This window comes from Curvibacter microcysteis, from assembly GCF_028649455.1.
GTDB lineage: Bacteria > Pseudomonadota > Gammaproteobacteria > Burkholderiales > Burkholderiaceae_C > Curvibacter > Curvibacter microcysteis.
On record NZ_JAQSIO010000005.1, the window covers coordinates 57,672 to 170,292 of the forward strand.

103 protein-coding genes, 1 tRNA gene and 1 pseudogene (2 of these 105 only partly in view) are annotated in these 112,621 nt (G+C 64.8%); 45 read left to right on the top strand and 60 right to left on the bottom strand.

Going from position 1 to position 112,621, the window contains the following annotated elements:
- The 5 genes from PSQ39_RS14435 to PSQ39_RS14455 form a co-directional block, all read right to left on the bottom strand.
- On the bottom strand, positions 1-271 hold the 5' end (the start) of the coding sequence (locus PSQ39_RS14435) for a LysR family transcriptional regulator (RefSeq protein WP_273927527.1). Its footprint begins 659 nt before the window's first position; 271 of the gene's 930 nt are visible here — the first part of the coding sequence; the start codon lies at positions 269-271; its stop codon lies off the left edge, out of view.
- A gap of 209 nt (positions 272-480) precedes the next feature.
- Positions 481-571: transfer RNA gene (locus PSQ39_RS14440), tRNA-Ser, on the bottom strand.
- Positions 572-753: 182 nt separating this feature from the next.
- Positions 754-2,064: a serine--tRNA ligase gene (serS, locus tag PSQ39_RS14445; protein ID WP_273927528.1), complete on the bottom strand. Its 1,311-nt coding sequence runs from the start codon at positions 2,062-2,064 to the stop codon at positions 754-756.
- Between the two features lie 45 nt (positions 2,065-2,109).
- The gene (locus PSQ39_RS14450) at positions 2,110-2,736 is read right to left on the bottom strand and encodes a hypothetical protein (RefSeq protein ID WP_273927529.1); all 627 of its coding nucleotides are present in this window, start codon (positions 2,734-2,736) and stop codon (positions 2,110-2,112) included.
- Between the two features lie 29 nt (positions 2,737-2,765).
- Positions 2,766-3,707: a threonine/serine dehydratase gene (locus PSQ39_RS14455; protein WP_273927530.1), complete on the bottom strand. Its 942-nt coding sequence runs from the start codon at positions 3,705-3,707 to the stop codon at positions 2,766-2,768.
- Between the two features lie 108 nt (positions 3,708-3,815).
- On the opposite strand from PSQ39_RS14455, the gene PSQ39_RS14460 reads away from it, so the two are divergent.
- Positions 3,816-4,502, top strand: a complete 687-nt coding sequence (locus PSQ39_RS14460; protein ID WP_273927531.1) for a CBS domain-containing protein — start codon at positions 3,816-3,818, stop codon at positions 4,500-4,502.
- Between the two features lie 30 nt (positions 4,503-4,532).
- On the opposite strand, the gene ispH is transcribed toward PSQ39_RS14460, so the two are convergent.
- Both ispH and PSQ39_RS14470 read right to left on the bottom strand, forming a co-directional pair.
- Entirely contained in the window at positions 4,533-5,495 is a 963-nt protein-coding gene (gene ispH, locus PSQ39_RS14465; RefSeq protein WP_273927532.1) for a 4-hydroxy-3-methylbut-2-enyl diphosphate reductase, read from the bottom strand.
- Between the two features lies 1 nt (position 5,496).
- On the bottom strand, positions 5,497-5,958 hold the full coding sequence (locus PSQ39_RS14470) for an FKBP-type peptidyl-prolyl cis-trans isomerase (protein WP_273927533.1): 462 nt from the start codon (positions 5,956-5,958) through the stop codon (positions 5,497-5,499).
- Positions 5,959-6,168: 210 nt separating this feature from the next.
- On the opposite strand from PSQ39_RS14470, the gene radC reads away from it, so the two are divergent.
- Complete coding sequence (radC, locus tag PSQ39_RS14475) at positions 6,169-6,846, top strand: RadC family protein (protein ID WP_273927534.1); 678 nt, start codon at positions 6,169-6,171, stop codon at positions 6,844-6,846.
- Entirely contained in the window at positions 6,846-7,541 is a 696-nt protein-coding gene (locus tag PSQ39_RS14480; RefSeq protein WP_273927535.1) for a Smr/MutS family protein, read from the top strand. Before radC ends, PSQ39_RS14480 begins: the two co-directional genes overlap by 1 nt.
- 19 nt (positions 7,542-7,560) lie before the next feature.
- On the opposite strand, the gene PSQ39_RS14485 is transcribed toward PSQ39_RS14480, so the two are convergent.
- The 4 genes from PSQ39_RS14485 to PSQ39_RS14500 form a co-directional block, all read right to left on the bottom strand.
- Positions 7,561-8,067, bottom strand: coding sequence for a GNAT family N-acetyltransferase (locus PSQ39_RS14485; RefSeq protein WP_273927536.1), 507 nt, complete (start codon positions 8,065-8,067; stop codon positions 7,561-7,563).
- Position 8,068: 1 nt separating this feature from the next.
- Entirely contained in the window at positions 8,069-8,488 is a 420-nt protein-coding gene (locus tag PSQ39_RS14490) for a group II truncated hemoglobin (protein ID WP_273927537.1), read from the bottom strand.
- A gap of 39 nt (positions 8,489-8,527) precedes the next feature.
- A complete protein-coding gene (locus PSQ39_RS14495; RefSeq protein ID WP_273927538.1) occupies positions 8,528-11,047 on the bottom strand; it encodes an ABC transporter permease in 2,520 nt (839 codons plus the stop codon).
- A 141-nt stretch (positions 11,048-11,188) separates the two neighbouring features.
- Positions 11,189-12,727: a C13 family peptidase gene (locus PSQ39_RS14500; RefSeq protein ID WP_273927539.1), complete on the bottom strand. Its 1,539-nt coding sequence runs from the start codon at positions 12,725-12,727 to the stop codon at positions 11,189-11,191.
- 153 nt (positions 12,728-12,880) lie between these two features.
- On the opposite strand from PSQ39_RS14500, the gene hpaI reads away from it, so the two are divergent.
- Positions 12,881-13,681, top strand: coding sequence for a 4-hydroxy-2-oxoheptanedioate aldolase (gene hpaI, locus PSQ39_RS14505; RefSeq protein WP_409242042.1), 801 nt, complete (start codon positions 12,881-12,883; stop codon positions 13,679-13,681).
- Between the two features lie 76 nt (positions 13,682-13,757).
- Here hpaI and PSQ39_RS14510 read toward each other — a convergent pair whose 3' ends face one another.
- From PSQ39_RS14510 to apbC, 8 genes are all read right to left on the bottom strand, one after another.
- Entirely contained in the window at positions 13,758-14,012 is a 255-nt protein-coding gene (locus PSQ39_RS14510) for a formate dehydrogenase subunit delta (protein WP_273927541.1), read from the bottom strand.
- A gap of 4 nt (positions 14,013-14,016) precedes the next feature.
- Positions 14,017-14,868, bottom strand: coding sequence for a formate dehydrogenase accessory sulfurtransferase FdhD (gene fdhD, locus PSQ39_RS14515; protein ID WP_273927542.1), 852 nt, complete (start codon positions 14,866-14,868; stop codon positions 14,017-14,019).
- An 11-nt stretch (positions 14,869-14,879) separates the two neighbouring features.
- Positions 14,880-17,816, bottom strand: coding sequence for a formate dehydrogenase subunit alpha (fdhF, locus tag PSQ39_RS14520; protein ID WP_273927543.1), 2,937 nt, complete (start codon positions 17,814-17,816; stop codon positions 14,880-14,882).
- Between the two features lie 10 nt (positions 17,817-17,826).
- Positions 17,827-19,383, bottom strand: coding sequence for a formate dehydrogenase beta subunit (locus PSQ39_RS14525; RefSeq protein ID WP_273927544.1), 1,557 nt, complete (start codon positions 19,381-19,383; stop codon positions 17,827-17,829).
- Positions 19,384-19,386: 3 nt separating this feature from the next.
- The gene (locus PSQ39_RS14530) at positions 19,387-19,908 is read right to left on the bottom strand and encodes a formate dehydrogenase subunit gamma (protein WP_273927545.1); all 522 of its coding nucleotides are present in this window, start codon (positions 19,906-19,908) and stop codon (positions 19,387-19,389) included.
- A gap of 38 nt (positions 19,909-19,946) precedes the next feature.
- Positions 19,947-21,575, bottom strand: a complete 1,629-nt coding sequence (locus tag PSQ39_RS14535; RefSeq protein ID WP_273927546.1) for an OFA family MFS transporter — start codon at positions 21,573-21,575, stop codon at positions 19,947-19,949.
- Between the two features lie 235 nt (positions 21,576-21,810).
- Positions 21,811-22,767, bottom strand: a complete 957-nt coding sequence (locus PSQ39_RS14540; RefSeq protein ID WP_273927547.1) for a LysR family transcriptional regulator — start codon at positions 22,765-22,767, stop codon at positions 21,811-21,813.
- Between the two features lie 19 nt (positions 22,768-22,786).
- On the bottom strand, positions 22,787-23,875 hold the full coding sequence (gene apbC / locus PSQ39_RS14545; protein WP_273927548.1) for an iron-sulfur cluster carrier protein ApbC: 1,089 nt from the start codon (positions 23,873-23,875) through the stop codon (positions 22,787-22,789).
- Positions 23,876-24,081: 206 nt separating this feature from the next.
- On the opposite strand from apbC, the gene metG reads away from it, so the two are divergent.
- Complete coding sequence (gene metG, locus PSQ39_RS14550) at positions 24,082-26,151, top strand: methionine--tRNA ligase (protein ID WP_409242037.1); 2,070 nt, start codon at positions 24,082-24,084, stop codon at positions 26,149-26,151.
- Here the strand turns inward: metG and PSQ39_RS14555 are convergent.
- On the bottom strand, positions 26,100-27,980 hold the full coding sequence (locus PSQ39_RS14555; protein ID WP_273927550.1) for a sensor domain-containing diguanylate cyclase: 1,881 nt from the start codon (positions 27,978-27,980) through the stop codon (positions 26,100-26,102). The genes metG and PSQ39_RS14555 overlap by 52 nt on opposite strands.
- Before the next feature lie 137 nt (positions 27,981-28,117).
- On the opposite strand from PSQ39_RS14555, the gene PSQ39_RS14560 reads away from it, so the two are divergent.
- The 5 genes from PSQ39_RS14560 (at position 28,118) to PSQ39_RS14580 (ending at position 32,069) form a co-directional block, all read left to right on the top strand.
- Positions 28,118-29,770, top strand: coding sequence for a SulP family inorganic anion transporter (locus PSQ39_RS14560; RefSeq protein ID WP_273927551.1), 1,653 nt, complete (start codon positions 28,118-28,120; stop codon positions 29,768-29,770).
- Positions 29,771-29,819: 49 nt separating this feature from the next.
- Entirely contained in the window at positions 29,820-30,026 is a 207-nt protein-coding gene (locus tag PSQ39_RS14565; protein ID WP_273927552.1) for a DUF3460 family protein, read from the top strand.
- 123 nt (positions 30,027-30,149) lie between these two features.
- Positions 30,150-30,947, top strand: a complete 798-nt coding sequence (locus tag PSQ39_RS14570; protein ID WP_273927716.1) for a segregation and condensation protein A — start codon at positions 30,150-30,152, stop codon at positions 30,945-30,947.
- A 74-nt stretch (positions 30,948-31,021) separates the two neighbouring features.
- On the top strand, positions 31,022-31,660 hold the full coding sequence (queE, locus tag PSQ39_RS14575; RefSeq protein ID WP_273927553.1) for a 7-carboxy-7-deazaguanine synthase: 639 nt from the start codon (positions 31,022-31,024) through the stop codon (positions 31,658-31,660).
- A gap of 22 nt (positions 31,661-31,682) precedes the next feature.
- Positions 31,683-32,069, top strand: coding sequence for a 6-carboxytetrahydropterin synthase (locus PSQ39_RS14580; RefSeq protein ID WP_273927554.1), 387 nt, complete (start codon positions 31,683-31,685; stop codon positions 32,067-32,069).
- Between the two features lie 23 nt (positions 32,070-32,092).
- Here PSQ39_RS14580 and PSQ39_RS14585 read toward each other — a convergent pair whose 3' ends face one another.
- Positions 32,093-33,892, bottom strand: coding sequence for a chorismate-binding protein (locus PSQ39_RS14585; RefSeq protein WP_273927555.1), 1,800 nt, complete (start codon positions 33,890-33,892; stop codon positions 32,093-32,095).
- Positions 33,893-34,168: 276 nt separating this feature from the next.
- Between PSQ39_RS14585 and panC the strand changes: the two genes are divergently transcribed.
- Positions 34,169-35,017, top strand: coding sequence for a pantoate--beta-alanine ligase (gene panC, locus PSQ39_RS14590; protein ID WP_273927556.1), 849 nt, complete (start codon positions 34,169-34,171; stop codon positions 35,015-35,017).
- 60 nt (positions 35,018-35,077) lie between these two features.
- Here panC and PSQ39_RS14595 read toward each other — a convergent pair whose 3' ends face one another.
- The 4 genes from PSQ39_RS14595 to PSQ39_RS14610 form a co-directional block, all read right to left on the bottom strand.
- Complete coding sequence (locus tag PSQ39_RS14595; RefSeq protein WP_273927557.1) at positions 35,078-36,097, bottom strand: NAD(P)H-dependent glycerol-3-phosphate dehydrogenase; 1,020 nt, start codon at positions 36,095-36,097, stop codon at positions 35,078-35,080.
- Between the two features lie 69 nt (positions 36,098-36,166).
- Positions 36,167-36,613: a protein-export chaperone SecB gene (secB, locus tag PSQ39_RS14600; protein WP_019574008.1), complete on the bottom strand. Its 447-nt coding sequence runs from the start codon at positions 36,611-36,613 to the stop codon at positions 36,167-36,169.
- A gap of 136 nt (positions 36,614-36,749) precedes the next feature.
- A complete protein-coding gene (gene grxC / locus PSQ39_RS14605) occupies positions 36,750-37,010 on the bottom strand; it encodes a glutaredoxin 3 (protein WP_273927558.1) in 261 nt (86 codons plus the stop codon).
- Between the two features lie 71 nt (positions 37,011-37,081).
- Positions 37,082-37,489 (bottom strand): rhodanese-like domain-containing protein, encoded by a 408-nt coding sequence (locus PSQ39_RS14610; RefSeq protein WP_273927559.1) that lies wholly within the window; start codon positions 37,487-37,489, stop codon positions 37,082-37,084.
- 75 nt (positions 37,490-37,564) lie between these two features.
- Between PSQ39_RS14610 and gpmA the strand changes: the two genes are divergently transcribed.
- The 4 genes from gpmA (at position 37,565) to PSQ39_RS14630 (ending at position 41,289) form a co-directional block, all read left to right on the top strand.
- Complete coding sequence (gene gpmA / locus PSQ39_RS14615; protein WP_273927560.1) at positions 37,565-38,308, top strand: 2,3-diphosphoglycerate-dependent phosphoglycerate mutase; 744 nt, start codon at positions 37,565-37,567, stop codon at positions 38,306-38,308.
- A gap of 109 nt (positions 38,309-38,417) precedes the next feature.
- Positions 38,418-39,854 (top strand): S41 family peptidase, encoded by a 1,437-nt coding sequence (locus PSQ39_RS14620; RefSeq protein WP_273927561.1) that lies wholly within the window; start codon positions 38,418-38,420, stop codon positions 39,852-39,854.
- A 97-nt stretch (positions 39,855-39,951) separates the two neighbouring features.
- A complete protein-coding gene (locus PSQ39_RS14625; protein ID WP_273927562.1) occupies positions 39,952-40,728 on the top strand; it encodes a HesA/MoeB/ThiF family protein in 777 nt (258 codons plus the stop codon).
- 120 nt (positions 40,729-40,848) lie between these two features.
- On the top strand, positions 40,849-41,289 hold the full coding sequence (locus PSQ39_RS14630; RefSeq protein WP_409242038.1) for a response regulator transcription factor: 441 nt from the start codon (positions 40,849-40,851) through the stop codon (positions 41,287-41,289).
- Here the strand turns inward: PSQ39_RS14630 and PSQ39_RS14635 are convergent.
- Positions 41,267-41,899: a response regulator gene (locus PSQ39_RS14635; RefSeq protein ID WP_273927563.1), complete on the bottom strand. Its 633-nt coding sequence runs from the start codon at positions 41,897-41,899 to the stop codon at positions 41,267-41,269. The two genes, PSQ39_RS14630 and PSQ39_RS14635, sit on opposite strands and share 23 nt — an antisense overlap.
- Before the next feature lie 215 nt (positions 41,900-42,114).
- Between PSQ39_RS14635 and PSQ39_RS14640 the strand changes: the two genes are divergently transcribed.
- Positions 42,115-43,488, top strand: a complete 1,374-nt coding sequence (locus PSQ39_RS14640) for a sensor histidine kinase (protein WP_273927718.1) — start codon at positions 42,115-42,117, stop codon at positions 43,486-43,488.
- Between the two features lie 511 nt (positions 43,489-43,999).
- Entirely contained in the window at positions 44,000-44,731 is a 732-nt protein-coding gene (locus PSQ39_RS14645; protein WP_273927564.1) for an alpha/beta fold hydrolase, read from the top strand.
- A gap of 65 nt (positions 44,732-44,796) precedes the next feature.
- Here the strand turns inward: PSQ39_RS14645 and coaD are convergent, their stop codons facing one another.
- From coaD to PSQ39_RS14665, 4 genes are all read right to left on the bottom strand, one after another.
- Positions 44,797-45,297, bottom strand: a complete 501-nt coding sequence (coaD, locus tag PSQ39_RS14650) for a pantetheine-phosphate adenylyltransferase (protein ID WP_273927565.1) — start codon at positions 45,295-45,297, stop codon at positions 44,797-44,799.
- Positions 45,298-45,442: 145 nt separating this feature from the next.
- Complete coding sequence (rsmD, locus tag PSQ39_RS14655; protein ID WP_273927566.1) at positions 45,443-46,078, bottom strand: 16S rRNA (guanine(966)-N(2))-methyltransferase RsmD; 636 nt, start codon at positions 46,076-46,078, stop codon at positions 45,443-45,445.
- Entirely contained in the window at positions 46,075-47,430 is a 1,356-nt protein-coding gene (locus tag PSQ39_RS14660; RefSeq protein WP_273927567.1) for a M16 family metallopeptidase, read from the bottom strand. Before PSQ39_RS14660 ends, rsmD begins: the two co-directional genes overlap by 4 nt.
- Before the next feature lie 135 nt (positions 47,431-47,565).
- Positions 47,566-49,014 (bottom strand): M16 family metallopeptidase, encoded by a 1,449-nt coding sequence (locus tag PSQ39_RS14665; RefSeq protein ID WP_273927568.1) that lies wholly within the window; start codon positions 49,012-49,014, stop codon positions 47,566-47,568.
- 421 nt (positions 49,015-49,435) lie between these two features.
- On the opposite strand from PSQ39_RS14665, the gene ftsY reads away from it, so the two are divergent.
- The 4 genes from ftsY to PSQ39_RS14685 all read left to right on the top strand — a co-directional run bounded on the left by ftsY (position 49,436) and on the right by PSQ39_RS14685 (position 53,597).
- Positions 49,436-50,566, top strand: a complete 1,131-nt coding sequence (ftsY, locus tag PSQ39_RS14670) for a signal recognition particle-docking protein FtsY (RefSeq protein ID WP_409242039.1) — start codon at positions 49,436-49,438, stop codon at positions 50,564-50,566.
- A gap of 168 nt (positions 50,567-50,734) precedes the next feature.
- Positions 50,735-52,009, top strand: coding sequence for a hypothetical protein (locus tag PSQ39_RS14675; RefSeq protein WP_273927569.1), 1,275 nt, complete (start codon positions 50,735-50,737; stop codon positions 52,007-52,009).
- A gap of 133 nt (positions 52,010-52,142) precedes the next feature.
- The gene (locus PSQ39_RS14680; RefSeq protein WP_273927570.1) at positions 52,143-53,057 is read left to right on the top strand and encodes a DUF3034 family protein; all 915 of its coding nucleotides are present in this window, start codon (positions 52,143-52,145) and stop codon (positions 53,055-53,057) included.
- Positions 53,058-53,126: 69 nt separating this feature from the next.
- Positions 53,127-53,597 (top strand): group I truncated hemoglobin, encoded by a 471-nt coding sequence (locus PSQ39_RS14685; RefSeq protein WP_273927571.1) that lies wholly within the window; start codon positions 53,127-53,129, stop codon positions 53,595-53,597.
- Between the two features lie 72 nt (positions 53,598-53,669).
- Here PSQ39_RS14685 and PSQ39_RS14690 read toward each other — a convergent pair whose 3' ends face one another.
- On the bottom strand, positions 53,670-54,116 hold the full coding sequence (locus tag PSQ39_RS14690) for an SRPBCC family protein (protein WP_273927572.1): 447 nt from the start codon (positions 54,114-54,116) through the stop codon (positions 53,670-53,672).
- 408 nt (positions 54,117-54,524) lie between these two features.
- Between PSQ39_RS14690 and PSQ39_RS14695 the strand changes: the two are divergent.
- The 7 genes and pseudogenes from PSQ39_RS14695 to PSQ39_RS14725 all read left to right on the top strand — a co-directional run bounded on the left by PSQ39_RS14695 (position 54,525) and on the right by PSQ39_RS14725 (position 66,146).
- Positions 54,525-55,477, top strand: a pseudogene (locus tag PSQ39_RS14695) (IS481 family transposase).
- Positions 55,478-56,455: 978 nt separating this feature from the next.
- The gene (locus PSQ39_RS14700) at positions 56,456-58,744 is read left to right on the top strand and encodes a DUF6351 family protein (protein WP_273927573.1); all 2,289 of its coding nucleotides are present in this window, start codon (positions 56,456-56,458) and stop codon (positions 58,742-58,744) included.
- A gap of 82 nt (positions 58,745-58,826) precedes the next feature.
- Positions 58,827-59,828, top strand: coding sequence for a tripartite tricarboxylate transporter substrate-binding protein (locus PSQ39_RS14705; RefSeq protein WP_409242043.1), 1,002 nt, complete (start codon positions 58,827-58,829; stop codon positions 59,826-59,828).
- A gap of 7 nt (positions 59,829-59,835) precedes the next feature.
- Positions 59,836-61,722: a sensor histidine kinase gene (locus PSQ39_RS14710; RefSeq protein ID WP_273927575.1), complete on the top strand. Its 1,887-nt coding sequence runs from the start codon at positions 59,836-59,838 to the stop codon at positions 61,720-61,722.
- The gene (locus tag PSQ39_RS14715; RefSeq protein WP_273927576.1) at positions 61,715-63,058 is read left to right on the top strand and encodes a sigma-54-dependent transcriptional regulator; all 1,344 of its coding nucleotides are present in this window, start codon (positions 61,715-61,717) and stop codon (positions 63,056-63,058) included. Before PSQ39_RS14710 ends, PSQ39_RS14715 begins: the two co-directional genes overlap by 8 nt.
- A gap of 965 nt (positions 63,059-64,023) precedes the next feature.
- Complete coding sequence (gene rpoH, locus PSQ39_RS14720) at positions 64,024-64,962, top strand: RNA polymerase sigma factor RpoH (RefSeq protein WP_273927577.1); 939 nt, start codon at positions 64,024-64,026, stop codon at positions 64,960-64,962.
- Between the two features lie 170 nt (positions 64,963-65,132).
- Positions 65,133-66,146 carry a Bug family tripartite tricarboxylate transporter substrate binding protein gene (locus tag PSQ39_RS14725; protein ID WP_273927578.1) on the top strand — a complete coding sequence of 338 codons (1,014 nt, stop codon included), beginning with the start codon at positions 65,133-65,135 and terminating at the stop codon, positions 66,144-66,146.
- 104 nt (positions 66,147-66,250) lie between these two features.
- On the opposite strand, the gene PSQ39_RS14730 is transcribed toward PSQ39_RS14725, so the two are convergent.
- From PSQ39_RS14730 to PSQ39_RS14750, 5 genes are read right to left on the bottom strand one after another with little or no spacing between them, the layout of a single operon-like run.
- Entirely contained in the window at positions 66,251-66,862 is a 612-nt protein-coding gene (locus PSQ39_RS14730) for an SCO family protein (RefSeq protein WP_273927579.1), read from the bottom strand.
- A 4-nt stretch (positions 66,863-66,866) separates the two neighbouring features.
- Positions 66,867-67,763, bottom strand: coding sequence for a heme o synthase (cyoE, locus tag PSQ39_RS14735; RefSeq protein WP_273927580.1), 897 nt, complete (start codon positions 67,761-67,763; stop codon positions 66,867-66,869).
- Complete coding sequence (locus tag PSQ39_RS14740) at positions 67,760-68,926, bottom strand: COX15/CtaA family protein (protein ID WP_273927581.1); 1,167 nt, start codon at positions 68,924-68,926, stop codon at positions 67,760-67,762. The genes cyoE and PSQ39_RS14740 overlap by 4 nt, the downstream gene beginning before the upstream one ends.
- A gap of 4 nt (positions 68,927-68,930) precedes the next feature.
- Positions 68,931-69,659 (bottom strand): hypothetical protein, encoded by a 729-nt coding sequence (locus tag PSQ39_RS14745; RefSeq protein WP_273927582.1) that lies wholly within the window; start codon positions 69,657-69,659, stop codon positions 68,931-68,933.
- Positions 69,598-70,293 (bottom strand): SURF1 family protein, encoded by a 696-nt coding sequence (locus PSQ39_RS14750; RefSeq protein ID WP_273927720.1) that lies wholly within the window; start codon positions 70,291-70,293, stop codon positions 69,598-69,600. Before PSQ39_RS14750 ends, PSQ39_RS14745 begins: the two co-directional genes overlap by 62 nt.
- Positions 70,294-70,377: 84 nt before the next feature.
- Between PSQ39_RS14750 and PSQ39_RS14755 the strand changes: the two genes are divergently transcribed.
- Entirely contained in the window at positions 70,378-70,602 is a 225-nt protein-coding gene (locus tag PSQ39_RS14755) for a twin transmembrane helix small protein (RefSeq protein WP_273927583.1), read from the top strand.
- Between the two features lie 136 nt (positions 70,603-70,738).
- On the opposite strand, the gene PSQ39_RS14760 is transcribed toward PSQ39_RS14755, so the two are convergent.
- The 8 genes from PSQ39_RS14760 to PSQ39_RS14795 all read right to left on the bottom strand — a co-directional run bounded on the left by PSQ39_RS14760 (position 70,739) and on the right by PSQ39_RS14795 (position 77,024).
- Positions 70,739-71,620: a cytochrome c oxidase subunit 3 gene (locus PSQ39_RS14760; protein ID WP_273927584.1), complete on the bottom strand. Its 882-nt coding sequence runs from the start codon at positions 71,618-71,620 to the stop codon at positions 70,739-70,741.
- Between the two features lie 46 nt (positions 71,621-71,666).
- Entirely contained in the window at positions 71,667-71,879 is a 213-nt protein-coding gene (locus PSQ39_RS14765; protein ID WP_273927585.1) for a DUF2970 domain-containing protein, read from the bottom strand.
- Entirely contained in the window at positions 71,876-72,496 is a 621-nt protein-coding gene (locus PSQ39_RS14770; protein WP_273927586.1) for a cytochrome c oxidase assembly protein, read from the bottom strand. Before PSQ39_RS14770 ends, PSQ39_RS14765 begins: the two co-directional genes overlap by 4 nt.
- Before the next feature lie 14 nt (positions 72,497-72,510).
- Positions 72,511-72,624, bottom strand: coding sequence for a cytochrome oxidase small assembly protein (locus PSQ39_RS14775; protein ID WP_273927587.1), 114 nt, complete (start codon positions 72,622-72,624; stop codon positions 72,511-72,513).
- A gap of 17 nt (positions 72,625-72,641) precedes the next feature.
- Complete coding sequence (gene ctaD, locus PSQ39_RS14780; RefSeq protein WP_273927588.1) at positions 72,642-74,264, bottom strand: cytochrome c oxidase subunit I; 1,623 nt, start codon at positions 74,262-74,264, stop codon at positions 72,642-72,644.
- Positions 74,265-74,303: 39 nt separating this feature from the next.
- Entirely contained in the window at positions 74,304-75,473 is a 1,170-nt protein-coding gene (coxB, locus tag PSQ39_RS14785) for a cytochrome c oxidase subunit II (RefSeq protein WP_273927589.1), read from the bottom strand.
- Between the two features lie 67 nt (positions 75,474-75,540).
- Positions 75,541-76,017: a DUF2244 domain-containing protein gene (locus PSQ39_RS14790; RefSeq protein WP_273927590.1), complete on the bottom strand. Its 477-nt coding sequence runs from the start codon at positions 76,015-76,017 to the stop codon at positions 75,541-75,543.
- A gap of 92 nt (positions 76,018-76,109) precedes the next feature.
- The gene (locus tag PSQ39_RS14795; RefSeq protein ID WP_273927591.1) at positions 76,110-77,024 is read right to left on the bottom strand and encodes a biotin synthase; all 915 of its coding nucleotides are present in this window, start codon (positions 77,022-77,024) and stop codon (positions 76,110-76,112) included.
- A 237-nt stretch (positions 77,025-77,261) separates the two neighbouring features.
- On the opposite strand from PSQ39_RS14795, the gene PSQ39_RS14800 reads away from it, so the two are divergent.
- Both PSQ39_RS14800 and trmL read left to right on the top strand, forming a co-directional pair.
- On the top strand, positions 77,262-77,789 hold the full coding sequence (locus PSQ39_RS14800) for a ComF family protein (RefSeq protein ID WP_337961939.1): 528 nt from the start codon (positions 77,262-77,264) through the stop codon (positions 77,787-77,789).
- A 3-nt stretch (positions 77,790-77,792) separates the two neighbouring features.
- Entirely contained in the window at positions 77,793-78,269 is a 477-nt protein-coding gene (trmL, locus tag PSQ39_RS14805; RefSeq protein ID WP_273927593.1) for a tRNA (uridine(34)/cytosine(34)/5-carboxymethylaminomethyluridine(34)-2'-O)-methyltransferase TrmL, read from the top strand.
- Positions 78,270-78,318: 49 nt separating this feature from the next.
- Here the strand turns inward: trmL and PSQ39_RS14810 are convergent, their stop codons facing one another.
- Both PSQ39_RS14810 and PSQ39_RS14815 read right to left on the bottom strand, forming a co-directional pair.
- On the bottom strand, positions 78,319-78,777 hold the full coding sequence (locus PSQ39_RS14810) for a MaoC family dehydratase (RefSeq protein ID WP_273927594.1): 459 nt from the start codon (positions 78,775-78,777) through the stop codon (positions 78,319-78,321).
- A gap of 76 nt (positions 78,778-78,853) precedes the next feature.
- The gene (locus PSQ39_RS14815; RefSeq protein WP_273927595.1) at positions 78,854-79,471 is read right to left on the bottom strand and encodes a nucleotide-binding protein; all 618 of its coding nucleotides are present in this window, start codon (positions 79,469-79,471) and stop codon (positions 78,854-78,856) included.
- Between the two features lie 158 nt (positions 79,472-79,629).
- Between PSQ39_RS14815 and PSQ39_RS14820 the strand changes: the two genes are divergently transcribed.
- Both PSQ39_RS14820 and PSQ39_RS14825 read left to right on the top strand, forming a co-directional pair.
- Complete coding sequence (locus PSQ39_RS14820; RefSeq protein WP_273927596.1) at positions 79,630-80,580, top strand: bifunctional helix-turn-helix transcriptional regulator/GNAT family N-acetyltransferase; 951 nt, start codon at positions 79,630-79,632, stop codon at positions 80,578-80,580.
- A 78-nt stretch (positions 80,581-80,658) separates the two neighbouring features.
- Positions 80,659-81,297 carry a trimeric intracellular cation channel family protein gene (locus PSQ39_RS14825; protein WP_273927597.1) on the top strand — a complete coding sequence of 213 codons (639 nt, stop codon included), beginning with the start codon at positions 80,659-80,661 and terminating at the stop codon, positions 81,295-81,297.
- Positions 81,298-81,333: 36 nt separating this feature from the next.
- On the opposite strand, the gene pcaF is transcribed toward PSQ39_RS14825, so the two are convergent.
- Genes pcaF through PSQ39_RS14840 form a run of 3 tightly spaced genes read right to left on the bottom strand, consistent with a single transcriptional unit; the run spans position 81,334 to position 83,974 of the window.
- Positions 81,334-82,536 (bottom strand): 3-oxoadipyl-CoA thiolase, encoded by a 1,203-nt coding sequence (gene pcaF, locus PSQ39_RS14830; protein WP_273927598.1) that lies wholly within the window; start codon positions 82,534-82,536, stop codon positions 81,334-81,336.
- A gap of 49 nt (positions 82,537-82,585) precedes the next feature.
- The gene (locus PSQ39_RS14835) at positions 82,586-83,230 is read right to left on the bottom strand and encodes a 3-oxoacid CoA-transferase subunit B (protein ID WP_273927599.1); all 645 of its coding nucleotides are present in this window, start codon (positions 83,228-83,230) and stop codon (positions 82,586-82,588) included.
- A 42-nt stretch (positions 83,231-83,272) separates the two neighbouring features.
- Complete coding sequence (locus tag PSQ39_RS14840; protein ID WP_273927600.1) at positions 83,273-83,974, bottom strand: 3-oxoacid CoA-transferase subunit A; 702 nt, start codon at positions 83,972-83,974, stop codon at positions 83,273-83,275.
- A 173-nt stretch (positions 83,975-84,147) separates the two neighbouring features.
- On the opposite strand from PSQ39_RS14840, the gene PSQ39_RS14845 reads away from it, so the two are divergent.
- Positions 84,148-84,972, top strand: a complete 825-nt coding sequence (locus PSQ39_RS14845) for an IclR family transcriptional regulator (RefSeq protein WP_409242040.1) — start codon at positions 84,148-84,150, stop codon at positions 84,970-84,972.
- A gap of 67 nt (positions 84,973-85,039) precedes the next feature.
- On the top strand, positions 85,040-85,474 hold the full coding sequence (locus tag PSQ39_RS14850) for a DUF1841 family protein (protein ID WP_273927601.1): 435 nt from the start codon (positions 85,040-85,042) through the stop codon (positions 85,472-85,474).
- Between the two features lie 108 nt (positions 85,475-85,582).
- On the opposite strand, the gene PSQ39_RS14855 is transcribed toward PSQ39_RS14850, so the two are convergent.
- Positions 85,583-86,248: a c-type cytochrome gene (locus PSQ39_RS14855; protein ID WP_273927602.1), complete on the bottom strand. Its 666-nt coding sequence runs from the start codon at positions 86,246-86,248 to the stop codon at positions 85,583-85,585.
- Positions 86,249-86,359: 111 nt separating this feature from the next.
- Here PSQ39_RS14855 and PSQ39_RS14860 point away from each other — a divergent pair, with 111 nt between their 5' ends.
- Genes PSQ39_RS14860 through PSQ39_RS14880 form a run of 5 tightly spaced genes read left to right on the top strand, consistent with a single transcriptional unit; the run spans position 86,360 to position 95,063 of the window.
- Positions 86,360-87,202: an AAA family ATPase gene (locus tag PSQ39_RS14860; RefSeq protein ID WP_273927603.1), complete on the top strand. Its 843-nt coding sequence runs from the start codon at positions 86,360-86,362 to the stop codon at positions 87,200-87,202.
- 31 nt (positions 87,203-87,233) lie between these two features.
- On the top strand, positions 87,234-87,839 hold the full coding sequence (locus tag PSQ39_RS14865) for a GNAT family N-acetyltransferase (RefSeq protein WP_273927604.1): 606 nt from the start codon (positions 87,234-87,236) through the stop codon (positions 87,837-87,839).
- 24 nt (positions 87,840-87,863) lie between these two features.
- The gene (locus PSQ39_RS14870; RefSeq protein WP_273927605.1) at positions 87,864-89,054 is read left to right on the top strand and encodes a vWA domain-containing protein; all 1,191 of its coding nucleotides are present in this window, start codon (positions 87,864-87,866) and stop codon (positions 89,052-89,054) included.
- Between the two features lie 4 nt (positions 89,055-89,058).
- A complete protein-coding gene (locus tag PSQ39_RS14875) occupies positions 89,059-90,960 on the top strand; it encodes an autotransporter assembly complex protein TamA (RefSeq protein WP_273927606.1) in 1,902 nt (633 codons plus the stop codon).
- A gap of 17 nt (positions 90,961-90,977) precedes the next feature.
- The gene (locus tag PSQ39_RS14880) at positions 90,978-95,063 is read left to right on the top strand and encodes a translocation/assembly module TamB domain-containing protein (RefSeq protein ID WP_273927607.1); all 4,086 of its coding nucleotides are present in this window, start codon (positions 90,978-90,980) and stop codon (positions 95,061-95,063) included.
- Here PSQ39_RS14880 and PSQ39_RS14885 read toward each other — a convergent pair.
- Positions 95,054-96,586, bottom strand: coding sequence for a methyl-accepting chemotaxis protein (locus PSQ39_RS14885; RefSeq protein ID WP_273927608.1), 1,533 nt, complete (start codon positions 96,584-96,586; stop codon positions 95,054-95,056). The genes PSQ39_RS14880 and PSQ39_RS14885 overlap by 10 nt on opposite strands.
- Positions 96,587-96,890: 304 nt before the next feature.
- Between PSQ39_RS14885 and PSQ39_RS14890 the strand changes: the two genes are divergently transcribed.
- From PSQ39_RS14890 to PSQ39_RS14905, 4 genes are all read left to right on the top strand, one after another.
- A complete protein-coding gene (locus PSQ39_RS14890; RefSeq protein ID WP_273927609.1) occupies positions 96,891-97,868 on the top strand; it encodes a LysR family transcriptional regulator in 978 nt (325 codons plus the stop codon).
- 105 nt (positions 97,869-97,973) lie between these two features.
- A complete protein-coding gene (gene tcuA / locus PSQ39_RS14895) occupies positions 97,974-99,428 on the top strand; it encodes an FAD-dependent tricarballylate dehydrogenase TcuA (protein ID WP_273927610.1) in 1,455 nt (484 codons plus the stop codon).
- Positions 99,415-100,608 carry a tricarballylate utilization 4Fe-4S protein TcuB gene (gene tcuB / locus PSQ39_RS14900; protein WP_273927611.1) on the top strand — a complete coding sequence of 398 codons (1,194 nt, stop codon included), beginning with the start codon at positions 99,415-99,417 and terminating at the stop codon, positions 100,606-100,608. The genes tcuA and tcuB overlap by 14 nt, the downstream gene beginning before the upstream one ends.
- A 66-nt stretch (positions 100,609-100,674) precedes the next feature.
- Positions 100,675-101,646: a Bug family tripartite tricarboxylate transporter substrate binding protein gene (locus PSQ39_RS14905; protein WP_273927612.1), complete on the top strand. Its 972-nt coding sequence runs from the start codon at positions 100,675-100,677 to the stop codon at positions 101,644-101,646.
- 491 nt (positions 101,647-102,137) lie between these two features.
- Here PSQ39_RS14905 and PSQ39_RS14910 read toward each other — a convergent pair whose 3' ends face one another.
- The 4 genes from PSQ39_RS14910 to PSQ39_RS14925 form a co-directional block, all read right to left on the bottom strand.
- A complete protein-coding gene (locus PSQ39_RS14910; protein WP_273927613.1) occupies positions 102,138-103,532 on the bottom strand; it encodes a DUF1501 domain-containing protein in 1,395 nt (464 codons plus the stop codon).
- Between the two features lie 8 nt (positions 103,533-103,540).
- Entirely contained in the window at positions 103,541-105,271 is a 1,731-nt protein-coding gene (locus PSQ39_RS14915; RefSeq protein WP_273927614.1) for a DUF1800 domain-containing protein, read from the bottom strand.
- A 320-nt stretch (positions 105,272-105,591) separates the two neighbouring features.
- Positions 105,592-106,221 carry a YitT family protein gene (locus tag PSQ39_RS14920; RefSeq protein ID WP_273927615.1) on the bottom strand — a complete coding sequence of 210 codons (630 nt, stop codon included), beginning with the start codon at positions 106,219-106,221 and terminating at the stop codon, positions 105,592-105,594.
- Positions 106,222-106,353: 132 nt separating this feature from the next.
- Positions 106,354-106,593 carry a hypothetical protein gene (locus PSQ39_RS14925; protein ID WP_273927616.1) on the bottom strand — a complete coding sequence of 80 codons (240 nt, stop codon included), beginning with the start codon at positions 106,591-106,593 and terminating at the stop codon, positions 106,354-106,356.
- A gap of 276 nt (positions 106,594-106,869) precedes the next feature.
- Between PSQ39_RS14925 and PSQ39_RS14930 the strand changes: the two genes are divergently transcribed.
- The gene (locus PSQ39_RS14930; protein WP_273927617.1) at positions 106,870-108,651 is read left to right on the top strand and encodes a sensor histidine kinase; all 1,782 of its coding nucleotides are present in this window, start codon (positions 106,870-106,872) and stop codon (positions 108,649-108,651) included.
- Between the two features lie 27 nt (positions 108,652-108,678).
- Here the strand turns inward: PSQ39_RS14930 and PSQ39_RS14935 are convergent, their stop codons facing one another.
- The 5 genes in view from PSQ39_RS14935 to ruvX are tightly spaced (at most 38 nt apart) and all read right to left on the bottom strand, a layout consistent with a single transcriptional unit that may run on beyond the window.
- Positions 108,679-109,446 (bottom strand): lysophospholipid acyltransferase family protein, encoded by a 768-nt coding sequence (locus PSQ39_RS14935; RefSeq protein WP_273927618.1) that lies wholly within the window; start codon positions 109,444-109,446, stop codon positions 108,679-108,681.
- Between the two features lie 38 nt (positions 109,447-109,484).
- On the bottom strand, positions 109,485-110,792 hold the full coding sequence (locus PSQ39_RS14940) for a dihydroorotase (RefSeq protein WP_273927619.1): 1,308 nt from the start codon (positions 110,790-110,792) through the stop codon (positions 109,485-109,487).
- 19 nt (positions 110,793-110,811) lie between these two features.
- Positions 110,812-111,774, bottom strand: coding sequence for an aspartate carbamoyltransferase catalytic subunit (locus PSQ39_RS14945; RefSeq protein ID WP_273927620.1), 963 nt, complete (start codon positions 111,772-111,774; stop codon positions 110,812-110,814).
- A gap of 31 nt (positions 111,775-111,805) precedes the next feature.
- Positions 111,806-112,318, bottom strand: coding sequence for a bifunctional pyr operon transcriptional regulator/uracil phosphoribosyltransferase PyrR (gene pyrR / locus PSQ39_RS14950; protein WP_273927621.1), 513 nt, complete (start codon positions 112,316-112,318; stop codon positions 111,806-111,808).
- Positions 112,315-112,621, bottom strand: partial view of a Holliday junction resolvase RuvX gene (ruvX, locus tag PSQ39_RS14955; RefSeq protein WP_273927622.1) — the 3' portion only. Its footprint extends 119 nt past the window's final position; the window shows 307 of its 426 coding nt (coding positions 120-426); the start codon falls outside the window, past its right edge; its stop codon occupies positions 112,315-112,317. The genes pyrR and ruvX overlap by 4 nt, the downstream gene beginning before the upstream one ends.

Consider the following 112,621-nt stretch of genomic DNA (forward strand, 5'->3'; position numbering starts at 1 on the left):
GCCCCAGCATCTGCACATCGGTTCTGCCCAGCGCGATGATGTCCTGGCGAATCTCCAACAGCCGCTCGCCGTAGCCCAGCAAGCGGGTGCCCACCGCAGTGAGCTTGAGCTCCCGGGGGTCCCGCGTGAAAAGCTTGGCGCCGATGTCTTCTTCCAGCGAGGAGATCCGATGCGCCACAGCGGCCTGGGTGATGTGCAAGCGCTCGCCTGCGGCACGGAAACTGCCCAGCCGGGCAGACCAAAGAAAGGCTTCAATAAATCGGGTGTTCATGGCAATGCCGGGGGTTTGCGCTGCGTGCTGAAGAGCAGGAGCCTGCCCAGTGAAGGGGATTCACGCTGGGGCGCGTGTTGGGCTTTGTACACGCAAATGACATGCCATCTTGGGCATCTGTCCTCCCCCCGTGACCCGGCACAGCGGATTTCGAGCGGACAAAGAAAAACGGTCTGTGCCAGCTTTTCAGTAGCAACAGACCGTTGTCTTGGAGGAGAGAGAGGGATTCGAACCCTCGATACAGCATAACTGTATATCGGATTTCGAGTCCGACGCATTCGACCACTCTGCCATCTCTCCGTGGTCTTCGAAGACCTGACACAGCGCATTGCTTTGCTGCATCAATTCCTCTGAATTTCGAGCCTTGAATTCTAGCACGGTTTTTTGGGCATTCGTCCAAGTTCGTGCGCCAAGCGCCGCCACCAGCCTGACACGGCCCGGGCGCTGGCTGCCTCAGCAGCCGCACTCCGAGGCAGCCTTGCTCAGGCCTTGAGGACCGACAGCCCACCCAGGTAGGGGCGCAGCGCTTCGGGCACGGTGATGCTGCCGTCGGCCTTCTGGTTGTTTTCCAACACGGCCACCAGGGTGCGGCCCACGGCCAGACCCGAGCCGTTCAAGGTGTGCACCAGCTCGTTCTTGCCCTGCGCGTTCTTGAAGCGGGCCTGCAGGCGGCGCGCCTGGAAGGCTTCGCAGTTGGAGACCGAGCTGATCTCGCGGTAGGTGTTCTGCGCGGGCAGCCACACTTCCAGGTCATAGGTCTTGGCCGCGCCAAAGCCCATGTCGCCGGTGCACAGGCTCATCACGCGGTAGGGCAAGCCCAGCTTCTGCAGCACGGCTTCGGCGTGGCCGGTCATTTCTTCGAGCGCTTCGTAGCTCTTTTCTGGGTGCACGATCTGCACCATCTCGACCTTGTCGAACTGGTGCTGGCGGATCATGCCGCGCGTGTCGCGGCCATAGCTGCCGGCCTCAGAACGGAAGCACGGGGTGTGGGCGGTCAGCTTGATCGGCAGTTCGGCTTCGGCCACCACCACGTCGCGCACAAAGTTGGTCAGCGGCACTTCGCTGGTCGGGATCAGGTAGAGCGCGGCGTGGTCGGGCACCGGCTCGCCGTCCTGGCCGCCCTTCTTGGCGGCGAACAGGTCGCCCTCGAACTTGGGCAGCTGGCCCGTGCCCTTGAGCGAGTCGGCGTTGACGGCGTAGGGCACGTAGCACTCGGTGTAGCCGTGCTGCTCGGTCTGCAGGTCGAGCATGAACTGCGACAGCGCGCGGTGCAGGCGCGCGATCGGGCCCTTCATGACAGTGAAGCGCGAGCCCGACAGCTTGACGCCCATGTCGAAGTCCAGGCCCAGCGGGCCGCCCAGGTCAACGTGGTCCTTGACTTCAAAGTCGTACTGGCCTGGCGTGCCCCAGCGGCGCACTTCGACGTTGCCCGCCTCGTCGCTGCCCACGGGCACCGATTCGTGCGGCAGGTTGGGCACGGCGACGAGCAAGGCGTTGAGTTCTTGTTGCAGCGCTTCCAGGCGCACGGCCGAGGCTTCCAGCTCGGTCTTGCTGGCGGCCACCGCCGCCATGATGTCGTCTGCGCTTTCGCCCTTGGCCTTGCGTTGGCCGATCTGCTTGGACAGCGCGTTGCGCTGGGCCTGCAGTTCTTCGGTGCGGGTTTGCAGGGTCTTGCGCTCGGACTCCAGGGCGCGGAAGGCGTCCACGTTCAGGAAGGCCTGGGGCTTTTTGCGGGTTTCGAGGCGGGCGACGACCGAATCAAGGTCTTTGCGCAGGGAGATGATGTCTAGCATGGGTCGATTTTAGCGAGGGCGGGCCAGCGCTCTGGCCCGGGGGGCTCAGTTCAAGATTTCAAGGCGCACGTCATCCGCCCACAGCGTGCCCTGCTCGTCCAGCAGGATGCCGATGCGGATCTCTTCCGTGGCCTCCGGCAGCGGCAGCTCCACGCTGTAGCGCTTCCAGTCCTGGGTGCCGATCACGCGGCTGTCGTTCATGTGGTTCCACAGCAGCACCCGGTTGTCGATGTCGCGCATCTGCAAGATGAGGCCACCGCCGGCGCCGTCGGCGCCCTGGGTTTTGAGCTCGCTGCTCAAACGCGCGGTCTTGCCGCGCCAGCAAGGCGCCACGCGGATCGTTTGCTCCAGGGTCGCATGCGCTTCGGTGCCGACCCGGCGCAGGCGAAAGCTCGGCGGCGCACTGCGGTACACCGCCGTGTCGGACTCAAACAGGTAATGCCCGGGGTTGACGTGCTCCACCCCGCGCCAGCCCTTGGGAATGCCGTTGTCCCCCGCCACAAAACCGGGGTTGTTGACCGGGGCGATGGCAGGCCTGCCCGGCGCCGGGCAGGCCGGGGCGCTGGCCGCACTGGTGGGGCTCGGGGAAGGCGCACTTTGCGCCTGGCTCAGAGGGCTGAACAAGGCCCCGCTCAGGGCCAGGGCCACCGGGGCCCACTGGATGTATCGCATGGGAAAAGTCCTCTCAGTCAGCGCGCGGCTCAGGCCAGCGCGCTGGGGTCAAAGTTGGCGCCACACACAATCAGGCATACTTTTTCGTCGGCCCGGGGGCGGTAGGCCCCGCTTTGCAGCGCGGCCAGGCCCAAGGCGGCGGCGGGCTCCACCGCCAGCTTGAATTCGCTCCACAGCGTGTGGCGCGCGCGCGCAATGGACTCGTCACTGAGCAGCAAGGCTTGGCGGACCTGGGCCTGGGTGACCGCCCAGGCGATGTCGCCAATGCGCTTGGCGCCCAGCGAGTCGGCCGCAATGCCCGACACCGCCACGTCCACCGGCTCGCCGGCCTCGCGGGCGCGGAACAGGGTGGGCGCGGTTTCGGGCTCCAGTGCCACCACCTGGCTGCGCTGCTCAAACCAGGCGGCCAAGCCGCCAATCAAACCGCCGCCCCCCACGCTGACCAGCACCGAGTCGGGCACGCCAGCCTGGGCTTCAATCTCAGCCCCCAGCGTGCCCGCCCCGGCCACCACCTCGGGCTGGTCATAGGCATGGGTCAACAAGGCGCCCGTGGCCTGCTGGCGGGCCAGGCAGGCCTGGTAGGCCTCGGCATAGACCGCGCCCGTCACCACCACGTCGGCGCCCAGTTCGCGCAGTTTTTTGCGCTTGGCCTCGGGCGAGACCTCGGGCACAAACACCTCGCAGCGCACGCCCAGGGCGCGTGCCGCCGCGGCCGTAGCGATGCCGGCATTGCCGCCCGACGCGACGATCACACCGGCCTGGGTCAGAGGCTGGGCCAGCAGGCGGTTCATCATGCCGCGGGCCTTGAAGCTGCCGCCCACTTGCAGGTGTTCCAGCTTGAGCCAGACTTCAGCCGCCGCCACGCCAAGAGCAGCACCAGGCAGACGCCACAAAGGGGTCTGGCGCAAAAAGCCCACAGGGGCTTGCTTCAGTCGGGTCAATGCGCTTTCAATGTCGGAGCGGTCGATCATGGTCGGAGGCGTCAAAATGCGAAGAGCGCAGTGTAGCCAGCCTGATGCCCCAGGGTGGATCGACCTGCCCTTGGCCCACGATCTGAGTCACCGACTCGGGAGAAGCGCATGTTCTACGTGTACGGACTCGGCGGCCCCATTTACCGGGGACCGCTGGAAAACCTGGCCCAGGTCAGCCCGGTGCGGGCGCTGTCGGCCCTGCGTCGGGTGCAGGGCGTGAACGCCCCCGCCACCGAGCGCTTGCCCGACCCCGCCGAGGCCCCGGCGCCCGCGCACAGTGGCGCGCCCCACACCCTGCGCCAAGAGGCCTTGGCGGCCTACACCGACACCCAGCAAGGCCCAACCCCGGCCCGCGAGCCTTTGGAGCGTGTGCAAGACGTGATGACGCGCGAGGTGCTGAGCATGGCACCCAGCCTGAGCGCCGCCGAGGCCTGGGAGGCGCTGGCCGCACGCGGCGTGGGCCAAGCCCCGGTGGTCAATGCCCAGGGCCTGTTGGTGGGCTTGTTGCTGCGTGCCGACCTGTTGCCGGCCTCGCTGCTGCCCGGGCCGGCCGCCAACACCACCGGCATCGCTGCCTGGCAACTGGCGCAGCGCCCGGTGTCCGAGTTGATGCTGACGCCCGTGCCCGCGGTCACGCCCGACACGCACCTGCGCCAGGCCGCCCGGGTGCTGCTGGACATGGGCCTGCCCGGCCTGCCGGTGACGCAAGACAGCGGCCAGGTCGTGGGTTTTTTGTCGCGCGCCGACATCTTGCGCGCGGTGGTCGCCGACCCGCCGCTGGACCTGTGGACCTGACGTCCACCCGGTCCCCGGGCGGGTGCAGCCTCAGGCCTGAGGCTCGATGCGCAAGCCCTTGGGCAGCGGGAACTTCAGGGTTTCTTCAATGCCGTTCATCTTGCGCACCGACACCGCGCCATAGGCCCGGATGCGCTCAATGACCTGGTTGACCAGCACTTCGGGAGCCGAGGCGCCCGCGGTCAGGCCGACCCGGCTCTTGCCCTCGAACCAGGCGGCCTGCAGCTCGTCTGCGTTGTCCACCATGTGGCTTTCGGTGCCCAGCTTTTGCGCCAGCTCGCGCAGGCGGTTGCTGTTGGAGCTGGTCGGGCTGCCGACCACGATCACGATGTCCACCTGCGGGCTGAGCACCTTGACCGCGTCCTGGCGGTTTTGCGTGGCATAGCAAATGTCTTGCTGCTTGGGCTCGCGCACCTTGGGAAAGCGCTGGCGCACGGCCTCGGCGATCTCGGCAGCGTCGTCCACGCTCAGCGTGGTCTGGGTGACCACGGCCAGCTTGTCGGTCTGGGCCGGCTGCACGCGGGCCACATCGGCCACGTCTTCGACCAGGTGGATGCCGCTGTCGAGCTGGCCCATCGTGCCCTCGACCTCGGGGTGCCCCTTGTGGCCGATCATGATGAACTCAAAGCCCTCCTTGGCCAGCTTGGCCACCTCGACGTGCACCTTGGTGACCAGCGGGCAGGTGGCGTCAAAGATCGAAAAGCCACGGGCGCGCGCCTCGTCCTGCACGGCGCGGCTCACACCGTGGGCGCTGAACACCAGGGTGGCGCCAGGGGGTACGTCGTCCAGCTCTTCGATGAAGATGGCGCCTTTTTGCTTGAGGTCGTTCACCACATAGGTGTTGTGCACGATCTCATGGCGCACGTAGATGGGCGCGCCAAACTTTTGCAGCGCACGCTCCACGATCTCGATAGCACGGTCCACACCGGCGCAAAAACCGCGCGGCTCGGCCAGGGTGATTTCCGACAGGGTCGGCACCACGGGGGTGCTCATCTCACAGCACCCCGATCAGCTGCACTTCAAAGGTGACGGGCTGGCCGGCCAGCGGGTGGTTGAAGTCAAACAACACCGCCTCGTCACTGAGCTGCTGCACCGCACCGGCGTAGCTGCCCGTGCCGTCGGGGGTGGGGAACTGCACCACGTCACCGACGTGGTACTGCTCGTCCGGGTCGCCCAGCTGCACCAGCAGCTTGCGCGCCACCCACTGCAGCATGTCGGGGTTGCGCTCGCCAAAGGCCTCGCCGGCGGCGATCTCGAACTGGCTGCGCGTGCCCTCGGCCAGGCCGATCAGCCGCTGCTCCACCGCAGGCGACAACTCGCCGGTGCCCAGCGACAAAGTGGCAGGCTTGTCCTCGAAAGTATTGATGATGTCCCCAGCCGGACCGGAGAGCCGGTAATGCAGCGTGAGAAAGGAGTCCGACTTGACGACGGAAGCTTGAGTGGGCGTTGTTGACATGGAAGTCCCGATAAACTGGCCGCTATTGTAAAAAACCGGCCAGAGTCCCTTCACATGACGGGTCCACTGTTGCTTTTTCCGTTCCCTCCTGCGGGGTGTTGCAGTGCCTGGGAACCCAGGCGCCGCCGCCCTCGCAGCCGCCCCACGAGCCGCGTTTTGTCATCACCCTTCACCTGGATGGGGCCCACCCGATGGGTCCTGACCGCCCCCATGAGCCTGCAGGATTTGCCGCCTGATGCCCGCCCGCGCGAGAAGCTGATCGCGCGTGGCCCCGGCGCGCTCAGCGACGCCGAGCTGCTGGCCCTGCTGCTGCGCACCGGGCTGGCGGGCAAGAACGTGCTGCAACTGGCGCAAGAGCTGCTCGACCGCTTTGGCGGCCTCAGCGGCCTGCTGCACACCGGCCTGGACGAGCTCAAAAGCATCAAGGGCCTGGGCGGCAGCGCCAAGCGCGCGGAGCTCAGCGCCGTGCTCGAACTGGCGCGCCGGGCCCTGGCCCAGCAGTTGAGCGAGCGCCCGGCGTTCACCAGCCCCCAGGCCGTGCAGGATTACCTGCAACTGCACCTGGCGCACAAGGGCCACGAGGTGTTTGCCGTGTTGTTTTTGGACAGCCAACACAAGCTGCTGGCCTTTGAAGAACTGTTTCGCGGCACCCTGAGCCAGACCAGCGTCTACCCGCGCGAGGTGGTGCTGCGCGCCTTACACCACCGCGCTGGCGCCGTGGTGCTGGCGCACAACCACCCCAGCGGCACGGTGCAGCCCTCGCGTGCCGACGAGGCCCTGACCCAGCACCTCAAAGCCGCCCTGGGCTTGGTCGACATCCGGGTGCTGGACCATTTCATCGTGGCGCCAGGCCAGGCCTTGTCCATGGCCGAGAAAGGTCTGCTGTGATGCGCGCCAAACCCACGCCCCTTGGCGCCCAGGCGCTGCCCGCCGGCTTGGTGGTGCGTTCGCTGCAAGACCTGAAGCTGGTGCAAAAGCGCCTGGCCCAGCAGCGCGCCGAGGCCGAAGCCCTGGCGGTGGCCCGACGCGAGGCCGAAGTCAAACGCCAGCAGGCCAATCGCCTGTTTGAACTGGCCGTGGGCCCGGTGACCCGGCTGCACCCGCCCAACAAGGTCTTGCTCAACAACGACCCGCCGCCCCCCATTCCCGTGCAGCACCAGTTGGACGAGCAGCGCGTGCTGCTGGAGTCCATCAGCGACGATTTCGACGTCAGCTCACTGCTGGACACCGACGACGCGCTGAGCTTCCGCCGCCCCGGCATCAGCGTCGAAGTGACGCGCAAACTGCGGCGTGGCGAGTGGAGCATCCAAAGCCAGCTGGACCTGCATGGCCTGCGCACCGACGAGGCGCGCGAGGCCCTGGGCCAGTACATCCGCGAAGCGCACAAGCTGGGCCTGCGCTGCGTGCGCGTGGTGCACGGCAAAGGCCTGGGCTCACCCGGCAAGAGCCCGGTGCTCAAGGGCCGGGTGCAAAGCTGGCTGGTGCAGAAAAACGATGTGCTGGCCTTTGTGCAGGCCCGCCCCGCCGAAGGCGGCGCCGGCGCCTTGGTGGTGCTGCTGCGCCCCTCGCCGGGCGGGCACTGAGGTGAAGGCCAACCGGCCTTCAGCCCGCTGAGCCCAGGCGCTGCAGCGCCTCGCCGGTGACGCGGCAGATGCGCCAGTCGGGCATGACGGTGGCGCCCATGGCCTGGTAGAAGTCGATCGCGGGCTGGTTCCAGTCCAGCACCGACCACTCAAAACGGCCGCAACCGCGTTGCACGGCCAAAGCGGCCAGGGCCTGGAGCAAGGCCTTGCCAATGCCCAGGCCGCGCCGTTCGGGCAACACAAACAGGTCTTCGAGGTACAGACCCGGCTGGGCCAGGAAGGTCGAGTAGTTCGGGAAGAACAGCGCGAAGCCGGCCGGCTCGCCCTGCCATTCGGCCAGCAAGGCTTCGGCTGCCGGGCGCTCACCGAACAAGGTGGCGCGCAGCTGCTCGGGCGTGGCCGCGACGCGGTCAAGCAAGTGCTCGTACTCGGCCAGGCCGCGGATCAGGCGCAGCAAGGTGTCGCAGTCCTCGGCCGTGGCCGGGCGCAGGCGCAAGGCGCTGTCAGGGGTGTGGAGGGGGTTCATGTCAGCTCACACCTTTGTTGCGCATCCAGTCGGCCGTGCCGTGAAAGCTTTCTTTGAGGCGGGCGCGCAGGTCCTCGGGCACGCCGGTCTCGCCCATGGCCTGGTCCATGCAGGCGACCCACTGATCGCGCTCCTTGATGCCAATCGGAAACGGCAGGTGACGCGCGCGCAGCATGGGGTGGCCAAAGCGGTCGGTGTAGTACGACGGCCCACCCAGCCAGCCGCACAGAAACCAGAACAGGCGCTGGCGTGCGTTGGCCAGGTCAGGACCGTGGGCGGCGCGCAGCGCGTGGTAGCCGGGCTCCAGGTCCATGAGGTCGTAAAAGCGCTCGGTCAGGGCGAGCACACGGGCTTCGCCGCCGATCCATTCAAACGGGGTGGCGGGGGCGGCGCTGCCGCTGGGGGTGTCTTCGGTGTCCATGCGCTATTTTCACCGCAGCCAGCGCCCCCCGGCAGGCGCTCAGGCGCTGGCGCGGCGCAGGGTCTCCACCACTGGGCGGCGCAGCACCTCGCGCAAGCCCCACCAGCCCGCGGCCAGGGCCAGCACGGCCCCCGCCACGGCGCCGCCCAGCAGCACCCAGGGCGAGGCGTTCCACGCAAAGTCAAACACAAAGCGCGCCAGGCCCCAGCCCACCACGGCCGCGACCGCGCTGGCCAGGCTGCCTGCCAGCAGGCCCACGCCCACCAACTCGGCCGCCTGCACCTGGCGCAGCAGGCGCGCACTGGCCCCCACCGCACGCATGATGGCGAACTCGCGCGAGCGCTCCTCACGCGTGGCCGTGACGGCCGCAAACAAGACCACCAGGCCCGCCGCCAAGGTGAAGGCAAACAAGAACTCCACCGCCCGCACCACCTGCTCCAGCACGCGCTGCACCTGGTTCAGGGTGCTGCTCATGTCGACATTGGTGATGTTGGGAAACTGCCGCACCAAGGCGTTGTCAAAACCGGGCTGGGCCGGGGCGCGGAAGGCGGCCAGGTAGGTCACCGGCACATCCTTCAACTGGCTGACCGGGTAAATGACAAAGAAGTTGGCGTGCAACGACCCCCAATCCACCTTGCGCAGCGAGCTGATGCGCGACTCGGTTTGCAGACCGCCGATGTCAAAGCGCAGCACATCGCCCAGCTTCAGGCCCAGGGTTTGGGCCAGCCCCTCCTCCACGCTGATGGCGCCGGCCTCTTCGGGCGTCCAGCGCCCGGCGACCACGCTGTTGTGCGGCGGCTGCTCGGCGGCGTTGGAGAGGTTGAACTCCCGGTCAACCAGGCGCTTGGCGCGGTCGCTGGCGAAGTCGTCCGGGCTGATGGCTTTGCCATTCACCGCCAGCAGGCGGCCCCGGATCATGGGGTACCAGTCGTAGTTCGTGACCCCCGCCTGCTTCAGCGTGGACTGGAAGTCCGCGCCCTGCTCGGGCAGCACATTGATGACAAAGCGGTTGGGCGCGTCCGGCGGCGTGGCCTGGCGCCAGCTGCTGATCAGGTCGGTGCGCAACAGCACCAGCAGCACCAGGGCCAGCAGGCCCACGGCCAGGGCGCTGACCTGCACCACCGCGTAAGCCGGGCGGGCCGAGATCTGCCGCGTGGCCAACACCAGCCAGCGCGGGGCGGTGTTCTCGTTGACACTGCGCCGCAGCAGTTTGACCGCCACCCAACTCAGGCCGGCAAACAAGAGCACGGCGCCGGCAAAGCCGCCCACGGCGATCAAGCCCAGCAGGCGGTCGCTGCTGACCGCCATCAACAAGGCGGCAAAGCCCAGCACGCCCAGGCCCAGCACCAGCAGCGAGGCCGGCTTGAGCCCGCCCAGGTCGCGCCGGATGACACGCAACGGGGGCACCTGGGCCAGTTGCAGCACCGGCGGCAGGCCAAAGGCCAGCAGCAGGGTCAGGCCCATGCCCAAGCCCAGCAGGGCCGGCCAGGCGCTGGCGGCCGGCAGGGCCGCGTCCACCAAACCGGCCAGCAAGAACACAAAAGCGTGGTGCACGCCCCAGCCCAGGGCCACGCCCAGGGCGCTGGCCCACAGGCCCGCCAGCACAAATTCGACGCTGTAGGCCAGGGCGATGGTGCGCTGGCTCAGGCCCAGCACGCGCAGCAGGGCGCAGTCGTCCAGGTGGCTGGCGGCAAAGCCGCGCGCGGCCAGGGCCACGGCCACGGCACTGAGCAAGGCCGCCAGCAGGGCCACCAGGTTGAGGAATTTTTCGGCTCGGTCCAGGGTCTGGCGCATTTCGGGGCGGCCGCTCTCCAGCGATTCCAGGCGCAGGCCGCGGCGCTCGCCGCCTTGCAGCTCGGTCGTGGCCCAGCGGGTGTACGCCTGCACGGCCGGGGCCTCGCCGGCCACGGCCAGTCGGTAGCTGATGCGGCTGGCGGGTTGCACCAGGCGGGTGGCGGCCAGGTCGCGCTCGTTGATCAGCACGCGCGGCGCAAAGGACATGAAACCGGCCCCCCGGTCGGGCTCCAACACCAGCACCCGGGCCACACGCAAGCGGCTGTCCCCCAGCAGCAGCGGGTCGCCCACCTGCAGGCCCAGGGCCTCCAGCAAGGGGGCATCGACCCAAGCCTCGCCCGGCGCAGGCACGGCGCGGGTGCTTTGTTCGGGGGCGCCAGGGCGCTCGGCCACGACCAGTTGGCCGCGCAGCGGGTAGCCCACCCCCACGGCCTTGAGGGCCACCAGGCGGCTGGCGCCGCCTTGCTCGTCGCTGGCGCGACCCATGGTCGGGAAACTCAGCGTGCCGGCCACCTGCAAGCCCAGGCGCCGGGCTTCGGCCTCGAACGCGGGCGGCGCTGGGTTGTCGCTGGCCAGGACCACGTCGCCGCCCAGCAGTTGGCGCGCATCGCGCTGCAGGCCGCCCTTGAGCCGGTCAGAGAAAAATCCCACCGCCGACAGCGCGGCCACCGCCAAGGTGACGGCCACGATCAGCAAGCGCAGTTCACCGGCGCGCAGGTCGCGCCACAGGGTGCGCCAGCCCAGGCGCCAGAAAGAGTGCTTCATAGCCCAGACCTTAGCGCAATCCGATGTCAGTCACGCGAGCGCCGCGCAATGGCCCCTGCGCCCCAGTCCCCCCCAGAGGGTCTTGGCGCCGCGCCACCGGGGAGTCGAGGGGCTTGCGGGCTCGGGTCCGTCGGCCTGGTCTCAGCGCTTGTCCAGGCGCTGCTCCAGCTCGGCCAGCACCGGGCGCAAACGGGCACCCGTGCTGATTTGGGGGTTGGAGGGGCCGTCCGACTTTTGCGCTTGCTTCTCGCGCAACGCGATCACCGGCAAGGCCTTGGCGAAGGCCTGGGTGAAGGAGTGGGTCTGTCGCAGTTGCTCGTCAAACACCGCACGGCCGAAAAAGGTCAGTTCCGAAGCGCTACCGCAGCCATAGGAGGTTTGGGTGGCGTCGGCGGCGGTCATCACCAGGCTGCTGTCGCTGGCCAGGGGCTCGACCCAGCCGCCTGAATAACAGGCCGAAATGGCGATGACGCGGTTCTGGATGCCGGCCTCGTCCAACAGGGCCCGCAAGCCCTGAGGGTCGATCGGGTCGACCTCCAGCGGCCAGTGGCTGGCCGCCAGCTTGAAGTCCTGCGCGCCGTGCGAGCTGAGGTAGAGCACCAGCACGTCGTGCTCGCGGTCCATTTTTTGCGCCAGCAGGCCGATGGCTCGGCGCAGGTTCTGCGGTGTGGCCCAGGGCAGGCTGGTCGCCGTGTCGGGATGGTTGAGCAGGGTCAGCACCCGGCCTTCAGCGTCAAAGCGCTGGCGCAGCACCTCCCCCACCATGTGGCTTTCGCGGCGGAACACCTCTTCTTCGGCGTAGGGCGCAAAGACCAGGCCGTAGACCTCGATCAGGCCTTCGCGCTGGGGCAGCAACTCGCGCTCAAGGGCCGGCCACAGCGCCTGCTGGGCCTCGAAAGTGGCCTGGCTCAGGCGCAAGCGCGGGGGTTCAGGGGCGTCGGCCGCCAGGGCGGCGCTCTCGTCGGGCGCCCAAGGGCGGTCGGGGAATTGCCAAACCGCCAGGCCTGACAAGCCGCCCAGCACGAGGCTGAACACGACCAGGCGCCAGCGCGGGCCCGCAAAGCGCGCGGTCAGGCGCACCACCGCGAGCAAGGCCCACAGCAACATCACCAGGAACGCGCCCCAGTAGAGCTGCTGTGAACGCGGCCCCTCAAAGGACAGCCACTCGCGCAGCACCGACAGGGCCAGCCCTTGCAGCGCCAGTTGTGCCGGCAGGGTGGCCCAGGTGCTGAGCGCGAACCAGGAGCCCAGGCCGCGCAGGTGCCAGGGGTCGGGGTCTTGCTCGGCCTCCCTCAAGGGCGGCAGGGCAAACCAGGCGGCCCACAGCACCAGGAGCGTCATCCACCATGGCACCAGCCAGGCACGCCAGTCAAAAATGGCGGGACCCAGCACTTCGAGCCGGGCAAAAGCCAGCTGCAGCCCGGCACTCAACAGGGTCAGCAGCAGCACCTGCCAAGGTGAGGGCTGGGCGTGCCCCACTTCGGGCGACATGAAAAAGGCCGCGCGCCAGCCGCCCAGCACCCAACGCCACCAGGGCAGGCGTTCGGGCGGCACGGGCTTGGCCTCTCCCAGCGCCCAGACCGGACTGGCGGGCGCGGGCTCCAGGGCCAGCGGGGTGGTGTCTTCGTCATCGATGGCGACCGTATCGTCCCAATCCACGGGATGCTGACTTTTGCTCATCCCGACATGATGCCAGCGCACCAGGGGGGCTCGCCAGTGCCCAGGGCGCCAGCGCCGCCCTGCCGCGGTCCTCGCCGCCGAGGAGGCCTGGGATTTCATCGCACAATGGGCGCCGATTTGACTTGTTTTTCAGGACTGGAGACCTGCATGCCGGTGACCCCCACCAACCCGTTCAAGCGCGCTTTGCAAAACAAGGAGGCCCAAATTGGCCTGTGGCTGTCCATGGCCTCGCCCTACCTCAGCGAGGTCAGCGCCACCGCTGGTTTTGACTGGCTGCTGATCGATGGCGAACACGCGCCCAACACCTTGCAAAGCACACTGCAGCAGCTGCAGGTGGTGGCGCCCTACCGCGCCCAACCGGTGGTGCGGGCCGTGGAAGGCCAGGTGGCCCTGGTCAAGCAGCTGCTGGACATCGGCGCTCAAAACCTGCTGATCCCGATGGTGGATACGCCCGAGCAGGCGCGCTTGATGGCCTCGGCCGTGCGCTACCCGCCCGAGGGCATCCGGGGCGTGGGCAGCGCCATCGCCCGGGCTTCGCGCTGGAGCCTGCATGCCGACTACCTGGACACGGCCAGCGACAACATCTGCCTGCTGGTGCAGGCCGAGACCGTGACGGCCCTGGCCAACCTGAAAGAGATCGCGGCGGTGGACGGCGTGGACGGCGTCTTCATCGGCCCGGCCGACCTGGCCGCGTCCATGGGGCACCGGGGCCAGCCGGGCCACCCTGAAGTGCAGGCCGCCATCGAAGGCGCAATCCGCACCATCGTGGCCGCGGGCAAGGCCGCCGGCATCCTGACCTCGGATGCCGCGCTGGCGCACCGCTACCTGGCACTGGGCGCCACCTTTGTCGCCGTGGGCGTGGATGTGTCGCTTTACGCGCAAGCCGCGCGCAAGCTCGCGGCCGACTTCTTGGGCAGCGACAAGCCCGCTTCGGCCCCGGGCGCCGCTTACTGATCGAACGAAGAGGCCTGACCCTGCAGCAGGGGCGCCGCGGCCGGGGTCAGGGCCCGCAGCGGGTGACGGCGGCGACTCAGGTTGGGGCCGGCAAGGCCTCGCACAGCAGGGCGCGGTGGGCGTTCCAGGCCTGGCGCACGATGTCACGCACCTCGGGCTGGGCCGGGTCGTCCATCAGGCGCTGAAACTCGGCGCGCATGCGCGGTTCCCAGAACTTGCGGATGTGGTTGGCAATGCCCTGCAGGGCCTCGGGCCGATCGGGCATGGACTCGAAGAACTGGCCAATGCGGTTGGCCATGACGATCAGGTTGGAAGTGTGGTGTTCGCTCATGCTCTCAAGCCTCCCCAGCCACGCGGTGGCCCTGGGTGTAAACAGAAAAATCAGCGCCCCGGGCAAAGCCCAGCAGGCTCAGGCCCGCCGCTTCGGCCGTGTGCAAGGCCAGGGCGGTGACGCCGGACACGGCCGCCAGCAGGGGCACGCCAGCGGCTGCGGTTTTTTGCACCATCTCGTGGCTGGCGCGGCTGGTCACCACCACAAAGCCACTGGCCTCGGGCTGGCCCTCGCGCTGGCTGGCGGGGCGGCGCAGCAAAGCGCCAATCAGCTTGTCCAGTGCGTTGTGCCGACCCACATCTTCACGCACCAGGTGCAGCTGACCTTGGGCATCGCACCAGCCGGCCGCGTGCGTGGCGCCCGTGGCTGCCAGCAGGGGCTGGCGCGCCCGCAGCTGTCCCATGCCCGCCACCAAAGCCTCCGGGGTGTAGAGGCCTTGTGCCGGCAAGGGCGCCACCGGGCGCACGGCTTGGGACAAGCTTTCGGCGCCGCACAGGCCACAGCCGGTGCGGCCCGCCAGGCTGCGCCTCCGGTCCTTGAATTGGGCAAAGCACGAGGCGGCCACTTCCAGGCGCAGGGTGATGCCCTCGGCGCTGGGGTCGGCCTCGATGGCATACACCTGGCCCGCGTGCTGGACCAGGCCTTCGCTGAGGCTGAAGCCCAAGGCAAAGTCTTCCAGGTCAGCCGGGGTGGCCAGCATGACCGCGTGGGTCACGCCGTTGTACTCCAGCGCCACCGGCACCTCGTCGGCCAGCACGTCTTGCGCGCTGTGCCACTGGCCGGCACGGTAGCGCCGCACCGGGGTGGCACGGCTGCCTTCGGGCAGGGCACAGGGGACGGCAGGGTGGGCGTCCATGGTCTGCTCGCTCAGGCGCTCTGCCCTGCCGCTTGCAGGTGCTCCAGCTGGGCCTGGTTGAACTCGCTGTAGTCCCGCTGCCACGGCGACTGGTGAACCGCCGGGGTGCTGGACTCGGCAGTGCCCAGGGCGGGTTGGGCCACCAGGCTCACGTTGACGGCGGTCACCTTGTACTCCGGGCAGTTGGTGGCCCAGTCGCTGCTGTCGGTGGTGATGACGTTGGCGCCCGACTCGGGGAAGTGGAAGGTGGTGTAGACCACGCCCGGGGCCACACGCTCGGTCACGGTGGCGCGCAGCACGGTTTCACCCGCGCGGCTTTGGATGCCCACCCAGTCGTCCTCGCGGATGCCGCGTTCTTCGGCGTCGTGGGGGTGGATTTCCAGACGGTCCTCGCTGTGCCACTGGTTGTTCTCGGTGCGGCGCGTCTGGGCACCCACGTTGTACTGCGACAGGATGCGCCCCGTGGTGAGCAGCAGCGGGAACTTGCGCGTGACCTTTTCGTCCGTGGGCACGTACTGGGTGATGATGAAGCGGCCCTTGCCACGCACGAACTTGTCGACGTGCATGATGGCGGTGCCGGCCTCGTCGGTGTGGTCGTTGCAAGGCCACTGCACGCTGCCCAGGCGCTCGATCTTCTCGTAGCTGACACCGGCGAAGCTGGGGGTCAGCGCCGCGATCTCCTGCATGATCTCCTCGGGGTGCTGGTAGTTCATGGGGTAACCCAGCGCGTTGGCCAGCTTTTGCGTGACCTCCCAATCGGCATAACCGGCCAGCGGCTTCATGACGCGGCGCACGCGGCTGATGCGGCGCTCGGCGTTGGTGAAGGTGCCATCCTTTTCAAGGAAGGACGAGCCCGGCAGGAACACATGGGCGTACTTGGCGGTTTCGTTGAGGAAGATGTCCTGCACCACCACGCACTGCATGGCCTTGAGCGAGTCGGTGACGTGCTGGGTGTTGGGGTCGCTTTGCACGATGTCCTCGCCCTCGCAGTAAAGGCCCAGGAAGGTGCCTTGCTGCGCGGCGTCGAACATGTTGGGAATGCGCAGGCCCGGCTCGGGGTTGAGCGTGACGCCCCAGGCCGACTCGAACAAGGTGCGCGTGGTGCTGTCGCTGATGTGGCGGTAGCCCGGCAGCTCGTGCGGGAAGGAGCCCATGTCGCACGAGCCCTGCACGTTGTTCTGGCCGCGCAACGGGTTCACGCCCACGCCTTCGCGGCCGACGTTGCCGGTGGCCATGGCCAGGTTGGCAATGCCCATGACCATGGTCGAGCCCTGGGCGTGCTCGGTCACACCGAGGCCGTAATAGATGGCGGCGTTGACCTGGCGGCCGGTCTTCACGCCTTCGCTGTTGCCGGTGGCGTACAGGCGGGCGGCGGCGCGCAGTTCCTCGGCCGGCACGCCGGTGACGAGCGACATGGCTTCAGGCGAGTTCTCAGGCCGGGCCACGAACTCGCGCCATTCCCGGAAGGACTTGTCGTCACAGCGCTCGGCGATGTAGGCCTCGTCCAGCAGGCCTTCGGTGACCACCACGTGGGCCAGCGCGCTGATGACGGCCACGTTGGTGCCGGGCTTGAGCTGCAGGTGGTGCTGGGCCGAGATGTGCGGCGACTGCACCAGGTCAATGCGGCGCGGGTCGACCACGATCAACTTGGCCCCTTCGCGCAGGCGCTTCTTCATGCGCGAGCCGAACACCGGGTGGGCATCGGTCGGGTTGGCACCGATGACCAGGATGACGTCGGCCTTCTCCACCGACTTGAAGGTCTGCGTGCCGGCCGAGGTGCCGTAGGTCTGGCCCAGGCCGTAGCCAGTGGGCGAGTGGCAAACGCGGGCGCAGGTGTCGACGTTGTTGTTGCCAAAAGCGGCCCGGATCAGCTTTTGCACCAGGTAGGTTTCTTCGTTGGTGCAGCGCGAGGAGGTGATGCCACCGATCGAGTCGCGGCCGTGCTCGGCCTGGATGCGGCGGAACTCACTGGCCGCGTAGCCAATGGCCTCGTCCCAGCTGACTTCCTGCCACGGGTCGTTGATGCTCTTGCGGATCATCGGCGTGGTGATGCGGTCCTTGTGGGTGGCATAGCCCCAGGCGAAACGGCCCTTGACGCAGGCATGGCCTTCGTTGGCCTTGCCGTCCTTCCAGGGGACCATGCGCACGACTTCAGTGCCCTTCATCTCGGCCTTGAAGGCGCAGCCCACGCCGCAGTAGGCGCAGGTGGTGATGGTGCTGTGCTCGGGCTGGCCCAGGTTGATGATGGACTTTTCTTGCAGCGTGGCAGTGGGGCAGGCTTCGACGCAGGCGCCGCAGCTGACGCACTCGGAGTCCATGAAGGACTCGCTCTGGCCCGGCGACACGCGCGACTCAAAACCCCGGCCGCTGATGGTCAGCGCGAACGTGCCCTGGGTTTCTTCGCAGGCGCGCACGCAGCGGTTGCAGACGATGCACTTGCTGGCGTCGTAGCTGAAATAAGGGTTGGAGTTGTCGATGGCGGGCTTGCTGTCGCCACGGAAGTGGTTGGCACCGTCGAGGCCATAGCGCACCTCGCGCAGGCCGGTGACGCCAGCCATGTCCTGCAATTCGCAGTTGCCGTTGGCCGAGCAGGTCAGGCAGTCCAGCGGGTGGTCGGAGATGTACAGCTCCATCACGCCCTTGCGCAGCGCTTGCAGCTTGGGGCTTTGGGTGAGCACCTTCATGCCGGCTTCGGCCGGCGTGGTGCAGGACGCGGGGTAGCCCTTGCGGCCTTCGACCTCGACCAGGCACAGGCGGCAGGAGCCAAAGGGCTCCAGGCTGTCGGTGGCGCAAAGCTTGGGCACGCGCACACCGGCGTCGACCGCCGCACGCATCAGCGAGGTGCCCGCGGGCACGCTGACGCTGACGCCGTCGATCTCGAGCGTCACTTCTTTTTCAGACACCCGCAACGGGGTGCCGTAATCGGTTTGTTTCAGGTGGTCCAGCATGGCGAACTCCTCAAGCAGCTTGGGTTTCAGGCACGGCCAATCCGAAGTCCTGGGGGTAATGGTTCAAGGCGGAGAGCACGGGGTAAGGCGTCATGCCGCCCATGGCGCACAGCGAGCCATGCAGCATGGTGTCGCAGAGGTCGCGCAGCAGCTCGACCTGCTGCGGCTGCGCCGCGCCACCGGCGCGGATCTGGTCGATCACCTCGACACCGCGCGTGGAGCCGATGCGGCACGGGGTGCACTTGCCGCAGGATTCCAGCGCGCAGAACGCCATCGCGTAGCGGGCCAGCTGCGCGAGGTTGGCGCTGTCGTCGTGCACCACGATGCCGCCGTGGCCGACCACGCCGCCAAACGCGGCATAGGCTTCGTAGTCCAGGGGCACGTCCCATTTGTCTTCGGGCACATAGGCGCCCAGCGGGCCGCCCACCTGGATCGCCTTGATGGGCCGGCCCGAGGCGGTGCCGCCGCCGAAGCCGTAGACCAGCTCGCGCAGGGTCAGGCCAAAGGCTTTTTCAACCAGGCCGCCATGCTTGATGTTGCCAGCCAATTGGAAGGGCAAGGTGCCGTGCGACCGGCCCACGCCGTAGTCGCGGTAGAACTGCGCGCCCCGCGCCAGGATGATGGGCGTGGAGGCGAAGGTGATCACGTTGTTGATCACGGTGGGTTGGCCAAACAGGCCTTGCAGGGCCGGCAGCGGCGGCTTGGCGCGCACGATGCCGCGCTTGCCTTCGATGCTTTCGAGCATCGCGGTTTCTTCACCGCACACATAAGCCCCCGCGGCCTTGCGCACTTCCAGGTGAAAGCGCTGGCCCGAGCCGAGTACCGAGTCGCCCAGAAAGCCCGCCTCGGTGGCGCGCCGGATGGCCTCGGTCAAGGTCGCGATGGCATGCGGGTACTCGGAACGCACATACACATAGCCTTGGGTGGCGCCCACGGTGACGGCGGCAATGGTCATGCCCTCGATCAGCATGTAGGGGTCACCCTCCATGGTCATGCGGTCGGAGTAGGTGCCGGAGTCGCCTTCGTCGGCATTGCAGACCACGTACTTCTGGGCGGCTTGGGCACCCGCCACGGTCTTCCATTTGATGCCGGCCGGGAAGGCGGCACCGCCCCGACCACGCAGGCCGGAGTGGGTGACCTCCTGGATCAGCGCGGCGCTGTCCAGGGTCAGCGCGCGGCGCAGGCCGGCCCAGCCTTCGTGGGCCTCGTAGTCGGCCAGGCTCAGCGGGTCGGTCACGCCCATGCGGCGGAAGGTCAGGCGCTCTTGCAGCGCCAGGTAGGGGATTTGTTCCGTCACGCCTTGGCGCAAGGGGTGGTCGCCGCCCTGCAACAGGCCGGCAGCCAGCAGGCCAGGCACGTCTTCCGGGGCGACTGGGCCGTAGGCGATGCGGCCTTGCGGCGTTTGCACCTCGACCAGGGGCTCGAGCCAGAACAGGCCGCGCGAGCTGTTGCGCACAAGTTCAATGGATTCACCTGCCGCGCCTTGCAGGGCTTGGGCCACCTCGTCGGCCCCGACGGCCAACGCGGCGGAATCACGGGGAATGTAAACACGCACAGGGTTGCTCATGGCTCAGGCCTCCACGGGGTTGAGTCGGGCCAGCAGGCCATCGAAGCGCGCGGTGCTGAGCCGGGCATGCACCTGCTCGTCCACCGCCATGGCCGGCGAGGACGCGCACAGGCCCAAGCAATACACCGGGCTCAGGGTCAGGCGGCCATCGGCGCTCAAACCACCGTGCTCGGTGTCAGAGCACCCCAGGCGGGCACAGGCATGGGCCCACAAGGCTTCGCCACCGCGGGCCTGGCAGGCCTCGGCGCGGCAGACCTGCAGCACATGCTGACCCGGCGGCTGGGTGCGGAAGTGGTGGTAGTAGCTGAGCACCCCGTGCACCTCGGCGCGCGACAGGTTCAGGGCCTGCGCGACCAGAGGCACGCCCTCGGCGGGCACGTAACCGAGCTGGTCCTGGATGCCGTGCAGGATGGGCAGCAAGGCACCGGGCAGGTGGCTGTGCTCGGCAATGGCTTGCCGCACGGCCTGCAAGGCCAGGTCCTCGCCGGGCTGGGCGGGGTTCGCGTCGGGGGTGGGGGTGCTCATGGGGTCCTCTTCAATCAGGGTTCAGCAGGTGGGCGGCCTCAGGCAAACAGCTTGGCCACGCTGAGCAAGGTGCGGTAGACGCCCCAGGCCAGCGGGATGCCCACGGCGGCCCAGGCCAGCGCCACGACCACGGGGCTCACGCCGTCGTTGCCCGCGCCGCTGCCACCCACTTCGGAGGCCGAGGCCTTTTCGTGGGCCAGGCGTTTTTCTTCGGCCAATTCGGCGTCGTTCATGAACCACTTGTCCGCCACAGGGCGCACCAGCAGGTTGCAGATCAGGCCGATGACCAGCATGCCAGTCAGGATGTACATGGTCTGGTTGTAGACCTGCTCACGCGGGATGCCCAGGCTCAGCTGGTACTCGCGCATGTAGTTCACCACCACCGGGCCCAGGATGCCGGCGGTGGCCCAGGCGGTGAGCAGGCGGCCGTGGATGGCGCCCACGAACTGGGTGCCGAACAGGTCGGCCAGGTAGGCGGGCACGGTGGCAAAGCCGCCGCCGTACATGCTCAAGATGATGCAGAAGGCGCCCACGAACAAGAACACGCTGCCGGCGGCCGCGCTGCCCGGGATGCCGAAGTACAGCACGCCGCCCAGCACGAAGAACACCACGTAGGTGAGCTTGCGGCCCAACTTGTCGGACAGGCTGGCCCAGAAGAAGCGGCCACCAATGTTGAACAGGCTCAGCAGCGCGGTGAAGCCTGCGGCCACGCCGGCAATCGCCGCCAGCTGGGTCTTGTCGAGTTCACTGAACTTGGCCGACACCCCGATCAGGGAGCCACCAAACACCTCTTGCAACATGGGCGAGGCCATGCCGATCACGCCAATGCCGGCGCTCACGTTCATGCACAGCACCATCCAGACCAGCCAGAATTGCGGGATCTTGAAGGCGTTCTTCACGTGCACGTGGCGCTGCGTGATCATGGTGTTGGCCGCGTTGATGGCCGGCGGGGTCCAGCCGGCGGGCTTCCAGCCGGTGGCCGGCACCCGGTAACCCAGGGCGCCCGCCATCATGAAGACGAAGTAGATCAGCGCCATCACGATGAAGGTGGGCATCACGCCCACGCTTTCGGGGGTGGCAAAGACCTTCATCAGGTCCGCCGCCAGCGGCGAGCCGATCATGGCGCCGCCCCCAAAGCCCATGATGGCCATGCCGGTGGCCATGCCCCGGCGGTCCGGGAACCACTTGATCAACGTGGACACGGGCGAGATGTAGCCCAGGCCCAGCCCGATGCCCCCGATCACGCCGGAGCCCAGCAGCATCATCCAGAACTGGTGCAGGTAAATGCCCAGCGCCGAGAACAGCATGCCGCCGCACCAGCACAGGGCCGACACGACGCCGGCTTTGCGCGGGCCTGCGCGCTCCAGCCAGCCGCCCCAGATGGCGGCCGAGGAGCCCAGGAAGACGAAGAACAAGGTGTACATCCAGCCCAGCGTGGAGATCTTCCAATCGCAGCTGGTGGTGAACATTTCTGCGAAGAAGCCCACTTCAGGGCCGCATTTGATGCTCTCTTTGATGCCCAGCGCCTTGGAGAGCGGCAGCCAGAACACCGAGAAGCCATAGGCCATGCCGATGCACAAATGAATCGCGAGCGCCGCCGGCGGCACCAGCCACCGATTGAAGCCGGGGCCCGCAATGATGCGTTCCTTGTCCAGAAAACCAGCCATGAGTTTGTCTCCGTTTCTTGATCAGAGTGTCTTGTCGATCTTGTTATCTGGCGCTCCGCCCAGGCTTGCAAAAAGCCTGAGCTCAGGGGCGTGCCGGAGCGCCGGACGCGAGTGTGTTCGGCCTGGGTAAGCCGGTCAAATTGAATCGGCGTATGCCGAGATTCAAAAAAGAAATGTACCCCTGGGAATACCCGCGATCGGGCAAGTCCAAAGGCTTTTTGAGGGGATGAAAGGCTTAGACGCCCGCCGCCGGGGCGCCACTGTGCTGGGCCGCATGGGCCAGCCAGGAGGGCTGGCGCGCCAAGGCCAGCGCGGCCTCCAGCGCGCGTGAGGGGCGCTCGGCCTGGGTCAGCATGAAGCCGATCGGGGTCTGCACCTCGGGGCTGATCAACGGCAGCGCTTCCAGCTCGCCGTAGCCCCGCGCCGCACCCACCAAGGCGCCGGGCAGCACCGCACACACCTCGCCGGCCACCACGCTGAGCGACAGGGTGAGGATGGAGTTGGTTTCGATCACCGGCTTGACTTCGGCCCCGGCCAGGGCGAAAGCGCTGTCGACGATGGTGCGGTTGTGCATGTCAGGGGTGAGCAGGCACAGAGGCAATTCGGCCGCGGCCAGCCAGCTGATGGCCTGGCCGCGCTGCAGGCCCAGGGTGCCGGGCGGCGGGCGCAGCGGGCTGCGCCGCACGAGGAAATAGTGTTCGGTGTACTGGGGCAAAGCCTGCACCGCCGGGTTGCGGCCCAAGCGGTCGGTGTAGCCCAGGCCCAGGTCCAGGCTCAAGGCTTCCAGCCCGTTCTCAATCTCGGGCGAGGACAGGGACAGCACCACGGGCCGAATGCCTGGGTACAGCGCCTGCAATCGCGCTGCAAACCGCGCCACGATGGGCATGGCCGTGGGCACAGCCCCGATGCGCAGCGTGCCTCGGGGCCGGTCCGCTTCGCTTTCCAGGTCCTGCTGCAGCAGCTCATGCTCGCGCAACATGCGGCGCGCCGTGACCAGCACGCGCTCGCCCTCCGCCGTCAAACCCGCGTATTGACGCGTGCGCTTGACGATGACCACACCGAACTCCGACTCCAGCGCTCGCAAGGCGTTGGACAGGGCCGGCTGGGTGATGTGGCAGGCCTGGGCCGCGCGCCCGAAGTGCTGGTGCTCGCTCAGCGACACCAGGTAGCGCAGGGAGGCCAGGATGTTCATGCGCGGGCGCGGAGCGGTCTCAGGTGCCTTGGCTGACCGTGATGGTCGGGAACTTGGAGGAGAAGTCCTTGGCCTGCTCGGCCACCTTCAGCGCCACCTTGCGGGCCACGGTCTTGTAAAGGCCTGCGACCTCGCTGTCGGGCGCGGCCACCACGGTGGGGGTGCCGCTGTCGGCTTGCAGGCGGATGTTGATGTCCAACGGCAAGGCGCCCAGGTAGTCCATCTTGTAGTCCAAGGCCATGCGCTGGCCGCCATCGGCACCAAAGATATGCTCGACATGGCCGCACTGGCTGCAGACGTGGACCGCCATGTTTTCGACGATGCCGAGGATGGGCACGCCCACCTTCTCGAACATCTTGATGCCCTTGCGTGCGTCCAGCAGGGCGATGTCCTGCGGCGTGGTCACGACCACGGCGCCGGTGATGGGCACGCGCTGCGACAGGGTCAGCTGGATGTCGCCGGTGCCGGGCGGCATGTCCACAATCAGGTAATCCAGGTCTTTCCAGTTGGTCTGACGCAGCAGTTGCTCCAGCGCCTGGGTGGCCATGGGGCCGCGCCAGATCATGGCTTCATCCGGGGCCACCAGGAAACCGATCGACATCACCTGCACGCCGTGCTTGACCATGGGCTCCATGGTCTTGCCGTCGGCGCTCTCGGGCCGGCCCTCGATGCCCATCATCATGGGCTGGCTGGGGCCGTAAATGTCGGCGTCGAGCAGACCGACGCTGGCGCCTTCAGCCGCCAGGGCCAGGGCCAGGTTGGCGGCCGTGGTGCTCTTGCCCACCCCGCCCTTGCCCGAGGCCACGGCAATGATGTTGCGCACCTGCGGCAGCAGAGGCACGCCGCGTTGCACCGCGTGCGGCACCACCCGGGTGTAGACCCGGGCGCTGACCTGGTCCACGCCGGGCACGCTGCGCGCGGCGGACTCCAGAGAGGCCGTCAGGCTGGGGATCACCGAGCGGGCCGGGTAGGCCAGCTCCACATCGAACGACACCGAGGCGCCTTGCACCTGGAGGTTTTTCAGGGCCTTGGTGGAGACGAAATCTTTGCCGGTGTGGGGGTCAATGACGGTCTGCAGGGCCTGGAGCAGGGCTTCGGTCGTGGGCATGGGCGGTTATGAGGTGTGAATTTTTGACAGGCGCCGAGTTTAGGCCTGTCTGTCCCCCAGAACCGCCACGAGGCCAGCAATCGCCGCTGCACCCAGGGGTTTTGTGCTCAGAGGCGAGCCGCCCCCAGCGCTGCGCGGGCCCTGGCGAACGCGGCGCCGCACCAGCACCTAAAATCAGGGATTCGTCTGGAACCCCAATGACCGCCATGTCCGCCCCACGCAAGCTTTTTGTCACCACCGCCCTGCCCTACGCCAACGGCAACTTCCACATCGGCCACATCATGGAATACATCCAGGCCGACATCTGGGTGCGGACGCAGCGCATGCTCGGCCACCAGGTGAACTTTGTCGGCGCCGACGACACCCACGGCGCGCCCATCATGATCGCGGCTGAAAAAGCGGGCAAAACGCCGCAGCAGTTCGTGGCCGACATCGCGGCCGGCCGCAAGCCTTACCTGGACGGCTTTCACATTGCTTTTGACAACTGGCACAGCACCGACGCGCCCGAAAACCACACCCTGGCGCGCCAGATTTACCTGGACCTGCAGGCTGCCGGCCTGATCGAGACCCGCGTGATCGAGCAGTTCTTCGACCCCGAGAAGAACATGTTCCTGCCCGACCGCTTCATCAAGGGCGAATGCCCGAAGTGCCACGCCAAGGACCAGTACGGCGACAACTGCGAAGTCTGCGGCGCGGTTTACGCCCCCACCGATCTGATCGAGCCCTTCTCGGCCCTGTCGGGTGCCAAGCCGGTGCTCAAGAGCTCGGAACACTTCTTCTTCAAGCTCTCCGACCCGCGCTGCGTGGCTTTTCTTGAGCAGTGGACCCAGGACGGTCGCCTGCAGCCCGAGGTGGCCAACAAGGTCAAGGAATGGTTCACCGTGCGCACCAACCCCGATGGAACCCAGAGCGAAGGCCTGGGCGACTGGGACATCAGCCGCGACGCGCCCTACTTCGGCATTGAAATCCCCAATGCGCCCGGCAAGTACTTTTACGTCTGGCTGGACGCCCCCGTGGGCTACCTGGCCTCGCTGAAGAACCTGCTCGATCAGCGCGGAGAGAGCTATGACGACTACATGGCCGACCCGGCGCTGGAGCAGTTCCACTTCATCGGCAAGGACATCGTCACCTTCCACACCTTGTTCTGGCCCGCCATGCTGAAGTTCAGCGGCCGCAAGACGCCGGACTCGGTGTTTGTGCACGGCTTCCTGACCGTGAACAACGGCGAGAAGATGAGCAAGAGCCGCGGCACGGGTCTGGACCCGCTGAAGTACCTGAGCCTGGGCATGAACCCGGAGTGGCTGCGCTACTACCTGGCCGCCAAGCTCAGCGCGCGCAATGAGGACGTGGACTTCAACCCCGACGACTTCATGGCCCGCGTCAACTCCGACTTGATCGGCAAGTACGTGAACATTGCCTCGCGCGCCGCGGGCTTCATCCACAAGCGCTTTGGCGGGCAGCTGGGCGCGGTGTCGGCCGACGGCCAGGCCCTGCTGGCACCGCTGCAAAGCGCCTGCCCCGCCGTCGCGGAATTGCTGGCGGAGCGAGAGTATGGCAAGGCCCTGCGTGAAATCATGCTGCTGGCCGACCGCATCAACGAGTACGTGGACCAAAACAAGCCCTGGGAACTGGCCAAGCAAGAGGGCATGGACGCCCGCTTGCAAGACGTTTGCAGCACCTGCATCGAGGCGTTCCGCCTGCTCAGCATCCTGCTCAAACCGGTGATGCCGAGCCTGGCCCTGCAGGTCGAGGCCTTCTTGAACGTCGCGCCTTTGGACTTTGCCAGCGCGCAAAGCCTGTTGGGCGCAGGTCACCGCATCAACGAATACAAGCACCTGATGCAGCGCGTGGACATCAAGCAGCTCGAAGCCCTGTTTGAACCGCCTGCCGCACCCGAACCCGAGCGACTGGTGCCCGGCGGCGAGGAACTGGCCCCGACGATCACCATCGACGACTTTGCCAAGATCGACCTGCGCATCGCCCAGATCGTGAACTGCGAAGCCGTGGAGGGCTCGACCAAGCTGCTGCGCCTGACCCTGGATGTGGGCGAGGGCCGCCACCGCAATGTGTTCAGCGGCATTGCCAGCGTCTACCGACCTGAAGACCTGGTGGGCAAGCTGACCGTGATGGTGGCCAACCTGGCCCCGCGCAAGATGAAGTTTGGCGTCAGCGAGGGCATGGTGCTGGCCGCCAGCCATGGCGACGAAAAAGCCAACCCCGGGATTTACGTGCTGAGCCCCGGCCCCGGCGCATTGCCCGGCATGCGCGTGCGCTGAGGCGGCGTGATCTGATCACTCCAGCGAGGCGAGGCCTCCTCGCTGGCGGCGCTGCCCCCCTGACCCGCGGAGGGCACGCCCGGCAACTGCCCCGGTCCGAGCATTTGCAGGGCACGCCCCCCACCAGGGGTGGCCGCACTGCCTTGGCCCATCTGGGACAACAGGGCATCAAGCCGGTTGAGCAGTGCCTGCGCATCGCAGCCAGGGTAGAAGCCGGCCGTGCAACTCACATGCAAACGCAAACTGATGCCTGAGGGCAGGCGCTTGGAGTGCGCCAGCCCGCGCGCGATGATGAGCTGGGCCAAATCCTGCACCCCCTGGGGTTTGAACTCGCCCTCCACCAACAAGACAAAATCCCCATTGCCCAGGCGCGCCAGGGTGTCGCCACTGCGGCGCACCACCTGCGAAATGCAGTAGCTGGCATGCAGGGTGGCGGCTTCCAGCGCCTGCGGGCCAAAGGTCCGGAAGATGGCTTTGAGGTTGCTGATGCGGATGCGCATCACCCCGCCCAAACGGTGTTGCCGGTGCTGGCGCAAGATCAGGTGGTCCAGGCGCTCCAGCAAGACGCGTTCGCTGCACAGGCCGGTGAGCGCATCGATGCGGGTCAGGGCGCGGCGCCGCACCCATTGGTCACGACGCTGCCGCCCCCTCAGAAACAAAGCCACCATCATCAAAGGGACCACGCCCAAGCCCGCCGATTGCGCAGCCAGTTGGGAGAATTGGGCCAAGGGGCCCAGTCCCAAGCCACGCATCCAAGGCAAGAGGCCACTGATCACCAGCACTGCAAAGCCAGCCAGGAGCCAACTGCCCACGCGTGGATCGCGCCGGGCAAAGCGCCAGCTGGCATAGGCGCCCAGCACCAGCACCAACAGGTCATAGACCCAGGCGGCTTGGCCCAGCAGATCAAGCCCCCACACGCCCAGCGCCAGGGCCAAAGCTCCCCCCAAAGCCGCCACCAACACCAGGGCGGCGCACCAGCGAGGCGGAAGCTCCTGACGGGTCAACTGCCCCAGGAACAACAGCACCAAGGCCATCGCCAAGGTCGGCAAGGCCAGGACGGCATGCTGGCTCCAGAGCGGGTGGTCGGGCCACAGGTACTCGGCCGTCAAGCCCCACTGGGTGAGGAAGGAGCCCCCCAGGGCCAACACGCTGGCCGCAAAAAAGAGGGGCAAGGCATCGCGCCACAAAGCCGCCAAAACGACACAGATCAGGGCCACCAGCAAGATCGACCCCAGGTAGCCGCCCAGGGCCAGGTGCCAGAGGCGGCTGCTGTCGTCAAAGCGCTCGCGGCTCCAGAAGCGCCAGCCCAGGGCGGTGGGCTGGCGCCCCTCCACGGCCAAGTACACCCGGCTTTGTCCTGGGTGCAGCGTCCAATCAAAAGCGGGATGCAGGTAGGCCATGGGCCAGCGGCTCACTGGCAGCTGCTGGCCGGCGGAAGCGCTCAGCCAGTGGGCATCGTCGCCCTGCCAGTACAAAGTGACCCGGTCCAAACCCGGCTGCGGCAAGGTCAACACCACTTTGCGCGGCGCGTTGACCTCCGGCAAATCCAGGGCCAGCCAGAGGACCTGGCCAGGCGCCAGCGGCAGGATGTCCCGGGCCGTGATCGGCATGCCCTCGCCGGCCAAAAAGCGCCCGCCCATGCGTGACAGAGGTGAAGCACCGCCCACATCGATCAGGCGCTGGCCCGGTGGCATCACGCCGCCCCAAGCTCCACCCGCCTGGGCCAGCGTCGCATGGCCCCAGCCGGGCAAGAGCAGGCCCAGCAGCAAGCCCAGCCAAGCGCGCGCCAGGCGCCCACGGAGGGCGCCAAGCGCCCCTGCGAGTGTCATTTTCAGGGGTTTGGCCCCGACTTTTGAACAAAGCTCCCTCATAGAGCGAGGACTCTAACCATTTTGTGGGCGCTGCAACATCCCGCAAAAGGATGAACACTGGACGGCCTGTGCGCTGCGGGCCAGAATCGCCAACCATGTCAAATGCCTGGACCCTGGCCCGCTTCCACCCCCGCCTGCTGGACAGCTGCCGAGGCTACAACCGCCAGCGACTCTGGAAGGACGCTGGCGCCGGCGTGACGGTCGGCATCGTGGCCCTGCCCCTGGCCATGGCCTTTGCGATCGCCTCGGGCATGAAGCCCGAGGCCGGGCTCTGGACGGCCATCATTGCGGGCTTTTTGATCTCCCTGCTGGGCGGCTCCAGTGTTCAGATTGGCGGGCCTGCGGGGGCCTTCATCGTGGTGGTCTACAGCATCATCGAGCGCTACGGGTTGCCGAATCTCTTGATCGCCACCGCCCTGGCCGGCGTGCTGCTGTTTGCCATGGGTTTGCTGCGCCTGGGCACCCTGGTGCGCTACGTGCCGGTCACGATTGTGGTGGGCTTCACCAATGGGATAGCGGTGCTGATTGCCCTGTCCCAGGTCAAAGACCTGCTGGGCCTGCAAGTGCCGCACATGCCGGCCGACTTTTTCTCCCAGCTGCAGACCTTGTGGCAACACCGGCATAGCTTCAATGCCGCGGCCTTGGGGCTGGGCCTGAGCTGCGTGGTCGGGTTGTTTGTCTGGCCCTGGCTGTGGGGGCGGCCGCACCGCTTCCAGCAAGCCCTTGATGTGCCCGGCATGCGGCGCGCCATGCGCACGGCCGCGCGGCTGCCTGGCCCCGTGGTCGCCCTGGTCACGCTGACGTTGCTGGCCTGGCTGCTGGATCTGCCGGTGGACACCATTGGCAGCCGCTTTGGCGACATCCCCAGCGGGCTGCCCCAATGGGCCTGGCCCGACCTGTCCTGGGACAGCGCCAAGCACCTGCTCAATCCCACCTTGACCATCGCCCTGCTGGGGGCTGTTGAGTCCCTGCTGTGCGCGCGCGTAGCGGACCAGATCGGCGACCAAGCCCGGCACGACCCCAACCAAGAATTGATGGCCCAAGGCATTGCCAACCTGGTCAGCCCCTTCTTCGGCGGCATGCCGGCGACGGGGACCATTGCGCGCACCGTGACCAACATCCGCTCGGGCGCCACGTCCCCCGTGTCGGGCCTGGTGCACGCGCTGGTGCTGGCGGTGATCGTCCTGATGGCGGCGCCCCTGGCCCTGCGCATTCCCTTGCCTGTGCTGTCGGGCATCTTGCTGTTTGTGGCCTGGAACATGGGCGAGTGGCATGAATTCGTGCAGCTGCGGCACTACTCCGGCCACTACCGCCTGGTCATGCTGGGCACTTTTTTCCTGACCGTGGTGTTTGACCTGACGGTGGCCATTGAGGTGGGATTGGTGCTGGCCTGCGCGCTGTTCATACGCCGCATGAGTTCGCTGTTCACGGTGGCGCCGGTCAGCGAGGGCCTCCCTGCCCAGGAGCACCATTACCGCCTGCATGGGGCCCTGTTCTTTGGGGCCGTGGACCGCATCGACGGGCTGCTGTCCGACGTGGAAAACAGCCCCGCCGGGCTGACCGTGGTGCTCGATGCGCAGTACCTGGTCGCCCTGGACACGACGGGCCTGGACGCCCTGCGCCAGTTGCACCGGGTGATCCGACAACGCGGCGGTCGACTGCGCCTTGAACAGCTGCAGCCCCAACCCCAGGGCTTGGTACAACGCTCGGGTTTTGCCGCCGAACTGGCGCTCGACGGAGTGCCTTGAAAGGGCGTCGGGCCAAGCCCGCTAAAATCGCGCCCAAAGGATTCCTGTCATGTCGATCTTCGCCCGTCCCCACTACACCTCTGAAGCCACTCAGTTCATCGATCAGCTCAAGGCCAGCAAGCCTGAGCTGGAGCGCCAACAAGTGGCTGGCCGCGCCCTGCTGTGGGACCGCGACCAAGACCGTGACGCCCAGGCCGCCTTCGACCAGGCCCGTGTGTCCCAAAAACCCTACGTGTACCAAACCAGCGGCCAATGAGCCCCCGGCGGTGCCACCGCCTGCTGCGGCGCACCTCCACACCCCAATCCCATGAGCGCCCACACCACCGCCTCGCAGGCGGTGCTGCCGCCGGCCCCTGAAGGCGCCAGCACCGACGCCGTGATGCCCCAGGTGGTGGATCACGTTGCGGTCGCTCGCCTGTATGGCGAGCCGCTGTTCGCGATGCCCAGCGACCTGTACATCCCGCCGGATGCGCTGGAGGTGTTTCTGGAGGCCTTTGAAGGCCCGCTGGACTTGCTGCTCTACCTGATCCGCAAGCAGAACTTCAACATCCTCGACATCCCCATGGCCGGGGTGACGCGCCAATACCTGGTGTATGTGGACGAGATCCGCAACCACAACCTGGAGCTGGCCGCCGAGTACCTGCTCATGGCCGCCATGCTGATCGAGATCAAGTCGCGCATGCTGCTGCCCCCGAAACCGGTGCCCGAGGGCGAGGAGCCTGAAGACCCGCGCGCCGAGCTGGTGCGACGCTTGCTTGAATACGAGCAGATGAAGCTGGCGGGGGCCCGACTCAACGCCATGCCTCATTTCGGTCGCGACTTTCTGCGCGCCCAGGTCTACATCGAGCAAAGCCTGCAACCTCGCTTTCCTGAGGTGCATGTGGTGGAGCTGCAAGAGGCCTGGCGCGACATCCTCAAGCGCGCCAAGCTGGTCCAGCACCACCGCATCACCCGCGAAGAGTTGAGCGTGCGCGAATACATGAGCAAGGTGCTGCGCGCGCTGCAAGGGCGGCGCTTTGTCGAGTTCGAAGAGCTTTTTGAGCCTGAAAAAGGCTCGACCGTGCTGGTGGTGACCTTCATTGCGCTGCTGGAACTGGCCAAAGAAACCCTGATCGAAATCACCCAGGCCGAGGCCTTTGCCCCCATTTACGTGCGCCTGGCCTACACGCCCGCCTGAGAGGCGCGCTGGGGCCCCTGGTGCTTTGAGCGCCCGGCCTGCCTGGTGAGCCCTGTTTTTCTGAAAGTCCCCGCATGACCTACAGCGTCAAAGAAATTTTCTACACCCTGCAAGGCGAAGGCGGCCAGGCTGGCAGCCCCGCGGTGTTCTGCCGCTTCAGCGGATGCAACCTCTGGAGCGGCCGCGAAGAAGACCGTGCCAGCGCCGTGTGCCGTTTCTGCGACACCGACTTCGTGGGCACCGACGGCACGCTGGGCGGCAAATACGCGCAAGCTGAGGCCCTGGCCGCGCAGATCGAGGCCCAATGGCCTGCCGGCGACACCCGCCACCGCCTGACCGTGCTGACCGGGGGTGAGCCCCTGCTCCAGGTCGACGCGGCCCTGATCGACGCCTTGCACGCACGCGGCTTTCGCATCGCAGTCGAGACCAATGGCAGCGTGGTCGCCCCACCCGGCATCGACTGGCTGTGCGTCAGCCCCAAGGCAGGCGCGCCCTGGGTGCAACAAAGCGGGCAGGAGCTGAAGCTGGTCTGGCCTCAGGTGGGCCTGGACCTGGACACGCTGGAGCGCACCGGCACCTTCGACCACCGCTTTCTGCAGCCCATGGACAGCCCGGCCCAGGCCCAGCACATCGCCCAGTGCATTGAACTGTGCCTGCAGCGCCCCACCTGGCGCCTGAGCCTACAAACCCACAAGCTCACCGGCATCCGCTGAGCCCGAACCTCGTCACCGCCCCATGTCCCAAGCCCTCTACACCGTCAGCCAGCGCTTCTTTTTCGATGCCGCCCACACCCTGCAACGCGACATCGAAGCCGAAGGCAGCCGCCGCATCCATGGCCACACCTACCACGCCGAGGTGTCGGTGCAAGGCCCCTTGAACCCGGACAGCGGCATGGTGATCGACCTCGGCCACCTGCGCGTGCACCTGGCCGGCGTGCGCGAACAACTCGACCACCACCTGCTCGACGAGGTGCCCGGCCTGGGCAAGCCCACGCTGGAGAACCTGTGTGCCTTCATCGCCCGGGCCCTGTCGGGCATGAACCCGCCGCCCAGCCGGGTGCGGGTCTGGCGCGAAGCACTGGGCGACAGCTGCGTGCTGGACCTGCCAGGCCGCAGCGCCTGAGCGCCCGGCCAGGCTGCGCGGCCTCAGTCCGCCGCCGGCGCAGGCGCCCAACGGGCCGGAATCAAGCCCCGCAGGCTGTTCACAAAAGCCAGCGCCTCCACACGCGGCAAATCCTCCCGGCGCAGCACCGCCTCGCGAAGCCAGCCCTCGCTGAGCGCCACCTCCCGCCCCACACCGTCGAGCAAACCGCAATGCAACGGCGGCGTGAACCAGTGCCCCGCCAGCAGGAAGGCCACGTTGCCCCGGGTGCACTCGGTCAGCTCGCCTTGCGGGTTCCACAGCAAGGTGTCATAGACCCCAGGCGTCTTCGAGGCGTGCGCCTCGTAGTGGGCCCGGCGCGTGGTTTTGAAACGGGTGAATTCGCTGTGCGCCTCATCAAAAGGTCGTACGTCGAGTTCCAGCAGCACCGACGCCGGCGAATCCTCCAGGGCAAAGGCTTCGGCATGGGCCAGGCCTTGGGCATCCAGCAGCAAGCGCAAACGCCAGCGCCCCTCGGGGTGACGCTGCACTTGCTGGGCCAGCACTTTCTGCACATGGACTTCGTCCCATTGCACGTTGAAGTGCGCCGCGGCCCGTGCCAGTCGCGCCAAGTGGCGCTGGCCGTTGCACAGCGCGCCATCCTGCAGGCGCAGGGTCTCCAGCAAGGAAAACGGCAGGCTGGCACGGCGTAAAAAGGCTTGTTTGTGCTGCCATTCCTGCCACTCACCCTGGGCATGGGCGCCCGAGGTGATGCCGCTGCCAATGCCGCAGCGGGCCCGGCCATCGGGCAGGAGGCCCACCGTGCGGATGGGCACGTTGAAGGTCGCCGCGCCGCCCGGGCGCAAGACACCCATGGCGCCGCAGTAAACGCCACGCGGCTCGGGCTCCAGGGCCTGGATGGCCTTCATGGCCTGCACCTTGGGTGCCCCGGTGACCGAGCCACACGGAAACAGCGCCCCAAACACCTCGGCCAAGGTGCAGCCCTCGCGGGTCCGGGCTTGAACGTCCGAGGTCATCTGCCACACCGAAGGCAGGGCCTGGGTGCGAAACAGCTGCGGCACGCTGACACCATGGGGCTGGGCAATGCGGGACAGGTCATTGCGCAGCAGGTCCACGATCATCACGTTTTCGGCCTGCTCCTTGGCGCTGGCGCGCAGGGCTTGCTCGCGCAGCGCGTCCTCGGCCGCGTCGCGGCCGCGCGGCGCCGTGCCCTTCATGGGCCGGGTCAGCAAGACGCCCTCCCGCCAGTCAAAAAACAGCTCGGGGGAGACCGACAGCCACTGCTCCTCGCCCGTGTTGATCCAGGCGGCATAGCCCCCAGGCTGGGCGCGCTGCAGGGCGTCGAACAGGGCGCGACCCGCTTCGGCCACCGTCACCTGCAGTTGCGGATCCGGCTGCGCCAGCTGGCCATGGCAGGTGGCCGTGAAATTGACCTGGTAGCACTCCCCGTCCGCAATGCGCCGGTGCAAATCGGCCAGGGCCTGGTCAAAGCGTGCCCGGTCCAGCAGAGGGCCCCAATCGACCTGGGCAGGCAGGGCCTCCCCCTGATCGGGCGCGGGCCAAACCTGGGGACGATCGAACACGGCAAACCAGGCCAGCGGTCCGTCGGCCGCGTGCGTGGGCAGCGCGGCATCAAAAGCAGGCGCGGCTTCGTAGCGCACAAAGCCCAGGCACCAGTGGCCGGCTTCAGCGGCGGCCTGGGCGGCACTCAGCACCGCGCCCACCTGGGCCAGGCTGCTCGCTTGCAGCACCTGCAAAGGGTCGCTGAAAGCGTGGCGCCAGCGCGGGCCTTCGGGCTGTCGGGGGTCGGCAAAGTCCAGCAGGACCTGGACACGCGAACTCATGCGAGCCCCTCACAGGCTGCAAGCTTGGGGGTCTCATGACCCGTGGGGACCGGGCAGCGCGGAGCCTGGCTCCCTCGCAAAAACGCAGTGAAATAACTCATGGGCGCGAAGCATAGCCGTTGCCCCAGGTCTTGGAGGCCAAGGCGCCTCAAACCCCTGCCAAGCTGGGCCTGGCAGCCATCGCCCCAACGACTTCCACGGGGGGCCACGAAGCGCCTGCAAAACCCCTTACACTGCCGCCCCAAATGGTGCACCGCACCACACAAGGAGACTCTCTTGAAGATCGTTCACAGCGTGGCCGACCTGCGCCAAGCCCTGGCGACCACCCGACGCCCCGCCTTCGTCCCCACCATGGGCAACCTGCATGACGGCCACCTGGCTCTGGTGCGCCAGGCCCAACCCTTGGGCGACTTGACCGTGGCGAGCATCTTCGTCAACCGCCTGCAGTTTCTGCCGCACGAGGACTTTGACAGCTACCCCCGCACCTGGGAGGCCGACTGCGCCAAGCTCGAATCCGCCGGTTGCGAGCTGCTGTTCGCGCCCCGTGAAACCGACCTCTACCCGGAACCCCAAACCTTCAAGGTCCAGCCCGACCCGGCCCTGGCCGACTTGCTGGAGGGCGAGTTCCGCCCTGGCTTTTTCACGGGTGTGTGCACGGTGGTGATGAAGCTGTTCAGCGCCGTGTTCGCGGGCCGGCCTGAGGGCGTGGCCCTGTTTGGTAAGAAGGACTACCAACAGTGGAGGGTGCTGCGCCGCATGGTGGAGCAGTTTGCGCTGCCCATCACGGTGGTGGCTGGTGAAACCAGTCGAGCCCCGGACGGCCTCGCCCTCAGCTCACGCAACGGCTACCTCAGCGAAGCTGAACGCGTCGAGGCCGTCCAGCTGTCGCTGGCCCTGCGCAGCCTGGCACGCGAGGCCGTGGCCCTGGCCCATGCCCTGCCGCAGCAGCGCGAAGTCCTGGAAGCGCGGGCATTGGCCGACCTGCGCGCCCGAGGCTGGCAACCGGACTACCTGACCGTGCGCCGACGCCAAGACCTGCAGGCCCCCGAAGCCGGTGATGACTTGGTGGTGCTGGGCGCGGCACGGCTGGGCAGCACCCGCCTGATCGACAACCTGGAAATTTGAACCGGGCCCGCCCACCTGGCCAAGCCGGGACGCGGCCCGGACGGCGTCAGCCCCCCAGGCTCAGACCATTTCGCCCTTGGGGCCGCGCCCCATGAGGCGGCCGACGGCGTCGCGGGCCTGGACTTGGCCGTCCAGCAAAGCCACCACGCACTCGGAAATCGGCATTTCGACGCCGAGCAGACGTGCCCGCTGCACGACGGTGCGCGCGCTGTAAACGCCCTCGGCCACATGGCCCAGCGAGTCCACGGCCTGCTGCAAGGTGTGCCCCGCCGCGAGCAGCTGGCCGACCTGGCGGTTGCGGCTCAGGTCGCCGGTCGCCGTCAACACCAAGTCGCCCAGGCCGGACAAGCCCATGAAGGTGTCGGCACGGGCGCCCAAGGCCAACCCCAGGCGGGTCATTTCGGCCAAGCCCCGGGTGATCAAGGCGGCGCGGGCGTTCAAGCCCAGATTCAGCCCATCGCACAGGCCGGTGGCAATGGCCAACACGTTCTTCACAGCCCCGCCCACCTCCACCCCAACGATGTCGTCATTGGCGTACACGCGCACCGCAGGGCCGTGCAAGGCCTCTACCAAGGCCTGGCGCACCGAGGCCGAGGCGCTGGCGGCCACCAGGGCGGTCGGCCGGCCTTCGGCCACCTCGCGCGCAAAACTGGGTCCACTCAGGGCGCCCACCGCCAACTGCGGCGCCACTTGGCTGGCGATTTCGTGGCCCAGCAGGCCAAACAGGGCTTGGTCGCAGGCGGCTTCAGGCACACGCTCAAAACCCTTGCACAGCCAGGCCAGGGGCGCCGTCGAATCGGCCAACTGGCGCAGGCATTCGCGCAGGCCCGCCATCGGCGTGGCCACGATGATCAAATCCGCCGCCAGAGCCGACAAACGCAAGTCACCCGACGCCAACGCCAGTGGCTCGGGCAGAGGGTTGTGCGGCAAGTAGCGCTGATTGCGACCGCTGGCCCGCATCTGTTCCATCTGGGCTGGATCGCGCCCCCACAAAGTGACTTGGTGGGCGGCAGGCGCGGCACAAGCGCCCATGGCCAATGCCGTGCCCCAGGCGCCAGCACCGGCAACGAGAATTTTCATTCGGTCAAAAGAAAGGGCTTGCCGGACCGGCCTCAGCACAGGCTCAGGCGGGGTCCGGCTCAGCGCCAGTTACTGGGCCACTTGGCCAGCAGCCTGGGCTTGTTGTTGCTCGTACATGGCCTGGAAGTTGATTTCAGCCAGGTGCACCGGCGGGAAGCCGCCACGCTGGATGATGTCGGCCACGTTGCCACGCAGGTAGGGGTACACGATTTGCGGGCAAGCGATGCCCAGAATGGCACCCATTTGGTCTTCCGGCAGGTTGCGGATTTCGAAGATGCCGGCTTGCTTGGCTTCGACCAGGAACACGGTGCGGTCCTTGATCTTGGTCTGCACGGTGGCGGTGACGGTCACTTCCACAATGCCGTCAGCCACCGGGGTGGCGTCCACGCCCAGTTGGATGTCGACGCTGGGCTGCTCTTGCTCGAGCAGGATGGCGGGCGAATTCGGTTGCTCAAGCGACAGGTCCTTGAGGTAAACGCGCTGGATCTGGAAAACGGGATCTTGTTGCTCGGCCATGGTGGTTCTCAATTCACAAAAACAAATCACCGTCTCTGGACGGTGCTTCGACAAAAGAAAGCCCGCCGGGGAATCGTTCCCACAGCGGGCACTCGGGCACCATTATCTCAGGAGAAAAAGGCGCTCCGAAGGCAGCTCAAGCACCCGCCAGCAAAGGCAGCAAGCCCCCGCGGCTGTCGAGCGCCATCAAATCATCACAACCCCCGACATGGGTGTTGCCGATGAAGATCTGCGGCACGGTGCGCCGGCCGGTGGTCTGCATCATCAGATCACGCTCGGCAGGGTTGGTGTCGATGCGAATTTCTTCGATCTCGGCCACCCCTTTGGACTTGAGGATTTGCTTGGCGCGAATGCAATAGGGGCAGACCGCCGTGGTGTACATCTTGACTGGTTGCATCTGGAAATTCCTGGGCTTGGGTTTCAGCGCGTCCGGGGGGGGCGGCAAGTGTCCGCCACGCACACCCGGAATCAGGCCGTTTCAACCGGCAGATTAGCTTCTTTCCAGGCTTTGAGTCCGCCGCTCAGGGCTTGGGCCTGCTGGTAACCCAGTTTTTGCGCTGTCTTCACCGCCGGGCCGCCGCGCGAGCCCTTGGCGCACACGAAGATCACCGGCAGGGCCTTGTTTTTGACCACTTCAGGCAAGCGGGTTTCCAGCTGATCCAGGGGCACGCTGCGCGCACCGCTCACGTGGGCGGCAGCGTAATCAGCGGCGTCACTGACGTCCACGACCACGGCTTTTTCGCGGTTGATGAGCTGCACCGCCGCATTGGGCGACAAGCCCACGGCAGAGGCGCCCTTGAGGGTGGGCCACAGCAGCATGGCGCCCGAACTGAGGGCGATCAGGAGCAGCGTCCAGTTGTCGAGAATGAATTTCACAAGGTTCCTTGGGTTGGCAAACCCGACAATTTTAGAATGCTGGGTTTCGCACTGAAAAAAATTGAGGCCCTCAGCATGTACAAACTCGTTTTGATTCGCCACGGCGAGTCCACCTGGAACCTGGAAAACCGCTTCACCGGCTGGACCGACGTCGACCTGACCCCCACGGGCGTCGAACAAGCCAAGACCGCCGGCCGGCTGCTCAAGGCCGAAGGCTATGACTTCGACCTGGCCTACACCAGCGTGCTCAAGCGCGCCACCCGCACGCTGTGGCACACCCTTGACGAGATGGACCGCACCTGGCTGCCCGTGGTGCACAGCTGGCGCCTCAACGAACGCCATTACGGCAACCTGCAAGGCTTGAACAAGGCCGACATGGCCAAACAATACGGCGATGCCCAGGTGCTGGTCTGGCGCCGCAGCTACGACACCCCGCCGCCAGCACTGGAAGCGACCGATCCGCGCAGCGAGCGTGGCGACCGCCGCTACGCCAAGCTCAAAGCCGAGGACGTGCCGCTGACCGAGTGCCTGAAAGACACCGTGGCCCGCGTGCTACCTTTCTGGAACGAAGCCATCGCTCCCGCCATCCAGGCCGGCAAGCGCGTGGTGGTGGCCGCCCACGGCAATTCGATCCGCGCCCTGGTCAAGTACCTGGACAACATCGGTGACGACGACATCGTGAGCCTCAACATCCCCAACGGCATCCCACTGGTGTATGAACTCGATGCCAACCTCAAGCCGATCCGCCACTACTACCTGGGCGACGCCGAAGCCGCAGCCAAGGCCGCCGCGGCCGTGGCGTCTCAAGGTAAAGCCTGAGTAAAACCGGGCCTGAAACGGGGGAATCCCCGCGCCGGGCCCGGGGACTGAGGAACCTGGGCCGGCGCGCTCCGTCCAAGGTGTATATTGCGTCGCAAAAGGTGACTCTATGGGCGAAAAACTCCGTATCGCAGGTTGGATTTCCGTGGGTGTAGTGGCTGGCGCGCTGACCACGGTGTCTCTGCAGACCGTGGCCAGGGGCAGCATGTCCCCGTTGCCACTTGAAGAACTGCAGCAGCTCGCTGCGGTTTTCGACATGGTCAAGACCGACTATGTCGAGCCCGTGGATGAAAAGAAGCTCATCACCGACGCCATCTCCGGCATGGTGGCCAGCCTGGATCCGCACTCCCAGTACTTTGACAAGAAGTCCTACAAGGAATTCCGCGAAGGCACCACCGGCCAATTTGTCGGTGTGGGCATCGAAATCACCCAGGAAGATGGGCTGATCAAGATCGTTTCCCCCATCGAAGGCTCCCCGGCCTACCGTGCAGGCCTCAAGACCAATGACCTGATCACCAAGATTGACGACACCGCCGTCAAGGGCCTGGCCCTGAACGAAGCCGTCAAGCGCATGCGCGGCGAGCCCAACACCAAGGTGGTGTTGACGGTGTTCCGCAAGGACGAAAACCGCACCTTCCCCGTGACCATCGTGCGCGAACAAATTCGCACGCAATCCGTGCGCGGCAAGGTGATTGAACCCGGCTACGCCTGGGTCCGCTTGAGCCAGTTCCAAGAGCGCACGGTGGATGACTTCGTGGCCAAGATCGAAGACATCTACAAGCAAGAACCCAACCTCAAGGGCTTGGTGCTGGACCTGCGCAACGACCCGGGCGGCCTGCTCGACGCGGCCGTGGCCGTGTCCACCGCCTTCCTGCCAGAAAAGGTCACCGTGGTGTCGACCAACGGCCAACTGGCCGAAAGCAAATACACCTTCAAGGCTTCGCCTGAGTTCTACCAGCGCCGCAGCGGCCCGGATCCACTCAAGAAGCTGCCAGCAGCGCTCAAGAACGTGCCCCTGGTCGTGCTGGTGAACGAAGGCTCGGCTTCGGCCAGTGAAATCGTGGCCGGTGCTTTGCAAGACCACAAGCGCGCCACCATCATGGGCAGCCAGACTTTTGGCAAGGGCTCGGTGCAAACCGTGCGCCCCCTGGGCCCGGATACCGGTCTGAAGCTGACGACTGCGCGCTACTACACCCCCAGCGGTCGCTCTATCCAAGCGAAGGGCATCGTGCCCGATGTGATGGTGGATGAGACCGAAGAGGGCAGCCCATTCGCCGTCTTGCGCATGCGTGAGGCCGACCTGGAGAAGCACCTGAACAGCGGTCAAGGCGATGAAAAGCCAAACCCCGAGCGTGAAAAAGCCCGCGAAGAAGCCCGCAAGCGCCTGGAAGAAGAGGCCAAGAAGCCGGCCGCTGAACGCAAAGCCCCCGAACTGGGCAGCGACAAGGACTTCCCACTGGTGCAGGCGCTGAACAAGCTCAAGGGTCGCCCCGTGCTCGTCAGCAAAACCCTGACCGAACGCAAGGAAGACAAGGCCAGCAACTGATGTTCACGGACCGTGGCCCGCTGCCCCTGGCAGCCCCACTGCTCGACCCATCGGCAAGCCCCTTTGAACACAGCGCCCTGCGGGGCGCTTTTTTGTCATGAACGACGATCAACTGCTGCGCTATTCACGCCACATCCTGCTCGACGAGATCGGCATCGAGGGTCAGGAGCGACTGCTTCAGGCCCATGTTGTGGTGGTGGGCGCTGGTGGGCTGGGCTCGCCCGCGGCGCTGTACCTGGCCACCGCTGGTGTGGGCCGGTTGACCTTGATCGACCCGGATCAGGTGGATCTGACCAATCTGCAACGCCAGATTGCCCACAGCATGAACCGCATCGGCCAAGCCAAGGTCACGTCGGCGCAAGAGGCCATCCAGTCCCTGAACCCCGACGTGCAGGTCCAGCCCCTGGCCCAAAAAGCAAATGACGAATTGCTGGACCGGTTGCTGCCCACCGCCGACGTGGTGCTGGATTGCACCGACAACTACCGCACACGCCAGCTCATCAACGCGGCCTGTGTGCGACACCAGCGGCCCTTGGTGTCGGGTGCGGCGATCCGTTTTGACGCCCAAATTTCAGTGTTCGATCCGCGTCAGGCGCACAGCCCTTGCTACGCCTGCCTGTTTGACCCGGCCGCCCCTCCGGAAGAAGCCCAATGCGCCACGATGGGTGTGTTTGCGCCCCTGGTGGGCATTGTGGGCAGCTTGCAGGCGGCCGAAGCGCTGAAGTTGATCAGCCTGGCGGGGCCATCGCTGGCAGGGCGGCTGCTGATGCTGGATGCGCGCAGCATGGAGTGGACCCAAATGAAGCTCAAACGCCAGTCGGCATGCCCTGTGTGCGGCGAAGCGGCAAATCGGCATCCAAAACCGCAGGTTTGACAGCGCTCATTTTTGTAGGCGTTCGCTGACATCCGAGTTCCTTTTTCACTGGCACAATTTTAAAAACGACCGAACGGCATTGTTTTCAATGTCAGACGGTTGTAGCGAGGCCGCCCTGAGGTGCGGCTCGCCACCAAGGCCAGTGATTTGGGACACAGAACTTACCTCGTTGAAGACAATGCGCTGATCCGTGAGAACCTTGAAGGGACTCTGGAGGAGCTCGCCGGAGCGCGCGTGGTGGGTTTTTCTGAAACAGAAGACGATGGGGTTCGGTGGCTGCACAAACATCCCAATGATTGGGATCTGGCCATCGTCGATCTGTTCCTGAGGGAAGGCAGCGGACTGGGCGTGGCCTCGGCATGCCAACAGCGTCAACCTCACCAGAAGCTGGTCATGCTGACCAACTACGCCACTCGGGACATCCGCGCCCGCTGTGCCTCGCTGGGGGTGGATGCCGTGTTCGACAAATCCAATGAGATCGAAGACCTCATGGACTTTTGCGTGAAATGCCGCCTGGCCATGGCAGCTGCCCCGTCGCTCAGTCAATCAGGCGATTCTTGAGTGCGTAGTACGTCAAGTCGCTGTTCGACGCCAACCCCATCTTCTCCATCAAACGAGTGCGGTACGTGCTGACCGTCTTCACACTCAAGGACAAAGACTTGGCGACATCACCGGCCGTTTCGCCCCGTGCCAGCTTCAGAAACACCTGAAATTCACGCTCGGACAACTGCTCATGCGCAGGCACATCTTCTTTGCGCCCCAAATGCTGAGCCAACAAATCAGCCACCGTGCGCGTGATGTAGCGCTTGCCCAGTGCGATGGTGCGAATGGCCTCGACGATCTCGGCTGGATCACATTCCTTGTTGAGATAACCACTGACCCCTTGGCGGATCAAACTCATCGCGTAGTGCTCTTCGGGGTAGCCCGAAAGGATCAAAATGCCCACGTCTGGCACCTTGGCACGGATCATCGCCAACACATCCAGACCCGACTGCCCTGGCATGGCGAGGTCCATCAACAGGACATCCATTTCAACCGCGCGCACCAAGTCAATGGCTTCTCGGCCACTGGCAGCTTCGCCCACCACGCGAAGGTCCACTTGGTCGGAGAAGAAATTACGCAAGCCAGCACGCACGATGGCGTGGTCATCCACGATGCCAATTCTGATCATTTCAGCGCTTTCTTCGGTTCTCAGCTTGTTCTTCTTGCCGTCACAATACTCGAACTTTTGACCGCCTCACCGCTGATCGTGCCGCTCACCAGGATTCAGGTGGCGCTCGTTTTGCGGTGCCAACGGCGAGTCTGCGGAGACATTTCATGACCAGTTTGTCCTCTCAGCTTGCCTCCTGGGCGGGGCTGATCAAACACTACCTCCCCACCTCACGCATGGCCATCAGCCTGCCCTTGGCGCTGGCGGCGGCCTTGCTGCTGATCGGCATCAATGAGCTGGGCTATGAGCGCTCCGCCAGCGCCGTCAAAGGGATTGCGGCAGCGCACGACACTCGCAACGCTCTTAACAAGCTCTTACAACAAATGTTGGACGCGGAGACGGGACTTCGAGGCTACCTGCTCACAGGTGACGAGCGGTATTTGGAACCGTACAACACTGCTGTCAACGAAGTCAACCAAACCCTCGATGGCTTAAGAACCTTCTACCTCAGCGATGGTGGCAACCTGGTTCCGGTCACCATGCTGTCGCGCCATGTCTCGCGCAAGCTCGCAGAAATGGACCTCAGCCTCAAACTGAGAAAACAAGGCAATGAAGAGGCCTGGAGGTTTGTCATGCGCACCGATGTGGGCAAAGAACACATGGATGCCATCCGCGATCAATCGGCAACCTTGATCCGGGAAAGCAGTGCGCAGGTGAGAGCCAGTGAACAGCAAATCATGCACTCCCTGCAGGTCTCCAGGTTGGGCATTGCGATCACTGCGGCCATCGGGCTGATTGCTTTTTACCTCTACCTGCAGCAGTCCAACGCGCTGAAGTTGGCGGTGCTGCGCGAGCAACTGGTCCTGGAGCGTGAACGCGATCGGCTGGAAGACCTGGTGCGGGATCGCACCGCCTCGCTGGCCAAACTGGCGACTTACCTGCAGCAGGTGCGCGAGAACGAACGTGCTCACCTGGCGCGCGAGCTGCACGATGAACTGGGGGCGCTCCTGACCGCCGCCAAATTGGATGTGGCGCGCATCAAGTCCCGCCTGGGAGACAACGCACCCGAGGCCACACAAAGACTGCAACACCTGACAGAAACACTGAACAGCGGCATTGCCCTGAAGCGCCGCATCGTGGAGGACCTGCGCCCCTCTTCCTTGTCGAATTTAGGCCTTTTGCCCGCCCTCGAAATCCTGACCCGCGAATTCGCCCAGCGGGCTGACCTGGAGATCAACACCGAGTTCGACGAGGTCGACCTGCCTGCAGCCACCCAACTGACCCTGTACCGCATGGTGCAAGAAGCCCTGACCAACATCAGCAAGTACGCGCAGGCGCAGCAGGTGAACGTGCTGCTGCAGAACATGGGCTCCCATGTGGTGCTGCAGGTCAACGACGATGGCAACGGCTTCAACCCGCAGGAGGTGGGTGCCAGCTCCCATGGGCTGGATGGCATGCGCCACCGTGTCGAAGCGGAGGGCGGACGCCTGCATGTGGACTCGGCCCTGGGCCAGGGTACCCGTATCACGGCCACGCTGCCCAGCCTACCGCCAGTCCATCAAACAATCACAGAGGCCGCCGTCTCACCGGCCGCTGCAAGTCAGACGTGACCTACACCAAGGCGAGGCGCAGGCGCACAAACGCCCGCCCATCTCGCCGACGATCCATTCATCTGGCAAAGACTACCCTCGATCCCAGTCCATCGCCCTGCGTGGCGGGCCATTTTGAGATCAGGAGCTAGGCATGTCTTTTCACTTCCGCGACGATGAACCCCGGGCAGCGCTGACCAAGGAACCTCCGCCCTTGCAACCGCCCAGCCCGCATCAACCGGAGTTCGTGGGCAGCCGCCCCAGCCAGCGCCCCCCGCACCCTCTGGACTTCCTCGCACCGACCATGCAGGCGGCGCCTCCTGCGCCAGGCCAAGTGCCCTGGAAGCATGTGTCATGGCCCTGGGCCAGGCTCGCCAGCCCGCCCAGCCCAGCGGGCTTGCGGCCCACGCCGGCCCCAGCCAGTCCTGGGGCGGACACCAACGCCCCGCCCTGACGCTTGGCATGGCCCCGCCGGGCCTCCTCGCGATCTGCGGCATGATTTGCGTTTTGACCTGGGAAAGCAACGCAGACCATGAGCACCCTGATCCTCTTGCCCGGCCTGGCAGCCCGAGAGACGCTTTGGCTTGATCAACTCAACGCACTTCCGCCGGATTTGCCGTGTGCCGTCAGCGATGTGCATTTCCGGCACGCCAGCATCCCCCACATGGCCAGAGCCTTGCTCGAGGAGCATCCCGGGCCGCTGGCCTTGTGTGGGGCCTCGATGGGCGGCATGGTGGCCATGGAAGCCGCCAGGCAAGCCCCCGAGCGAATCCGTGCCCTGGCGCTGCTGGGCACCAACGCCCAGCCCGAAAGCGCCGCCATGCACGCCGTGCGAACGCAGGCGCTGGCGCGCTTTCGCAGCGGTCAATGGCGTGAAGTGATTGAACCCAACCTGGCCCTGGCCTTCCATGCAGATGGCTTGGCGCAGCCGGCCTTGGTGGCTCGCTACTGGGCTTTTCTGGAGGCTGCAGGCCCTGAGGCGTTGGCGCGGCAAAACGAAGCCGTGATGACCCGCCCCGACGCGCGCCGCGATCTATCAACCCTGCACTGCCCCACCTGGGTGCTGTGCGGCGAGGACGATCAACTCACACCCCCAGCCTGCGCCCAGGAAATTGCCGATCTGGTGCCTGGCGCCCAACTGGACTGGCTGCCACGCTGCGGCCACATGCTGACCTGGGAACGGCCCAAAGAGGTGAACGAGTGGCTGCTGAAATGGATCGCGCTGTGGCACCGGCCTGGCGGCCATCAGGGGTCAGTTCGGTAAAGGCGAAGGCACTCGATCGCCAAGGCCTCCCGCTTGGGCTCAAGTGCAGGCCCTGGCCCGGCGAGTCAGTCGCGGCCCAGGCTGCGCACCTTCTCGGCCAGACGTTCCTGGACCAAGGGCGAGACGAACTTATTGACCTCGCCGCCCAGCACCGCGATCTCACGAACGAAGGTACTGGAGATGAATTGAAACTTGTCGCTGGGCGTGAGGAACACGGTCTCCACGTCAGGCATCAGGCTGCGGTTCATGCCGGCCAACTGGAACTCGTAGTCGAAGTCGGTGACCGCGCGCAGACCGCGCACCATGGCCTTGCCACCCCGCGCCACCACAAAGTCACGCAACAAGCCCGAGAAAGTGGCCACTTCGACTTGGGGGAAGCGCACCACCGCCTCACGCACCATGTCGACGCGCTCTTGCAGGCTGAACAGGGTCTTCTTGTGGTGGCCTGCGGCCACCGCCACGATGACGTGATCAAACAACTGGGTCGCACGGCGGACCACGTCTTCGTGGCCCAAGGTCATGGGGTCAAAAGTACCCGGATAAACAGCAATCACGTTCTGGGCCATCGGTCTGCGTCTCCTGCAGGGGTGGGTGGGTTTTGCTCGCCGACCTGATGACCAGGTCGGGGCGCCGATCACAGTGACGGCCCCCTTGGGGCGCATTATGCATGGCCCCTACCGCCCCCCGAGCCAGGTCAGCGTCGCGCTGGCATCAGGCCGGTTGGCCGATCCGCCCCAGCAAATGAGCGTGGACGGCACCCGCCTTGAGGTGCCGGTGCAACACCAGGCCCAAGGGCGCCAGCAAGGCCTCATCCCATGCGCTGGGAGACTCCAGGTAGATGCGGCCATCCGGCGCCAGGGCCTCGGCGGCGGCGCGCAAGGCGGGCTCGAACAAGGCGGCGCCAAAGGGGGGATCCAAGAACACCAGATCCAGGTTATCGCCCCGGCGCTGGGCCAACTGGGCCACGCCATCCCCGCGCAACACCTGCACCCGGTCGGCCTTCAGGCGCAGGGCCACACCTTGAAGGTTGGCGACCAAGCCGGCGTCCTGCTCAATCAGGTAGACGTCACGGGCGCCGCGCGAGGCGGCCTCCAGGCCCAGAGCGCCAGTGCCCGCAAACGCGTCCAGGCAGCGCCAGCCACCCAGGTCCTGTCCCAGCCAGTTGAACAAGGTCTCACGCACCCGGTCGGGGGTCGGGCGCAGTCCTGCGCGGTCCGGCACTTGCAGCCGGGTGCGCTTCCATTGCCCACCGATGATGCGCACCTCGCCCGTGGCGCGGGCCACAGGTGCTCGCGTCGGCTTGACGGCGGGGGAGGAACGGGAAGAGGACGAGGAAGTACGGGTCATGGTTGGGCTCCTACGGTGACAGTCACCAAGCGATCGGGTTGCAGATGACGGGCCAGCGCGGCGCGGATGTCGCTCAATTGCACTTGTTCCACCTGTTGGGTCCAAGTGTCGAGGTAATTCAAGGGTAATTCGCTCCAGGCGATGTTGGCCACGTTGTCGAGCAGTTTTTTATTGCTGTCGATGCGCAGCGCGAAACCGCCGACCAGGTTGTCCTTGGCCGCCTTCAGTTCCGCCTCGGTGGGGCCTTCGGCCACGTACCGGGCCAAGACCTCGCGCACCACCTTCACCGCCTCCGCGGTCTGGTCAGGCCGGGTTTGCAGCCCCACCGTGAAGGCACCTGCGTGCAGGCCCGGGGAGAAATAGCTGTAGACGCTGTAGCTCAGCCCACGCTTTTCGCGCACCTCGCTGGTCAGGCGCGACACAAAGCCGCCCCCGCCCAGGATGTAGTTGCCCACCAGCAGGGCAAAGTAGTCGGGGTCGGCCCGGCGGATGCCAGGCTGGCCGATCAGCACATGGGCTTGGGCCGAGCTGAATGGCAGCGCTTGCTCACTGGCGGCCTTCAAGGGGGGCACTTCAGGCACGGCAGGCGCAGTGCTGCAGGCGGCGTTGGGCAGCCGTGACAGCAGGGTGCTGGCCAGCGTGTCGGCCTGAGCGCGGCTCAAGGCCCCGACCAAGCTGACGCGGGCCGAGCACGCCTGGACGGAACGCTGAAGGTAAGCCCGCATGTCAGCCACGCTGATGGCGGCCAGGGTCTGGGCCGTGATCTGCGCGCCGTAGGGGTGCCCGCCATAAACCGCCTCGGCAAAGGCTTTCCCCGCCAACGTGCCGGGCCGGGTATCGGCTTCTTTGAGGGAGGCCACCAGGCGTTCACGATCGCGGCGCCAGATGGCCTCGGGCAGGCTGGCCTCGGCCAGTTGGCGGCTGGCCAACTGGGCCGCACGGGCCAGCAAATCAGGCTCGGTCAGGGAGCGCAAGCCAAAGGTCAGGCGATCCGCGCTGGCACTGGCGCCAAAGCTGGCGCCCAGATCAGCCCAGGCCTCGCCCAGGGCGTTTTCGTCCAGCGCAGGCAGGTTGGCGCTGGCGCGCACGCCTCGCCCCGTCATGGCGGCGCTCACCGCGGCCAGTCCGGCCTGGGCGGCGGGATCACGGCGCGACCCGCCGTCAAAGTCGATTTGCACGTCGACCATGGGGATGCCGGGGCTTTCCACCAAGTAAACCCGGGCGCCGCTGGGCTGGGTCCAGTGTTGGATGGGCAGCGCGGCCTGGGCACCCAGGCTGCACACCAGAGCCCCCAGCGCCAAACCCGCCGGACGGGGCCAGGAACACAAGCTCAAGGCTTTGAAAATAAACATGAATTCACCTGCAGGTCAAACCTGGAGTCAGTCCTGGTGGACCGCTCCCATTCCATTTAAAAACGACGGCCGCCGGGGCGAGAGGCCTGACTCGGCATCCCGTGGTGCCCGCTGGCCCGCCCCAACAACACGGACTCAAGAACCGCCATGCCGCCCCACAGGCTTGGCCGCGCGGGGGCGTTGGGGGTCCAGGGGCTGAGGCCGCAAGATGGCGACGGTCAGCTGGTCATCGCCAAAATAGCGCGCAGCCACCGACTGCACCTGAGCCGCGCTGACTTGGCGCAGGCGCTGGATCAGGCGTTCACTGGCGTCCAGGGGCATGCCCTGCACCCAGTAGCGACCCAGCTCGTTGGCCTGATTGAACACCGAGTCGAGTTTGTAGACCTCACTGGCCACCCATTGGGTCTTGACCCGCTGCAACTCAGCCTCGCTGATGCCCTGCTCGGCCACCCGCTTCACCTGGGCGCGCAAAGCAGCCTCAACGGCTTCGGGGCTCTGGCCTGGGGCCGGCACGCCATCCAGGACAAACATCTGCGGGCCACGCCCCATCAAACCGTTGTAGGCCCCTGCGCTGTCGGCCACGCGCCGCTCCCCTTGGGTCAGGGTGCGCTCCAGGCGAGCGCCCGGGTAGCCGTCCAGCACGGCGGCCAGCACGGTCAAGGCCAGGGCGTCGTCGTCGGGTGCACCGGCCTGCTCAATCGAATTGAGCTGCGGCACTTTGAAGGCCAGCGCCACATAGGCCTGCTCGGCTGGGGCTTTGTAGTCCAGACGACGCAGACCGACCTGGGTGGGCTCCAGCCGCGGTTTGCGCGCAGGCAATGCGCGGCTGGGCACGGGCTCGTAGTAGCGCCGGGCCAGGGCCAGGGCCTGCTCGGGCGTCACATCGCCAGCGATCACCACAGCCGCGTTGACGGGGCTGTACCAGGTGCGCCAGAACTGGCGTACGTCGTCTGCGGTCATGGCGTCGAGGTCGCTCATCCAGCCCACCACGGGACGGTGGTAGGGCGAGGCCACGAAAGCGGCTGCGTTCAAGGCTTCGTAGAGGCGAGCCCGCGGGTTGTCATCAGTGCGCATGCGCCGCTCTTCTTTGATGACTTCGATCTCACGCCGGAACTCATCATCGGCCCACTGGTTGTTGGCAAATCGATCGGCCTCCAGCTGCATCACCTCTTCCAGCCGCGCCGCGGGGATCTGTTGGTAATAGCCGGTGTAGTCGCGGGTGGTGAAGGCATTCTCGCGCCCGCCCAGGGCCGCCACCCGGCGAGAAAACTCCCCCGGGGCCAGGTTGGGCGTGCCTTTGAACATCATGTGCTCCAGGGCATGGGCCACGCCGCTGGTGCCATCCACCTCGTCCATGGAGCCCACCCGCACCCACAGCATGTGGGCCACGGTGGGGGCACGGTGGTCGGGCTTGACGATCAAGGTCATGCCGTTGCTGAGCGTGAATTGCTGCACCCCCGTGCTGTCTTTCTGCGGGGCTGCGACCTCAGTTGCCGCAGCGGCAGGAACCGCTGTGGGCTGGGCCTGGAGGGAGGGCGCTGACCAAAAGGACAGCATGGCCAGAAGGGGTAGGTAGCGTTTCATAGAATCATGGGATTCTAAGAACCCGCCAATGTTCAGCTTTTTCAAGAAAAAACCACCTTCGCCTGCGCCCGCTCCGGCTGACGCACCTGCCACCTCGGCCCAGGCCGCCCCTGCGACGGCCCCCGAGGCGGTCTCTGCACCGCCTGTCGTGGCCCCAACGCCCGCGCCTGCTCCGGCCTCTGGCGGTGGCCTGAGTTGGTTGCGCAATCCCTTTGGCAGCAAGAGCAGCGCGCCCGCACCGGTCACCCCGCCTGCAAGTGCCCCAACGGCCAGCCCTGTCGCCCCAGCGGTCAGCGTGCCCGCTGCGCCGGTGTCGACGCCTGCCCCGGCCCCACAGGTCCCAGCCCCTGCCCCATCGGTAGCGGCTGCGACCGCACCGCTCAGCGCATCGACGGCACCGCCGCCAAGTCCTTCGATTCCCTTGGCTTCGGTGACGACACCCCCGCTAGCGGCCGCCCCGGCGACAAACCCGGTCGCTGCACCAACGGCGGCCCCCATCGCAGCGACCGTACCCAGCAGCGCCCCGGCGGTCACCACGGCGCCGGCGCCTACTGCTGCGCCTGTTCCTGCGCCCGTGCCAGCACCGGCCCCCGTACCCGTGCCGGCCCCTGCGCCAGTGGCTCCGGCACCGGTGACTGCCCCCGCGCCCGCCGCCCGCCAAGGCTGGCTGGACCGCCTGAAAGCCGGCCTGCGCAAGACCGGCTCCAGCCTGGCGACGGTGTTCACCGGTACCCAGATCGACGACGCGCTTTACGAGGAACTGGAAGAAGCCCTGCTGATGGCCGACACCGGGGTGAAAGCCACCGAGCACCTGCTCAAGGACCTCAAGCGCCGCGTCAAGGAAGCCAAGACCACCGAACCCGGCCAGGTCAAGGCGCTGCTGGCCGAAGCCATCGCCGACCTGCTGCGTCCGCTGGAAAAGGCCTTGGTGATCGGCGAGTTCACCCCCACCGTGATCATGGTGGCTGGCGTCAATGGCGCGGGCAAAACCACCTCCATTGGCAAGCTGACCAAGCACCTGGCGAACGAGGGGGCCTCGGTGCTGCTGGCAGCGGCCGACACCTTCCGCGCCGCGGCCCGTGAGCAACTGGGCGTCTGGGCCGACCGCAACACGGTGGAAATCGTCAGCCAAGAAGGCGGTGACCCCGCCGCCGTGAGCTTTGACGCGGTGACCGCTGGCAAGGCGCGTGGCAAAGATGTGGTGCTGGTCGACACCGCGGGCCGCTTGCCGACCCAGTTGCACCTGATGGAAGAGCTCAAGAAGATCAAGCGCGTGGTGACCAAGGCGGACGGCAGTGCCCCGCATGAGGTGCTGCTGGTGATCGACGGCAACACGGGTCAAAACGCGCTGGCCCAGGTCCGCTCTTTTGACGATGCGCTGGGTCTGACCGGCCTGATCGTGACCAAGTTGGACGGCACGGCCAAGGGTGGTGTGCTGGCCGCCATCGCCCAAGAACGCCCGATTCCGGTGTACTTCATTGGCGTCGGTGAAAAGCTCGAAGACCTGGAAACCTTCAACGCCCGCGAGTTCGCCCAGGCCCTGCTGTCCTGAGCCCGGCCAGCGCCACGCCAGCCCGCGCCTGCCGCGGGCTTTTTTTCGCCTTCGCTCGCGGTTGGCGGCGGCTGCGCCGTGCCCCACGAGCAGCCCAAGGCTTTTTAGCTTACTCCGAACAGCCCCCCAAGACAAAAGACCAAGGGCAGATTCAGTAGACTCGGCGGCATGAGAACCACCTCCCCCCTCCCCCTTCCCGGTTGGCGCGTGCTGGCCTTGAGCGGCCTGTTACTGATCAGCGCCTGTGGTGGCGGCGGTGGCGGTGGGTCCAGCAGTTCCAGTTCCAGTTCCAGTTCCAGTTCCAGTTCCGGGGCGGGCGCCGGCGCAAGCAGTAGCAGTGGGGGCAGTGGCACGGGTGGCAGCAGCGTGGTCGTCGACGGGCATACCGCCATCCAACAAGCGGCACTGAGCCAACGGGCGGGCGTGCTGGCCAAGGCCTTGGGTCGCAGCCAACGGCTGCTGGTCGGGCTGGGGACGGTGGACATCGCGCCCATCCAAGCCCAGGGCCTGCTGCCCGACATCTATGACCAGTACTTGGTGGGGGTGGGGCCGAGCTCCTGGCCGAGTTGGAACAGCCCCTCAGGCGCCTATGTGAAGCTGGTGGCCCAGCGCGCCGACCAGATCGGCGCCGTTCCCATGTTCACGCTCTACCAAATGGCCACGCGCGGCGACGGTGTGTTGACCGGCCTGGCCGACACCAATTACATGACCGATTACTGGAACAACGCGCGCCTGTTGTTCCAGCAACTGGCAAGCTACGGCAAACCGGCCCTGGTCAACCTGGAGCCTGACTTCTGGGGCTATGCGCAGCGCGTCAACGCCGACCCGACCCAGATGCTGGCCTACGTCAACATCAACCCCGATTGCGCCAGCCTGCCCAACACCGTGGCCGGCATGGCGGCCTGCCTGGTGCAAAGTGCTCGGCAGATGGCGCCCCAGGCTTATGTAGGCTTTCCGCCGTCCTTGTTTGAAGACCTGCGCCCCACCGAGGTCGCGTACATGAAAAAACTGGGCGCAGACCAGGCTGACTTTGTGGTCATGCAGACCCTGGACCGCGATGCCGGTTGCTTCGAAGCGCGCTCACTGGCCGGCGAGTGCACTCGCGCAGGCAAAAACTGGTACTGGGATGAGAGCAACACCACCTCGCCCAACTTCAACGAGCACTTCGCGCTGGCCAATGGCTATTTCCAGGGCCTGGGGCGGCCCTTGCTGTGGTGGCAGACCCCCTTGGGCGTGCCCGCCGCCAGCCCCAGCACCAACAGTCCCTGGCGCGACAACCGGGTGCGCTACTTCATGACCCACACAGCACAACTGGTGGCCAATGGCGGCGTGGGCGTGGTGTTCAGCCCAGGGCAGTCGGCCCAGACCACCATCCAAACCGACGGCGGACAGTTCCAGAGTCATGCCAAAGCCTATTGGGCCAGCCCAACCACGCTGCCCTGAGGCGCTGGATCGGACTCAAGCCGAAGTCCCTTTTTTTTGCTGACCGCTTTCTCGTTTTGGCGTAAAAATGCGTCAAGTTTGCGACTTTTATTGAGCTGCCATGACCTTCAAGCCCACTCCTCGGATGCGATCGATGCCGCCCCTGCTCGCGGCGCTCTGCCTGGTGGCCGGGCTGGCTCAGGCGGAAACCGGCAAATTGCGGCTGACGGGTGGTGTGTCCTCGGTTGAAGCCACGGCGGGCGGTGGCATCACCCCTTGGGCGGTGCTGGGCACGCAAGCCACCGATGGCGAAATTGGCGTCAGCGCCAACCTGAACCGCCTGTCCACCAACGACTATGGGCTCAGCACCTATGGTGTGGCCTTGAACCTCAAGAACACCCTGGAGCTGTCCCTGGGCCGGCAAGACCTGTCAGCCCAACCCGCCACAGCGCTCAATGCACTGGGCTTTTCTGTCAGCCCCAACCCTCACCTGAAGATGGACATCGTGGGCGCCAAGTTACACCTGATGGGCAATGCCGTGTTGGACTCGGACAACTGGCTGCCCGAAGTGGCCGTCGGGCTGCAGTACAAAAGCACGCAGGCGGGCTCGCTCAAACCCGTGCTCGACTTCCTGGGCGCCAAGACCTCGGGCACCGATGTCTACGTGGCCGCCACCAAGCTGTTTCTGGAGCAAGGCCTGCTGCTCAACGCCACCCTGCGTTACACCAATGCCAATCAGGGCGGCCTGTTGGGGTTTGGCTCGGCCGCGCCAGGGCGCAACAGCCGCAGCTTGAACCCCGAACTGGCCGTGGCCTACCTGCTGCGCAAGGACTTGGCCATTGGCGCTGAATACCGCTTCATGCCCAACAACCTGGAAGCCCTGGGCCGGGCCGCCGGCCTGGGCAGCGGTCTGCGCCAGGACGACTGGAAAGACATTTTTGTGGCCTGGGCACCGACCAAGAACGTGTCGCTGACGGGCGCCTATGTCGATTTGGGCCAGGTCGTGCCCGGCGTGACGGGTGGCCGCAAACAGCGTGGCCTGTACCTGTCGGGCCAAGTGGCCTACTGATGACCCTGTGGTGGCCCGCTGGATCCACTCCGAGACTGGCCACAGCCCTCCCTCTGCCAGAGACTGACCATGAAGCCCCTCACCCCACTGGCCCCCTGGGCCATGCTTTGCGCCCTGCTCCTGGCCCCGGTGGCCCAGGCCGAGCCTGATCGCTACACGCCGCCAAAAGCCAGCGACGCCTCGCTCTACCAAGCACTCGGCGCCAAAGAAGGCATCAGCCGGGTGGTCGAAGGCCTGATCCAACGCAGCACGACCAACCCACGCATCGCCGACAAGTTCAAAGACACCAACCTGAAGAACCTGCGTGAGCAACTGGTGGACCAGATTTGCGAACTGTCCGGTGGCCCCTGCCGCTACGAAGGCAACCCCATGCGGGCCGGTCATGAAGACCTGAACCTGAACATGGGCCACTTCAATGCCCTGGTCGAGGACCTGCAACAAGCCATGGACCAGGAAGGGGTGCCGTTTCGGCAGCAAAACCGCCTGTTGGCCCTGCTGGCCCCCATGTACCGGGACGTGGTGAAAGCACCTGGGCGCTGAGGCGGACCCAATGGATCACTCGCCGCAGACCGAGCAGACCCCAGCGCCCCAAACGTTGCCGTTGCCCAAACCTCAAGCCTGAAGGTCGGGCTCCACCAGTGCCGCCAACTGGACCAGGGACTCCTGCCAGCCCAGGTAACACATCTCGAGCGGAATCACTGGCGGGATGTTCTCTTGCACGACGCTCAGGTCGGTCCCCCCCAACACGGGGCGGAGTTCAACCCTGACTTGGAGAACGCCGGGCAAGTTCGGATCGTCGAACCTGTCGGTGTATCGAATCAACTCGTTCGGAACGAGCTCCAGGTACTCTCCGTCAAATGAATGGGCCTGGCCCGTCGTGAAATTGCGGAAAGACATCTTGAATGATCCCCCGACTTGGGGCTGATGGTGGTGAACCGTGCAGGTGAAGCCATAGGGGGGAAGCCATTTGGCCAGGGCCTCCGCCTCTAAAAAGGCACGGTAGACCTTGTCGGGCGGGCTTCGAAGAACCCGGTGGAGGTGAACTCGGCGAGCAGACATGGACGTTCCTGTGAAGCTTGGGGTGGGGGGATTTTGAATGCATCGTCCACTTTCTTAAACCCTGCTTGGTTGGCGACCCGAACAGTCCGACAGGCACTGATCTGTGTGTCGGTTCTCATTAAATTTTGAACTGCAGGTCACGGCACATCAACAACTTACCCCCTGACCAACCAAGCAGTCTTGAACTCTCGTCTCACTGAGTTTTGAACTTTCTGGAAGTCGTCTCATTGAATTTTGAACTTTTCGTTTGTGCGCGCCGGATGCGGAGGTGCTCCTCAACTAACGACGCTCCTCCAGGCTGAGCGGCTAGTTGTGAAGCTTCAATAGGTTGTTGCGGGTGTTCACCCTGAGAGGTTTTGAGAGACTGGGAATCGCCCCCCCCCCCCTCAAACCAAAGCCGGAGTCCGGATGAACACCCATAAGAATGCCCGATTGACGTACCTGCGGCGAGTCGAGATGGTTCAAGACATCACTGAGCGTGGCATGAGCGCCTCACAAGCTGCTGCCCGGCACGGCGTGAGTGCCGTGACCGCACGCAAGTGGCTCGCTCGCTATCTGGCCGACGGACCTGCCGGTCTGATGGACAAGTCCTCCCGACCAGAGCGTTCGCCGCGAGCCATTGAGCCCAGCGTTACATTGACCATCGTCGAGCTGCGTCGCAAGCTGTTTCTGCAGTCCCGGATCGCCTCGTACACGGGCGTCTCCAAGGCGACTGTCAGCCGGGTGTTGCGTCGCGCAGGTCTGTCCAAGCTTACCGATCTCGGCCCCGCTGAGCCAGTGCAGCGCTACGAACGCGAGACGCCCGGCGAGTTGCTCCACATCGACATCAAGAAGCTGGGGCGCTTCGGCAAGGTCGGACACCGCATAACGGGCGACCGCACCCAGCGAGCACACGCAACATCGGCTGGGAGCACGTCTTCGTGGCCATCGACGACCACAGCCGAATCGCCTTCACCCGGATGTACCCCGACGAGAAGAAGGAGAGCGCAGTGGACTTCCTCCGCGAGGCCACACGGTACTTCGCCGGGCTACGAATGCCGATCCAGCGGCTGATCACCGACAACGGTCCTGCATTCCACTCAGCCGCATTCGGCCAGACGTGCCTGGAACTGGGCATCACTCAAAAGTTCACCCGTGCCTATCGACCTCAGACCAACGGCAAGGCCGAGCGCTTCATCCAGTCAGCACTGCGTGAATGGGCCTACGGGCGCGTATGCCAACACTCCGATGAACGTCGCGCCGCCTTGCCTGCCTGGAACCACTTCTACAACTGGCACCGACCGCACAACGGCATCGGTTGCCTGCCGCCCATGTCTCGCCTCTCGGCCTCACGCAAGAACCTCTTGACTCTTCACACCTAGGTCCTGCTTGTGCGGGCGGTGAAAAGGGCGGGGTTTATTGACCGCATACTAACTGGCTTGACTCTCACGAACACCTGCGAGATGTGCTGATCCGGCTGCCCACGTAAAAGGCAAGTCGAATTGCGGAGTTTCTGACCCACAGATGGGCTGGTGTGCGTCAACGCTGAATTCAAGACAGAAATTGAAAGGGACTCGTGTCCGCGCTGATTTGCGTGTACATGAATACTATATGGCGCTCATTCCGGATAGATGACTTGGCCGGTTGCGTACGACGGGTGTTAACGGCGATAGAGTTGGATCCCGCCAGCGAGAACATCACGGCGCTGTTGCTGCTCAATCTCACACAGAGCTTGCATTGAAGTACTGGATACAAAGCGTGAGTGGCTCGAATAACCAATTCAGATAATGGGTCGCTGAACTCGAAAATCGCCGATAGAGCCCAGGTGAGGGTATGGATTGAAATCTGCGTCCATCGAACCGTTTAACGGCATGACTCCTGACTCAGCTTTGGCTGAGTCAGGAGCAGCGTGGATCTTCTTTTTTTGCTCTTAAAACTGTGCCCAAGGGGGCACTCGTCGGATGATGGCAGCATTTGCAAATGCCTTGTTCTTGAAGTCTTATCCGTATCGGACCACATCGTTCTCTCATTATCCACACCCACTAGTTGCTAAAGTTTTTTAGAGACGACGAGTAGTCTGACACGGGTCAGTCTGGAATCCATCCGATGAGCCGGATTGATCGATCAGTAGGATTCTGAAATTTCAGACAACTTAGCGATCAATAAGAAGATGATCTCAAGGCTTTTCCAATTAAATCAATAGCTTACATCTATAGGGTTTTTCCTAGGGTTTTCGGGCACAACAATTGCAGCCCTCCATCCAAGCCCACCTCTGTATGGGCTGTCGTCAACCTGAGATGCTTCAAGCGGCGACTGGGCAATCGGAATGGCCGGTCATCCCACTTTCAATGGAGATAAACATGAAAAACCTTAACCCTAAGTCTGTAACCTGGGTGCTATCCCTCTGCACTTGCGCGGTGATCACCGCCTGCGGTGGGAGCGACAGCCCGGCGATCAATGCGCCCAGCCTGCAAGTCCTTTCTTCCAAACCAGAATTTGTGAGCGGTGGCGATGCGTTGATTGACATCGCACTGCCCCCGGTGCACGAGACTTTATCGGCCAAGCTCAACGGAGCTGACGTCTCTGCTCTGTTCAAGGTCGATCCGCTGCGGCCCGGGCACCTACTGGGCCGGCTCACTGGACTGAGCACTGGCGACAACACATTGACCGTCAATGTCGGTGGGCCTGACAGCAAACTGGTGTTGACCAATTACCCCATTTCAGGTCCCATCCTGTCGGGCCCGCAGATTTCCCCCTACAACTGCCAGACCGAGGCCTTTTTGCTGCCTGATGGCACCCTCTTGGGTAAGGCCAGCGACGTCAAATGTTCAGTGTCTACCAAGGTGCAGTACCTTTACCAGTCAACAGCCGGTGGCGCGCTCAAGCCCTTGCCCAGCACCACGTCCCTGCCGGGTGATGTCGCAACCACGACCACGACCGCTGGCGCTACTGTGCCATTTGTCGTGCGGGTAGAAACGGGCTCAATGAATCGAGGCATATACCAAAATGCGATCCTTCACGATCCCACCAAGGACGCTGCCCCCTCACCGACTACACCGCCGAAAGGATGGAACCGAAAATTGATCGCGGTTCATGGCACTGGGTGTGCTGGCGGTTGGTACATCCAGGGCGCAGCCATGGGGGTCAGCCCCTACACCGGTACCAACCTCAAGAGGTTGGGAGAGGGTTATGCCGTGTTCACAAACACGTTGAATCACCCGACCAACAGCTGCAACGCTACGGTGGCCGGTGAAACCACGATGATGGGTAAAGAGCACTTCATCGAGACATTCGGCGTGCCGACTTACACCGTCAGCGTAGGCACTTCGGGCGGCGCCTACACCAGCCTGCAGGTGGGTGACGCATTCCCTGGGCTGTTTGATGGGGTGTACATCGACGCGACCTTCCCCGACGCATTGGCCATCGCCATGTCCGCGATGGATGGGAAATTGCTCAACCGCTATCTGACCGGCAACAACAACAGTGCCATCACAGACGCCCAAATGGTCAAGGTCTCGGGCCACAAATCAGCGCGCGCCTGGTATGACCTGGCAGTGCAGTCTGGACGGACCGACCCTGTTTCTGGCAGGACCGAGACAATTCCTGTGGCGGGGTCTTTTGGTGGTGCCTATGCGGCTGGCCTCTTCAATGCGGCTGTGCCTGCGAGTCAACGCTGGAATGCATCCACCAACCCCACCGGAGCCCGCGCCACGGTGTTCGATGTCAATCGCAATGTATTCGGGGTGGATGCCAGCGGCTACGGCCTGCGTCCTTTCGACAATGTGGGCGTGCAATATGGCTTGGCACAGCTCAACGACGGAACCTTGTCCAAGGACCAGTTTCTGGACCTGAACGAAAAGATCGGAGGCTATGACCGGGATGGCAACTACACCAGCAGCCGCACAATCGGAGATGCAGGGGCGATTGCCAGGGCTTACCAGTCCGGCTTGATGTTGGGCGGCAACGGGGGCTTGGCTTCGATCCCTGTATTTGACACTTCCAACTTCTATGATGAAGACAACTTTTACCACTACCAGTGGTTCCATTTTGCCGTGCGGGAACGCCTGCGAAAGGTCAATGGTGACGTGAGCAACCACGTGATGTGGCGCGGCGGGGTGAGCTTTGCGGACCTGTTTGGTGTGGTGACTCCAGGCAGAACAGAGCGTGCTGCCGTCAGTGCCAAGAGTTCCGCTGATGGCTGGGCCGCGTTTGTTCAATGGATCGATGCTTATACCGCAGACACATCCACCAAGACCCAAAAGGACAAAGTGATAGTCAACAAGCCCGCACAGGCTGTTGACGGTTGTTTCACGCAATCCACCACCCCTCAATTCTTGGCCGAAACTCAGACTCCGGCCACCTCAGGTGCGGCCGGCAGTTGTAACGCGATCTATCCAACCTGGACCTACCCCCGGGCTCAGGCGGGCGCATCCATCGCTGCAGACAAACTGAAGTGTCAGCTGAAGCCGATCCAGACCAAGGACTACAACGTGACATTCACGACCGCTGAAATGGCTCGCCTGAGCGCGATCTTTGCAGGCGGTGTCTGCGATTGGTCCAAGAACGGCGTTGGCCAATCCTCAATGGTCCCCTATGCCTCATTTGGTCCGTCCCCAGTAAACCTGGTGTTCGACGTCACCAAGCCTTGAGACGGAGGGCGAGGCGGCATGGCCCATGCTGCGCCGCCTCGACCTTGCTCAGCCGTATTTCCATTCAAACTCAGTTTCGGTCATGAACTTCCTCGCTTCCGTATCTCGAACGCTGCTCTCCCAAGCCAAGCTGGGCATCGCCATCCTCTTGACCAGTGCCACGGTCGCCCAGGCACAGGATTTTCCAAGTCGTCCCATCACGGTGATCGTGCCGTTTTCTGCCGGAGGCCCCACAGACAAAGTCGCGCGCGACATCGCACAAATCATGGGCAAGCAACTTCAAAAGCCCTTGATCATTGAAAATGCAGCGGGGGCAGGCGGTACCATAGGCACTAAGAAAGTGGTGCTGGCCAAAAATGATGGCTATACCGTCTTGATCCACCACATCGGGATGGCAACGGCTCCCAGTCTGTACCGTCACCTAGGCTTTGATCCGCTTAAAGACCTTGAGATGGTGGGCGAAATAGCGGACGTGCCCATGGTGCTTCTCGGGGCCAAGGCATTTCCACCGGCAAGCGCCAATGAGCTTCCGGCATATCTAAAGGCCAATGCCTCCAATATCTCCCTGGCCAATGCCGGGATTGGCTCGGCCTCCCACCTGTGCGGCTTGCTTCTGCAAAGCGCATTGCAAACCGAGCTGACGACCGTGCCCTACAAGGGGACTGCTCCCGCGCTGTCCGATCTCATGGGGGGCCAGGTCAACCTCATGTGCGACCAGACCACGAATGTGTCGGGTCAGATCAAGAGCGGAGCAGTGAAGCCCTATGCGGCCATGCAGACCCAGCGCATCCAGGCCTTCAAGGACATCCCGACAGCGCAAGAGGGTGGGCTGCCGCCGATCGAGGTCAAAATCTGGCATGCCATGTATGCGCCCAAAGGCACACCTGCGGCGATCATCGACAAGCTGTCCGCTGCGTTACAGGCTGCGGTTCAAGAGCCTGGTTTCAAGAGCAAAATGGCGGACCTTGGCGCTCAAGCCGTGACACCTGCTCGTGCTCAGCCCGCTTCCCTGCGCACCCATTTGGGACATGAGATCGACAAATGGACACCCATCATCAAGAAGGCTGGCATCTACGCAGATTGACGGAATCATGAGCCGCAGAGCCCCCCGGCGCATTCTGGCAAGCCTTGGATTTGCCCTCGCCCTGCTGACGGTGGCGTGGGCAGCTTACGAGGTGGCCGAGCGCTTTGGTGTCTCTGCGCTCAGTCAAAACACCGCCCATCGCTTCGAACTCTACAGCTCCAGCCTGCAAAACGAGTTGCGGCGCAATGAACACTTGCCGACGTTGGTTTCGTTGAACGCGGATGTCAAGGCCCTGATGCTGAAGCCCCAGGACGCTGCGCTTCGCTTCCAGGTGAATCGCTATCTGCAAACCGTGAGTGAGCGCACTGGCGTGGCGGCCATCTATGTCATGAACCGGCAGGGGCTGACCCTGGCGGCGAGCAACTGGAACCAGGCAGTAAGTTTCATTGACATGAATTTCGCTTACAGGCCCTATTTCCAGCAAGCCTTGATGGGGCAACCAGGCCGCTTCTATGGCATCGGGACAGTGAGTCGGGAGGCGGGCTTTTACTTTGCCCGAGGCATTGAGCGGGGCGATCAAATCGAGGGTGTCGTGGCCGTCAAGGTGAACCTCGACAAGCTGGACAGCTCCTGGCAACAGCCTGGCGAGAAAGTGCTGGTGGCGGATGGCAGCGGCGTGGTTTTCCTGGCCTCTGAGCCCGCATGGAAATTCAAGACGGTGGGCCCGCTCTCTCCAGACACCCTGAAGCGGCTCGAAGCCACGCGCCAGTACACAGAGGCGGGGGCGCTGGCGCCATTGGGCTTGATCGAACAAGAGGTGTTTCAGGACGGAACCTCCCTGGTCAACTTCGTTGACGCACGTGACGATGGACCGCCGCATTACACGACGATGGGGCGCGCCTCCTACCTGTCCAGACGGCAACCCATTCCAGGCACCGACTGGTTTCTGTACGTCTTTTCCGAGACCGCCTACTCACGGGTACTGGCAGAGATCTGTGCGGCCGTGGCGGCGCTCACATTCACTTTGTCTGTGGTCGTTTTCCTCTATTTCTTGCAGCGGCGCCGCTTCATGCGTGATGAACTCTTGGCCAAGGCGGCTTTGCAACGTGCCAATGATGAGTTGGAGGAAAAAGTCGAGTTGCGGACCGAAGACCTGCTGGACGCCAACAGTCAGTTGCAAACAGAAATCACAGAACGCAAGCGTGCAGAAGAGACCTTGAAAGCCACGTTGGACGAACTGGTGCACGCGGCCAAGATGGCCGCATTGGGGAAAATTGCGACAGGCATCACGCACGAGTTGAACCAGCCCTTGGCTGCATTGCGCACCCTGTCTGCAAACACCCGGGTCTTCATGGAACGAGGCGACCAGGCCACTGCCGAGTCCAATCTTGAAATGATCGAACACCTGGCGGAGCACATGGGCAAGATCACTTCACAACTCAAGCGCTTTGCTCGCAAGTCCCTGGCAGAGAGCCGGCCCATCAATGTGGTGACCGCCATGAACAACGCTGCGTTTTTGCTGGCCCAGGTGACGCGCGAGCGTCAAACGGAAATCAGTCTGCAAAGCGAATCCGAAGTGTTGCTGGCCCTGTGCGACAGCAACCGGTTGGAGCAGGTGCTGGTCAATTTACTGAGCAATGCCTTGGATGCAGTTGCCCGGTGCGATCACCGCCTCATCGAAGTTCGGGCCCACCGCGAAAACGAGGGGGTCACCCTTGAAGTGCACGACAGTGGCGAGGGGCTGTCCGAACAAGCAATCCAGCATCTGTTTGAACCATTTTTCACCACCAAGGAGCAAGGCGCCGGATTGGGATTGGGGCTGGCCATCTCCGCTGATATCCTGCGCGAGTTCGGCGGCATACTCACGGCAACGTCCAGTCCCTTGGGGGGCGCCATGTTCATCATTAATCTACCGGGGGCGAACTTGTCCCGTGACGAGGCATTGCATGTCTGACGGCCCGCTGATTCTTTATGTGGAGGACGACCCGGCCGTGCGCTTGGGCAGCACCCAAGCGCTTCAGATCGCGGGGCACCGGGTACGTTCGGTTGGTACGGCGGAACAAGCGATTCCTCACCTCGCGCCAGGTTTTCGCGGCGTGGTTGTCACGGATGTCCGGCTGCCAGGCAAGGATGGCTTGCAACTGCTGGCGGATGTGCAACGCGTCGACAGCGGTATTCCGGTCATCCTGGTCACGGGCCATGGCGACATTTCCATGGCGGTTCATGCCATGCGGCAGGGCGCTTACGACTTCATCGAGAAACCTTTCTCTTCCGAGCAATTGAACGAGGTCGTTGGCCGTGCTTTGGAAAAGCGCCAGCTCAGTCTGGAGGTGGATGCTCTGCGCGGCAGGCTGGCTAACTTTCAGTCGATTGAAGCCAAGCTGGTGGGCCGGTCCAACGCTATCGTTGAATTGCGTCGGGCCATCCTGAACGTCGCGTCCACATCTGCCGATGTGCTGATCACCGGAGAAACGGGAACCGGCAAGGAGTTGGTAGCCCGCTGCCTACACGACTTCAGCAAGCGGGCTACCGGGCCCTTCGCGGCGCTGAACTGTGGCGGTATGCCAGAAGCACTGTTTGAAAGCGAAGTGTTTGGGCATGAGGCTGGGGCGTTCACGGGTGCCGCTAAGCAGCGAATTGGCAAAATCGAGTTTGCGGCAGGCGGCTCCCTGTTTCTGGACGAGATCGAAACCATGCCCACGAACTTGCAGGTCAAGCTGCTGCGCACCTTACAGGAGCGGCAGTTTGAGCGCTTGGGCTCGAACGCACTGCACCCCATGGATTGCCGAGTGATGGCCGCGACCAAAACAGATCTTCTGAACCCACCCAGGGATCACCCGTTTCGCAGCGACTTGTACTATCGTCTCAGCGTGGTTGTGTTAGAGGTACCGCCACTGCGAGAACGACGCGAGGACATCCCCATCTTGCTGTCTCACTTCATGCTACAGGCCGCCTTGCGTTACGAAAGAGAAGTGCCTGAAATCGAGGGCAGCACAATGACGGATTTGCTAAGCCGCCCCTGGCAAGGCAACGTGCGAGAGTTGCGCAACATGGCAGATCGCCTCGTGCTCGGCATTCCTACTCAAGCCACCAGCGGCGCTCGAAGCATGAGCCATGCGCGCTTAGATGAGCAACTCCACCAGTTCGAGCTTTACTTAATCAAGGATGCCTTGGCTGTCAGCGCAGGCCGTGCTGCTGCAGCCAGTGAGCGCCTTGGAATTCCCAAAAAAACCCTCTATGACAAGATGAAACGCTTCGGACTTTCCCCGCAGGACTACAGGGCGGAGTAAAGAGCCTGAGAGTGAGTCTCCACCTATCTGCCTCCCGGAGACGGCTGCGCTTATCAATGAGCAATGTCAGCCATGCCGGTAGCATTGACTGAAGTCCTGCAGCAACAGCCCCTCATACGCCAGCTAACGTTTGCCGAAGCGTGGCCAGGGTGGCGAGAGGGGGAAGGCCTTTCCGATGTCATTCCAGAGTCTCACTCAGTTGCTGGTCTGCGCTATGCATTGCTATCGATGGCCCTCAAAGGTGCTGTTCGGGGACGCGGGGTAGCGTTGCTGCCGAACTTCATTGCTCATACTGCGTTGGCGAAAGGGAGTTGCTGCACCTCAGTCCACAGGCCTGGGTCGCCCCGTATGCCTATTACCTGCTTTGGCCAGCTGATCGAGTGGAGACACCTGTAATGCAGACGTCTTCGGGGTGGCTTGATTCGCAGGAGCGTCAGCCGTGATGGTTCGAGTTGAGGTTCGAGTAGCAACGCAACGGTGAACCGACTGATGTATTGCCTGCGCTTCTTTGCTCATTCAATCCGTAAGGGGCGGTGCTCTTGCCTTCCCAGCAGGCTAGATGCGGGGCGTAACAAGTGGGTATCAGTGAGCCCAGGGTAATGGCGACCTTGTGGAGTCTGTGTGTGGCAGGCAGAGCACGGCTAAGGCTTGCGTGACCGTTCTTACCCTTGAATTCCTGGACCTGCCAAAACACAAACGTGCTGCCGTTCACCAGCCTCATTGGCTTTTAGGTTCGAGACCTCCTCGCAAATCGACCGCCTGGTGGGGAGGTCTGGTCAAGACTCACGAGGACTCGATAGCTGGCCCGCTGAGGGCCAGCAATACAGAACTCAGTGAGAAAAGTTCAATACTCGCGCGGACTCGACATCAACCAAGAACCTCACCCCTCAAATGGTCAGGGAACTTTGCGCTTAGCACTCACTCACAGAGAGTGCTAATATCGCCTCATGAAAAGGATTTCTGGTATGAAATTTCAAACTGGAGTCAATGCTACGGCCCTCGCCCCGGTGAACCCGTGGGGCATGGTCCCGGCACTGGGTAACCTCGACGCCTACATCACGGCCGTCAACCGCTTGCCCATGCTCACGCTGGAAGAAGAACAACGCTACGCCCGAGATCTGCGCGACCACAACAGCGTGGACGCAGCCGGCCGCCTGGTGTTGTCGCACCTGCGCCTGGTGGTGTCGGTGTCGCGCCAGTACCTGGGCTACGGCTTGCCACAAGGCGACCTGATCCAGGAAGGCAATGTGGGCCTGATGAAGGCCGTCAAGCGCTTTGACCCTGAGCAAGGCGTGCGCCTGGTCAGTTACGCGCTGCACTGGATCAAGGCCGAGATCCACGAATACATTTTGAAGAACTGGCGCATGGTCAAGGTCGCCACGACCAAGGCCCAACGCAAGCTGTTCTTCAACCTACGGTCAATGAAGCAAGGCTTCAAGACCGACGCCATGGAAGAAGGCGCGACCCACCGCGACACCCTGAGCAACGCTGAAATCGACATGATGGCGGAGCAACTCAAGGTCAAGCGCGAAGAGGTCATGGAGATGGAAACCCGGATGTCCGGTGGCGACGTGCTGCTGGACCCCTCGCCTTCCGATGACGGTGAGCAAGCTTTTGGCCCCATCGCCTACTTGGCCGATGCCGCCCATGAACCGACGGCCATGATCGAGTCCCATCAGCGCGACGTGTTGGCCAGCGATGGCATTGCTGCCGCACTGGAAGGCCTGGATGAGCGCAGCCGCCGCATCGTGGAAGAGCGTTGGCTCAAGGTCAATGACGACGGCTCGGGCGGCATGACGCTGCATGAGTTGGCGGCTGAATACAAGGTCAGTGCCGAGCGGATCCGCCAGATCGAGGTCGCGGCCATGAAAAAGATGAAGAAGGCCTTGGTCGAATACGCCTGAATGGCGGCGCCGACCTTGTTCCCACCCCAAGCCGGCTTGTCCGGCTTTTTTCTTGCCTGGGCGAAAGCACTTGGCCTCCCCTGACGAACCCTGGCGCCAAACAGCCGCGCTTTGATGCACACTCAGCCGGTTCATCTTTCAGCCTCTTTTGACCGCCCGGAGCGAATGTCATGCCTTTCACGCCCACCCGCCGCCAGACCCTTGGCAAGATCTTGCTGAGTTCATTGACCCTCGCCAGCGGCTTGGGCATGGGCAGCGCCCAAGCCGACCTGGCCACGCCAGGGTGGCCCAGCAAGACGGTGCGCATCGTTGTCGGTTTCCCGGGCGGGTCCTCACCAGATCTGGTGGCACGCACCCTGGCAGAACCTTTGTCCAAGGCCCTGGGACAGCCCGTCATTGTGGAAAACCGCGTCGGTGCCGCCGGCAACATTGCGGCCCAACTGGTGGCCCAGGCCACCGACCAGCACACCCTGGGCCTGATGATCAATGGCAACATGACGGTGGCGCGTCTGCTCAACCCCAAACTGGGCTTTGATCCACTGAAGGACTTCGCACCGATCAGCCTGATCGCCACGGCGCCCCTGGTGCTCGCGACCCCAGCCTCGCCATCGACAAGTGCTTTGAGCGCCAAGGCCGCGCTGGACAGCGCACGCCAAGCGGGATCGCAATGGAGCTACGGCAGCCCCGGCGTGGGCACCGTGGCCCACATCGGCATGGAAGCCCTCAAAGGGCGAGCCAAGATGGAAGCCGTTCACGTGCCCTACCCTGGCAATCCTCAGGTCATCACCGGCATGATCGGCGGGCAATTGCAGTTGGCCCTGTTGCCGCCCGGCCTGGCCCAGGCCCAGATCAAAGCGGGCAAGCTGCATGCCATCGCGGTGACGTCCAGCACGCGCAGCACCTTGGTGCCTGACATCCCCAGCCTCAGCGAAGCGGGCTTGCCGGGCTTCAACCTGGAGATTTGGGATGCCCTGGCAGCACCGGCGTCGATGCCTGCACCCATCGTGGCGCGCTTGTCGGCCCTGGTCAGCGAGATCAGCCGCTCACCCGACGTGCGGGCCAAGCTGTACCAGCAAGGTTGGCAGGTGGTGGGCTCGTCTTCAGAGGGCCTGGCCAATCGCATCCAGTCAGACTTGAAGAGCCTGGGTGAAGTGGTTCAGCGTCAGGGCATCAAAACCGACTGACGCCTGGGCGTTGAGCCGCGCGTCAGCGCGGTGACCAAGCCTGGGTCCCGCTCAGGGAGTGCTCAAGGGATGAACAGGCCTCCGGCAGCGGGGCCTGTCAGGGTTCAAGAACTTTTGAGCAGGATCTTCAGGTCCGACAGCAAGGCCTGCGGGCCTGAGCCGTAGCGCGCGAACAGGCGCAGACGCCCTTGGGGGTCGTACAGGTAGGACCCCGCTGAGTGGTCCATGGTGTAGCTGGTGGGGGTCTTGCCCTCGACCTTCTTGTAATAAATCTTGAAGTCCTTGGCCAAAGCCGTCAGTTGCTCGGGACTGTCGGCACGCAAAGCAATGAAGCTGGGGTCGAAATTGGCCATGTAGGCCTTCAACAGCTCAGGCGTGTCCCGCGGTGGGTCGATGGAGATGAAAATGCCTTGCAGGCGTTCACCATCGGCGCCCAATTGACGCTTCACCTCCGCCAATTCGGACATGGTGGTGGGACACACGTCCGGGCACTGGGTGTAGCCAAAGAACACCACCACAGCCTTGCCTTTGAAATCAGCCAGGGTGCGAATCTGGCCGTTCTGGTCGGGCAGGCTGAAGTTGCGCGCGTACTCGGCCCCCGTGATGTCCACCGCCTTGAATTCGGTCTTGGCGGGGGCGCAGGCGGTGAGCACAGCAGCGCCTGCTGTGACGGCCAAGGCACTGAGGATGAGGCGAAGGGCGTGGCGTTTGTGCATGGCGTCAGAACAGGTAGTGGTCGATCAACAAGGCCGCAAACAGCAAGCTCAGGTGAATCAGAGAAAAGCGGAAGGTGCGGCGCGCCAGCTCATCCGAGTACGAGCGCCACAGGGCGAAGGCGTAACCAATGAAACCCAGGCTCAGCACCACGGCGGCGGCCAGATAGAACCACGAGCTCATGCCGTAGACAAAAGGCATCAAGCAGGCAGCCAAGAGCACAAAGGTGTAGAGCAAGACCTGCAAACGGGTGAATTCATTCCCGTGCGTGACTGGCAGCATGGGCAGGCCCGACTTGCGGTAGTCCTCGACCCGATACAAGGCCAAGGCCCAGAAATGGGGCGGGGTCCACAAAAAGATGATCAGGAACAGGATCAAGGCTTCGGGGCCGACATCCCCGGTCATGGCGGCCCAACCCAGCACTGGCGGCATGGCGCCCGAGGCGCCACCAATGACGATGTTCTGGGGTGTCAGCGGCTTCAGGATCACGGTGTACACCACCGCATAGCCGACAAAGGTGGCAAAGGTCAGCCACATGGTCAATGGATTGACCCACACGTAAAGCAACACCGAGCCCGCCGAGCACAGCAGCGCTGAGAAGATCAGCGCCTGGCGGTCGCTCAACTCGCCACGCGCCGTGGGCCGCCAGGAGGTGCGCTTCATCTTGGCATCGATGCCTTTTTCAACCAGGCAATTGAAAGCGGCAGCTGCGCCCGCCACCAACCAGATGCCTGCGCAGGCAATGGCCGCCAATCGCAGGTCGTCCAAGTTGGGCAGGCCAGGGACGGCCAGCACCATGCCGATCAAGGCACAGAAGACGATCAGTTGCACCACACGGGGCTTGGTCAGGGCATAGAACTGCCGCACCAGGGAGGGGTAGGAAACAGGGGTGGCGACACTCATGCGGACAGTCTCGATGCGCTCGGGGGAACAGGTTGAATTTCAGCTGGGGCCCACGGTGTGCACAGCACCCGTGTCAGCACCAGAACCAGGGCGGCGGCTCCACCGGTGTGGGCCACAGCAGCCAACAAAGGCCAGCCCAGCACCACGTTGCTCAGACCGGTCAGCAATTGCAGCAACAGCAAACCCGCCAGCCAGTGAGCCAGGCCTTGCAGACCAGACGTCTTTTTCAAGCGCCAGGCCAGGTAGCCCAGCACGACAAACACGAGGCAAGCTGATAAACGGTGGACGTAATGGATGCCCGTCAAGGCAGCAAATGAGATGTGCTCGCCGTTGGACAACAAGCCCAGGGGTCGCCACAACTCAAAGCCCTGGGCCAGGTTCATCTCAGGCCACCATTGGCCTTGGCATTGGGGAAAACTGGTGCAAGCCAGCACCGCGTAATTGGTGCTGACCCAACCGCCCAAAAGGATCTGAATGGCAAGCACCAACACGCCAAGCCAGACCCAAGGCAGCAAGTTGCGTGGCAGTCTCACTGGGGTCGGCATCGTCCACTGGGCCAGCCGGGCTGACTGGGCGGCCAGTAGCACCAGCAAGAGCAAACCGCCCGCCAAGTGCAAAGTCACGATGGCCGGGAACAGCTTCATGGTGACGGTCAAAGCGCCAAAAGCGCCTTGCACACAAACCCACACCAGAGTCAAGGCAGGCAAGAGCAGACCCAACTTGGGCTGACCCTGCGCGCTGCGACGCCGGGCCTCCTTGGCGCTCATCACCAAGAGCCCAATGATCAAGACGCCGACACCGGTGGCCAGATAACGGTGCACCATTTCCACCCAAGCCTTGCTGTGGGTCACCGGGCCCGTGGGCAAAGCTTCTTGGGCTGCTGCGATGTCTTGGCGAGCCCCCACGGGGGTGGCCTGGCCATAGCAACCGGGCCAGTCAGGGCAGCCCAGCCCCGAGTCAGTCAAGCGGGTGAAAGCGCCGAACAAGACCAAATCAAAGGTCAGCAGCAGCGTGACCGCCGTGAGCGCTTGCAAACGCCCCAAAGGTGTGGCCGAACGGTGACGCAACCACCACCACAGCAGGGGGCCGGAGGCCACCAGGGCACCCGTCAGCATCACCTGCAACAGCGGCGACAGATCGTACAGGGCTTGGGAGGTGTTCATGCGCTCAGCGCCCCGCCTCGTCCCAGGAGGCCGATGCGCGCATCAGGCGTTCCAAGTCTTTCTTGGCTTTGGCGGCACCCGCCAAGTCGAGCCGGGCCGGAAAGCGCATCATCCAGTGCCCCATCGGGTCCACCACATAAAGGTGGTCCGCGATCTGATGCCCCGAGGCGGGGCTCAGCCAAGCCGCAAGCGCTTCGGAAGGCACTCGCAAAATGGTCGCCTGGTCCAGCGCGGGCAACAAGCTGCTTTTGACCGGTGCTTCATCGTTGACCAGCCAAACCCAGTCCATTCGGTCTTTGTCCTTGCCCAGGCTCTCTCTCAACTGGCGCTGCAGGTAGAGGTGCTGTTCGCACACGGACTCACAGGCCCCACTCGCCACACTGATCAACAGCCACTGGCCTTTGAGCTTGGGCAAGGGGACAGATTGCCCCTCCAGCGAGCGCGCCGCCACGCTGGGCAGCTCGCGCTGCGGCTCGATCAACTCGCCAAAGCTGCGCTGGCCGCTGGGACGCACCACGTAATAGGTGAAGTACGAAGCGATCACGGGCGCAGCACAGACCGCCAGCACCGCCAGCATCTTCAGACGCCCCAGGCGCGTACGTGGCCCCGCCACGTTGGCCGCCAATTGGTCGGCCGCCGGCAGGGTGTGAATCGTCAGCCCCAGTGGGGCTTCAGGGTCGGACTTCAGGGTCTGCGGAGCGGAAGAAGCGTCGGACAATTTGGAACCAGACATAAAGAAGTGCAATCAGGCCGGCCAGGCCAAACCATTGAAAAGCGTAACCGTAGTGTTTCTCCGAGCCCGTCGCAGGCTCAAACCAGTCTCGAGAAAGTCCGTCGGCATTGGGATCGATCTGCACCATCGACCCCGCCAACAATGGCAAACCGGTTTCTTGCCGGAAAGCATCCCAGTCCAGATTTTGCCGGATACGGGAAGACCCCTCGGCCGCACCGGCTGCCCCCAGCTCCAACAACTTCGCGGGCACGGTGGCGACACGCGCTCGCACCATGACCTCCCCCTGGGGCGTCGGCACCTCAGACAAACGGGTCCGGTCGACAAAATCACGCGGCACCCAGCCCCGCTGCACGAGCACCACACCCCGCTCCCCCGACAAGGCCAGGGGCGTCAGCACAAAAAACCCGGGACGGCCCTTCATCTGCCGGTTGTCCAAGTACACATTGAACTGGGGCAGCCACACGCCCTTCAGGTTCACAGAACGATGCAACAAGGTCTGCCCATCCCGTACCGCCTGCAACCATTCGCGTTGGCTCAACTCGGGACGAGCTCGCTCCTGCTCCAAGGCGGCATGCAATGCTTCTTTTTCGGCTGCCCGCGACAGTTGCCAGCGGCCCAAGGACAGGGTTGTCATCAAGGCCAGGCCGGCCGCCAAGGTGATGAGCCAAAAGCGCCAAGAGCGCCACGCAAGAGAGGTGTTCACAAGATAATGGAGTCCATGAAATACCTCGTCATGCTAGCGTTTGCGGCCATCTTGCTGAGTCTGGGCTCCGCATTGTTTTTCATGATGAAGGGCGGCCCGGCCAAAGACCCGGACAAAAGCAGCTCCATGGTCAAGGCCTTGGCCTTGCGGGTCGGCCTCTCAGTCCTGCTGTTCATCTGTATCTTGGTGAGTTGGAAATTGGGCTGGATTCAACCGACGGGCATTGCCCCAGGCCAATAAAACACATCCCAGCACGACAGAGGGCTTCGAAGTACGCCCGTCAACGCCCCAGATTCAAAGAGCGTGTGGCCCCAATTTGCCGGCACGGACTAACAAAAAAAGCGCCTGACGGCGCTTTTTTTGAGAGTGATGACGCTCAGAACCAATACACCACGATGTAGAGGCCCAACCACACCACGTCCACAAAGTGCCAGTACCACGCGGCGCCTTCGAAGCCAAAGTGGCGATCCTTCGTGAAATGGCCCTTTTGCAGGCGCAGGGTGATGAAAAACAGCATCAGCATGCCGACAAAAACGTGGAAACCGTGGAAACCCGTCAGCAAGTAGAAGGTGGAGCCATACACACCCGAGCTGAGCTTGAGGTTCATGTCGCTGTATGCGTGGGCGTATTCATAGCCTTGCACGAACAAGAAGATCACACCCAAGATCACCGTCATCCACATGAAGGCGATCGTCTTGCTGCGCTCACCTGCCTGCAATGCGTGGTGGGCGATGGTCAGCGTCACGCCCGACGTCAGCAACAGAGCGGTGTTGATGGTGGGCAACCAGAACGGGGTCATGGTCTGGAAGGGTTCGATGGTGCCCGCGGGAGACGCTGTCACCCCGGCCGCCATGCTGGGCCACACGGCCTTGAAATCAGGCCACAGCAGCGCATTGTCCAGACTGCCAAGTGCCGGCACCGAGTGCGCCCGAGCCCACCACAAGGCTGCAAAGAAGGCCCCGAAAAACATCACCTCGGAGAAGATGAACCAGCTCATGCTCCAGCGGTAAGACAGGTCAATCTTGCGGCTGTACAAGCCCCCTTCGCTCTCGGCGATGGCATCACGGAACCACTGAAACAACACACCCAACCACCAGACCATGCCCAGGGCCAGGGAGTACATGCCCCATTCAGCACCGTTGATCCACTGGCCTGCGCCCAGAATCACAAAGAACAAGCCAATGGCCGCCATGACCGGATGGCGGGACTCGTGTGGAACGAAGTAGTAAGGGGTTCCACCGTGTGTTGTCGCACTCATTTTTGCTCCTGACTCTCTCAAACTCTGATTTGGATTTAGAACCGGCTCAACGGACCACCCAGTTCACCAAGGCCACCAGGGCCAAGACGAACAGCATTGCGCCGACAAGGCCGACCGCAATGATGTGAAAAATATTCAACTTGGCCGTGTCTTCTTGGTAGTCACTGTTCTTGCGAATGCCAATGAATGACCAAGCCACGGCCTTCACCGTCCGCAGAATCGAACCCTTGCGGGCGGCGATGGACGAAGGCTCGCTCATGAACCCACCTTCTCTGGCTGCAAAGGCGCTTGCGCAGTGCCGCCAGCAGGCGCGGGTGGGGTTTTGCCACCCACCTCAAAAAAGGTGTAGGACAAGGTGATGGTCGTCACGTCTTTGGACAGCTTGGGGTCCACCACAAAGGCCACGGGCCATTCCTTCTTCTCGCCAGGCTCCAGCGTGTACTGGTTGAAACAGAAACACTCCACCTTGTTGAAGTGCGCTGCTGCCTGACGGGGTGCGTAGCTCGGAATGGCTTGTGCCGACATGCGGCGGTTTTGTACGTTTTGGAACTCGTACATCACCGTGGTCAATTCGCCTGGATGCACCTGCACCGATCGCTGAGCAGGCTTGAACTCCCAAGGGCCACGGGAATTGGCATCGAATTCCACCGTGATCGTGCGGGTGAGGTCCACCTGGGTGTTGTCAGGCAGGCGAACGTTCTTACCGACAGAGCCGACACCGGGCACTTCACGCTCGGCCAAAGCCAAGATGTTGATGCCCGTGAACTCGCAGATGGCCTGGTACATGGGCACCAAGGCGTACCCGAAAGCGAACATACCGGCCGCCACAACGACCAGTTTGCGCACCATGCGGGTGTTTTCACTGCGAAAGGACATGAAGAATTGCCTGCTCAGTGTTGGGACAACAAAATCATCTTGGCCATGAACCCGACAAAGAAGACGGCTGCAATGGATGCCAGGATCAAGGCCAGGCGCAGGTTGTTTTTCTTTTGTTCAGCGTTCATGACGGGTCTGACCTTGTTCAACCAATCACGCGGGTTGCGGTGGCATCCAGCTTGGGCGGGTTCTCAAAGGTGTGGAAAGGCGCCGGCGATGGCACTTCCCACTCCAGGCCTTCAGCGGCTTCCCACGGCTTCTGCGGGGCTTTTTCGCCCTTGCCCATCATGGTGGGCAGCACCACGAAGACAAAGAAGTAAACCTGAGCCAGACCGAAAGCGAACGCACCAACCGAAGCGACTGCGTTGAAGTCAGCGAACTGCATGGGGTAGTCCGCGTAACGACGTGGCATGCCAGCCAGACCCAAGAAGTGCATCGGGAAGAAGGTCACGTTGAAAGCGATCAGGGACCACCAGAAGTGGATCTTGCCGCGGGTTTCGTTGTACATCACGCCGGTCCACTTGGGAGCCCAGTAGTAATAGCCAGCGAACAGGGCATACAAGGAGCCAGCCACCAACACGTAGTGGAAGTGGGCCACCACGTAGTACGTGTCTTGCAGCTGGATGTCGATCGGGGCCATGGCCAGGATCAGGCCGGTGAAACCGCCCATGGTGAACACGAAGATGAAGCCCACCGCAAACAGCATCGGGGTTTCAAAGGTCATCGAGCCCTGCCACATGGTGGCGATCCAGTTGAAAATCTTCACGGCGGTCGGCACGGCAATCAGCATCGTGGCGTACATGAAGAACAGCTGGCCAGTCACAGGCATGCCGGTCGTGAACATGTGGTGAGCCCACACGATGAAGGACAGGATGGCGATGGACGAGGTTGCGTACACCATGGAGGCGTAACCAAACAGCTTCTTACGAGCAAAGGCCGGCACGATCTGGCTAACGATGCCGAAGGCCGGCAAGATCATGATGTACACCTCGGGGTGACCGAAGAACCAGAAGATGTGTTGGTACATCACCGGGTCACCACCACCAGCAGGGTTGAAGAAGCTGGTACCAAAGTGGCGATCGGTCAGCGTCATGGTGATGGCACCGGCCAGCACGGGCATCACAGCGATCAGCAGGTAGGCCGTGATCAGCCAGGTCCAGGCGAACATCGGCATCTTCATCAAGGTCATGCCTGGGGCACGCATGTTGAGGATGGTGACAATGATGTTGATCGAACCCATGATCGAAGAAGCACCCAGGATGTGCATGGCGAAAATGCCCGCATCCATGGAGGGGCCCATTTGCAAGGTGAGCGGAGCGTAAAGCGTCCAACCGGCGGCTGGTGCCCCACCCGGCATGAAGAACGAGCCCGCCAGCATGATGGCTGCCGGGATCATCAGCCAGAAGCTGAAATTGTTCATGCGCGCAAAAGCCATGTCGGACGCGCCAATTTGCAGCGGCAGCATCCAGTTCGCAAAGCCCACAAAGGCCGGCATGATGGCGCCGAACACCATGATCAGGCCATGCATGGTGGTGAGCTGGTTGAACAACTCAGGGTTCATCAGCTGCAAACCAGGCTGGAACAACTCGGCACGGATGCCCAATGCCAGCACACCGCCGATCATCAACATCGTGAAGCTGAACAGCAGGTACAGGGTGCCGATGTCTTTGTGGTTGGTCGCAAAGACCCAACGACGCCAGCCCGTGGGAGCGTGACCGTGGGCATGATCGTCGTGCGCATGATCGTGGTGGTCGAGAACTGCACTCATGGTGTTTCCTTGTCTGAATCGGGGGAAGGCGACGTCGGATTACTTGCCGCGCAGCGCCAGCACTTCGGCGGGCTGAACCAATTGGCCAGTCTTGTTGGACCAGCTGTTCTTGGTGTAAGTCACAACAGCGGCAATGTCGGTGTCCGACAACTGCTTCCAAGCAGGCATGGTGCCGTTGTTTTGACCATTGAGCAGCACTGCGATCTGGCGAGCATGATCCGCATCCAGCACCGTGGCCGAGCCGTCCAGTGCCTTGATCGGGCCTGCGCCCTTGCCGTTGGGCTGATGGCAGGCGGCGCAATTGGCGGCGTACACCTTTTCACCGCGCTTGCTCAGGTCATCCAGCGCCCAGACCTTGCTCGGGTCGTCAGCCTTGGCCGCTGCCTTCTTCTTTTCAGCATTGACCCAGGCGGAATAATCTTCAGCCGACAGCACCTTCACGTGGATGGGCATGTAGGCGTGTTCTTTACCGCACAGCTCGGCGCACTGGCCGTAGAAGTCACCCACCTTTTCGGCGCGGAACCAGGTGTCACGCACGAAGCCTGGGATGGCGTCCTGCTTGATACCAAAAGCCGGCACCATGAACGCGTGGATCACGTCGTTGGCGGTGGTGATCACGCGCACCTTCTTGTTGACCGGGACCACCAGGGGGTTGTCCACCTTCAAGAGGTAGTTGTCAGGAATGTCGCCCTTGGCGCCGTTGTCAGAAAGCGCGCGGTGCGAAGCGTCCAGCGTGGAAACGAAAGCCAGGCCTTCACCTTCGCCCTTGATGTAGTCGTAGCCCCACTTCCACTGGTAACCCGTGGCCTTGACAGTGAGGTCAGCGTTGGTGGTGTCTTTTTGGGCGACCAGCACCTTGGTGGCCGGCAGGGCCATCAGGATCACGATCACGAAAGGCGCAATGGTCCAGATGATTTCCACCGTCACCGACTCATGGAAGGTCGCGGGCTTGTAACCCAGCGACTTGCGGTGCTTGAGGATGGAATAGAACATGACACTGAACACTGCCACGAAGATCACCGTGCAGATGATCAACATCATCCAGTGCAGGAAATGCTGTTCTTCGGCAATCCGGGTGGCTGGCGGCGCCAGGTTGAGCTGTCGCACCGCTGGGCCGCCGGGCAAATCACTGACGGCATGCGCAGCCGAGCCCAGCAAGGCACCGGCGGTCAGCAGCAGCGAAGCCAACTTGTTGGAAATGCTCTTCATCGTGTTCACTTCTTCATTGCCTCAATTTAACAAACCTCACACCGCAGACGGGCTGCCGTGTCAGACATCACATGGCTCGCAATGCCCTTCGAATTTCGCTGGCCAAGGCCGGACGCAATTCGGGGCGCACGAAGCGCCCCACCTCAAACGTCCGCCCTTGACCTGACAACTCGATCAAGGACTGATGACCCACCTTGGGCTCAACCCGCACCCACTCGCGGAGAAACTCAACGCGCTGAAGTTGGCCAGCTTGCTCCAACTCCACCAGCAAACGCCCGCCCCGCAGGCTGATTCGCTCACCGTCCGCAGCGTGGCGCGCATACAGGAGGAACGCTACACCAATCGCCAGCAATTCGATGCCCGTGAAAACCATCACAAGCCGCGCGCCCATGTGCCAGCACAGTGTGGCCACCGCCATGGAAACCAGACAAATTGAGCCGTAAAACCAAGCCAGTTGAGCGGGTGTTACAGAGCAGTTGCGTCGCAGTTGCCAGTCGATGCCTTGACCGGTGACTTGGGCGAATCGAAGAACCGGATTTGACATGCGTCAAGCCCCCGGAAAACAGATGCGCGGGAATATGCCCGAATGAAAACCGAGCGAATTTTAACCGAGTCAGTGCTCGGGTTTGACAATTCTCAAACAGGCGGCAAATTCTTTTTGTTGTGGCGCAACACCGTCTTCATTTCCTGCAGAGAAACAGCACTTTGGCTGCTCAAACGAATGCGCGGAACAGGCTTGAAAGCATGACCGTAAATGATCTCGAACGTGAGGCTCAAACTGCCGGGCGCGGGCTCGGTTAAAGCCGGACTGGTGCGCAGCGCGTGCAGCAGTTGCGCATGCCAACTGCGCCCGCGGCACGCCGCAAAACGCGCAGGGTGGAGGTTTCGTCCCAATTCGCGCAGCTCCTTGAGCAGGCGTTCCGGACTTTCAAAGGTCAGCACCACACGCTCCATGTCCATGACGGGCTCGGCAAAGCCCGCCTCGACCAACATATCGCCCCAGTCATGCATGTCCGTGAAGACATGCCCTGGCGCAGGCCAGCCGGCCTGCGCATACAGCGCGCGCAACTCCTGCAGGGTGTCCGGTCCGAGACAGGAAAACATCAAGAAACCGTCAACCGCCAAAGCTTTGTGCCATTGCCCAATCAAGTCTTGCGGTCGGTCGGTCGCATGCAACGCCATGTTGGACCAGACCATCTGCACGCTGCCATCGGTGGGCAGGCCAACCGCAGGCGCTCGTCCGCTCCAGCGGGCCGGTTGCCACCAGGCGGGTTCGTGGGTTTGCCGGGCCTTCGCAGCACGCGCCGGGACGGGCTCGTGCACATGCGCTCGGGCCTTGGGGTAGAGCTCCAGCAACTTGGCGTGGCCTTGCAAGCCGCCCCAGGAGGGGGCCCAGTCCAACCACGCATCTGGCTGCAATTTGATCCACTGCAAGCGTTCAGCCATGCGGCGAGCCACCTCTTCGTGCAGCCAGGGCGACTGGTCCAGAGGCAAACGCTCCAGGCGCTGCACGGCTGGGGGATCGATGGTCGGGGGCGAGGGGTGGTTCATGGTCGGTCGATTCAATGCGCTGGCGAGTATATTGAGTCCATGCTGTCGCGGCTTTTCAGCGCCTGGATGACCCGCCTGCCCAGTCAGTGCGCCATCTGCCGCGCCTGGCCAGCACAGCGGGTGTGTGAAACCTGCGTGCTGCGTTTTGCAGGTCCCCGCCCACGCTGCCGACGCTGTGCCTTGCCCTGCCCCGAAGGCGTTCAGGTGTGTGGCGTCTGCCTCCTCCAACCCGTCCCCTTGAACAGCTGCCACGCCGCCGTGGACTACGCCTACCCCTGGACTCAGTGCATTGCGGAGTTCAAGTTCCAGCAAGAGCCCGGCTGGGCACGAACCTTCGCGGCCCTGATGCTACAAAGCCCCAAGCTGCAAGACTGCGTGAGCCAAAGCGACTGGCTGCTGCCCATGCCCCTGGCCCCCGCCCGCTTGCAGGAGCGCGGCTACAACCAAGCCTTGGTGCTGGCCAAGCAACTGGCGCCCGCCAAAGTGCTGACAGAAGGCTTGCTGCGGCTGCGCCACACGCCCAGTCAACGCGAACTGACAAAACGCCAGCGGCAGGTCAACCTGCGCGGCGCCCTGCTGGCCAACCCACAGCACCTGAGCACCCTCCAGGGCGCTCGCCTGACCTTGATCGACGACGTCATGACCACCGGCGCGTCACTGGCAGCAGCGGCACAAGCCTTGCGCGCCGCTGGCGCGCAAGAAGTGCATGCCTGCGTCTTCGCTCGCACGCCCGACCCAACAGTGGAACGGGTGCACCGACAATAGGGCATGTTTCACATTGTTCTTGTTCAACCCGAGATCCCCCCCAACACCGGCAACGTCATCCGGCTGGCAGCCAACACAGGGTGCACTTTGCACCTGATTGAGCCCCTGGGGTTTTCGATGGAAGACCGCTACATGCGGCGCGCAGGCCTCGACTACCACGAGTACGCCGAAGTTCAAAAACACGCCAGTTGGGACGCCTTCTTGAACACCAGCCAGGCGCCGGCGGAGCGCCTGTTCGCGATGACCACGCACGGCTCACGCTCCGCCTTCGAATTGAGTTTCCAGCGCGGCGATTACTTTGTCTTTGGCTCCGAAACCCGGGGGCTGGCGCCCGAATTGCGTGAGCAATTCCCACTGTCGCAGCGCCTGCGCTTGCCCATGCAGGCGGGCCAGCGCAGCCTGAATCTGTCCAACGCTGTTGCCGTGACCGTGTTCGAAGCTTGGCGTCAAAACCAGTTTCAAGGCGGCGTGGCGGGCTGACCGCGGCAGGCGGCGACGCCATGCGAGCGGCGCCAGCGCTGCTGGAAGCTCAGGGATACTGACGGGCCAGCGACTCGGCCACACAGACGGGTTTGCTGCCGCCTTCGCGCTCGATCGTGACCTCCCACGCGAACTGGTAGCCCTGGTTGTCGATGGGACTGGCTTCCAGCAAACGCAAATGGGCCCGCAAGCGGCTGCCCACGGGCACAGGCGCCGGGAAGCGCACCTTGTTGAGGCCGTAGTTGACCCCCATGCGCGCCTCCAGGACCTCCAGCGTCGAGCCAAAAAACTGAGGAACCAGGGACAAGGTCAAGAAACCGTGCGCGATGGGCGCCCCAAACGGGCCGCTGCGGGCGCGCTCCACATCGATGTGGATCCATTGGTGGTCCCCGGTGGCGTCGGCGAATTGGTTCACCTGTTCCTGGGTGATGGTGACCCAGTCGCTGATGGCCACCTCTTGGCCCACGCAGGCCGCCAGATCGGAAAGGGTTTGGAAGGTTTTTTTCATGGGCAAACTTTAGCGGCGGACACCGCACAGCAATGTCGGCCAGGCGACATGGGCCCCCACAACAGCCCCCATGCGCTCAATCCTGCAACCAACGCAGCAAGGGCTGCCACTGCTGCAAGTCTTTCTCCACCCGCGCAGGTGCCACATCGAACAAGGTCAAGCCCTGGGCCGCCAAGTGCACGTAGTTCTGTGTGTCACGCAAGCCGGTCAGGTAAGGCAGACCCAGGCTGTCGACAAATTCGCGCAGACGCTCGGCCGCAATCGTGCGCTCGTCCACCCGCATCCCGACGATGGCGATGTCCAAGCCCTGCGCGCGCTTCATTCCCGCGAGTTGATCCAAAAAATCACGCGTGGCAAACATGTCAAACACGCTGGGCTGCAAGGGCACAAGCACCTTGTCCGCCAGCTTGAGCACGTCTTTCAGCGCCCCGCCACTCAGGCCGGCAGGCGTGTCCAACACCGCATGCTGAAGGCCTTTGCGAGGGCGCCCTATCGCGCTGGGGTCCACTTTCCAGGCCTCAATCACCGCTGCTTGCGCAGGACGCAGCCCCAACCACAAATGCGCCGACTGCTGGCGATCCAGGTCCCCCAAGGCCACCGCATGCCCCTGCGACGCCAGGGCGCCCGCCAGTTGGGTGCTCAGCGTGGATTTGCCCACGCCACCTTTGGGATTGGCCACCACGAAGATCGACATGCGCTGCTCCTTCAAGCTGTTGCTGAGGACAGCATGTTAGCGATTGCCCATGATGAAGGGCGGCGCGCCCTGGCTGCAGACAAGATGGGTGGCGGCAGCTGGTTCACAGCCCATCCCAACTACTTGACTGAGTCAAATAAAAAGCCCAGCATGAGGACATGAACACCTCATCCTCGACCGATGCTGTCAGCGCATTGCACGCCGACATCGACAGCGTGCGCCGCTTCAGCCGCTTCTACACCCGCCAATTGGGCCTGCTCGACGAAGGCTTGCTGGCCACGGGGTTCACCCTGACCGAGGCACGGCTGCTGTATGAGCTGGCGCAAGGCGCTGAACTCACGGCCAGCCAATTGGTGCGCGAGCTGGCGCTGGACGCAGGCTACCTGAGCCGCTTGCTCAAGAAGTTCGAGCAACAGGGCTGGCTGCTGCGCGAGCCCGACCCCAGCGACGCAAGGCAAAGTCACTTGCAACTCAGCGCCAGTGGACAGGCTGCGTTTGCGCCACTGGATCGGGGCTCGCGTGAGCAGGTCCAACAGTGGCTGAAGACCCTCTCCCCCTTGCAACGGCAGGACTTGCAACACGCCATGCAAACCGTGCAGACCTTGCTCGCGGCCCCGCCCGCGCCGGCAGGTTCCCTGCACCTGCGCGGTCTGCGCCCGGGCGACCTGGGTTGGGTGGTGCACCGCCAAGCCCTGCTCTACAGCCACGAGTACGGCTGGGATGCCAGTTTCGAAGCCCTGGTGGCCGAGATCGTGGCCAAGTACCAGCAAAACTTCGACGCCAGCGGCGAAAACGCCTGGATCGCTGAGTGGCAGGGGCGCCCGGTGGGTTCGGTGTTTGTGGTGCGTGAATCAGCCACGGTGGCCAAGCTCCGACTGCTCTACGTGGAAGCCGAGGCGCGCGGTCTGGGCCTGGGGCGCCAACTGGTGCAGCGCTGCATCGACTTCGCCCGTGAGCGGGGCTACCAAACCCTCAAGCTGTGGACCAACGACGTGTTGAGCAGCGCCCGCCACATCTACCAAAGCACTGGGTTTGAGCTGGTGGCCAGCGAGCCCCATCACTCCTTTGGCCATGATCTGATCGGTGAGCACTGGACGCTGACGCTCTGACCCAGGCGGTGCACGCAGCCTCCCCCAAAAGAACGGCCTCTTGGCCCTGGTTGGGGACGACTTGGCAAAATGCCCCGCATGGAGACCTTCAACGCCTGGGCGCCCCTGCTGCGCCACCTGATCGAACTTGCCGCCATGCTGGCTTTTGCGCTTTCGGGCGTGCTGGAAGGGGCGCGCAAACGGCTGGACCCGGTGGGCGTTTGCGTGGTGGCTTTTCTGGCCGCCTTTGGCGGCGGCACCTTGCGTGACCTGCTGCTGGACCAGCGGCCCTTTTTCTGGATCCGCCACAGCGACTACGTCTGGGGCATCTTGGGCCTCAGTGTCTGCGCCCTGCTGTTCATGCGTCAGCGCCACTTTGAGCCCACCGAGCGGGCCATTCAGATTCCCGACGCCATCGGCTTGGGCCTGTTCACGGCCGTGGGTGTGGACACCGCCCAGGCCCTGGGCATGCCCAGCCTCATTGCGGTCTTGATGGGGGTGATCACCGGGGTGTTTGGCGGGGTGCTGCGCGACATCGTCTGCAATGAAATCCCCAAGGCCTTCAACGACCACCGGCCCTACGCGGTCTGCGCGTTTGCAGGCGCATGGCTGTACCTGGGCTTGCGCAACGGCCAAGCCGACGAGACCACCGCGCTGGTGGCCTGCGTGCTGCTCACCGCTGGCTTGCGCGGCTTGGCGGTGTGGCGCAATTGGCAACTGCCGGGCTGGCGCCACTGAGGCCGGTGGCCAGCCCGGGTATCAAGCCATTGAGCGTCAAACGCGCTCGAGGATCAGCGCAATGCCTTGGCCCACGCCAATGCACATGGTGCACAGCGCATAGCGGCCACCGCTGCGGTGCAATTGATTGACCGCCGTGGTCACCAAGCGCGCGCCGCTGGCGCCCAAGGGATGGCCCAGAGCGATGGCACCGCCATTGGGGTTGACGCGAGGGTCATCGTCTTGCAAGCCCAGTTGACGCAACACGGCCAGGCCTTGCGCGGCAAAGGCTTCGTTGAGCTCAATCACATCCATCTGCGCCAAGCTCAGGCCGGTCAAGGCCAGGACTTTTTGCGTGGCGGGTGCCGGGCCAATGCCCATGATGCGCGGAGCCACACCGGCCGTGGCCATGCCGACCACGCGGGCGCGCGGCGTCAGGCCATGCAGGGCGGCCGAACGCTCGTCGGCCAACAACAAGGCGCAAGCCCCGTCATTGACACCGCTGGCATTGCCAGCGGTCACGGTGCCGTCGGGGCGCACCACGCCTTTGAGCTTGGCCAGCGCTTCCAGCGAGGTGGACCGCGGGTGCTCGTCCTGGCTCACGATGATCGCGTCGCCCTTCTTCTGCGGCACCGACACCGGGGTGATTTCGGCATCGAAAACACCGGCTTGCTGCGCCGCCACCGCCTTGAGTTGGCTGGCCAAGGCCATGCGGTCCTGGGCTTCACGTTCGATGCCGTAGTCCGTGGCGACGTTCTCTGCCGTCTCGGGCATGGCATCGACCCCGTACTGCGCTTTCATCAGCTTGTTGACGAAGCGCCATCCAATGGTGGTGTCATACACCGCATTGGCACGGCTGAAGGCGCTTTCGGCCTTGGGCATGACAAAGGGTGCGCGGCTCATGCTTTCCACGCCGCCGGCAATCATCAGCCCAGCCTCACCGGCGCGGATGGCGCGGGCGGCCGTGCCGACCGCGTCCAAACCCGAACCGCAGAGGCGGTTCACGGTGGCGCCGGGCACTTCGATGGGCAGGCCCGCGAGCAAACTGGCCATGCGCGCCACGTTGCGGTTGTCTTCGCCAGCCTGGTTGGCGCAGCCATAGATCACATCGGTCACTGCGGCCCAGTCCACGCCAGGGTTGCGGGCCATCAAGGCCTTCAGGGGAATGGCGCCCAGGTCATCGGCACGGATGCTGGACAGCGCGCCGCCATAGCGACCAAAAGGGGTGCGGATGGCATCGCAAATAAAGGCTTGGGTCATGGTTATTCCTTGTCTCTCTTGGGGGTTGGATTCAGATCTGGGTGCAGGCTCAATGGGCCAGCGGCAAGCCGATGAGCGCTTGCAGGGCCTCTGGCGTCAGCCCAGGCACCGCGTCCACCAGGCGCAAGCCCTCGGGGCTGCATTCCAGCGTGGCCAAATCGGTGTAGATGCGTTTCACGCAAGCCAGCCCGGTCAGGGGGTAGGTGCACGTCTGCACCACCTTGCTGACGCCTTGCTTGGTCAGCAGATCCATCATCACCCAGGTCTGGCGCGCGCCCGTGGCCAGGTCCATCGCGCCGCCCACTGCGGGAATGGAGCCTGGCTCGCCGGTGCTCCAGTTGGCCAGATCCCCGGTGGTCGAGACCTGAAATGCGCCCAACACGCAGATGTCGATGTGGCCGCCGCGCATCATGGCAAAGCTGTCGGCATGGTGGAAGAAAGCGCCACCCGGCAGCAAGGTCACAGGCTGCTTGCCAGCGTTGATGAGGTCATAGTCTTCCAGACCGGGTGCGGGGGCGGGCCCCATGCCCAGGATGCCGTTTTCGCTTTGCAGAATCACTTCGCGGTCGGCGGGAATGTGGTTGGCCACCAGGGTTGGCATGCCGATGCCCAGGTTCACGATGGCGCCATCGTGGATGTCCAGCGCCACGCGGCGCGCCAGTTCGTCTTTGCTGCGGCGGGTGTAGTCACTCATGTGAGGGCTTTCTGTTCGTAGAAGGGGCAGAGACCCGCTGGCTCAAGCCGCGGCCTTGAATCCACCGCCTTGGGTGGCCTGGCGTTCGATGCAGACCACGCGGTCCACAAAAATACCGGGGGTGATGACGGTCTCTGGGTCGATCTGGCCCAACTCGGCCACCTCATACACCGACGCCACCGTGAAACGGGCGGCGGTGGCCATCACCGGTCCGAAATTGCGAGCCGATTGCCGGTAGGTGAGATTGCCCCAACGATCGCCACGCTCGGCCTTGATGAGGGCCACATCGCCGTGGATCGGGTGCTCCAGCACGTACTGGCGGCCGTTGATTTCACGCGTTTCCTTGCCCTGGGCCATCTCGGTGCCATACCCCGTGGGGGTGAAAAATGCACCGATGCCCGCCCCTGCGGCGCGCAGGCGCTCGGCCAGATTGCCCTGCGGCACCAGTTCGAGTTCGATCTTGCCACTGCGGTAAAGCGCATCAAAAATCTGGCTGTCCGCTTGGCGCGGAAAGCTGCAGATGATCTTGCGCACCCGACCCGCCTTGAGCAGGGCGGCCAAACCGGTCTCGCCATTGCCCGCGTTGTTGTTGACGACGGTGAGGTCGCGCGCACCCTGCTCAATCAAACCGTCGATCAGTTCGTTGGGGATGCCTGCTGTGCCAAAACCGCCTATCAGTACCGTACTACCGTCCGAAACATCCGCCAGGGCCTGAGCCACAGTGGGCACCCACTTATTGATCATGATGAGAGGTTCTCCAGAGAAGATGAGGCACAGTCGCTTGTTGTTCGCGACGCGCCCGAGGTGCCTGCCCCAAAGACCCCCAAGGGTCTTATTGCAAGCGTTGGCAAACCTCAAAATTTGTTCTAGTATCGAACAATGGTTCGCATAAAGAATTTTAAAAGATTGACGCTCTTATGGCAATGACCCCAGACACCGACGTGACGCTCCCGGAAGCCGAGAGCAGCCCCCCACGCCCCAGCGACAGCTATGTCCAATCCTTCGCAAGAGGGTTGGAAGTCATCCGGAGTTTCAGCGCCGAAGCCCCTCAACAAACACTCACTGAGGTCGCCACCCGCAGCGGCCTGACCCGGGCTGGCGCGCGACGCATCCTGCTGACCTTGCAAACCCTGGGCTATGTCGAAACCGATGGTCGCCAGTTCCGGCTGAGTCCGCGCATCCTGGACCTGGGTTTCGCCTACCTGTCCTCCATGCCGATCTGGAACCTGGCCGAACCCGTCATGGAAGGCTTGGTCGACCGGGTCAAAGAGTCATGCTCCGCGGCGGTGCTGGATGGCAGCGACATCGTCTACGTCCTGCGGGTGCCCACCCACAAGATCATGCGCATCACCCTGGGCGTGGGCACGCGCTTGCCCGCTTACTGCACCTCCATGGGCCGCATCCTGTTGGCCGGCCTGCCGGATGAAGAAGTCATTCGACGCCTGAACGCCAGCGCACTCAGCGGCCGCACCCGTTACACCGTCACCCACGCCGACGAGCTCATGGCCAAAGTCCGCCAGGCCCGTGACCAAGGGTGGTGTCTGGTGGACCAGGAACTGGAAGAAGGCCTGATCTCCATGGCCGCGCCCATCGTCAACCGCAATGGGCGGGTCATTGCCGCCCTCAATATCAGCGGGCAGGCCAACCGCACCAGCGCTTTTGAGATGCAAGACCGCATGCTGCCGCACCTGCTGCAGTCGGCCCAAGCGATCTCACGCATGCTCAGCAATCCCCGGGTGTGAGCGGTCAAGGCCTGCGCTTGACCGCAGCCGAGCCGGGGCTTCAAAGGTGGTGATACCCTTGTGCCCCATGTTCAGCCCCTCTCAGGACGACGTTCGTCGCTTTTTCTGCTCAGCCCACGCCAAGGCCCAGGCCGGTCAACCGATGGAAGCCATCGAGACCCTGGCCAGCCAGTGGATCGCCGAGCACCCCGAATACCACGCCGACCTGGCCGATGCCGATGCGGCCGTGGCCCGCGTCTACGATGGCAAAAACCAACAGGCCAACCCTTTTCTGCACCTGTCCATGCACCTGTCGATCAGCGAGCAGTGCAGCATCGACCAGCCGCGCGGCATCCGGCAGGCGGTGGAGCTGCTGACGGCTCGGCGCGACTCCCTGCACGACGCCCACCACGAGGTGATGGAGTGCCTGGGACGCATGCTCTGGGAAAGCCAGCGCAGCGGACGCCCCCCAGACGGCCATGCCTACATCGATGCCGTGCAGCGAGCCGCCACCCGGGACTGACGCCACATCACGCCTCCACAGGGGCGAACGCTCCAGCAGTGTCCCAAAAGTCAAAAAGCCGCTCCAGGAGCGGCTTTTTTGGCAACCAAGTCGGTTTGCTGGATTCGGTCAGCGGAACTTGTTCTGGGCCACGGTCTTGAGGTCGCCATCCAAGCTGCTGATGTAGCCTGCCAAGGCCTTCAGCTCGGCATGGCTGAACTGCTTGGCCACACCGCCCATGACGCCGTTGTTGCGACCCACTTGGGGGTTGTTATCCACTTGGTAAGCCTTCAAAGCCACAAACAGGTAGTCGCTGTATTGACCGGCCAACTTGGGGTAGGACGGATCGATCGGCTTGGCAAAGTTGTCGCCATGGCAGGACACGCAAGCGCCCTTCTTCAGCAGCTCACCCACCTTGGCGCTGGGTTCGCGCTTGGCCTTGTCCGGCAGGCTGGCGCCCTCGACTTGGCCCAGCTTGGCGTAATAAGCGGACACGTCGGTGATGTCTTGCTCGCTCAATGAATCGGCAATGCCGCGCATGGTGGGGTGCTTGCGCTCGCCCTTTTTGTACGCCGTCAAAGCCGCCGCGATGTACTTCTCGCCCTGGCCCGCGATGCGCGGCACCTTGTACACCTCGGGGAAGCTGGCTTGGTAGCCCTGGATGCCATGGCACCCAATGCACATGGCCACCTTCGCTTGGATGTCCGTCTTGACCTCATCGGCGCGGACGGTCGTGGAGAAGGCCGTCACGGAAGCGACAGCAAGGGCAAATACCGTGGTCAACATCTTGTTCATTTTGCGAGCACAATCAAATGGATGATTGAGTACCGAGGGGATTGAGAAAAATCAACGATTGATTATATCGAGCCCCGCTCCCGCAACACATCTGTTAAGCCAACACCGCCCATGAAATTCCAAGGCTCCCAAAATTACGTCGCCACGCAAGACCTGATGCTCGCCGTGAATGCGGCCATTACCTTGAAGCGCCCCTTGCTGGTCAAGGGCGAACCTGGCACCGGCAAGACCATGCTGGCCGAAGAAGTGTCCGAAGCGCTGGGCATGCCGTTGTTGCAATGGCACATCAAATCGACCACCAAAGCCCAGCAAGGCCTGTATGAATATGACGCGGTGAGTCGTCTGCGCGACTCGCAACTGGGTGACGAGCGGGTCAAGGACATCAACAACTACATCGTCAAAGGCGTGCTGTGGCAGGCCTTCACGGCGGACCAGCCGGTGGCCCTGCTGATTGACGAAATCGACAAGGCCGACATCGAGTTCCCGAACGACTTGCTGCGCGAAATCGACCGCATGGAGTTCTATTGCTACGAAACGCGCGAGATGATCCGCGCCAAGAACCGCCCGCTGGTTTTCATCACCTCGAACAATGAGAAAGAGCTGCCCGACGCCTTCCTGCGCCGCTGCTTCTTCCACTACATCAAGTTCCCCGACGCCGAGACGATGAAGAAAATCGTCGACGTGCACTTCCCCACCTTGAAGGCCGACTTGCTGACGGCCGCCATGAAAACCTTCTACGACGTGCGCAACCTGCCCGGCCTGAAGAAAAAGCCCAGCACCTCCGAGCTGCTGGACTGGCTCAAGCTGCTGGTGGCCGAGGACATCCCCCTCGAAGCCCTGCAAAGCGCCGACAGCAAGGTCAGCGTGCCGCCGCTGGTGGGCGCCCTGCTGAAAAACGAACAGGACGTGACCTTGTTCGAAAAGCTCGTGTTCATGAACCAGCGCAACCGCTGAACCCTGCGCGACTGAGCACTGGAGAGCACACATGGCATATGTGGAACCCGTCACCCTGAGCCTGAACGGCGTCAAGCTGGTGCCCCTGGGTCTGGAACACGAGGCAGGCCTGGCCGCCGCCGCTGCCGACGGCGAACTGTGGAACCTGCGCATCACCTCGGTGCCCGCGCCCGGGGAGACCCGCGCCTACATCGAGACCGCCCTGCAAATGCGCGAGTCGGGCCACCGCTTTGCCTTCGCGGTGGTCGACGAGGCCAGTGGGCGCGTGCTGGGAAGCACCAGCTACCACGACATCGTGCCGGCGATCCAGCGCGTGGAGATTGGTTACACCTGGTACGCCAAGAGCGTGCAACGCAGCCACGTCAACAGCAGCTGCAAGCTCATGATGATGGGCCACGCCTTCGACACCCTGGGCTGTGCCGTGGTGGGCTGGCGCACTGACAATTTCAACCACGCCTCGCAACGTGCCATCGAACGCCTGGGCGCGCGCAAGGACGGGGTGCTGCGCCACCACGCCCTGCGCCGCGACGGCACGGTGCGCGACACGGTGATGTACAGCATGCGCGCCGGCGAATGGCCCGAAGCCAAGGCCCAACTGTTGTACCTGCAGGCCCAGCGCGCCAGCGCCGGGCACTGACCCCGTTCCTCGCAGGAGCCGCCCATGCTGATCGACTTTTTCTACACCTTGCGCAGCGCCAAGCTGCCCGTCTCGGTCAAGGAGTACCTGACCCTGCTCGAAGCCCTGCAGGCCGATGTGGTGGGGCCCAACTCCGACAACGCCTGGAAGATCGACGACTTCTATTACCTGTCGCGCACGGCGCTGGTGAAGGACGAGAAACACTACGACAAGTTCGACCGCGCCTTTGCCGCCTATTTCAAGGGCGTCGAAATGCTGGCCGACTTCACCAAAGACGTTCCGCTGGAATGGCTGCGCAAAAACCTGGAGCTGGAGCTCAGTCCCGAAGAAAAAGCCAAAATCGAAAAACTCGGCTGGGATGAGCTCATGGAAACGCTGAAAAAGCGTTTTGAAGAGCAAAAAGAACGCCACGAAGGCGGCAGCAAATGGATTGGCACGGGCGGCACCAGCCCCTTTGGCGCCAACGGCTACAACCCACAAGGCATCCGCATCGGGCAGGACAAGGGCCGCAACAAAAGCGCCGTCAAAGTGTGGGACCAGCGCGCATACAAGGACTACGACGACACGCAAGAGCTGGGCACCCGCAACATCAAGGTGGCGCTGCGCCGCCTGCGCAAGTTCGCCCGGGAGGGCTCGGCCGAGGAACTGGACCTGCCCGACACCATCCGCTCCACCGCGGCCAACGCTGGCTGGCTGGACATCAAGATGGTGCCCGAGCGCCACAACAACGTGAAGGTGCTGCTGCTCATGGACGTGGGCGGCACCATGGATGAGCACATTGCGCGCGTCGAAGAGATGTTCTCCGCCGCCAAGGCCGAGTTCAAACACCTGGAGTTCTATTACTTCCACAACTGCGTCTACGACTACATGTGGAAGAACAACAAGCGCCGCTTCTCGGAGAAGTTCGCCACCTGGGACATCATCCGCAAGTACAACAAGGACTACAAGCTGATCTTCATCGGGGACGCCACCATGAGCCCCTATGAGATCCTGCAGCCTGGCGGCAGCGTGGAATACAACAACGAAGAGCCAGGCGCCGAGTGGATGCAGCGCCTCACCAATGCGTTCCCCAAGTTCGCCTGGATCAACCCCGAGCCGCAAGGCGTGTGGCAATACCGGCAAAGCATTGCGGTGATCCAGCAGCTGGTGAACCAACGCATGTTCCCCCTGACCTTGAAGGGCCTCGAAGACGCGATGCGCATGCTGTCAAAATAGACGCATGTTCGGATTCAGGCGAGGCAAGCCGGCGCACACGCCGGCTTTTTTGTGGCTGCTGTGGCTGGCCCTCTTCACCCTGGGCAATGCCTGGGCGGCCGACCCACGCCCCGCCACCGCCCCTGCCGCCTTCGACCTGCAAGTCCAAGCGCCCGACGCACTGCGCGAACACCTGATGCGCCACCTCGAATTGCTGCAGTACCGGGAGCTTCAGGACCTGGACCGTGAGGAGCTGGACCGCCTGCTGGGCAGTGCCCACGACAACGCCCTCGAATTGCTGGCCACCCAAGGCTATTTCAGCGCCACCGTCGAACTGAGCGTGCAGGACCCCGGCCTGCCAGAGGCCCTGGCCGCAGCGGCCAGCACCCCATCCACGACCGACGCCAGCGCCAAGCCCCAGCAGCCCGGCCCGCGCTGGACGGTGCTGCTCAAGGTGCAGCCCGGCGAGCCAGTGCGCATCAGCCGCTTCAGCCTTCAATTGCAAGGTGAGATCCTCAACAGCAACGCCCTGGCGGCACAACAAAAAGACTTGGAAGACAGCTGGGCCCTGCGCCCCGGCACCCTTTTCACCCAGGCCGCATGGGACCAGGCCAAGACCGAGGCCTTGCGCCGCCTGACGGCCAACCGCTTCCCCACCGGCCACCTGCTGCGCAGCGAAGCCGCCATCGACACCGACCTGCACGAGGCGGTGCTCAGCCTGACGTTGGACTCCGGCCCCGACTACCGCTTTGGTGACATCGTGGTCGAAGGCACACGCTTGCACGATCCCGAGCTGGTGCGTCGCCTGGCCCAGATCCCACCAGGCACGGTCTACACCCAGACCCGCCTGCTGGAGGCCCAGCAACGCGTGGCCGACAGCGGCTACTTTGACTCCGTGTTCATGTCGCTGGACACCCAAGGCGACCCGCAAAACGCCACCGTGCGCGTGCAGGTGCGCGAAGCCAAGCTGCACAAATGGGTGCTGGGCATTGGCGCCAGCACCGACAGCGGCGCACGCCTGTCCAGCGAATACACGCACCGCAAACTGCCCTGGCTGGACTGGCGTGCAGTCAGCAAGTTGTCGCTGGACCGTGAAACCAAAACCCTGGGCACCGAACTCACCGGCCAGCCCGACACCGACAACTGGCGCGCCACCACCTCGGCCCAGCTGCAGCGCCAGCTCGGCGGCAGCGCACCGGTCAACAGCCTGATGCTGCGCGCCGGCCGCAGCAAAACCGAGGAACGCTACGACCGCAACCTGTTCCTGCAGTACGACCACGCCATCACCCAAAGCAGCCCGCCCGAAAACGCCTCCAGCGTGTCCGCCAACTACGCCTGGACGCGGCGCAACTTCAACACCCTGCCCTTCCCCACCCAGGGCTTCGGCCTGGCGGTGGAACTGGGCGCGGGCCTGACCCTGGGCGCCCAGCGTGAGCCCTACCTGCGCAGCCGGGCCCGCATCCTGGGCTTTTTGCCGATCGGGGTCAGCCCCGAGCGCAGCCTGGCCAGCACCCCCCGCCTGGCTTGGCGCGCTGAAGGCGGCGCCATTGGCGCGCGCAGCAACGTGGTTCTGCCCAGCACCCAGCGCTTTTTGACCGGTGGCGACACCACCGTGCGCGGCTACGGCTACCGCGAAATCGGCGTCGTGCAGGCCGACGGCAGCCTGTCGGCCGGGCGCTACCTGGCCGTCGGCAGCCTGGAATGGCAGCAACCGCTGCGCAGCCAGGGCCGCACCACCGCCTGGGATGCCGCCGTGTTTGTCGATGCCGGCGCCGTGGCCAACCAGGCCAGCGAACTCAAGGCCAAAGTGGGCCTGGGCGTGGGAGCACGCTGGCGCAGCCCCGTGGGCCCGCTGGCCCTGGACCTCGCCTGGGGCGCCGCCACGCACCGTTGGCGCCTGCACATGAACCTGGGCTTCAGCTTCTGAGCCCGCCGCCTCCCACCATGTCGACCTCCCAAGCCCCCAGCCCCCAGACCACTCCGGCCACCCTGCCAGCGCCCCACCGGGCGCGGCGCTGGCTGGGTGGCGCTGCGCTGTTCGTGGGACTGCCCCTGGCCCTGCTGGGTGGGCTGGGCTGGTGGGCCGGCAGCGAGGGCTCGCTCGCCACCATGGCCGAACAAGCCCCGCGCTTCCTGCCTGCGGGCCAGACACTGAGCCTGCGCGGTGTGCGCGGCAGCCTGCTGCGCGGCGGCCAGATTGACGAACTCCAATGGGCCCAGCCCGGCACGGCGCTGACCCTGAGCGATCTGACAATCGCCTGGGACTGGCGCCCCTTGCTGGACCGGCACCTGGCCCTGAGCCAGTTGGAGGCGCGCAGCCTCGAGATCCGGACCGAAGACAGCGCCACGCCCGCCAGCCCCCCGCTGACCGAGCTGCGCCTGCCGCTGACCATTGACACCCCCCTGAGCCTGGGGGAGCTCAAGCTGCCTGCTGCGGCCGGCCTGCAGGTGAAGGACTTCTCGGGCCACTACCACTACGACGGTCAGCAGCACCACCTGCAGTGGGGCGAGCTGAACCTGGCAGCGGGTCACTACCACGGCGACATCCGCTTGCAAGCCGACGCCCCCATGGCACTGACAGCGCGCATCGAGGGCGAAGTGCCCACGCCACTCAAAGCCCCGGCGCCAGCGGCCGTGCAGGCCCGTGTGCTGCTGCAAGGCAGCCTGTCGGGCCCGAACGCCACCCTGCAACTGCAGGCCGAACTCAGCCCAGAAGCCGACGAGGCCAGCCACACGCACGCCGACACGCCCCCGCCAAGCCCATTGAAAAAGGCCCCCAGCCAGGCGACGGCCAGCGCCCGGGCCCACCCGCACCAGCCTGCAGCCTCCCCCATGAGCGCCCACCTGAGCGCCCAGGTCCGGCCCTGGGCGCGCCAACCGCTGCACCAGGCTCAGCTGCAACTCAGCGCCATCGACCTCAGCCTGCTGTGGCCGCAAGCCCCGGTCACCGCCCTGTCGGGCACGGTTGACGTGCAGCCCCCAGCCCCAGACGCCGCGCCAGCCCAGTGGGGAGCCCGGCTGAAACTCCACAACGCCGCACCCGGCCCCTGGGACCTGCAGCGCTTGCCTGTCACGCAGCTGAGCGCCACCGTGCGCCAGGAGCCCCACCCTGAAGGCAGCACCTGGCTGGCCGAGGACATGCAAGTGCAACTGGGCACCGGCCTGCTGCGCCTGAACGCCCGCTGGCCCCAGGCCGCCCCCGGCCAAAGCCCGGCATGGCGCGTCCAATCCCAGCTGCAAGGGATCAACCCCGCCGCCTTGCTCAGCACCCTGCCCCCCGCCGCCATTGACGGCCAGCTCAGTGCCCAGGGCCTGAGCGGCCCCGGCAGCCAGGTGGACGACCTGAGCTTCAGCACCGACCTGCAAGCCCGAGCGCTGAGCGCCAACCCCAAGACCCCAGCCGCCCCATCGGCCGCCCTCTGGAGCGCACTGCAACTGAAACAAGCCCGCGCCACTGGCCGCTGGCAGGCCGGCGAGTTGCAACTCGACGGCCTGCGCCTGGAGCTGGCCGAGGCCTCGCTCACTGGCCAGTTGCGGGCCCAAACCGCCCCCCTGGGCGGCAGTGCCCAGCTGCAATGGCAAGCCCCCGGTCTGAACGCCGAGCTCAAAGGTCAGCTCAGCGCCCAGCAAGGCCAGGGCCAATGGTTGGTCAAACTGCAAGACGCTGCCGCCCTGAGCCGCTGGTTGCAAGGCCTGCCCGGCCTCAGCGCCCTGCGCAGCAGCCTGCCCGTGGCGGGCCAGGGCCAGTTGCAAGGCGACTGGCAAGGCGGTTGGGCCAGCCTGCTGGCCAACTGGAACGGCGAGCGCCCCCCCAGCACCGCACGCCCCCTGAGCCTGAATGTGCAACTCGACCTGCCCCGCCTGGACTGGGCCGCCGAGGGTCCCGCCGCCGGCCTGCGCGTGCAGCAACTGCAGGCCCGCCTCGCCGGCAGCCTGCCCGGTGCGCCCGGCGCCCTGCCGTTGCAACTGAGCCTGCAAGGCGTGCTGGCCCAAGGAGGCCACAGCCTGCGGGCCCAAGTCCAGGCCCAGGCCGGCCAGGCCGCCACCAGCGGGCCCCAGGCCAGCCGCTGGACCGCCCTGCTGCAAACACTGAGCCTGCAGACCTCGGGTCAAGTGCCCGGCGGCCCCTGGACCCTGGGTTTGACAGCGCCCGTGAGCCTGCAACTCAGCCACAGCCCCCAGCAAGCCCTGACTGAACTCAGCTTGGCCCCGGGCCAAGCCGTGCTCCAAGGCAGCAGCCCGACGCCCGCCGAACTGCAGTGGCAGGCCGCGCGCTGGTCCAGCCTGAAGGGGCAAGCCCGCTGGGACAGCCAGGGCCAGCTGCGCCACATTCCGCAGGCCTGGCTGGAAGCCTTGGCGGCCCTGCGCGGTGACGGCAGCGGCCTGGGCGTGGCAGGCGACCTGGTGCTCAACGCCGACTGGAAGGCCCGCCTCGACCAGCGCGTGCAGGCCAGCCTGCGCGTGGCCCGACACAGTGGCGACCTGCAACTGCAAGCCGACGACCTGCCCCCCGGCACCCAAGCCACCGCGGCACAGCGCAGCGCCGGGGTGCGCCAGGCCGAGCTGAACCTGCAGCTCGACGGTGAGCAAGTCGAGGCCCAACTGCGCTGGGACAGCGAGCGCGCCGGCCAAGTGCAAGCGCGCCTGAGCACCCGCTTGCGCCAGGACGCCCAAGGCTGGCAGTGGCCACCGGACGCTCCGCTGTCGGGCGAACTCAAGGCCCAGCTGCCGCAGCTCGGCGCCTGGTCCATGCTGGCGCCACCGGGCTGGCGCCTGCGCGGCACCCTGGACGCGCAGGCCAGCCTGCAAGGCACGCTGCAGAGCCCCCGTTGGACGGGCGAAATCCGCGCCAGCAACCTGGCCTTGCGCTCTGTGGTCGAAGGGGTGGAGCTGCGCGAAGGCAAGTTGCGGGCCCAGCTCAGTGGCGACCAGATCGACATCCGCGAGTTCACCCTGCGGGGCGCCCCCGGCGGCGGCGGTGGCGATGGCGGCACGCTGAGCGCCACTGGCCAGGCCCGCTGGACCGGCCAGGCCCTTGAAGTTGACCTGCAAACCCAGGCTGAACGCCTGCGGGTTTCAGCGCGGGCGGACCGGCGCCTGGCCGTGTCCGGCCAGATCGGTATGCGCCTGCGTGACGGCCAGTTGAAGGTGCGCGGCGCACTCAAGGCCGACCAGGCCCTGTTCATCCTGCCGGACGAAACCGCCCCCACCCTGGGCGCTGACGTCAAAGTCAGCTCCTCCCAGCGCCGCGCCAACGCCCCCCTCGCGCCCCCAGGTCAGCCCAAGCCAGCCACTGCAGCACCCGCCGCCAAAGCCGGCCCTGACGTGCAGGTCAGCTTTGACTTGGGCGATGACTTCCGAGTCCAGGGCCGGGGCCTGAGCACCCGCTTGCGCGGCACCTTGACCCTGCGCGTCCTTGCCAGTGGCGGCGACCCCCAGGTCACGGGCGAACTGCGCACCGACCAGGGCCGCTACAAGGCCTATGGCCAGCAGCTCACCATCGAGACCGGGGTGCTGCGCTTCAGTGGCCGCTACGACGACCCCGCGCTGGAGGTGCTGGCGATCCGGCCCAACCTCTCGACGCGCGTGGGCGTGCAAATCACCGGCACGGTGCTGTCGCCCCGCGTGCGCTTGTTCTCCGAGCCGGAAATGGCGGACGCCGACAAACTGGCCTGGCTGGTGCTGGGCCGGGCCGCCGCCAGCGGCGCCGCGGAATCCGCCCTGCTGCAGCAGGCCGCCCTGGCCTTGCTCGGAGGCGGGCGCAGCCTGTCCGATGGGCTGGCCCAGTCGCTGGGCCTGGACGAGGTGTCCTTCAGCGGCGTGCGCAACACCGACACTGGCGTGACCAGCGCTGCCCTGACCCTGGGCAAGCGCCTGTCCAAGGACTTTTATGTGTCCTACGAACGCAGCCTGGCCGGCACCATGGGCACGTTCTACATCTTCTACGACCTGACCCGGCGCCTCACCCTGCGCGCGCAGACGGGTGAAAAAAGCGCCGTGGACCTGATCTTCACGGTGAGCTACGACTGAGCGCTCAGGTGAAAGCGGCTGACCGCACCTGCCAGGTGATGCGCCTCTTGCTGCAGTGAGTCAGCCGCCTGGGTGGCTTCGTCCACCAGGTGGGCGTTGTCCCGGGTCATGGCGTCGAGCTGGCCCAGGCCGGTATTCACCCCTGTGATGCCCTGGCTCTGCTCGGCGGTGGTGGCCGAGATTTCGCTGATGGTTTGCGACACCCGGTGCACGCAGGCCACGATCTCGTCCATGGCGGCGCTGGCGTCCTTGACCTGCAAGGTGCCTGCTTCGACCCGCTCCACGTTGCTGGTGATCAAGCCCTTGATTTCCCGGGCCGCCGAGGCACTGCGCTGGGCCAGCGTGCGCACTTCGCTGGCCACCACCGCAAAGCCCCGCCCTTGTTCGCCCGCGCGGGCGGCCTCCACGGCGGCGTTCAGGGCCAGGATGTTGGTTTGGAAGGCAATGCCATCGATCACACCCACGATGTCGGTGATGCGCCGGCTGGCCTCCGAAATGGTGTCCATGGTGGCCGTCACCTGGCCCACCACCTGACCGCCCCGGCCTGCGGCTTGCGTGGCCTGGGTGGCCAATTGGTGGGCGCTGGCAGCCGAGGCCGCGGAGTGGCTCAATCCCTGCTGCAGGTGGGCCATGGCCTCTGCTGTGCTTTGCAGGTGGGCCGCGGAGTCCTCGGTGCGCCGCTGCAGGTCCTGGTTGCCTGAAGCGATGTGGTTCGAGGCCGAAGCCACCAAACTGCCCGACTGCTGGATGGTGTGCAAGGTGCTGCTCAAGGTGCTGCGCATGGTCTCCAGCGCACGCACCAAGTCGCCCAGTTCGTCGTTGCGTTCGCTGTGGGCGGGCCGGGTCAGGTCGCCAGACGCAATGGCCTGCGCGGTGTTGAGGCAGACCGTGATGGCCGCCGCAATGCGACGCCCAACGCTCAGGGCCACGACAAACCCCAAGCCGATGGCCAAAGCCGCCAAGGCCAGGGCCAGCATCTCGATGCGATGGCGTTGCTGCTCAAACGCCAGGGCCTGCTCGCGGGCCCCTTGCTCGACGCGGCTCAAGTGGGCGTCCATGGCCTTGAGTTGCTCATCGACCTTGGGTTTGAGCTCCTTGCTCACCCCCAGCACGGCCCGGGCCAGTTCGCCGGACTGCTTCATGGCCTGGAGCTTGCCGATCAACTGGCCAATCTCCCGGCCTTGCTGCAGCACCAAGGCCAAGGAGGCTTGCTCTTCCGGGCTGCGCTGGGTCTGCCCCAGCGACTCCACCAACTTGGCCAACTGGGCCGAACTGGTCTGCACGCGTTGGTCCAAGACGCCTTGCGCCACGGGGTTGGTGTTCATGATGGCGGACAGCGCCGCGTCATTGCTCACGCGCACTTCGGCCTGCCAGCGCGTGGTCAGCAGCAAACGGTCCGTGACCTGCTGGCTGGCCACCCGAGCCTGCTCGTCACTCCAGCCCACCGCCAACACCGCCGCCGCGCCGACCAAGGTGCAGCCGGCGACCAAGCCCAGGATCAGGGCGAATAACTGGTTCTTCAATTGGCCCCGACGCATCGATGGCCCGCTTAACGCTGCTTGGTGCACCCTTGTCCTCCTCGCTGAAAATGGCATGAATAACCGGATTGAACCACAGGTTTATTTCGCTCATGACGAGGTGCAGGCAGGTGCCCCGCACCAGCCGGGAACCGTGGCGTGTACCCCATGCAGACCTGCGCGCCCCTGGCGCCCAGGCCTCGCGCAGAGTGACTCTTGGCGCGCTGTCGGGGCCACCGACAGCCGCCCGAGCCCGGGCCACAGTGCAAACTGAGCGCATGGACACCGCATGCCCCTGGAGACCTCACCGATGGAATTGAAACAACTGCGGTATTTTTTACGCATCGTGGAGCAAGGCTCGATGAGCCGCGCCGCCCTCGACCTGAACATGGTGCAGTCGGCCCTGAGCCAACAGATCACCCGCCTGGAAAGCGAGTTGTGCACCCGCCTGCTGCACCGCACGCCGCGCGGGGTCACGCCCACGGAGGCGGGCCTGGCCTTCTACCGTGAGGCCCAACTGACCCTGCGACACGCCGAACAGGCGGTGCGCGCGGCCCAACAGGCGCGCCTGTCCGGCACCGTGACGGTGGGCTTGGCGCCGACCACCTCGGCCGTGCTGGGCCTGCCCCTGATGCAAGCCATGCGCGAGCGCTACCCCGACGTGCGCCTGCACATGGTGGAGAGCATGTCGGGCCACCTGACGGGCATGCTGAACGCGCGCGAGCTGGACCTGGCCCTGCTCTTCGACACCCGGCTGCACCAGGTGCAGCAAGCCGCCAGCGCCCGTCACTGGGAGATCCAGCCCTTGCTGGAGGAGGACTTGTTCCTGATGCGCAGTGCCAGCGCCCCCCGCTTGGACGCAGACATCCCGCTGGCGGCGCTGGCGGCAGAACCCTTGATCCTGCCCACTGGCCCCCACGGCCTGCGCAGCACGCTGGACACCGCCTTCGCCAACGCCGGCCTGACGCCCCATGTGGTGTTGGAAGTGGACTCGCTGGCCATGGTCATGGCGGCGGTCGACGCCGGGCTGGGCTCGACCCTGCAGCCCTGGGCGGCACTGGGCCGCTACCCGGACGCGGCGCAGCGCTTTCAATGCGCCCGGCTCACCGGCGTGCCGGCGCGGCGCGTGAACTTGCTGTGCAGCCTGCCGGAGACCGAGCTGTCGCCCGCAGCCCTGGCCGCGCGCGTGGTCCTCCGGGATTGCGCGCGCCAGTTGGTCAACAGCGGCCGCTGGCAGGGCGCCCAGCTCAGCCTGCCCACGCCCGACTCAGCCCATCACGCTTTGTGATACCCCCATCGCCGGGCCCGGCTGCACGCCAGGCGAGGGTCTGCCTACGATCGCGCTCATGCCGGATGCCCTCCGGCGCTTCCCTGAGCGTTCCGAAGGAGACCCATGTCGACCCAACCCGATGTCCTGGTGATTGGCGGTGGCAATGCCGCGCTGTGCGCCGCCCTGATGGCGCGCGAGGCCGGTGCCAGCGTGCTGCTGCTGGAGGCTGCCCCGCGTGCTTGGCGCGGCGGTAACTCCAGCCACACCCGCAACCTGCGCTGCATGCACGATGCCCCGCAGGACGTGCTGGTCGACACCTACCCCGAAGAGGAGTACTGGCAAGACCTGCTCAAAGTGACAGGCGGCCTGACCAATGAGCACCTGGCGCGTCTGGTGATCCGCGCCTCGTCGACCTGCCGCGACTGGATGCGCCAACACGGCGTGCACTTTCAGCCGCCGCTGTCCGGCGCGCTGCATGTGGCGCGCACCAACGCCTTCTTCATGGGTGGCGGCAAGGCCCTGGTGAACGCCTATTACCGCAGTGCCGAAAAGCTGGGTGTGCAAGTGCGCTACGAAGCCCCGGTGGAGCGGCTGGAGATCGTCGACGGCCGCTTTGTGGCGGCCCACTGCCTGGTGCAGGGCCGGCCTGAGCGCATCACGGCCAAGGCCTGCGTGCTGGCCGCCGGTGGCTTCGAATCCAACCGCGACTGGCTGCGCGAGGCCTGGGGCCAGAATGAGCGCGGTGAGTGGCCCTCGGACAACTTCTTGATCCGAGGCACCGCCTACAACCAGGGCGTGCTGCTGCGCCACCTGCTGGAAGACCACGGCGCCGACCGCATCGGCGACCCCACCCAGGCCCACATGGTGGCCATCGATGCGCGCGCACCGCTTTACGACGGCGGCATCTGCACGCGCATCGACTGCGTGTCGCTGGGCGTGGTGCTGAACCGCGACGGCCAACGCTTCTACGACGAAGGTGAGGACTTCTGGCCCAAGCGCTACGCCATCTGGGGTCGCCTGGTGGCGCAACAGCCCGGGCAGATTGGTTACTCGATCATCGACAGCCAAGCCATCGGGCGCTTCATGCCGCCGGTGTTCCAGGGCGTGCAGGCCAACACCCTGCCCGAACTGGCGCGCCAGCTCGGCCTGCCCGAGGACGCCTTCATGCACACGCTGGACAGCTACAACGCCGCCTGCCGCGTGGGCCGCTTCAACCACACCGAGCTGGACGACTGCCACACCGAGGGCATCACACCCGCCAAGACCCACTGGGCGCGCCCCATCGACACCGCGCCTTTCTATGGCTATGCGCTCAAACCAGGCGTGACCTTCACCTACCTGGGCTTGCACACGGACGACACCGCCGCCGTGCGCTTCAACCAGGTCCCCAGCAGCAACCTCTTTGTGGCCGGCGAAATGATGGCTGGCAACGTCCTCGGCAAAGGCTACACCGCCGGGGTCGGCATGAGCATCGGCACCGCCTTTGGCCGCATCGCCGGCACCCAGGCCGCGGCCGCAGCGCTGCACCCCCAGCAGCCCACCCACTTGAATCAAGGAGCCTCCCATGCAATCGCTTGAAGCCCTGGCGCGCGATGCGCGGGCACTGGCCAACGGCGACATCGTTCCCGAACAGCCTCTGTCGCCGGCCGAAGCCGAAGTGGCACGCCAACTGCAGATCTGCAACGCCTGCCGCTACTGCGAAGGCTTTTGTGCGGTCTTCCCGGCCATGACCCGGCGGCTGGAATTTCCCAAGGCGGACATCCACTTCCTGGCCAACCTGTGCCACAACTGCGGCGCCTGTCTGCACGCCTGCCAGTACGCGCCGCCCCACGAGTTTGCCGTCAACATCCCGCAGTCCATGGCCCAGGTGCGCGGCCAAACCTATGCGGACTACGCCTGGCCGCCCGCGCTGGGCACGCTGTACCAGCGCAACGGCCTGACTGTGTCGCTGGCCCTGGCCGCTGGTCTGGCCCTGTTCCTGGTGCTGGCCATCGTCTTGCAAGGCCAAGGTTGGGCAGTGCTGTGGCGCGCCCAGGCTGGTGGCTTTTATGGCCTGTTCCCGCACAACCTGCTGGTGAGCTTGTTCGCCCCGGTGTTCTTGTTCGCCGCCCTGGCGCTGAGCCTGGGCGTGCGGCGCTTCTGGCGTGACATCACCCCGGCCACCAGTGGCGCACCCTTGACGGCCCCCGCCGCCACCGAAGCCACCGACGCGGTGCTGCGCCTGCGCTACCTGGACGGCGGGCACGGCGAGGGCTGCGCCAACGAAGACGATGCCTACACCCTGGCCCGCCGACGCTGCCACCACCTGACCTTCTATGGGTTCATGTTGTGCTTTGCGGCCACCAGCGTGGCCACGGCCTACCATTACCTGCTGGGCCTGCCCGCCCCCTACGACCTGCCCAGCCTGCCCAAGCTGCTGGGCGGCCTGGGCGGCCTGAGCCTGGCTGTCGGCACGGCGGGCCTGTGGCGCCTGAACCTGCGTCGCCACCCCCAGCACGGTGACGCCGCGCAAAAGCCCATGGACCGCGGCTTCATCGCCTTGCTCTTCCTCATCGCCACCAGCGGCCTGGCCCTGTGGGCCGTGCGCGACCGGCCTGCCCTGCCGCTGATGCTGTGCCTGCACCTGGGCGCCGTGATGGCTTTGTTCGCCACCCTGCCCTACGGCAAGTTTGCCCACGGCATCTTCCGCACCGCCTCGCTGTTGCGCCACGCCGTGGAAAAGCGCCAACCCAACCCCATCGGACTGGGTGCGGACTGAGCACGGTCCGCGCGCCCAGCCCCCATCACCGCAGACCAACAACACCCCCAAAAGGAGACCTCCCTCATGCCAAGCTGTCACTTGCAGCGCGCCCTCGGGCTCGCCATCGCCGCCCTGGCCCTGAGCGCCAGTGCCCAGGACTTTCCCCCCAAGAAACCAGTCACCCTGGTGGTGGGCTTTGCGGCCGGCGGTGCCGCAGACGCTGCGGCCCGCCTGATCGCCAAGAAGCTGGGCGAGAACATCGGCCAGTCGGTGGTGGTGGACAACAAGGCCGGCGCGGGCGGCAACATCGCCCACCAGCAGGTGGCCCATGCCGCCACCGATGGCTCGGTGCTGTTGCTGGGCTCGGTGGGCCCGCTGACCATCGCCCCGCACCTGATGAAAGTGGGCTACGACCCGGTCAAGGACTTGGCCCCGGTCTCGGGCGGCGTTTACTTTCCGAACGTGCTGGTCGTGCACAAAGGGGCCAAGGTCAAGACCCTGGCGGAGTATGTGCAGCTGTCCAAGGCCAAGCCGGGCAGCGTGGACTTTGCCTCCACGGGCGCGGGCTCGGCCTCCCACCTGGCAGGCGAACTGCTGAACGAGCGCGCGGGCATCGATATGACGCACGTCCCCTACAAGGGCGGCGGCCCGGCGCTGCAAGACCTGCTGGGCGAGCGCGTGACCTCGTACTTCTCGGCCCCGCCCACCGCCCTGCCCCACATCGAGGCCGGCAAGCTGATTCCCATCGCTACCACAGGGCTGACGCGCCCGCCCTACCTGCCCAACATCCCCACCGTGGCCGAGGCGGGCTACCCGGGCTTCGAGGCGCTGAACTGGTACGCCTTTGTGGCCCCCAGCAAAACCCCGGCGCCGGTCCTGGACCGATGGAACCAGGAAATCGTCAAGGTGCTGAACGACCCCAAGGTGAAAGAAGCCCTGCTGAAACACGGCCTGACCCCGCAGCCCACGGGCCGCGCCGAACTGGCCACCTTCATGAAAAATGAATCGGCCAAATGGGGGGCGATCATCAAGGAGCGCAAGATCGCGGCGGAGTGAGGGCTTGACGCCTTTCGACAGCAGAAGCGGCCACTGCCGAGCCAGACGCAGAGCGGGTTCTTGAGGTCAGACGAGGCGTCTGGAGATGATGAATTGGTCCCCCCGACAGGAATCGAACCTGTATCTAGCGCTTCATACCACTTCGGCTTTCGCCGCCGCATCATGCGTTCGTGGTCTGGACTATGCCTTTGCCATGGGCCCTGGGGGCCGGTAGGCAGGAGCCGTCTAGTCTCTACACCTTCCCGAAGACCGGGCTTGGTTCGGCGTTGCCACGGGGCCTTGAATAGGCCCCAGAGGGTTCACCGAGTTTGACTCCATTCAGCCGAGGCTTTCGCGTCCGGCTGCCCATTGAAAGGAGGCACTTGTTCTATCCATTGAACTACGAGGAGAGCCCCCTATGCTAACAGCGGCCAGCCCCCGCTTCGGACAGCAGGTGCCGAAAACTTGTCCACACCGCCGCACCACACAGCGCTGGCCCAAGCTGCCCCCGCTCAACTGGCCATGAAGCCCAGGTTGGGCGTGCTGAAGTTGCGCAAATTGGGCAAGACCGTGGCCAGGTCGGTGTTGGACACGCCAAACCAAGTGGCCAAGGTGGCGCCCAACTGGTCAACGGCCAAGCGGGGCAGCAAGCGGCCTTGGCCCACGTCGTCGGGCCCGTTGTTGGCCATCACTGGCGGCGTGCCGACAAAGCTCTGGCCCTTGACCGCGTCGCCCAGCACCCAGTGCATGCTGCCCCAGCCGTGGTCTGAGCCATCGCTGTTGCTGACCAGGGTGCGGCCAAAGTCCGAAGCCGTGAAGCTGGTCACCTGGTTGGCCACGCCCAACTCCACGGTGGCTTGGTAAAACGCCGCCATCGCATTGCCCACGTTCTTGAGCAAGCCGGGGTGGGTGGTCAGCAAACCGTCGTGGGTGTCAAAACCGCCCAGCGAGACAAAAAACACCTGCCGCTTGGCCCCCAGGGAAGAGCGCGCCGCGATCAGGCGGGCCACCATTTTGAGTTGGTCCGCCAGCGAGTTGCCGGTCGGAAACGCGGTCGCCAAATTGACGCCGCTCAGGGCGGCCGTCATTTGGGCATTGGCATCGATGGAGCGCGCGCCCACGCGGGCGTACTCGTTTTCAAACAGGTTGACGCGCGAGGCCGTCATCAATTGACGCAAAGCCGCGCTGCAGGCCGAGGAGCCAAACAGCGGCGACTGCAAGCCGGTGACGGGCACCGAGCCGCTGGTCGACACCTGGTACTGCACGGCGCTCTTGCCAGACAGGTACACCGCATTGCCGGACACGCTGATGCAAGTGAAGGTGGCATTGCCGTTGCCCGAAGTAAACAAGTCGCCCATGCGCCCGCCCCAGCCCGAAGCGGCGCCCTCGGGCGACTCCGACTGCCAATACGACTGCTGGTCGTTGTGCGAGAACAGCTTGGGCGGCAAGGGCACCGAGGCCGCGCTGTACTGCGCCTTGCTGGTGGGCTGGATCAAGGTGCCCACATTGAGCAGCACACTCATGCGCCCGGCGTTGAACAGGGGCAGCAAAGGGTCCAACCCGGGCGCCAAGGCGTACTGGCGCCCATTGGGCAAGGCGGTGCTGGGGTTGAGCAGCAAGGGCGTGAGCGCATTGCGGTCAATCGCCAGGTTGCTGCGGAACTGCAGTTGCGTGTTGTAGCTGCTCTGGTCGTAAGGAACCAAGGTGTTGGCGTAGTCGTTGCCGCCATACAAGAACACGCAGACCAGGGCCTTGTAGTCGGTGGCCGTGGCCGCCGCGGCCTCCCCCATAGCGGCCAGGCTCAGGGCCCAAGGCGTGGCGCTGCCCGCCAGGGACAGGGCTGCACCGCGGCGCAGGAACGCACGACGCGAGGCGTTGTCGGGCGCGATATCGGGAAAGTGGTTCATGCGCGACCTCACTTCTGAGCGATGTATTCGGGTGCGGCCAGCACCAGGACCAGCGCCGCGTGAATGCGGTTGAGCAGCTGCGCCTGGGTGCCTGACGGCAAGGTGTTGAGCGCGCTTTGCAGGGTGGCCAAGGTTGCCGCTGACAGCTGACTGCCTGCCAGTACCTGGTTGATTTCCTGCAGCAAATCGCCCGCATTGGCGGCCAGCGGCAGCAAGCTGCTGTAGTCGGCGCGCACATCCCCGATGCTGCTGCCCGCCACCACACGCTGCATCCAATTGATGTACCCCGCGACCGAGGACTCGTTGGTGATTTGAAACTCGGGCCCCGTCAGCCCTTGGGTAGTCAGTGCCGTGCCGGGCGGCACGTAACCCGGTCGAAAGAAGTTGAACACCGAGCCCGAGCGCATGGGGCTTTGCCCCAGGCGGCTGGCCGGGTCGGAGGTGTCGCCCACGGCCCACTGCCCGGAAGGCGAGTTGGCGCCAAAGGCACGCGCCCAATTCAGAAAGCGCACCACCGGCTCGCGCAACTTGCCGTAGCTGGGGCTGGCGGCCAGCGTGGCGTCGCGCGCTTCCGCATCCAACAGAACCGCCCGCAGCACCGCCTGCAGATCACCGCGAACCCCTGAGCCGTTGTTGGCGAAGGCCGCGGCCACGCGCGCCACATAGGCCGCACTGGGGTTGCTGGTGACCAGGCGTTGAATCAACTGGCGTCCCACGAAGGGCGGCAGATTGGGGTGCTGGAACAAGGTGTCCAGTGCAGTGTTCAGCGCCTCGGTGGCCGAGCCGCCCGCGGCGATGGTGGTGCCCAAAAAGCTTTTGCTGCCGGTCTCGTAACGGCTGGCCGTGTTGACCATGGGGCGCCACTGCACATCGGGCGGGTAAGGGGTGCTCAGGCCGGCCACGTCGAGGTTCCAGCCGGTGAAGACCCGCGCCAGGCCGCTCACGTCGGCTTGCTGGTAGCTTTCCAGGGGCTGGCCGTTGCTGCCGGTCTTGACGCTGCCGTCCGCATTCAGCTGCACCAGGCCGATGGTGAACAGCTGCATCAGTTCGCGCGCGTAGTTCTCGTCTGGTTGGCTGCCAGTGGCGGCGTTGGCTTTGAGGTTGCCCCGGTAGGTCAGGTAGTAGCCCATGGCCGGGCTGAGGGTGATTTGCTGCAGCAGGGTGCGGTAATTGCCGAAAGCGTGGGCCTCCAGCACATCCAGGTAATTGGCCACCGAAAACTGCCGCCACTGGGCGTTGATGCCCAGCACCGACACCACACACATCTCCGACAAGGCCAACACCATGCGCTGGCGCAAAGGGTCGCCCGAGCTGATGAACTTGCGCCAAATGGTGTTGTCCAGCCCCGCCGTGCTGTTGATGTAACTGGCATCGGCATAGCCATTGGCCTTGAGCCAGTCGACATGGCTGAGGCTTTGCGGGGCTTTGAACTGCGCAGTGATCCAGTCGCTGTAGCTGCTGGCCATCAGCGCATTCAGGTCGGCCCGCGAATAGCCCAGGGTGGCCTGGCTCAAAAACCGGCCGGCCTCGGCCGCGCTGAGCTGGGGACCGGGCACGACCACGGGTGGGTTGGGGGTGCTTGAGCTCCCGCCGCCGCCACCACCACAGGCAGCCAGCGCGGTGGGCAGGGTGACGGACAACAAGGCGTGCCGATGCGTGCCCCGATCAGGCCCAGGCGTTTCAGGGATGAGAGGCGCGGTGGCCAAGGGGTCAGGGCCGCGGTCAAGTTGGATTGGCATGGCAGTCACAAGAACATCCTTTCGGCCGAGAGGACGACGGCTGCCCATTCACACCAAGCTCAGCCGCCTGCAGCGGCGCCGGCGCAGGTCAATGCGGGGCGGCCAGATCTGCGCACAAAGCGAACACCCTGGCAATGTAAAGCGGTTTCGTGACGGACGGGAGAGGAATTGCACCAAGAACTTGATCCAAGCGCTGACCCAGGCCCCCAGAACCACCTGAAGCGCGCGACGTCCTTGGCCGAACGACGCCGGTCCCTTGCCTGAGCGGTCGAGGCTGCCGCCACCCTGCTTGGGTGCGCTGGCCGCAGGTTCAGCCCAGCTCAGCGCCCCACATACCGGCCTGGCCGGTGGCTGATCCAGAGAAACACGCTCATCACCACCGCCGCCAACACCGAGTAAGCCACGCGCTCCAGTGGCACCACGGCCAAAGACAGCAGCAGCACGCTGCAGTCGATCAACATCTGGGCCTTGCCGGCACGGATGCCAAATCGGTCTTGCAGGTACAGCGACACCACGGTGGCACCACCCAGGCTGGACTTGTGGCGCGCCAAAAACAAGCAACCCGTGCCCAGCAGCAAGCCCCCCAGCAAGGCCGCAAACAAAGGATTGAGGTAGTCCACATGGATCACATGCGGGAACAGCTCGACCAGAGCCGACAGCAAAGCCACCGAGAAAAAGGTCTTGAGCGTGAACTCCCGGCCCATGCGCGTCCAGGCAAACCAGTAAAACGGCAAATTGACCACGAAGAACAGCTTGCCGAAGGAGATGCCTGTCAGGTAATGCAGCAAGAACCCGATCCCGGCCGTGCCGCCAATCAAGAGGCCTGACTGGTTGAACAACATCAAGGCCATGGCCACGAAGAGCGTGCCGGCCAGCAAGGCCTGGGCATCTTCATAAGCACCGTGGCGCAAAGACGGCGGTAGCGCGGGGGTCGGCGAAGTGGGGGTCATGACAAGAGCAAAAGGGCAACCATCGGGTGGACAGTGCACACAAACCGAGCGCCAGGCCCCCTTGTGGGGAGACGAGGCAGCGAAGCCTCGATTGTCGCTGGATTGCGTGCCAACCTAGTGAAAACCCTAGCATTAGACGTGCCAATGGTCTGGGACACCCGTGGCGGGCTCGGGCGACACCCCCAGCACCAAATGACAGCGCTCGCAGCGCGCATAGAGCGCCGGGTCGTTGGGGGGCCAGGCCAGGTGCTTGTCGCGGGTGGGTGCGCCGCAGAACACCGCCTCGTCGATCTCCACCAGGCCGACGCTGCGGCAGCGAGGACAGGCCTGGGTGGACAAAGAAATGTTGAAGGCAGCGGCTTTGTTGGGCATGGGAACTCTCCGTCGGCCCCTCTGCGCCCGGCGGGCCAGGCGGGGCCTGATCGGCAACACCCCCGATCCAGCATGCCGGTGGTTGGTGACGACGGCTTCATATTGGGTCAAATGCTGCATTGCAGCAATTTTAAAAAGGCAATGCCCAAGCTGCCCATGGGGTTGATTGAGGGGATCAGTGCAAATATTCAGCGTTGACCCGTCCGCTGGCATACCAACAACTGCCGTTGATCCTGATCCATTTATGATGGGACCCTCCCCGCCCCAAGCCACACCATGCCCGCCTCGACCCTGCCCCCGCTGGCCTCCGCCGAAGCAACCCCGCTGAGTGGCCCGGCCTTGTTCCGGGGCTTCACGGGCTCCCGGCTGAGTTGGATGGTGGGCCTGTCGGTGCTGGGGATGCTGTTTGCGGCCTGGATTGCCGTGGCCTTGATGCTCAACCTCAAGGCGCGCGATGCGATTGATGCCGAGGTTCGGCAAAACATCAACCTGGCCCGCGTGCTGCAGGAGCAAACCGTGCGCGTGCTGGCCACGGTGGATCAAGCCACCCTGCGCCTGCGCGACGCCGTGATCGCCGGCAACGTCTCGCCCGCGGACCTCATCAGCATCGCCAATGAAACCGGCCTGGTGCCCCAAATCCTGACCCAACTGTCCTTGATTGGCCCCGATGGCCGCTTTCAGGGCAGCAACATCGACCCCACGGGCGAAAAGACAGGCCACGTCGACCTGTCCAGCCGCGAGCACGTTCAGGTGCACCTGCGCCCCGAGTCGGTGCCTGCAGCGGCCCAACAGATGAGCGAGAACGGCTTGTTCATCGGCAAGCCGGTGCTCGGCAAGGTGTCGGGCAAATGGACGATTCAGCTGTCCCGCAAGATCACCCGGCCCGATGGGCAGCTGATCGGCGTGGTGGTGGCCTCGGTCAACCCGGCCTACTTCGAGCAGGTCTACCAGGGTGTGAACCTGGGCACGCAAGGTGGCGTCACCTTGCTGGGCGATGACCGGAGCGTGCGCGCCCGCGTGATTGGTGGCCAGCCGATGGGCATGGGCAGTGAAATCCCACTCAACCCCAAAGCCACCAGCGGCAACGGCAACACCGCCATCCAGGGCAGCTCCATCTCGGTCAGCCAACTGGACAAGATCGAACGCGTCTCGGCCTACCACCGGGTGGGCAGCTACCCGCTGCGGGTGTTTGTACTGACCAGCACCGACAGTGCGCTGGCCGACTGGCGCAGCCTGCGCAACCTGTCCATCGTGCTGACGGGTTTGTTCACCTTGGCTTGCCTGACAGGGGCTGGGATTTTCCTGGCCGGGGTGCGGCGCCTGGAAGCCCAGAACCGCGCCTTGGCCATCAGCGAGGCCCAGGCCCAATCGGCCAGCCGCGCCAAGAGCGAATTCATGGCCGCCATCTCGCACGAGCTGCGCACCCCACTGACCAGCATCCGGGGCTTTGCCGAGTTGATGGAGATGCGGCTGGAACAACCCCGCTTCAAGGAGCAGGCGGGCCTGATCCGCAAGGCGGCAGAACACCTGAACGCCTTGCTGTCTGAAATTCTGGACCTGGCCAAGGTCGAAGCTGGCGCCATGCCCATCACGCCTGAGCCCATCGACCTGCCCGATGTGCTCAAGTCCACCTTGGACCTCTTCGGGGTCACCGCCGTGCAAAAAGGCCTGGACCTGCGCTTGGAGTTGGCCCCTGAAGCGCCCGCGGAACTGGTGTGCGACAGCCTGCGGCTCAAGCAAGTCCTGAACAACCTGCTGTCCAACGCCTTGAAGTTCACCAAAGAAGGGTCGATCACCGTGGCCGTGGACGCCACGCCAGAGCTGGTGCGCTTCCATGTGATCGACACCGGACCCGGCATTCCCGCCCACCTGCACGAGACCATTTTTGAGCGCTTCCGCCAAGGCAATGACCGCGTCAGTTACGAGCACGGCGGCACCGGCCTGGGCCTGGCCTTGTCGCGGGCCCTGGCCGGCTTGATGGGCGGCACCTTGGAAGTGCAGTCGGTCGAAGGCGAAGGCGCCCGCTTCACCCTGAACCTGCCGCTCCAAGCGGCCTGAGCCCCAGACCGCCGCCGGGGCTGGCGGTCACTCGCTGAGGCGGCTCACGGTTTGCTGCAACTCGGCCGCCCAGGCGCGGCGCTCGCGGCCCTCGGCCAACTCGGGCTCGCCAAAGCGCACCACCGCGGCAATTGGGTCACTGCTCAGGGTGCGCCACAGCGACCCCAGCAGCGTGTCGTCACCGATGTAGCACGGCGCCAGCGAACGTTGGCCTGAGGCCGCCTCGACAAACTTCAGCGCCACGGGCTGCACAGGCGCGCCAGCGGACACCGCAGCCTGGAGCAAATTGGCGTGGAAAGGCAAGACCTGCAGGCCGTCGCCCGTGGTGCCTTCCGGAAACACCGCCAGCACATCGCCCGCGGCCAGGCTGGCGCGCATGTCGTGCACCACGCGCAGGGCGTCGCGGCGCGAGGCGCGCTCGATGAACAAAGTGCCGGCCGCTGCGGCCATGGGGCCGATCAAGGGCCAATGGCGAACCTCCGACTTGGACACAAAGCGGCAATGCCGGCTCGCGTGCAAGACCAGGATGTCCAGCCAGGAGATATGGTTGCTGACCAGCAAAGCCGGCCCTTGGGGCACAGGCTGGCCCAGCACGCGCAGCTCGATGCCCAGCACCTGCAGCATCTGGGCTGACCACAGCTGCACCTGGTCCGCGCGCTGTTCTTCGTTGAGGGTCGGAAAGCGCCGCGTCACCGTGTGCAGGCCACGCAGCACCTGGCCCAACACGCGCAGCAGGCGCCACACCACACGTGGTGCCCGCGCCCAGCGCACAGGGGGACGGCTGGACGCGCTCATGCGTGCTCAGCCCACGCCAACGGGCGCCACCCCACGGCTCAGGCCCGCTCGAAAGCCAGTTGGCCACCCACCACGGTGTAGCGCACCTGGCCGGGCATGGCGCTGCCGCTGAGCTCGTAGGCGAAAGGCGTGTGCTTGCCTTGGCTGCGCAGGGCCTGCGAGGTGACCTGCCAAGTCGCGGCCGGGTCGAACACGCACAAGTCCGCCACACCGCCTTCGACGATCTGGCCGATGCTGGCCTGTAAGGTGCCCAGGGCCGAGCCCAGCACGCGGGCCGGTTCACGCGTCAGCACAGCCAGCGCGCGCGGCAGGCCGGCACCGGTTTCCTCGCCCCACTTGAGGGCCAGGCTCAACAGCAACTCAAAGCCGGTGGCGCCCGGCTCGCTCTCGGCGAAGGGCAAGGTCTTGGCGTCTTCGTCGACCGGGTTGTGGTCGGACACCAGGGCGTCGATGGTGCCGTCCTTGAGCGCCTCGCGCAGGGCCTCGCGGTCGCGCTGCTGGCGCAGCGGCGGGGTCAGGCGGGCGCGGCTGTCAAAGAAGCCGATGTCGGCGTCGATCAGATGCAGCGAGTTGATGCTCACGTCACAGCTCACCGCCAGGCCTTCGGCCTTGGCCTGGCGCACCAGGGCCACACCGGCCGCACTGCTCAGGCGGCACAGGTGGACCCGTGCGCCGGTGCTGCGCTGCAATTCGAAGATGGTGTGCAGGGCAATGGTCTCGGCGGCCACCGGGACGCCGCTCAGGCCCAGGCGCGTCGCCAGCGGGCCGCTGGCGGCCACGCCCTTGCCCAGGTACAGCTCTTGCGGGCGCAGCCACACGGTGTAGCCAAAGGTGCTGGCGTACTGCATCGCGCGCTGCAGCACCTGGGTGCTGACCAGGGGCACTTCGGCCTGGCCAAAGCCAATGCAGCCGGCCTCGGTCAGCTCGGCCATTTCGGTCAACACTTCGCCGGCTAGGTTGCGCGTCAGGGCCCCCAGCGGGAACAGGCGCGACTGGTGCAGCTTCTCGGCGCGGAACTTGAGCATCTCCACCAGGCCAGGCTCGTCGAGCACGGGGTCGGTGTCGGGCAGGCAAACCACGCTGGTCACGCCGCCGGCCACGGCGGCGGCCATTTCGGACTCCAGCATGCCTTCGTGTTCATGGCCCGGCTCGCGCAGGCGCGCGGCCAGGTCGACCAGGCCCGGGGCCACCACCAGGCCACTGGCGTCGATGACGCGCTGGGGCGTGAATTCGCCGCGCACCGGGCCAATGGAAACAATGCGGCCCGCGGCCACGGCCACATCGGCCACTTCATCGCGGCCCGAGCTGGGGTCAAGCACGCGTCCGTTCGTGATCAGTAAGTTCATGGGGGGTTAGCTCCTGTGCTCAGGCTTCGTGGCTGGCGACGATGCTCATCACGGCCATGCGGACCGCGATGCCGAAGGTGACCTGGGGCAGGATCACCGACTGCTTGCCATCGACCACGGCGGAGTCGATCTCCACGCCTCGGTTGATGGGGCCCGGGTGCATCACGATGGCGTCAGGCTTGGCCAGTTGCAGCTTCTCCTCGGTCAGACCGAAGCTCTTGAAAAATTCTTGGCTGGAGGGCAGCAGTGCGCCGCTCATGCGCTCGTTTTGCAGGCGCAGCATGATCACCACGTCGCAGTCCTTGATGCCTTCTTCCAGCGTGTGGAAGACCTTCACGCCCATTTGAGCCATGTCGCTGGGCACCAGGGTCTTGGGGCCCACGACGCGCACCTCGGCACAGCCCAGGGTGGTCAGGCCGTGGATGTCGGAGCGAGCGACCCGCGAATGCAGCACATCGCCCACGATGGCCACGGTGAGGTTGGAGAAGTCTTTCTTGTAGTGCCGGATGGTGTACATGTCCAGCAGGCCTTGCGTGGGGTGCGCATGGCGGCCGTCACCGGCGTTGATCACGTGCACATGGGGTGCCACATGCTGGGCGATCAGGTAGGGCGCGCCCGACTCGCTGTGGCGCACCACGAACAGGTCGGCCGCCATGGCCGACAGGTTGGCGATGGTGTCGAGCAGCGACTCGCCCTTGGAGGCCGAGGAGCGCGCGATGTCCAGGTTCAGCACGTCGGCCGACAGGCGCTTGGCCGCGATCTCGAAGGTCGTGCGGGTGCGGGTGCTGTTCTCGAAGAACAGGTTGAAGACGCTCTTGCCACGCAGCAAAGGCACCTTCTTGACCTCGCGGTCGTTGACGCTGACGAAGTTGGCCGCCGTGTCCAGGATGTGGGTGACGATGTCCTTGGGCAGGCCTTCGATGGAGAGCAGGTGGTTCAGCTCACCGTGTTTGTTGAGTTGTGGATTTCGTTTGTAGAGCATGGCGGTTCCCAGGGTCAGGACAGACAGCGGTTCAGGCAGCGGCTTCGACGTGGAAGCGGAAGATCCCGGCCTCGTCGCGTGCCAAGGCCAGTTGGCTGCCCGCCGGCAAGGCCACGCGGGCGGCGGCGAAGTCGGCCTGGATGGGCAGTTGGCGCCCGCCTCGGTCAACCAGCACGGCCAGGCGCACGGACGCCGGGCGACCGTAGTCGAACAACTCGTTGATCACCGCACGCAGCGTGCGACCGGTGTAGAGCACATCGTCGAGCAGCAAGATGTCAGCGCCGTTAACGTCAAACGGCAAGGTGGTTTGGCCGGCGGAGCTGAGGCCACGCTGGGCAAAGTCGTCGCGGTGCAGGGCCGACGAAATGACGCCCGGCTTGCCCGCCAGACCCAGGTCTTTTTGCAGGCGTTCGACCAGCCAGGCACCGCCCGAGGTGATGCCCACCAGGCGGGTTTCGGGGCCCATCAGGGAACGGACACCGCGCAGCAACTCGCGGTACAGTGCTTCGGCATCGAGCACCAGGCTTCCGGTTGGCGAACTCAAGGCAGACTCCTCAAAAACTGTTCAAGAATGATGCACGCCGAGGCCGCGTCGGCATCGCGCGCGCCCAGGGCGTGGGCTTCGGTGGTGCTGTAACGCTCATCCACCTCGTACACGGTGAGGCCGAAACGGCCGTTCAATTGGCGCGCAAAACGGCGCGCCTTGCGGGTGTTCTCGTGCTCGGCCCCGTCGGGGTGAAAAGGCACGCCCACCACCAGCGCGTCGGGCTGCCACTCGCGGATGCGCGCGCCAATGGCCTCGAAGCGGCGGTCGCCTTCGATGGCGATCGTGGTCTGCGGCGTGGCC

Bases quoted from the DNA above. Each gene is read 5' to 3' on its own strand.
- serS (WP_273927528.1), bottom strand. From the start codon at position 2,064: ATGCTAGACATCATCTCCCTGCGCAAAGACCTTGATTCGGTCGTCGCC.
- PSQ39_RS14450 (WP_273927529.1), bottom strand. From the start codon at position 2,736: ATGCGATACATCCAGTGGGCCCCGGTGGCCCTGGCCCTGAGCGGGGCC.
- PSQ39_RS14455 (WP_273927530.1), bottom strand. From the start codon at position 3,707: ATGATCGACCGCTCCGACATTGAAAGCGCATTGACCCGACTGAAGCAA.
- PSQ39_RS14460 (WP_273927531.1), top strand. From the start codon at position 3,816: ATGTTCTACGTGTACGGACTCGGCGGCCCCATTTACCGGGGACCGCTG.
- ispH (WP_273927532.1), bottom strand. From the start codon at position 5,495: ATGAGCACCCCCGTGGTGCCGACCCTGTCGGAAATCACCCTGGCCGAG.
- PSQ39_RS14470 (WP_273927533.1), bottom strand. From the start codon at position 5,958: ATGTCAACAACGCCCACTCAAGCTTCCGTCGTCAAGTCGGACTCCTTT.
- radC (WP_273927534.1), top strand. From the start codon at position 6,169: ATGAGCCTGCAGGATTTGCCGCCTGATGCCCGCCCGCGCGAGAAGCTG.
- PSQ39_RS14480 (WP_273927535.1), top strand. From the start codon at position 6,846: ATGCGCGCCAAACCCACGCCCCTTGGCGCCCAGGCGCTGCCCGCCGGC.
- PSQ39_RS14485 (WP_273927536.1), bottom strand. From the start codon at position 8,067: ATGAACCCCCTCCACACCCCTGACAGCGCCTTGCGCCTGCGCCCGGCC.
- PSQ39_RS14490 (WP_273927537.1), bottom strand. From the start codon at position 8,488: ATGGACACCGAAGACACCCCCAGCGGCAGCGCCGCCCCCGCCACCCCG.
- PSQ39_RS14495 (WP_273927538.1), bottom strand. From the start codon at position 11,047: ATGAAGCACTCTTTCTGGCGCCTGGGCTGGCGCACCCTGTGGCGCGAC.
- PSQ39_RS14500 (WP_273927539.1), bottom strand. From the start codon at position 12,727: ATGAGCAAAAGTCAGCATCCCGTGGATTGGGACGATACGGTCGCCATC.
- PSQ39_RS14510 (WP_273927541.1), bottom strand. From the start codon at position 14,012: ATGAGCGAACACCACACTTCCAACCTGATCGTCATGGCCAACCGCATT.
- fdhD (WP_273927542.1), bottom strand. From the start codon at position 14,868: ATGGACGCCCACCCTGCCGTCCCCTGTGCCCTGCCCGAAGGCAGCCGT.
- fdhF (WP_273927543.1), bottom strand. From the start codon at position 17,816: ATGCTGGACCACCTGAAACAAACCGATTACGGCACCCCGTTGCGGGTG.
- PSQ39_RS14525 (WP_273927544.1), bottom strand. From the start codon at position 19,383: ATGAGCAACCCTGTGCGTGTTTACATTCCCCGTGATTCCGCCGCGTTG.
- PSQ39_RS14530 (WP_273927545.1), bottom strand. From the start codon at position 19,908: ATGAGCACCCCCACCCCCGACGCGAACCCCGCCCAGCCCGGCGAGGAC.
- PSQ39_RS14535 (WP_273927546.1), bottom strand. From the start codon at position 21,575: ATGGCTGGTTTTCTGGACAAGGAACGCATCATTGCGGGCCCCGGCTTC.
- PSQ39_RS14540 (WP_273927547.1), bottom strand. From the start codon at position 22,767: ATGAACATCCTGGCCTCCCTGCGCTACCTGGTGTCGCTGAGCGAGCAC.
- apbC (WP_273927548.1), bottom strand. From the start codon at position 23,875: ATGCCCACGACCGAAGCCCTGCTCCAGGCCCTGCAGACCGTCATTGAC.
- metG (WP_409242037.1), top strand. From the start codon at position 24,082: ATGTCCGCCCCACGCAAGCTTTTTGTCACCACCGCCCTGCCCTACGCC.
- PSQ39_RS14555 (WP_273927550.1), bottom strand. From the start codon at position 27,980: ATGACACTCGCAGGGGCGCTTGGCGCCCTCCGTGGGCGCCTGGCGCGC.
- PSQ39_RS14560 (WP_273927551.1), top strand. From the start codon at position 28,118: ATGTCAAATGCCTGGACCCTGGCCCGCTTCCACCCCCGCCTGCTGGAC.
- PSQ39_RS14565 (WP_273927552.1), top strand. From the start codon at position 29,820: ATGTCGATCTTCGCCCGTCCCCACTACACCTCTGAAGCCACTCAGTTC.
- PSQ39_RS14570 (WP_273927716.1), top strand. From the start codon at position 30,150: ATGCCCCAGGTGGTGGATCACGTTGCGGTCGCTCGCCTGTATGGCGAG.
- queE (WP_273927553.1), top strand. From the start codon at position 31,022: ATGACCTACAGCGTCAAAGAAATTTTCTACACCCTGCAAGGCGAAGGC.
- PSQ39_RS14580 (WP_273927554.1), top strand. From the start codon at position 31,683: ATGTCCCAAGCCCTCTACACCGTCAGCCAGCGCTTCTTTTTCGATGCC.
- PSQ39_RS14585 (WP_273927555.1), bottom strand. From the start codon at position 33,892: ATGAGTTCGCGTGTCCAGGTCCTGCTGGACTTTGCCGACCCCCGACAG.
- PSQ39_RS14595 (WP_273927557.1), bottom strand. From the start codon at position 36,097: ATGAAAATTCTCGTTGCCGGTGCTGGCGCCTGGGGCACGGCATTGGCC.
- secB (WP_019574008.1), bottom strand. From the start codon at position 36,613: ATGGCCGAGCAACAAGATCCCGTTTTCCAGATCCAGCGCGTTTACCTC.
- grxC (WP_273927558.1), bottom strand. From the start codon at position 37,010: ATGCAACCAGTCAAGATGTACACCACGGCGGTCTGCCCCTATTGCATT.
- gpmA (WP_273927560.1), top strand. From the start codon at position 37,565: ATGTACAAACTCGTTTTGATTCGCCACGGCGAGTCCACCTGGAACCTG.
- PSQ39_RS14620 (WP_273927561.1), top strand. From the start codon at position 38,418: ATGGGCGAAAAACTCCGTATCGCAGGTTGGATTTCCGTGGGTGTAGTG.
- PSQ39_RS14625 (WP_273927562.1), top strand. From the start codon at position 39,952: ATGAACGACGATCAACTGCTGCGCTATTCACGCCACATCCTGCTCGAC.
- PSQ39_RS14635 (WP_273927563.1), bottom strand. From the start codon at position 41,899: ATGATCAGAATTGGCATCGTGGATGACCACGCCATCGTGCGTGCTGGC.
- PSQ39_RS14640 (WP_273927718.1), top strand. From the start codon at position 42,115: ATGGCCATCAGCCTGCCCTTGGCGCTGGCGGCGGCCTTGCTGCTGATC.
- PSQ39_RS14645 (WP_273927564.1), top strand. From the start codon at position 44,000: ATGAGCACCCTGATCCTCTTGCCCGGCCTGGCAGCCCGAGAGACGCTT.
- coaD (WP_273927565.1), bottom strand. From the start codon at position 45,297: ATGGCCCAGAACGTGATTGCTGTTTATCCGGGTACTTTTGACCCCATG.
- rsmD (WP_273927566.1), bottom strand. From the start codon at position 46,078: ATGACCCGTACTTCCTCGTCCTCTTCCCGTTCCTCCCCCGCCGTCAAG.
- PSQ39_RS14660 (WP_273927567.1), bottom strand. From the start codon at position 47,430: ATGTTTATTTTCAAAGCCTTGAGCTTGTGTTCCTGGCCCCGTCCGGCG.
- PSQ39_RS14665 (WP_273927568.1), bottom strand. From the start codon at position 49,014: ATGAAACGCTACCTACCCCTTCTGGCCATGCTGTCCTTTTGGTCAGCG.
- PSQ39_RS14675 (WP_273927569.1), top strand. From the start codon at position 50,735: ATGAGAACCACCTCCCCCCTCCCCCTTCCCGGTTGGCGCGTGCTGGCC.
- PSQ39_RS14680 (WP_273927570.1), top strand. From the start codon at position 52,143: ATGCCGCCCCTGCTCGCGGCGCTCTGCCTGGTGGCCGGGCTGGCTCAG.
- PSQ39_RS14685 (WP_273927571.1), top strand. From the start codon at position 53,127: ATGAAGCCCCTCACCCCACTGGCCCCCTGGGCCATGCTTTGCGCCCTG.
- PSQ39_RS14690 (WP_273927572.1), bottom strand. From the start codon at position 54,116: ATGTCTGCTCGCCGAGTTCACCTCCACCGGGTTCTTCGAAGCCCGCCC.
- PSQ39_RS14700 (WP_273927573.1), top strand. From the start codon at position 56,456: ATGAAAAACCTTAACCCTAAGTCTGTAACCTGGGTGCTATCCCTCTGC.
- PSQ39_RS14705 (WP_409242043.1), top strand. From the start codon at position 58,827: ATGAACTTCCTCGCTTCCGTATCTCGAACGCTGCTCTCCCAAGCCAAG.
- PSQ39_RS14710 (WP_273927575.1), top strand. From the start codon at position 59,836: ATGAGCCGCAGAGCCCCCCGGCGCATTCTGGCAAGCCTTGGATTTGCC.
- PSQ39_RS14715 (WP_273927576.1), top strand. From the start codon at position 61,715: ATGTCTGACGGCCCGCTGATTCTTTATGTGGAGGACGACCCGGCCGTG.
- rpoH (WP_273927577.1), top strand. From the start codon at position 64,024: ATGAAATTTCAAACTGGAGTCAATGCTACGGCCCTCGCCCCGGTGAAC.
- PSQ39_RS14725 (WP_273927578.1), top strand. From the start codon at position 65,133: ATGCCTTTCACGCCCACCCGCCGCCAGACCCTTGGCAAGATCTTGCTG.
- PSQ39_RS14730 (WP_273927579.1), bottom strand. From the start codon at position 66,862: ATGCACAAACGCCACGCCCTTCGCCTCATCCTCAGTGCCTTGGCCGTC.
- cyoE (WP_273927580.1), bottom strand. From the start codon at position 67,763: ATGAGTGTCGCCACCCCTGTTTCCTACCCCTCCCTGGTGCGGCAGTTC.
- PSQ39_RS14740 (WP_273927581.1), bottom strand. From the start codon at position 68,926: ATGAACACCTCCCAAGCCCTGTACGATCTGTCGCCGCTGTTGCAGGTG.
- PSQ39_RS14745 (WP_273927582.1), bottom strand. From the start codon at position 69,659: ATGTCTGGTTCCAAATTGTCCGACGCTTCTTCCGCTCCGCAGACCCTG.
- PSQ39_RS14750 (WP_273927720.1), bottom strand. From the start codon at position 70,293: ATGACAACCCTGTCCTTGGGCCGCTGGCAACTGTCGCGGGCAGCCGAA.
- PSQ39_RS14755 (WP_273927583.1), top strand. From the start codon at position 70,378: ATGAAATACCTCGTCATGCTAGCGTTTGCGGCCATCTTGCTGAGTCTG.
- PSQ39_RS14760 (WP_273927584.1), bottom strand. From the start codon at position 71,620: ATGAGTGCGACAACACACGGTGGAACCCCTTACTACTTCGTTCCACAC.
- PSQ39_RS14765 (WP_273927585.1), bottom strand. From the start codon at position 71,879: ATGAGCGAGCCTTCGTCCATCGCCGCCCGCAAGGGTTCGATTCTGCGG.
- PSQ39_RS14770 (WP_273927586.1), bottom strand. From the start codon at position 72,496: ATGTCCTTTCGCAGTGAAAACACCCGCATGGTGCGCAAACTGGTCGTT.
- PSQ39_RS14775 (WP_273927587.1), bottom strand. From the start codon at position 72,624: ATGAACGCTGAACAAAAGAAAAACAACCTGCGCCTGGCCTTGATCCTG.
- ctaD (WP_273927588.1), bottom strand. From the start codon at position 74,264: ATGAGTGCAGTTCTCGACCACCACGATCATGCGCACGACGATCATGCC.
- coxB (WP_273927589.1), bottom strand. From the start codon at position 75,473: ATGAAGAGCATTTCCAACAAGTTGGCTTCGCTGCTGCTGACCGCCGGT.
- PSQ39_RS14790 (WP_273927590.1), bottom strand. From the start codon at position 76,017: ATGTCAAATCCGGTTCTTCGATTCGCCCAAGTCACCGGTCAAGGCATC.
- PSQ39_RS14795 (WP_273927591.1), bottom strand. From the start codon at position 77,024: ATGAACCACCCCTCGCCCCCGACCATCGATCCCCCAGCCGTGCAGCGC.
- trmL (WP_273927593.1), top strand. From the start codon at position 77,793: ATGTTTCACATTGTTCTTGTTCAACCCGAGATCCCCCCCAACACCGGC.
- PSQ39_RS14810 (WP_273927594.1), bottom strand. From the start codon at position 78,777: ATGAAAAAAACCTTCCAAACCCTTTCCGATCTGGCGGCCTGCGTGGGC.
- PSQ39_RS14815 (WP_273927595.1), bottom strand. From the start codon at position 79,471: ATGTCGATCTTCGTGGTGGCCAATCCCAAAGGTGGCGTGGGCAAATCC.
- PSQ39_RS14820 (WP_273927596.1), top strand. From the start codon at position 79,630: ATGAACACCTCATCCTCGACCGATGCTGTCAGCGCATTGCACGCCGAC.
- PSQ39_RS14825 (WP_273927597.1), top strand. From the start codon at position 80,659: ATGGAGACCTTCAACGCCTGGGCGCCCCTGCTGCGCCACCTGATCGAA.
- pcaF (WP_273927598.1), bottom strand. From the start codon at position 82,536: ATGACCCAAGCCTTTATTTGCGATGCCATCCGCACCCCTTTTGGTCGC.
- PSQ39_RS14835 (WP_273927599.1), bottom strand. From the start codon at position 83,230: ATGAGTGACTACACCCGCCGCAGCAAAGACGAACTGGCGCGCCGCGTG.
- PSQ39_RS14840 (WP_273927600.1), bottom strand. From the start codon at position 83,974: ATGATCAATAAGTGGGTGCCCACTGTGGCTCAGGCCCTGGCGGATGTT.
- PSQ39_RS14845 (WP_409242040.1), top strand. From the start codon at position 84,148: ATGGCAATGACCCCAGACACCGACGTGACGCTCCCGGAAGCCGAGAGC.
- PSQ39_RS14850 (WP_273927601.1), top strand. From the start codon at position 85,040: ATGTTCAGCCCCTCTCAGGACGACGTTCGTCGCTTTTTCTGCTCAGCC.
- PSQ39_RS14855 (WP_273927602.1), bottom strand. From the start codon at position 86,248: ATGAACAAGATGTTGACCACGGTATTTGCCCTTGCTGTCGCTTCCGTG.
- PSQ39_RS14860 (WP_273927603.1), top strand. From the start codon at position 86,360: ATGAAATTCCAAGGCTCCCAAAATTACGTCGCCACGCAAGACCTGATG.
- PSQ39_RS14865 (WP_273927604.1), top strand. From the start codon at position 87,234: ATGGCATATGTGGAACCCGTCACCCTGAGCCTGAACGGCGTCAAGCTG.
- PSQ39_RS14870 (WP_273927605.1), top strand. From the start codon at position 87,864: ATGCTGATCGACTTTTTCTACACCTTGCGCAGCGCCAAGCTGCCCGTC.
- PSQ39_RS14875 (WP_273927606.1), top strand. From the start codon at position 89,059: ATGTTCGGATTCAGGCGAGGCAAGCCGGCGCACACGCCGGCTTTTTTG.
- PSQ39_RS14880 (WP_273927607.1), top strand. From the start codon at position 90,978: ATGTCGACCTCCCAAGCCCCCAGCCCCCAGACCACTCCGGCCACCCTG.
- PSQ39_RS14890 (WP_273927609.1), top strand. From the start codon at position 96,891: ATGGAATTGAAACAACTGCGGTATTTTTTACGCATCGTGGAGCAAGGC.
- tcuA (WP_273927610.1), top strand. From the start codon at position 97,974: ATGTCGACCCAACCCGATGTCCTGGTGATTGGCGGTGGCAATGCCGCG.
- tcuB (WP_273927611.1), top strand. From the start codon at position 99,415: ATGCAATCGCTTGAAGCCCTGGCGCGCGATGCGCGGGCACTGGCCAAC.
- PSQ39_RS14905 (WP_273927612.1), top strand. From the start codon at position 100,675: ATGCCAAGCTGTCACTTGCAGCGCGCCCTCGGGCTCGCCATCGCCGCC.
- PSQ39_RS14910 (WP_273927613.1), bottom strand. From the start codon at position 103,532: ATGAACCACTTTCCCGATATCGCGCCCGACAACGCCTCGCGTCGTGCG.
- PSQ39_RS14915 (WP_273927614.1), bottom strand. From the start codon at position 105,271: ATGCCAATCCAACTTGACCGCGGCCCTGACCCCTTGGCCACCGCGCCT.
- PSQ39_RS14920 (WP_273927615.1), bottom strand. From the start codon at position 106,221: ATGACCCCCACTTCGCCGACCCCCGCGCTACCGCCGTCTTTGCGCCAC.
- PSQ39_RS14925 (WP_273927616.1), bottom strand. From the start codon at position 106,593: ATGCCCAACAAAGCCGCTGCCTTCAACATTTCTTTGTCCACCCAGGCC.
- PSQ39_RS14930 (WP_273927617.1), top strand. From the start codon at position 106,870: ATGCCCGCCTCGACCCTGCCCCCGCTGGCCTCCGCCGAAGCAACCCCG.
- PSQ39_RS14935 (WP_273927618.1), bottom strand. From the start codon at position 109,446: ATGAGCGCGTCCAGCCGTCCCCCTGTGCGCTGGGCGCGGGCACCACGT.
- PSQ39_RS14940 (WP_273927619.1), bottom strand. From the start codon at position 110,792: ATGAACTTACTGATCACGAACGGACGCGTGCTTGACCCCAGCTCGGGC.
- PSQ39_RS14945 (WP_273927620.1), bottom strand. From the start codon at position 111,774: ATGCTCTACAAACGAAATCCACAACTCAACAAACACGGTGAGCTGAAC.